Below are 99,555 nucleotides of genomic sequence, written 5' to 3' on the forward strand. Positions count from 1 at the left end.
CCTCGGCGGCAACGGGATCGTGCTCGACTACGACGTGGCCCGGTTCTTCGCCGACGCGGAGGCCCTCTACTCCTATGAGGGAACACGCGAGATGAACACCCTCATCGTCGGCCGCGCCATCACGGGGCACTCCGCCTTCGTGTGACGCGCCCGCGCTCCTGCTCCTCTCCCTGTTTCGCTTTTCCTCCTTTTTCCTTTTTTCCTCCTCCTTTTCCCTCCCGTCCCCCGTCCTTCCTCTCCGAGTTGCGCCATATGGCCGTTTTCGGCACCCCGCAGCGGCCGTATGGCGCAAGTGGAGCGGAGGATGCCGCAAGCGGAGGGGAGGATGCCGCAACTCGAGCGAGCGGATGGCGCGCCTCTCCCCGCGACCCCGCCTGCCGATACCCTTGTGCGTATGAACCCCGGCCGCACCCGCACCACGATGCGCGCCTTCGCCGCCTTCGCCCTGTTCACGCTCTTCGCGGGCGACGCCTGGCGCAACTCGATCGGCTGGTGGGGCTACGGGGTGGTCGCGGCCGTCGTGCTCGCCGGCTCCGCGCTCTGGCTCGTGGCCTGCTCCCGCGGCCCGCACCGGGTCGTGACGGCCGCGTCGTGGCGGGGGCTCCCGCGCTGGCTGCTCGTCTTCCTCGCCCTCGCGGTGCTCTCGATCGCCTGGTCGTTCTACCCCGGCGCGTCGGCGCTCGGCGTCGGACTGCAGCTGGCGACGACCGTCACCGCGCTCTTCCTCGCCCTCTGCCTCGGCTGGCGGCAGCTCGTGAGCGCTCTCGGCTCGGCGCTGCGGTGGGTTCTCGGGCTCTCCCTTCTCTTCGAGCTCGTGGTCGCGATCTTCGTGCGGCAGCCGGTGCTGCCGTTCTGGTCCGACTACGGCACGGGCACGGTCCCCGACGCCTTCTACTGGACGCAGGGCGCGCTCTTCCACGGCGGTCCCATCCAGGGCATCGTCGGCAACCGCAACATCCTCGGCTTCCTGGCCCTCCTCGCCCTCCTCGTCTTCGTCGTGCAGCTGCTGTCGAAGGTCACACGGCGGGTCCCCACGATCGTGTGGATCGCCGTCGCGGTCGCCGTGCTCCTGCTCACCCGCTCCTCGACCGTCGTCGTCGCGCTGCTCGTCACCGCGGTGGCGCTGCTCGCGGCGCTCTGGGCCCGCCGGATCGAGCCGACGAGGCGCCGCCCGCTGTACCTCAGCGCGGCAGCCGTGGCCGCGGCCGGTGTCGCCGGCGTGTGGCTCGCCTGGGGCGGCATCCTCTCGCTCTTCGGCAAGAGCGACGACCTCACCGGCCGGCTCGACATCTGGTCGGCGGTCACCGATCTCGCGCTGCAGCGGCCCGTCGCCGGCTGGGGGTGGGTGAGCTATTGGGCGCCCTGGGTCGAGCCGTTCGACGACCTCGCGGTGCGCAAGGGGGTCGTCTATCTGCAGGCCCACAACGCCTGGCTCGACGTCTGGATGCAGCTGGGCATCCTCGGCCTCATCGCCTTCGCGGGCCTCGTGGGCACGGCGCTCTGGCGCAGCTGGTTCCAGGCCGTCGACCGCCCCCACCTCGCCGGGAGCGCGCCCGCGCCGTTCGCCGTCACGAGCCTGCTGCCCTACCTGCTGCTCGTGGCCCTCATCGCGCAGAGCTTCGCCGAGAGCAGGATCCTGATCGAATACGGCTGGACGATCCTCGTGATCGTCGCCGTCACGACGAAGCGCCAGCAGTGGCGCGACGAGGCGTACGACTAGCCTTGACGGCACGATGAGCATTCCCGAACGCAAGGCCCCCAGGAATCAGACGGCGGCGGCTGTCATGCATTTCTTCGAGTCCGCGCGGTTCGCGTCGGCGCTCACCCTCACGATCGTGGGCACGGCGTTCGCGACGCACGCGCTCACGAGAACCGTCGGCTGGGCGGGGCTCATCGGCATCCTCTCCGCCCTCGTCGTGCTCGCCGTCGCCTCCTTCCTCGCCCGCTGGGAGAGCATCGAGTGGCACGGCCTGCTGCCGATCTCACTGCTCGTCTTCGTGGGCTGGTGCGCTCTCTCGGTCTTCTGGAGCGACTACCAGTGGACCACGGTCGCGAGCGTGCTCTATCAGGTCGCGTTCGCCTTCCTCGGGGTGTACATCGCGCTCGTGCGCGACACCATCCAGATCGTGCGCTCGGTCGGCGACGTGCTGCGGGTGCTGCTGGGCGTCTCCCTCGCCCTCGAGGTGCTCTCGGGGCTGCTCATCGACCTGCCGATCCGTTTTCTCGGCATCCTCGGCGACCTCGACTCCGGCGGCCCCATCCAGGGCATCTTCGGAACCCGCAACCAGCTCGGCCTCGTCTCGCTCATCGCGCTCGTGACGTTCCTCGTCGAGTGGCGCACCCGCTCGGTGCTGCGGATCGTCGCGATCCCCTCGGTGGCGGGCGCGGCGCTCTGCCTGCTGCTCACCCGCTCCCCCGTCTCGATCGCCTCGCTCGTGATCGTGGGCGTCGCGACGCTCGCCCTCTACCTCCTGCGCCGAGCCCCCGCCGAGCACCGGCGCTACTGGCAGCTGGGGCTGCTCGGCGCCGCCTTCGTCGTCGCGGTCGTGACCGTGCTGGCCCGCACCCGCATCGTGTCGCTGCTCAACGCCGGCAGCGAGTTCGAGGTGCGCTACGAGCTCTGGATGCGGATGACGGATACCGCCGCGCTCAACCCCCTCGAAGGCTGGGGCTGGGCGGGGCTGTGGCGCCGCAACGTGCCGCCCTTCGTCGGGATCGACTTCTCGACGGGCCGCAGCCATGCGACGGGGCTCAACGGCTTCCTCGACGTCTATCTGCAGCTGGGCCTCGTCGGACTGCTGCTCTTCCTCGTGCTCGTGCTGCTCGCCTTCGGCCGCTCCTGGCTGCTCGCCTCGAACAAGCGCAGCGCCGTCTACGTGTGGCCCGCCCTCGTTCTCGTGGGGCTGCTCGTGACCTCGCTCGGCGAGAGCTCGATCCTCGTGGATGCCGGCTGGCTGCTGCTGGTCGTGTGCACGGTCAAGGCGGCGCAGGGCATGAGCTGGCGTCTGCGCTACGCGGCCGGGCGATAGGGCACGTCTGCGAACAGGCTCAATCGTGGTGTTCGGTGCCACATGCAGGAAGTCGCTCAGGCCAGCGCAGGAAAACACCGGTCGATCCCCCTCCGCACCCACGATCTCCTGCAGACGGGGAGGGGCACCTCAGCAGGGAGGCAGGCACCCTAGCCGGGGGGCGAGAGCCGGGCGACGAGAGCCAGGCGGCGAGAGCCGGGCGGCCGATGCCGCAGAGCAGGCAGGCGGCGCTCAGGCCGGCTGCAGGAGGTCACGCAGCACGTCGCCGCTGCCCTGGCTCGCGAGCCGGCCGTAGTCGCCCGTGCGGAAGAGTCTCAGCACCGCGGGCACGCGGGCGAGCCGGTTCGCCGGCAGCTCGGCCCTGACGGCCTCGAACTCGGCCTTGCGGGCGAGCAGCTCGTGCAGCGGGGCGGGCACGTCGCGCCGCTCTCGGGTGCGCTCGAGGAGGACGCGCGAGCGCACGGCGAGCTTGCGGTTCCTGTCGCCGCGGGGCTCGAGCATCCTGCGCACCCGGTAGGCGAAGGTGGGCGCACGCACGCCGATCTGGTTGGCGCCGTGCTGCCGGTAGTCGATGAGCGGCTCCTCCACGATTCGCACCCCGCCGAGCAGCGCGGCCATCATCGCGAGCCACTCGTCGTGCACCCATTCCGCCGGGAAGGGCAGCGCCGTCTCGAGCAGGGTGCGCCGGAAGACGACGGTGGCGCCCGTGAGCAGGTTGCGGCGCACGAGCGCTCTCGCGGCATCCTCACCGCCCGTGTCGGCGTCGCCGCGCAGCGCCGAGAGCTCCTCGCCGCTCAGGTAGAGGCCCTCGAAGACCGTGAGGCCGAGGGGCCGCCCGGCCTCGTCGACGAGGCGCGCGTCGGTGCCGAGCAGCAGCAGGCCCGGGTCGTCGTCGAAGAGCTGCCGCACGCGGGCGAGCTTGTCGTCGCGCCAGACGTCGTCCTGGTCGCTCAGGGCCACGAGCTGCCCCGAGGTGGCCCGCACCGCGCGCTCGAAGTTCTTCGTGACGCCGAGCGGCCGCTCGTTCTCGAGGATCGTCACGGCGACGGATGTCGCGGCATCCGTCTGCGCGAACTCGGCGAGCACCGCGCGCACGACGTCGAGGGTGCCGTCGCTCGAGGCGTCGTCGCTCACGACGATCTCGCTCGGCGGCAGGGTCTGGCCGAGGATGCTCCGCAGCTGCTCCCCCACGAACCGCGCGCCGTTGTGCGTGCACAGCGCCACAGAGACCGCGACGGAGGCGCCTGAGCCGGGGCCGGTCATCTCAGCGCCGCTTGACGCCCACGGAGAGCACGCCGAGGAAGAGCCCCGCCATGATGGTCTGCGCGCCGAGGATCATCAGCAGCGAGGCGGGTGTCGCGAGGCGCATCGTCGCCGCCGCGTCCTGCGGGCCGAAACCCGAGCCCGCCCACGAGGCGAACTGCACGATGCCGATCACGAGGCCCACGAGGAAGACGAGGAGCCCGACGACCGCCCCGCTCTCGAGGCTGATCCGTTTCTGCAGGCGGTCGAAGTTGCGCCCCCGCGGGATCTGGAAGCCCTCGTGCTGCGCGTAGATCTTGGTGAGGATCGCGAAGATCACCGCCTGGTAGCCCACGACGGTGAGCGCGGCGAGATAGACCTGGCTCGAGATGTCGAGGCCGATGTCGCCGAAGACGAGCGGGCCGAAGGTGATGAGAAGCGTGCCGAGCAGGCCGATCACGAAGGCGACGGCGCCGGGGATGAGGAAGAGCCAGCGCGGGCTGAAGATCAGCAGGAAGCGCAGGTGGCGCCAGCCGTCGCGCCAGCTGCGCAGGTGCGGCGGCCGGGAGCGCCCGTCTTTTTTGAGCGTGGTCGGCACCTCGCTGACCTTCGCGCCGCCGAGCGTCGACTTGACCACCATCTCGCTCGCGAACTCCATGCCCGTGGCCTGCAGGTGCAGATCGAGCATCGACTGGCGGCGGAAACCGCGCAGGCCGCAGTGGAAGTCCTTGATGGGCGAGCGGAAGAGCACCCGGCCGATCCAGGAGAGCACCGGGTTTCCGAGGTACTTGTGCAGCGGCGGCATGGCGCCGGGCTCGATCCCGCCGCGGAAGCGATTGCCCATCACGAGGTCGTCGCCGGCGCGCAGACGCTCGACGAAGGGGTCGAGGGTGCTGAAGTCGTAGCTGTCGTCGGCGTCGCCCATGATGACGTAGGTGCCGCGGGATGCCGTGATGCCGCCCATCAGCGCGTTGCCGTAGCCCTTGCTCTCGACGTCGACGACCCGGGCGCCGTGCGCGATCGCGATCTGCTGCGATCCGTCGGTGCTGCCGTTGTCGGCGATCACGATCTCGCCGACGACGCCGGAGCGGTCGAGGTAGCCCTGGGCCTTGTCGATGCAGATCGCCAGAGTCTCGGCCTCGTTGAGACAGGGCATGACAATGGACAGCTCGATCTCATCGCTTCGGGTCACGGTGCTCCAGTTCTGCTGCCCGTGCGCGGCTGCGGGCAACAACACATGGTACCCAACGATCGCCGCCGATCACGGTCGGGGCGCCCGTTTCGCGCGCAGGGAGAGCACGACGGTCAGCGCGGCGCCGACGACGTAGCCGGCGAGGACCCCGTAGCAGGCCGCGAGAGAGCCGGGCCACCAGAGCAGGCCGGCGAGCATGACCAGGATGCCGACCGCGAAGCCGAGCAGGCTCGCGACGGTGGCCTGCGCGGTGCGCCCCGTCGTGATGAGGTACGAGGAGGCGATGAGGCCGATCGAGAAGACGTAGACCCCTCCGAGCAGCAGCCGCAGGAGCGGGCTCGCGGGGGCGAAGTCCGGGCCGAAGAAGAGCAGCACGATCCAGTCGCTGAGCGCCCACACGACGCCGAAGGCCACGGTGAGCAGGCCCGTCACCGCGAGCAGCACCATCCGGAAGCGGTGCCGCGAGGAGACGGCATCCTCGACGTTCCACTCGGAGAAGCGCGGGATGAGCACCTGGCTGATCGCCTGGGCGAGCATCGAGGCGGGGGTCGCGAGCGACATCGCGGCGGCGAACTGGCCCGCCTGATCGGGGGTCTCGACGATGAAGACGAAGACCATCGCGAGCTGGATGAGCCCGTTGGAGGCGAGCAGGCCGAGCGAGTTCCAGCCGGCCAGGCGGTACACCTCGCGCGGGGGCACGAGCACCGCCTGGTCGAGGTGCTGGTGGCCGCGGCTCGCGGTGATCCAGGTCTGCACCCCGAAGACCGCGTAGCCGATCGTGATCGGCAGCAGCAGGAGCGTCGATGCCCCCGAGACGAGCACGACGATGAGCAGCGTCATCGTCACGAGCGAGGAGATGATGTCCCACCACGCCACGCGGGCGACCCGGCCGAGCCCCATCTCGATGCCGCGGGTGAGGATGTAGCCCGAGTAGGCGACGATCAGCAGTGCGACGAAGAGGCCGTCGAGCAGGGATGCCCCGAGCCAGAGGCAGGCGATGGGAACGCCGATCACGACCATGCCGAGGCTCGAGAGCCAGAAGGAGCGGGCGATGAGGCTCAGGACGTGCTGCGGCGTGTGACCCGAGGCGCGCGAGTGGGCGAGGAAGTGCGAGGCCGCGTTCGCGGCGCCCGTCGGCCAGAGCAGCGAGAGGATGAGCGCGAGAGCGAGCCAGGCCGAGACGTGCGCGAGCTCGGAGGCGCCGAGGAAGCGGCCGATGAGCACCGTGTAGGCGAAACGCGCGAGGCCCTGCACGAGAACGCCCGCCGTCGACAGCGCAGCCTGCGAGACGAGCGAGCTACGGGACACCGGTTCATGGTACCCGCACGCGGCCGGCACGGGCCGCCGGGATAGTACGCTCGTCCGAGACCACGACAGCACGCGGCGCCACCCGCGGCACCCGACATCCGACGACACCGAGAGGACGGCGACGATCATGACCGTGCAGATCGTCATGCCGTTCTACGGCCGCGTCGACCACTTCCGGCTCGCGGTCGAGAGCGTGCTCGCGCAGTCCGACCCCGACTGGCGGCTGCTCATCATCGACGACGCCTACCCCGACCCCGAGCCGCAGCGCTGGGCGACCGCCCTGGGCGACCCCCGGGTGAGCTATCGCCGCAACCCCGAGAACCTCGGCATCAACGCCAACTTCCAGGCCTCCGTGGATGCCGCGACCGAGGAGTGGGTGACGATCTTCGGTTGCGACGACATCATGCTGCCGGGCTACGTCGCCCGGGTGAAGGCGTTGGCCGAGCGGCATCCGGACGCGGCCTTCATCCACCCGGGAACCCGTGTGATCGACGAGGCCGGCGTGGTGTCGCTGCCCCTCGTCGACCGGGTCAAGGGCTGGTACCGGCCCCGGTTCCGCGGAACCCTCGTGCTGTCGGGGCAGCGCCTCGCGGTGAGCATCACGCGCGGCAACTGGATGAACTTCCCCGCGATCGCCTGGCGCCGGGAGCCCCTGCAGAGCGTCGGCTTCCGTCCCCGCTTCCAGATCGTGCAAGACCTCGCTCTCGCCATCGACCTGGCCCTGCGCGGCGGCTCGCTCGTGCTCGACGACGAGCTCGTCTTCGAGTACCGGAGGCACGCCTCGAGCGTCTCGTCGTGGCGGGCCTCCGACGGCAGCCGTTTCGTCGAGGAGCGCGAGTTCTTCGTCGCCGAGGCCGCCCGTTTCCGCGAGCACGGCTGGACGACGGCGGCCCGGGTCGCCCGCGTTCACCTCTCGTCGCGCGTCAACGCGCTGACCCGCCTGCCGGTCGCGATCCGCAGCGGCAACGGCCGGGCGATGCGCGGACTGCTGCGGCACGCCTTCGGCGCCTGAGCGCTCGGCTCAGCGCTCACCCAATCCCCGGCCCCGGCACTCGGCGACCGCGTGGCTCAGCGCTGCGCGCCGACGACCTCGTAGACGGTCATGGTCGACATGGGCAACGTGAACCGGCCGAGCTCGGTGAGGCAGCTCGTGTCGAGGTCGGGCGCGTCGCTCAGCACGTAGTCGACGTTGCCCGCCGCGAACTCGGAGCATCCGTCGAAGTTCGCGACGATCTGGTCGGGGGCCGGATTGCTGATCTCCGGCTCGCCGGGCCCCGCGACCCAGCTCACGCCGGCGAGGCGGTTCCACTCGAACTCCTCGTCGCCGTCGGGATCGATCGCCGACCACATCTGCTCGGAGGGCGCCCCCTGGAAGCCGTTGAACGCCTCGACGCCCGACTCGAGCAGGAAGTCGGTCGTCATGCCGCTGCCCACGCCCACCCAGGTGCCCGGCGCCGCCTCGTCGAGCTCGATGATCGACTGGCTCAGCGGCGTCTCGCGCAGGTCGACGACCCCGCGGTAGACGGGGTTGGTGCCCGCCGTCGCGGCCACGCACACGATGAGGAAGCAGGCGACGGCGAGGGAGACGCGCGCGCGGGCGAAGAAATAGATGCACAGCGCCGAGAGCAGCGCCCAGAGCCACCACAGCGGCACGGCCGCGAGCAGCTGCGGCTGGGTGCGGAAGGCGACGAAGGCGATCACGAGCTGCGAGAGCAGGAAGACCCCCGCCGTCGCCCCCGCCAGCCAGTGCGGCGCGCGGAGCCTCCGCGCCGAGAGCGTGCCGGCCAGCACGACCGCGATCACGAAGGAGGCGAAGCCGATCCCCATCCGCAGGCGGCCCACGGTCGTGCGATCGAGCAGGAAGAGCCTGGAGAGGCCGTCCCAGCCGGGGACGAACACGTAGGCGAGGAAGAGCGCGATCGCGGCCACTGTGAGCAGCAGCATCCAGGGCAGGCGCTTCTCGCTGCGCTTCAGACGGATCGCGGCCCACACGACGACGGGGATCAGGAACGCGCCCACGAAGAAGAAGGTGGAGGCCTCCGAGGCGTTGGGGCCGAGCAGCCCCCAGCCCTGGGTGTTGAGCGCCTCCGAGAACGACGACGCGATGGATGCCGCGAGGAAGTGCAGATCGCCCTGCCCGGTCGAGGCGAGCCGATCGCCGGGGTATGCGGTGTTCAGGAAGGCGTCGACCACGGGGGCCTTCGCGACGAGCCAGCCGACGGTCACGAGGGCGCCGACGACGAGCCCGCTCACCGTGGGGATCGCCCGCACGGCGAGTGTGCCGATCCGCATGCCCCGCCCGTGCGCCTGCAGGATCGCTCCCACGACCGCGAAGACCACGACGATCACGACGGGGATGATGAAGGGCACGTAGATACCCATCGCCATGACGACCGTCAGGTACGCGAGAGCGAGCGCCCAGAGCCAGCTGCCGAGCCTCCGAGGCGTCTTGAGCGCCCAGAGCACCGCGGTCAGCGCCACGAATCCCCAGACCAACGGGAAGATCGTGGTCGCCAGATACCACCACTGGATCAGCGGGCTGAAGTAGAAGCCCACGGCGAGCGCGGCCGCGGCGATCGGCCGGCGGGGAAGCACCGTGACGACGAAGCAGTAGACGCTCGCCATGAGGAGGAGGGCGGGGATCCACCACTTCCAGGCGAAGGCCATGTCGAGCGGCAGGAGGCTGAAGCCCCACAGGTGGGGGCGGAAGAAGGTCGTGATGTCGTTGCGCGGCAGATCCTGCGGCAGGGTCGTGTCCATGCCGCCCGGGAAGGTTCCGTTGGTGAGGGGCAGGCCCTGCTGCACCTGCGCGATCGCCCAGACCGACTGCACGTTCCACTCGTCGGTGCGGGTGACCTGCGGATGCCCCGCGAGCAGGTTCGGGTCGGCGCCCGTGTCGATGAACTGGTGCATCCAGCCCGTCGACCAGCCGTTGATGCCGACAGCGATGAGCGGCACGACCACGATGAGCAGCAGCACGGGGAACGCCGCGAGCACAACGGCGTTCGGCAGGCCGTTCGCCGTCGGCGTGGTCCAGAGGATGTAGCGCCGCCCCGCGGCATCCGCGAGACGGCTCATTCGCTGCCGGAGCCCCGTCATCGCGTGAGCTCCCCGGTCACCGGCACCATTCAGCGGCGCCGGGACAGCCGGCGTCTGACCTTGTGGATGAGCACGCGCGGGCCGCCGTTGTTGAGGTAGTGCACGACGAGCCCGAGGTCGTGTCGCAGGCCGTGGCGCTTGCGGGAGACCCCCGGCCTGCGGCTCACCGGAGCACTCCCGGCGACGCCGAGGCGGTCGTGGGCCGGGCGGGCGTTCGCGACGAAGTCGACGAGCGGCGCGAGCACGTTCTGCCAGTAGTAGTCCTGGCGCACCCTGCGGATGTTCCTCTTCGCCTTCGCGATGAACCGCGTGTCGAAGAGCACCCGGTCGAGCGCCGCGACGAGGGCGTCGACATCCTGCGCGGGGACGACGACGCCGAGCTCCTCCTTCTCGACGAGATCGGCGAAGTGGTCGCCCTCGGTCACCACCATGGGCAGCTCGGCCCACAGGTAGTCGAGGATGCGGGTGCGGAACGAGAAGGTCGTCTCGATGTGGGCGTAATGGGTGCTGACACCGGCATCCGCCTCGGTCAGGTAGTTGGCGCGATCGGTGTAGTCGACCCACGAGGAGTTGAAGAACACCGCCGAGTCGAGCACTCCCAGCTCACGGGCCAGCTCGCGGGACTCGGCCACGATCGCCATCTCGGGCACACCCGGATGCGGGTGCTTGGTGCCTTGGAAGAAGAGCCTGACGTCGCCGTGGCTCGCCTGCAGCCCGGCGACCGCGCGGATGAGGGTCTTCGGGTCGAACCAGTTGTACAGCCCGCCGCTCCACAGCAGCACCTTGTCGTCGGCGCCGATGCCGGGCAGCACTCCTTTGAGCACGTCGCGGGCGTGGCTCGGCGGGGCGCTGTCGAGGCCGAAGGGCACCACGCTGATGAGACCGGTCAGATCGGGGTCGTCGGCGTAATTCGCGGTGTTGACCCGCCCGAGCGCCGCCAGCTGGCCCAGGTAGAAGTGCCGCTGGCGCTCCGAGGCGCAGAGGAAGAAGTCGCCGCGCGCGAGCTGCTCGTTGAGCACCTCGGTCGCGTCGGTGACCTGCTTGCTCCAGGTCGCGGCCGGCAGCTCACGGGCCTGCTCGAGCTGCTCGAGGTGCATGGGGTCGTACACGTCGGCGACGACGATCTTCCTCGTCGTGCGCAGGGAGTCGAAGAGGGCCATCGCGAGCCCCTGGAAGACGATGACGTCGGCCCACTTCTCGAGCCGGCCCATCGCGCGGTCGTCGCCCGGCTTCACGTGAACGATGTCGAAGGGGGCGTCGATCGGCTCGGCGCCGGTCATCGTCACGAGCGTCACGGCGTTGTCGGCGGCGAGCGCCTGCGCCATGTTCCACGAGCGGATGGCGGGGCCGGCCATCTTCGCCCCGATCGGGTCGCCCGTGATGATGAGCACCTTCGTCAGATCGGGGGCGCGGGTCACGCCGAACGCCTCGACGACGTTCACGTAGCCGTCGAGGTAGGTCTCGTCGTCGAACGACGGCGCGTCGGTCTCGCCGAAGAGCTGCCAGATCTTCGCGTCGGTCACGACCCTGCTCGCCTGCACGGCCGCCCGCGACTCGGTGAGGGAGCGCAGCTGCTCGACGAACTGGTCGATCGCGTACACACCGGCCATGGTCGACTTCGCGACCTCGACGGTCTCCTCGGCGTCTCCCCCGGGCCGGCGGAGGTCGAACGACTGGGAGTCGAGCTCGCCCTTCGCCACCGAGCGCCGCACCGCGAGCGCGAGGGTCGCGGGGAGCGTCGCCGCGAGGGCCTCGTCGCCGAGGTTCTTGTACTGGGTGAAGAGGGCGTTGCGCTCGAGCAGGTAGGTCTCTTTGAACGAGCCGTACGACGACATCGAGGCGTGGTGCTTGTGGAAGGCCAGCGAGGCCGGCTCGTAGACGTACCGCCAGCCACGGAGGTTGAGCCGCCAGCCGAGGTCGACGTCTTCGAAGAACATGAAGTAGCGCTCGTCGAAGCCGCCGAGCTCGTCGAAGACGGAGCGGCGCACGAACATGGCCGAGCCCGTGCCGAAGAGCACGTCGCGGGCGACGTCGGCGTCGTGGGGCTGCGGCTGCGCGGTGGAGGGCTTGTACCCCTGGCCGAACCAGGTCATCGCCGAGCCCACGTAGTCCACGAGCTCGCCGTCCCAGTCGAGCACCTTCGAGGCCACGGCACCGATCGACGCCGACTCCTCGAAGCGGCGCACGGCCTCGCGGATCCAGCCGGCATCCGGCTTCGCGTCGTTGTTGAGGAAGGCGATGTACTCGCCGCTGCTCTGCTTCACGCCGAGGTTGCAGCCGCCGGCGAAGCCGTGGTTCTGCTTCGAGACCACGAGCTTGACGTCCGGTGCCCCGGCGCGCAGGCGCTCGGCGCTGTCGTCGCCCGAGCCGTTCTCGACCACGACGATCTCGAGCCGCTCGAGAGGCCAGTCGATCGTGCGCAGCGTCTCGATCGCCTGCAGGGTGTCGGAGGTGCCCCGAAAGTTCACGAGCACGACCGAGACCAACCCGCTTCGAATCACAGACATCCGCCCCTCAGGCCACCGACAAGAATCGTCCGATCCTACCCGACCGGGGTGTGCGCCCCGCGGAATCGCCCCCGACCCGGCCGCATGTCGAGCGGGTACAATCGTGCCCATGCCGGCACTCGATCACACCCTGATTGTCATGCCCGCGTTCAATGAGGAGGAGGCTCTCGGCCCCGTCATCGCCGAGGTGTTCGCCTCTCATCCCGGTGCGCACTGCCTCGTGGTGAGCGACGGGTCGATCGACAGCACCGTGCAGGTGGCCCGCGACGCGGGCGCCCTCGTCCTCGCCCTCCCCTTCAACCTCGGGGTAGGCGGCGCCATGCGCCTCGGCTTCCTCTACGCGCTCGAGAACGGATATCAGAACGTCATCCAGCTCGACGCCGACGGCCAGCACGATCCGGCGAGCATCCCGCAGCTGCTCGCGGGCCTCGACTCCGTCGACATCGTCATCGGCGCGCGATTCGCCGGCGAGGGCGACTACGAGGTGCGAGGCCCCCGCCGCTGGGCCATGCGCCTGCTCGCGTCGATCCTCAGCCGCATCACGCGGGCGCCCCTCACCGACGTGACCTCCGGCTTCAAGGCCATGGGCCCGCGGGCCGTGAGGCTCTTCGCGCGCAACTACCCGGCCGAGTACCTGGGCGACACGATCGAGGCCCTCGTGCTCGCGTCGCGCGGCGGATGCACCGTCACGCAGGTTCCCGTCGCCATGCGTCCCCGAGCCGGCGGGGTGCCCTCGCACAACCCGTTCAAGTCCGCGATCTACCTGGGGCGCGCGGCCATGGCGCTCACGATCGCCCTCTGGCGCACCCCGGTGTCGACGAAATCCTAGGAGCCCCGTGAACCCCGTCTCCTACGCCTTCGGCATCGTCGCGGCGCTCATCGCCCTCGCCGCCGTCATCGAGATGATGCGCCGGAAGCGATTCCGCGAGCGGCACGCCTTCTGGTGGCTGCTGGCCGCCGTGCTGTCGCTCGTCATCGCCATCTTCCCGTCGGTGCTCGAGTTCGTGGCATCCGCCCTCGGGATCGAGGTTCCCGCGAACCTCGCCTTCTTCGTGAGCATCGTCATCCTCTTCATCGTCTCCGTGCAGCACAGCGCCGAGCTGACGAAGCTCGAAGACAAGACCCGGGTCCTCGCCGAGCACACGGCGCTCATCGAGCAGCGGCTCGACGAGGTCACCCGCCGCCTCGACGACGCAGACGGGCGATGATGGCGGATCAGCCTCGCGGGGCCATCGCGCGGATCGTCGACCACAGCGCCTTCCGCTACCTGCTCATCGGCGGCGCGAGCTTCGCCCTCGACGTCGGGATCCTGGCGCTCCTGCACGAGGTCTTCGGCTGGCCGCTGTGGCTGGCCACGGGAACGTCCTTCCTGCTGAGCTTCGTCTTCAACTACAGCCTGCAGAAGTCGTTCTCGTTCGGATCACGCGGTCAGCACGTGAGCACCCTCGTCAAGTATCTGGTGCTCCTGGCCTTCAACACGGGGGCGACGGTGCTGATCGTGGCCCTGATCGACTCCACGGTCCTGGGCTGGGGCGGCGGCAAGGTCGTCGCGACGATCGTGACGACCGTGTGGAACTACTTCGCCTACCGCTACTGGGTGTTCCGGGCGCCCCGCGCCGATCTCTCCACGCCGCCCGCGTAACGGGGCTCCGCGGCATCCGGGCCGCTCGTCTCGCCCGCGAGAACCGCTTCGCTCGGGTAACGGCGACGGGCGAGGGCGACCAGCAGGGCGCCGAAGACCACGAACACCAGAGCGAACGCGACGACGAGCAGACCCCAGGCGACCGGTGGCGACCAGGTTCCCTCGGCGAACAGCTGCTCCAACGAGGAGTCCTGCCCCGCCACATAGCGTTTGAGCGCGAGGAGGAACGAGACCACCTGCACGACCACCGCCGTCGAGACGATGAAGACGAGGAAGCGGCGCCCGCGGGTGCCGAAGTCGTCCCTGCCGGAGGCCGTCAGGCCGAGGCCGGCGATGAGCAGCGCCATCACGAGCAGCGGAAGCGAGTACCGGCCCTGCCAGATGTAGCCGACCGTGGCAACGGTGGGTGCCTGGATGACCGCGGGCAGGGCGACGTAGACGACGCACGCCGCCGCGGTCGCGACGACGGTTCGCACCGAGCGGCTGAAGCCCAGCGACACGAAGGCGATGCCGCCCATGAGCAGCGCCCAGAGCAGATAGATGTAGTCGGGCATCCTCGTGTCGAGCCAGCCGAACACGGCGATCGCCTGCTGCAGGTAGGCGGGCGTCGAGTCCAGGGTGTGCAGGAAGGCGACGAGCCGGCCATCTCGCTCGATCCCGGAGGAGGGGATGAACCCGGCGTTGGCGCCGATCGTGAGGGTCCAGACCACGCCGCCCACGGCCCCGACGAGCGCGATCACGACGACGACCGTCGTCCATCGTCGTGAGAAGAAGCTCTTGAGAGGCCCCCAGCCGTGGGCGAAGGCGACGAGAGCGCCCGCGATGGCGAGGTACAGGGGCGACGTCGCCCGGAGGTTCGCGACCACGACGAGCGCGATCGCGGCCAGCACGACGGTCTCACGATGGGCACGAAGCGGGACGCCCGTCGAGAGCGCTACCCAGAGGAGCGCGACGAAGGCCGCGGTTCCGGAGACCTCGGCGCCGTTCGGGTTGACGATGCCCCCGAGGAAGAAGACCATCGGCGTCGCCGCCACCGAGAACGCGGCGAGCGGGAACCAGCGGTTGGCCACCGGGAGCAGCGAGATCGCGAAGGCGACGCAGGCGAGGAAGAACGCGGTGATGAGGGCGGTGAGGGCGCGCATCGCGAAGACGGCGACCTCGCCGTGCAGGAACAGGGTCGGCCAGCCGACGGCCACGTAGTACACCGGGTTGTAGGAGCCGGCCCCCGATTCGACCCAGGTGAGGGTGTCGGGCTTGTCGTCGAGGGAGGGCGCGCACGCCGCCGTGCGGTTGGAGTCGAAGGCGAAGCAGGTGATCTCGCCGCCGACGTCGGCGACATCCGCCGGCAGCAGGAAGCGCTCGAGACCGGGTTTCCCCGTGTCCTCGCCGACCCACTGGCCACGGGCGGAGGCTGCGGCCTTCATGACGTGCCCGGATTCGTCGGGACCGCCCGAGATCGGAGTCGCCAGCGCCCACAGCGAGCCGAGCAGGAAGGTGACGACGAGAGTCGAGGCGAAGACACGCCATCGAGAGCCGAGCGCGAACGCCGTCACCGCTGCGACGACAGCTCTCACCCGCGCATCCGATCGCCGGATGCCGCGACCGACGCGCGGCCGCCGAGGACGTCGGCGCAATCGCCTCGTATCACAGACATCCGTTCCCTCGGCCACCGACAATAAGCTGTACGATCCTAGCAACGCGGGCTGGACTCCTCCGCCCCGGTTCCTATGAAGTGCGTGTCGATGCCGCCGTGTCCGGCCGAATACGATCGATGTACCGGATACGTCATGCACTCTGCTACGAGAGGCATCGAAGAGATTGAGCGAGGTTGTCCTGTGAGCTCCACCTTCAGCAATGATGTCGTCGTGATCGGAGGCGGCGGGCACGTCGGGCTCCCTCTGGCGATCGCCCTGGCCGACCGAGGCTCGACCGTCGTCGTCTACGACATCAGCCAGAAGGCCGTCGACCTCATCAACGCGGGCACCGTCCCCTTCTCGGAGCCCGGCGCGGAGCCCGTGCTGCGCAAGGCGCTCGCCGAGGGACGTCTCACGGCGTCCACCGACGCGGCCGTCGTCGCGACGGCGTCGAATGTCGTCGTCGTCATCGGCACGCCCGTCGACGAGCACCTCAACCCCGATCCCTCCGCGATCCCGGAGGCCCTCGCGCAGTGCAGCGACTACTTCCGCGACGGGCAGCTCATCGTGCTCCGCAGCACGGTCTATCCCGGGGTCACCGCGCTCGTCGAGAAGATGGTCGCCGACCTCGGCGTCTCGGCCGACGTCGCCTTCTGCCCGGAGCGCATCGCGGAGCACAAGGCGATGGAGGAGCTCTTCACCCTGCCCCAGATCGTCTCGTCGCGGTCGGAGGCGGGACGGCAGCGGGCGGCGCGGCTCTTCGGCACCCTCACCGACGAGATCGTCGAGCTGGAGCCGGAAGAGGCCGAGCTGGCGAAGCTCTTCACCAACACCTGGCGGTACATCAAGTTCGCCGCGGCCAACCAGTTCTACATGATGGCCAACAACCGGGGTCTCGACTTCGAGAAGATCCGCGCGGGCCTCACCCACAACTATCCCCGCGCGCAAGACCTGCCGGGAGCGGGCTTCGCCGCGGGCCCCTGCCTCTTCAAAGACACGATGCAGCTCGCCGCGTTCAGCGACAACACCTTCAACCTCGGCCACTCGGCCATGCTCGTCAACGAGGGGCTCCCCCTCTACGTCGTCAGCCAGCTCGAGAAGCGCTACGACCTCTCGTCGCTCACCGTCGGGATCCTGGGGATGTCGTTCAAAGCCGGCTCCGACGACATCCGATCGAGCCTGTCGTACAAGCTGCGCCGCGTGCTCAAGTTCAAGGCGCGCGCGGTGCTCGGAACCGACCCGTACGTCTCCGAGGAGACCGACGACACCCTGCTGCCCCTCGATGCCGTGCTCGCCAAGGCCGACCTGCTGATCATCGCGACACCGCACCCCGAGTACCGCGATCTGAAGACCGAGCTGCCGGTCGCCGATGTGTGGAACCTCCTCGGGAACGGGGTCGTCGTTTGAGCTCGGCTCCACGCGTCTCGATCATCATCCCCGCCTACAACGAGGGCGACGACATCGTGCCCGGGCTCGATCGCATCATGGAGGCGGTCAAGCTCGACGCCGAGGTGCTCGTCGTCGTCGACGCCCCCGACGACACGACCGTTCCCGTGGTCGAGAGCTATGCGGCCGAGCACCCCCGGGTGCGGATCGTCATCAACAGCTACGGCCGCGGGCCCGCGCAGGCGATCCGGTTCGGCATCGACACGGCCTCCGCGCGCACCGTCGTCGTCACGATGGCCGACGGTTGCGACGACCCCCGTCAGATCGACGATCTCGTGCGTCTCGTGGAGCGCGGCGTCGTCGTCGCGGCGGCCTCCCGCTACATGCCCGGCGGCCAGCAGGTCGGCGGCCCCCGGTTCAAGAACTTCCTGTCGCGCACGGCGGGGGTGTCGCTCAACATCTTCACGAACGCGGGCACCCGCGACGCGACCAACTCCTTCAAGGCCTACGACGCCGCCTTCGTCAAAGAGGTCGGGATAGACAGCCGCGACGGCTTCGAGATCGGCCTGGAGCTGACCGCCAAGGCGCGCCGCCTGCGCCGGCCCGTCGCCGAGATCCCCACGATCTGGCTCGACCGGCAATTTGGCCAATCCAACTTCAAACTGTCACTGTGGATCCCGAAGTACCTACGGTGGTATCGATTCGCCTTCGGACCCCCTCTCACCGTGGAACAGCTCCGTTCCCGCACCTCAGGCGCACAGACATCCCTCCCCTCGACAGCTCGCGATTAGAAGACAGGCATAAAACATGAAGAAAGTTCTCGTCACCGGCTCGGCCGGGTTCATCGGCGGCTACATCGTCGAAGAGCTGCTCGCCCAGGGCTATCAGGTCGTCGGAGTCGACAACTACTCCAAGTACGGCCCCGTCAAGAAGTCGTACGACGACGACCCGAACTACGAGCTGGTCGTGGGCGACGTGCAGGACACCGAGCTCATGGTCAAGCTCCTCGCCGATGTCGACCACTTCATCGCGGGCGCCGCCCTCATCGGCGGCATCTCCTACTTCCACACCTACGCCTACGATCTGCTCGCGAAGAACGAGCGCATCATCGCCTCCTCCGTGGACGCCGCCATCGAGGCCCACAAGAACGGCCGCCTCGAGAAGGTCACCTACATGTCGTCGTCGATGGTCTTCGAGTCGACCGACCGCTGGCCGAGCAAGGAGGGCGACGAGCGTCTCGTGCCGCCGCCCCTCTCGTCCTACGGCTTCCAGAAGCTCGCGGTCGAGTACTTCGCCCGCGCCGCCTGGGACCAGTACAAGCTGCCGTACACGATCCTGCGCCCCTTCAACTGCGTCGGCATCGGCGAGTCCCGCGCGCTCGGCGACGTCGAGATCAACTCGGGCAACGTGCGGCTCGCGATGAGCCACGTCGTTCCCGACCTCGTGCAGAAGGTGCTCAAGGGCCAGGACCCCCTGCACATCCTCGGCGCGGGCGACCAGGTGCGCCACTACACCTACGGCGGCGACCTCGCCCGCGGCATCGTGCTGAGCCTCGATCACCCCGCCGCGCTCAACAACGACTTCAACATCTCGACCGCCGACGGTCACACCGTCGAGCAGCTGGCCGAGGTCATCTGGCGCAAGATCAAGGGCCCGGATGTACCGCTCAACCTCGTGAGCGACCCCGGCTTCGAGCACGACGTGCAGAAGCGCGTGCCCGACGTGTCGAAGGCCAAGGAGGTCCTGGGCTTCGAGGCGACGACCAAGCTCGAGGACATGCTCGACGAGGTCATCCCGTGGATCGAGAACGCCGTCGCCGAGGGCACGATCTAAGGTCCCGAGCGCGACTCACTCACCGGACGGCGCCGCGGGCACGCACAGCGCGGCGCCGTCCTGCGCACGCAACGCGATGTCCGCGGCGTCGACGCCGTCGATCTCGTTGAAACCCTTCGACAGGCGCAGAACCGTGAAGTTCGAGGTGATCCCGTCGTCGACTGCGCGCACATCCGCACGGAGGTCGGCCGACGCCCAGACGATCGCTCCGCCCTCCTCCGCACGGTCCAGGACCAGGAAGCCCTGGCCGTCGGCGGGCGCGCACACGGTCGGCGCGGCCCCTCCCGGGTCGACGGGCAGCGCCTTCAGCTCCATGTTGATCTCGGTGCTCAGCATGACCGGCTCGCTCACCTCACCGGGGGTGAACTCGCCGCGCGCGACGAAGGCGCGGATGTCGTCGAGGGTCAGCGGCGGGGCGATGACGGGCATCGGATGCACCTGCCCCGCCTCGGCCGTGCCGTCGTCCAGGTCGACGGCGGCCGACATCGCCTCCTTGGTGAACTGCTCGACGGCGGCCTGGGTGTTGGCGTTGATGTTGAGCATGCCGACGTTGTACACCGCGACGACCGCGAGGAGGGCGGCGACGGCACCCAGGGCGATCCGGCTGCGGCGGATCAGAGCGGTCAGGCAGAGCGCCGCCGCGGGTGCCAGAAGGGCGAAGTAGACGTAGACGTAGCGGCCCGACGACGCGCTCCCGACACCGAGCTGAACCCGCGTGTACGCGGTGAGCGCGGCGAAGACCAGAGCGGCCAGCGTCAGGTAGTGGGCGGGCGATACGCGTCTGAGCCCTCCGCGCGACACGCTCACGACCATCCACACGCAGAACAGCACCAGAAGCGCGCCCGCGAGCTGCTCGAAGGGCACGACGGCGGCCAGGCTGTCGATGAATCCGTGCGACACGAACTGCGACATCCCCACGAGGAAATCGGTGGCGTTCGAGGCCTTGTAGCCGTTGGCCGCCTGGCTGCCCGTGTTGAACAGCAGGAACCAGGTGCCGTAGACGACGCCGACCGCGGCGGCAACCACGAGCGCCTTGCGCCAGCCATGCCGCACGAGGAGGAAGACGACGACCCCGACGACCATGGGGATGCCCGTGCTGGCGAACGACAGGCCGAGCAGCAGCAGGAGCGCGACCGCGGCGACGTCGCGTTTCCGCAGCGAGGCGCGGAAGACCACGAACAGGGCCAGGATGCCGGTGAGCAGCGGCGCGATGAACCCCGTCTGGAACGCCCACAGCGTGTTCTCCGCACCCGCGCCGAGGACGGCGAGGGTGAAGGCCACCAGGATCGCGATGAGCGGCTGCGCGCCCAGGCGGACCATCAGCCGCCACAGCACGTGCACGAGAGCCAGGTGCACGACGATCGTGACCGCGAGGAACGGCCAGTAGGAGTGCAGCCCGACGACGAGCTTGATGAGCGTCGTGATGAGAGCGGGCGCGAAGCTGAGGTGACCGTTGTGAGGGGTCAGCAGGTCCCACTCCTGCCGTTCGACGAGGAAGTCCCACTCGTCGTAATAGAACCACTGGCTGCCCCCCACGCGCACGAAGACGAGAGCGGCCACGAGGATCGTGGCGGCATGGATGCCCCACCACCAGGGCGAGAGGTGAAGGCTTCTCATCGTAGGGATCTCGGGGGGCGCGGGTGTCGCGGTCGGCGACATCGTTCACCTCACTCTGGGTACCGGCGCAGGCGGGGGCCCGACGCGCGAACGGCTAGCGGTCGTAGACATCTTCGCAGCCCTCCGACGCTTTCCGCGTCAGCGCGACCTCGCGATGTCGCGAGTGCGACGCCGTCGCACGAGGCACTCAGGGTCCTCCAAGATGTGCCGATGGTAACCTCTAACGTTTGACGGAGCGGCATCCGACCCTCCGGCGAAGCTGTCGACACAAGGGGGCACGAACGATGACCGGTGCAACGAACACGTCGAGTCCGCGGAGGACTCGGGTTGTGGTCGCCACCGGCGATTCCCTGGGCGCCAAGATGGCGGGCCCCGCCATCCGCGCGTGGAACATCGCGCTGGCCGTCTCCCAGGTCGCCGACGTCAAGCTGGTCTCGACCGCTCGGGCAGACCTCCAGGCGGACGACTTCGAGGTCGCCTTCGACGACGAGGACGCCCTCCGGCGAGACCTCGAGTGGTGCGACGTGCTCGTCTTCCAGGGCCACCTGCTGCACCACCACCCGTGGATCGCCGAGACCGACGTGGTCATCGTCGCCGACATCTACGACCCCATGCACCTCGAGACCCTCGAGCAGGGGCGCTACCTCTCCGAGAGCGACCGCTCCAACTTCACGCTCATGACCGCCGAGGTACTCAACAGCCAGATCGAGCGGGCCGATCTCCTGCTCTGCGCCTCCGAGAAGCAGCGGGACTTCTGGCTCGGCCAGATGGCCGCGCTCGGCCGGATCAACCCGGCCACCTACGACCACGACAGCAGCCTCAGGTCGCTGCTCACCGTCGTGCCCTTCGGCGTCTCCGACGAGCCGCCCGTGCAGACCCGGCATGCCCTCAAGGGCGCCATCGACGGGATCTCGGAGGACGACAAGGTCATCCTCTGGGGCGGCGGCATCTACAACTGGTTCGACCCGCTGACCCTCATCCACGCCGTGCACCAGCTGTCGCTGAAGAACGACAACGTGCGGCTGTTCTTCCTGGGCATGAGCCACCCGAACCCGGACGTGCCCATCATGAAGATGTCGGTGCAGGCGCGCAACCTGGCCGAGGAGCTCGGGCTCGTCGGGCGGGTGGTCTTCTTCAACGAGGAGTGGGTCGAGTTCGACGACCGAGCCAACTACCTCCTCGACGCGGACGCCGGCGTGAGCACCCACTTCGACCACCTCGAGACCTCGTACAGCTTCCGGACACGGGTGCTCGACTACCTCTGGGCAGGACTGCCGATCGTCACGACGGGCGGCGACACCTTCGAGCCGATCATCCGCGACGAGGGGCTGGGCCGCACGGTTCCGCCGGAAGACGTCGACGCGCTCGTCGAGGCTCTCGAAGACGTGCTCTTCGGTGACGACGGCCCGCGCTACGCCGCCAACTCGGCGCGTTTCGCCCAGGAGCTCACCTGGTCGAAGGTGCTGGCGCCGCTCGTCGAGTTCGCCGTGGAGCCGTATCGTGCGCCGGACCTCGTGCGAGGCCTCCGGACTCCCCGCGCCGAGGAGCTCGCCGACTACAAGTTCAGGCTCGACCGGGTCGAGGGAAGCGCCTCCTGGCGCATCACCGCCCCGCTGCGCAGCCTGCTCGGCGCGGCGAAGAACCTGCGCAAGAAGATCGGCGGAGGAACCCCGACAGCAGGTTAGCCGCGCTCGACCGCGGCACGGGCAGCCGAGCCGCCGGTCACAGCGGCCAGAGCGGATCGCGCAGCGCGGAACCCCATCGGCGCACGAGGAGCTCACGCTCCCACTCGTGCACCGAGCCGTCGCGGGTCTTCGACTCGAAGTGGTAGGCCTTCGCGCTGTGCACCCACACCAGGCGATAGCCGCGGGCGCCGATCTTGCGGGAGAAGTCGGCGTCGTTGTAGTTGCCCGGAAGCTCCTCGCTGAACCCGCCGACCTCGCCGTAGACCTCGCGTCGCACGGCGACGCAGGCCGCCGTCAGCCCCGAGACCTCACGGTCGATCGCGAGATCGACGACGCTCCCGTCGGTGACCGCGGGCTCGCCGATCATCGGATGCCGCGGGCTGCGCCCGCTGTACCAGTGGCCGGCGTGCTGGATGGTCTCGTCCTCGAAGACGAGGAAGGCGCCGGTCATGCCGACGTCGCTCTGGTGCAGCGGGGCGATGAGGTCGTCGAGGAACGACGGCGCGGTCACCTCGATGTCGTCGTTGAGCATCACGACGACCTCGCCCCGGCTCGCGAGGAACCCGACGTTGCACTTGCGGCTGAAGTTGAACGGCTCGGTGAACTCGACGAGGGTCAGCCGCTCGGCGAGAACCTCCCGGAGCTCGTCGAGCACGGCCTGCGGGGTGCTCGTGTCGAACACGACGACGAACTCGAGCTCGGTCAGCCGGGTGGTGCGCAGAACAGAGCGCACGGCGTCGACGACGAGCACACTCTCGCGCCCGTGCACCGTGCCGGCCGTGCCCCGCGTGGGGATGACGATGCTGACCGTGCCGAGGCCCTCGGCGTCCCTCACGGTGCGGAGGAGACCGGGAGCAGGGCCCAGCTGCGCCTCGCCGCGGATGCCGAGCCGGTCGAGGTGCCGCTGCAGAGCGGCCCTGCGGGCGTTCCAGGCCTCGGGATCGGGCACGGTCACGACCGGCCGATAGACGAGGGGCTCGTCGAGGTGCTCGACGGCCGGAGCGGACTCCGTCACCCGCAGGGCGAGGTCGTAGGCCCAGGCGGGATCGGACGGGTCGATGGCGTGGCCGGCCGTCTCCGGCTGCAGGAACCCCCAGATGCCGTCGAGGTAGTCGACGCCGCGGAGGCGCTCGGGCGACCAGTCCGGTTTGCGTGCGAACTGCCGCAGCCCGGCGCGGTCGGGGAGGCGCTCGTCGGCGTAGACCACCGGATGAGCCCGCAGGCCCTCGCGGAGCCGGGGCACGGCATCCGGCTCGGGCAGATCCCCCGCGTTCACCAGCACGACGGCACGACCGGGCTCCGGGGTGATCGGCCGGCCCGTCTCGGAGCCGTCGGCCGGGCCGCCCGTGCTGCCGGCCACGACGCGGAAGCCTCGGGCGGATGCCGCGAGAACGAGGTCGTCGGGACCGAGCCGGGGCACGAGGGCCTCGACCGTGGCCGCGATCGCCGTGCGGTCGTCGGCCGGCGAGGCGATGAGGACGGTGAGAGCCGGGTGCGGGATCACGTCAGCCCTTCGTGAGCCGGAGGGCGCGGAGCGGCTTCACGAGAGCCGAGCCCAGTCGCCACGTCGCCGAGCGGTGGAACTCCTCGGCCTGCGTCGCCAGAGCCGCCGCGACGGCCTGCGCGTGGGTGTTCCGCTCGACGCGGGCGCGCTCGACCGCCTCCTCGAGAGCCTCCTGCATGGCCTCGCGCTCGCGCACGAGCTCGGGGACCGACCCGGAGGCGGTCCGCTGCTCCTGCGTCTCGAGCGTCGCCTCCAGGCCGCGGATGCGGTCGAGGAGGATGAGCCGCTCGTGGAGGAGCTCGGTGAGACGAGCCGCGGACGGATCACGCGGGTCGACCGGTGCCCACGACGAGCGGTCCCGGTCGTCCGGGCCGGCCGAACCGGGTTCTCCTGCGGGCGCCGGCTGTGCGTTGTCGGGCTGCATGGTTCGAGTTTACCGGGGAGCCCACGGGCGGCCTCCCGTGCCGGCCGCATCCCGCGCACACCGATCCCACGGATTCGACCGGTTATGATCGGTGTAATTATGTCTAGCTATGATGACGCTGCCCGTACGCGACAGACACGGTTCGCGGCTCTCGAAGCGATGCCCCTCAAATCCGTGGGCGGAAACCCGTCCACGCTCGCGGGAGGCGTGAGCTCGGTCAAAGAGGTCTTCGCCCACCGCGAGATGCTCGACCTCCTCATCCGCCGTGACCTCAAGGCCCGTTACAAGGACTCGTCGCTCGGCTTCGTGTGGTCGCTCGTGCGACCGCTGACCCAGCTCTTCATCTACTACGTCGTGCTCGGGCACTTCCTGGGCGCCGCACGCGGGATCCCCGACTTCGCGATCTACATCTTCTCGGGGTTGACCGCCTTCACCCTGTTCAGCGAGATCGTGCTCGGCGGGGCGTCCTCGATCGTCGGCAACAGCGGGCTCGTGAAGAAGGTGTACCTGCCGCGCGAGATCTTCCCCCTGGCCTCCGTCGGGTCGGCGCTCTTCAACTTCGGCATCCAGCTGGTGATCCTGCTCATCGCCACGCTGGCCCTCGGGCGGTTCCCCTGGCATCTGGACCTGCTCTACTTCTTCCCCGCCGTGGCGCTGATCCTCGTCTACGGCACGGCGCTCGGGCTCCTGCTCTCGGCCGCGAACGTCTACCTGCGCGACATCCAGTACCTCATCGAGGTCGTGATGATGCTGCTCATGTGGGGCTCGCCCATCGTCTACGCGTGGACGATGGTGCGCGACACGATCAACACCGCGTGGATCGTCGAGGTCTACACGAACAACCCGCTCACCTTGGCGGTGCTGGGCTTCCAGAAGGCGTTCTGGCTCGGGGGGCCCGACAGCTCCTATCCGAGCGAGCTGCTCCTGCGGATGGGCGTGGCCTTCGTGATCGGCCTCGTGCTGCTGGTCGTCTCGCAGCGCGTCTTCAACCGGCTGCAGGGCGACTTCGCCCAAGCGCTGTAGACGCAGCATGACCACGAGTGGCTCGGCGCCGCACGGCACGCAGTCCGCGCCCGGTGCGGTCACTCTCGTGACGGTGCTGCACAATTCGAGCGACATCCTGCGCGGTTTCATCGAGTCCGCGATCGCGGCCTGCTCCGGCTCCGCGCTGAGCATCGTGGCCGTCGACAACGAGTCGGCCGACCGCGAGACGAGCAGGGCGATCGCCGAGGAGCTGGGTGTCCAGTTCCTCGCGATGCCGCAGAACCGCGGCTACGGCTCGGGGGCGAACGCCGGCGCGGCCCAGGCGGCCCGGCCGGGCGAGTACGTGCTCGTCTGCAACCCCGACGTCGTCTTCGAGGCACACGCGATCGACGTGCTCCGCGCCGCCGCCGAGTCGAGCGACCCGGCGGTCGCGGCCTTCGGACCGCGCATCGTCGACCCCTCGGGCGCGGTCTATCCCTCCGCCCGGCGCCTCCCCACGATCCGCACGGGCGTCGGCCACGCGCTCTTCGCGCGCATCGCCCCGAACAACCCGTGGACCAGGCGCTACCGAGCCGAGTCGGAGTACTCCGATGCCCCACGCGACGCCGAGTGGCTCTCGGGCGCATGCCTGCTCATCCGGGCCGACTGGTTCACCCGGCTCGGAGGCTTCGACGAGCGGTTCTTCATGTACTTCGAAGACGTCGACCTGGGGGCGCGCATCAGGGCGGCCGGCGGACGCAGCCGGTACGTCCCCGACGCCACCATCGTGCACACGGGCGCCCACTCGACCTCCGGCTCGGCACGGCGGATGACGCGGGTGCACCACGAGAGCGCTGCGATCTACTTCGACAAGACCCATCCCGGCCCCCTCCTCTACCCGCTGCGCAAGCTCGTGGGCTTCGGGCTCTGGCTGCGCGCGCGGTGGACCACCCGCGGCCACTAGGGATTCCACAACAGGCATACTGTCCACCTCCCATCCACCTCCGGGACACGATAGGATTTCGCGCAGGTCATGGCGCGCGATGTCGAGCGGAGAATGGATCTCAAGGAGGAACATGACTCTTGTCATGACCGCTATGGTGCGGGATGAGGCCGATGTCATCGGGGCCATGCTCGACCACCACATCGATCAGGGCGTCGACCGTTTCATCGTCACCGACAACGGCTCGACCGACGGCACGACCGAGATCCTCGCCGAGTATGCGGCTCGCGGCATCCTCGACCTCCGTCACGATCCCCTGCACGAGAAGCAGCAGGGCACGGTCGTCACCGGCATGGCCCGCGACGCGTACCTCCTCTACGGGGCCGACTGGGTGCTGAACGCAGACGCCGACGAGTTCTGGATGCCGGTCTCCCCCGGCACGACCCTCGCCGGCGTCTTCGCGGCCATGCCCACCGAGCTCCAGTCCTTCACCGTGCCCGTCGTCGACATGATCGGCGAGGCCGCTCTCGACGGCTCGGGGCTGCAGCGGCTCGTCTACCGCGATCAGCGCAGCCTCGACGAGCTGAACAGGGTCGGCCTCCTCGCTCATTCGACGCACGACGCCGTGCACGTCGGCTCACCCGACGTGACGGTCAGCCAGGGCAACCACTTCGTGAGCATCGCGAGCCAAGGCATGCCTCCGGAGGAGCTCGGCCTCGAGGTGCTGCACTTCCCCTGGCGCTCCTGGAGCCAGTACCGCCGCAAGGTCGAGAGCGCGGGCAGGGCGTACGCCAGCTCGCCCCATCTCACGCCGAGCCCGAACCACCACGGCATGCGCGACTTCCGCAGGCTTCGGGACAACCTCCTGCTCGGGTACTACCTCGTGCGTCATCCCACGCCCGACGAGATCCAGCAGGGTCTCGCATCCGGGGCATTCGTGCTCGACGATCGGGTGGCCTCGCATCGGCCGTCCCCGCTGAGCGACGAGGCCCTCGACTCGGAGCTCGCGGACTCCGCGCGCGCGAGCACCCTGCTCGCGATCGAGCTCGAGCTCAGGCTCGCCGGCGAGCACGAGGCCAGGGCGCAGCACGAGCGGGAGCTCGAGGTGCTCAGCTCGGAGAACCATCGGCTCCTGCAGCGGCTCGAGGCCTCGGACGAGGGGGCCGCCGACCTCAGGGCCCTCATCGACGCGTACAGCGAACGGCGGATCGTGCGCTGGGTGGACGGCGCCGCGAAGGTGCTCAAACCGACGAGAGCCGGTCACTGAACTGGCAGATCACCGGGAGAACGACGTCGGGCACCCCTGGACGCCCGCGTACGACCGCCGCGATGTAATCTAGTCTGTCGAGGTTGTTGCGCGCCGTTGGCGATGCGCGACGACTCAGAGATCCCCGTCGAGCGGAGTCCCACCACACATGCCCAACCTGCAGCAAGAAGCTTCGTTGGCGAACCCGGACACCCCCGTGGTCGTGAAGCTCAATGACGTGTCGAAACGATTCGTCATCCGCAAAGACAACTCCCTCAAGGAGCGGCTCGTGACGCTCGGTCGCGCCGGCCGTCGTCACCGCGAGGAGTTCTGGGCGCTGCGCAACGTGAGCGCCGACATCCAGGCTGGTCACACCGTCGCCCTGATCGGGCACAACGGATCGGGCAAGAGCACGCTGCTGAAGATCATCGGCGGCATCATCGCCCCGACCTCCGGCACGGTGGAGCGGCGCGGCCGCATCGCCGCGCTCCTCGAGCTCGGCGCAGGATTCCATCCCGACCTGACCGGCCGCGAGAACGTCTACCTCAACGCCTCGATCCTGGGCCTCAGCCGCGACGAGACCGATGCACGGTTCGACGACATCGTCGCCTTCTCGGGCATCGCCGACTTCATCGACACCCAGGTCAAGTTCTACTCGTCGGGCATGTACGTGCGCCTCGCCTTCGCGGTGGCCGTGCACACCGAGCCCGACCTCCTCCTCGTCGACGAGGTGCTGGCCGTCGGCGACGAGGCATTCCAGCGCAAGTGCCTCGACAAGATCAAGACCTTCCAGACCGAGGGCCGCACGATCGTGCTCGTCACCCACGCGCTCGGGCAGGTCGCCGAGCTCTGCGACCGGGCGATCCTGCTCAACCACGGCAACGTGGTGTACGACGGCGAGCCGCAGAAGGCGATCTCGGCCTTCCGCGACCTGCTGGAAGACCAGCGGCAGGCCGACGAGGTCACCCAGCCGCGCAACGACGTCATGCAGAACGGCAAGGTCCTCGGCGCCGAGGTCACCTGGGAGGGCAAGGAGTCGGGGCGCGAGCTCGTCTCCGGCGACTCCATCGAGATCACCGCCACCTTCGAGCACACCACGGGCATCGACGACTGGATCTGCGCCATCCAGATCGACAACGTCTCGGGCCAGTCGGTCTACGGAACGACGACGCGCCGAGTGGGGATGCGGCTCGCACCGCTCAAGGGCGAGCGCACCGTGACCCTGACCCTCAAGAACCCGATGTTCGGCGGCGGCAAGTACTTCGTCAACGTGTCGCTCATGGACTATGCGGGCCGGCACCTGCACGACTTCCCGCAGGCCTGCACCTTCAACGTCACCACCCAGGAGCTCGCTGCGGGAACGCTCTACGCCGAGCCCAGCTTCGAGGAAGTCGACGCCTGAGCCGTCGGCAGGGGCGGACGCCGGACCCGGCGTGAACCGTCGCCTGACGCCTGAGCGCGACCGCTAACAGCGCACGAGCGCCGCCACGTTGTCGGTGAGCGAGGCAGGCCCTCCGATGAGCTTGAGGCTCGAGACACCCCGGGTGCCGATGTCCGATCTGACCTCGTCGAAGACGCATCCCGGAGGCGTCACGTAGAGCGGCTTGCCCGCCTTGCCTGCGGCCGCCGCACCCGCCATCGCGTCGGGGAACGTGGTGCCCGATGCGAAGTAGAAGGTGTCGGCCGTCGTGAAGGCGTTGCGGTTGATCTCGACCGAGGTCCGGTACCGGTCGATGCCGCCCAGGCGGGTGATGGCGAAGCCCGCGTTGGTGAAGGTGTTCTGCATGGTCGCCGACACGGCGTCGCCGCCGCCCGCGATCGTCACCCGAGACACACCCAGATCGGCCACGAGCTGGATGGCGTCCGGGTCGTACGACGAGCCTCCGTCGACGAGCACGACCGGGATCCTCTGAGCCCCCGCGGCGGCGCTCGCCGAGAGGGCGTCCGGGAAGTTCACCCCCGACGCCACGTAGGCTCGGGGCGGACGCGCCGACCCGAAGGCGTAGCGGGCGATCTGCCTCGAGGTGTCGAAGCGGTCGGTCCCCGCGATGCGCACGATGTTGCTCTGCCTGTCGCGCAAGGATGCGAAGACGCTGTCTCCGATCGCCGACGTGCCGCCGATGACGACGATCTTCCGCGGAGCGAGCCTGCGCAGCTCCCCGTCGGTGGCGCCGGGCAGCGCCGTGCGGGTCACGAGCAGCAACGGGCCGCCCTGGGCGACCGCTGCCGGCGCGGCGCTGAGCGAGTCCGGGAAGTTCTCGGCCGAGGTCACGTAGACGACGGGCACCCCCGAGGCCGGGTAGACCGACTGCGAGAGCGCGGCGGCCGTCGCGAAACGGTCGGGGCCTGCGATCCTACTCGCCGTCGCCGACGAGGCCGGGTCGCCGAACCAGTCGCGGTAGAGCCGCCAGAAGTTCCGGTTGCCATAGGTCGAGCAGGCGTCGCCCGTGCCGTACAGGTTCGACAGAGCGGCCGCGTTCGGCTGGTAGGGCGTGTAGTAGTAGAGCGCCGCCGTGGCCGTGTTGCTGATGAACACCGGGGATGTTCCGCACGACGGCTCGGGGTGATAGCGCACGGCCGTCGTCGCCCCGACGGGATACCAGGTGTAGGTCTGGGAGGTGCCCGGCGGGTTCGCGTAGCGCTTGTACTGCCAGGCAGCCTTGTAGACCTGATTGTAGAAGCCGGCGAACTCGGCGTCGCACGGCGCGGTGTCCGGGCAGGCGTATCCCGTCGCCTTGCGGTACTGGTTGTCGCCCGGCCAGTCGTCGGTCACGAGCGACTGCTCCTTCTCCAGCAGCACCAGCAGCACCTTCTGACTGATGCCGCACGCGAGTCCGACCTTGTAGATGATGCGCGCCGCCGACTCGTTCGCCTCGCCCGTGTACTGCGAGCACATGGCGTCGGCCGAGCGCGTCCAGGTCGTCTGGCGATAGTCCTTCAGGCAGGTGTAGCCGGGAAGGCATCGCGGAACCTCGCCGTTGAGGAACGCCTGCACGTCGCCCTCGCCCATCGCCCACGCGTTGTAGAAGTTGTAGTCGCTGATGATCGTGCCGGGATTGAAGCCCGCCGCGGCCGCGAGCGCCTGCGGCGAACCCTCGAGGGAGCGGTTCTCCGGCTCCGGGCTCTCCTGGCCGGGAGCCTCGCCGTGGCTTCCCGGCGCGGGATCGTCCGCCTTCGCCGACTGCTCGTCCAGTTGCGCCTGGTACTGCTCCAGGAGCATCGAGGTGTCGTCGACGGGCTCGTCCGCGAAGACGGGACCGCTCGCGAGCATCCCCGTGACGAGGATGACGACGGCGGCCCCGAAGGGAACGATTCGTTTTATGAGAGTACCGGCCACGACGTCATGCTAACTCGACGACGCCGATCCCCCGGCCCCGTGGGCGGGCGTGGGCGAAACCGGCGAGCTCGGGCAGCCGTCAGCCGACGAGGCCCATGAGGTACGAGCCGTAACCGCTCTTGACGAGGGGTTTCGCCAAGACGGTGAGCTGCGCGTCGTCGATCCAGCCGGCACGCCAGGCGATCTCCTCGATGCAGCCGATCTTGAACCCCTGGCGGTCTTCGATGACCCGAACGTACTCCGAGGCCTGCATCATCGACTCGAAGGTTCCCGTGTCGAGCCAGGCGGTGCCGCGGTCGAGCACCTGCACGTGCAGATCGCCCTGCTCGAGGTAGCGCTCGTTGACCGTGCTGATCTCGAGCTCGCCCCGCGCGCTGGGCGTGATGCTCTTCGCGATCTCGACCACCGAGTTGTCGTAGAAGTAGAGGCCGGGCACGGCGTAGTTGCTCTTCGGCGCGACGGGCTTCTCCTCGATCGAGACGGCCTGGAAGTTGTCGTCGAACTCCACGACGCCGTACGCCGTCGGGTTGCTCACGTGGTACGCGAAGATCTTGGCGCCCTCGAACTCGCCCGAGTTGCGCAGCGACGAGCCGAGGCCGGTGCCGTGGAAGATGTTGTCGCCGAGCACGAGAGCGACCGACTCGTCGCCGATGAACTCCTCGCCGATGATGAAGGCCTGCGCGAGCCCGTCGGGCGAGGGCTGCACGGCGTACTCGATGCGGATGCCGAGATCGGAGCCGTCGCCGAGCAGCGCGCGGAACTGCTCGTTGTACTCGGGCGTCGTGATGATGAGGATCTCGCGGATGTCGGCCATCATGAGCGTCGACAACGGGTAATAGATCATCGGCTTGTCGTAGATGGGCATCAGCTGCTTCGAGATGCCCTTGGTGATCGGCCAGAGCCGGGTTCCGGAGCCGCCGGCCAGGATGATTCCGCGCATGGTCCTACTCTCCCTCGGTCAGCGACTGGTAGAACGCCCGCGCCTCGTCCCAGGTGGGCAGAAGACCGGATGCCGCGGCCTCCGACAGCCCGGGCGCGTCCGTGTCCTTCGGCGAGAGCAGCGGCTCCCCCGCCTCGGGCGGGAAGACGAGCCCGACCTCGGGATCGAGGGGGTTGATGCCGTGCTCGCGCTCGGCGTTGAAGGTGGAGGTCACGAGGTAGCTGACGGTCGCGTCGTCCGTGAGGGCGACGAAGGCGTGGCCGAGCCCCTCGGACAGGTAGATCGCGCGGCGATCGGTGTCGTCGAGCAGCACCGTGTCCCACTGGCCGAAGGTCGGCGACCCGACCCGGATGTCGATCACGTAGTCGAGCACGGCGCCGTGGGTCGCCGTGACGTACTTCGCCTGGCTCGGCGGGATGTCGGCGAAGTGGATGCCGCGCACGACGCCCCGCTTCGAGACCGAGGTGTTCGCCTGCGCGAGCTTCAGGGGATGCCCGATGGCCTCCTCGAGACGGTCGAAGCGGTACCACTCGAGGAAGACCCCCCGATCGTCGCCGAACTGCTTCGGTGTGATTTCGTAGGAGTCGGGGATCTTCAGTTCACGGATTTGCACGCCTGGCAGTCTAGCAATCGCTTATTGACAAGCTCCGAGTTTCTCCACGTTGGCGGTCGTCACGGCCTCGCCCCCGAGCACGTGCACACGATCGGCGCCGAGCGCGAAGACGTCGCCCGCGATGAAGTCGGGAACGCAGTCCGGCCGCACGACGTAGAGCGGGCTGCCCGAGCCGCCCGCGATCGCGGCGCCGGCCAGGGCGTCCGGGTAGTTGAGCCCGTTCGCGAGGTAGACCGTGCTCGCGGTGCCGAACGCGGCGTGGTTGAGCGCGCGGCTCGTGAGGAACCGGTCGTCGCCGGCCTGACGCGACACCGAGAATCCGGCGCTCTGCAGGCCGTTCTGGATGCCCTGGCTGATCGAGACGAGGCCGCCCGCGATGACCGTCCTCGTCACGTGCAGCTCGCGTAAGAACTGGGTGGTGGCCGAGTCGAGCTGCGGCTGTCCGCCGTTGACGAGCATCACGGGGCCGGCGACGGATCCCGCCGCGGCACTCGCCGAGAGGGCGTCGGGGAAGTTCGCACCGGATGCCAGGTAGGCCGTCCCGGCCGAGGGGAACGCATGACGGATGATCTGCTGCGAGGTGTCGAAGCGATCGGCCCCGCCGAGTCGCACGAGCTTCGGCTGGATCGCCGCGAGCTGCCGCACGACGAGGTCGCTGATCACGGCTCCGCCCCCGACGAGCACGATCGTCTCCGGATGCAACGCCGTGATCGTGTCGGAGACGACGGTGGGCAGGGAGCCCGGGTCTGTCAGGAGCAGCGGGCCGCCCTCGTGCGCCGCGGCGGGAGCCGCGCTGAGGGCGTCGGGGAAGTTGGCCCCGGACGCGACGTAGACGACCTTCGCCCGATCGGGGAAGGCCGACCGGGCGATCGCGACCGCCGTCGAGTAGCGGTCGGCGCCGGCGATCCGGTCGACGACCGGCTCCGATCCCGCCGTGGGAGAGCCGAACCAGGTGTTGTAGATCACCCAGAAGTTGCGGTTGCCGAACGACGAGCAGCGGTCGCCGTCGCCGTCGAGGTCGCTGAGAGCGGCCGCGTCGGGCTGGTAGGGCGTGTAGTAGTAGAGCGCCGCCGTCGCGTCGTTCCAGATCGTGACCTTCGCCGACCCGCAGCTGTCCTCCGGCGAGAAGTCGATGGGGGACGCCTTGCCCACGGGGAGGTAGTCGAAGGTCGGCGAGGTCCGGTAGTCGCTCAGCTGCCAGGCCGCCTCGTAGACCTGGTTGTAGAAGCCGTAGTAGTTCGCGTCGCAGTTGGAGCCGTCGGGGCATCCGTAACCGGTCGCGTGCGTGTACTGGTCCTGGTCGGGGCCGGGCGAGCTCACGAGCGACTGCTCCTTCTGCAGCAGCGTGAGGATGACCCTCGGGCTGATGCCGCACGCCGCGGCCGACTTGACGATGATCCGGGCCGCGGACTCGTTCGCCGCTCCCGCGTAGGGGCTGCAGATGTCGGGGTAGTCGATCTGGTCCTTCGTCGTCTGCGTGAAGTCCTTGAGGCACGGAACCCCGCCGACGCTCCTGCAGCCGGCTCCCTTCTGGTCGAGGAAGCTCTGCACCTGGGCCTCGGTCATCGCGTCGCCGTCGTAGAAGTTGGCGTCGCTGATGATGTTGCCGGGGTTGAAGTCGGCGCCGCTGAGGGATGCCGCGAGCGCCGACACGCCCCTGCTCTCCGGCTCCGGGGGCACCGTGTTGTTGACGCCGGCCTGCGCGGCCTGGTACTCGGCCTGCGCCTGCGCCTGGGCGGCCTCGTTCGCGTTCCTGTCGGGCGCGGGCGCGTCATCCGCCCGCGCAGAGGCCGTCGGGCTCAGAGCAAGGGCGGCGACGAGGGCGAGAGCGCCCAGGGCGCCGAGGATCGGACGCCGTGCGGCGGAAAGAGGGAGCATGGTCTGATGCTAGGGGAAAAGCGCGGGCGACTCACCGGCAGGGGGTCAATCTCGCCACATTCTCATCCAGCGCATTGGTTCCACCGATCAAGGTGACCTGCGACGCCCCCAGACGCCTCGCCCCGTCGAGCACCGATCGCGGCACGCAGTTCGGAGGCGCGATGTACAGGGGAGCCCCTCGAGAGCCGGCGAGGGCCGCTCCCGCGAGGGCGTCGGGGAACTGGTACCCCATGGCCAGGAAGACCTCGGGCGACGTCGTGAAGGCGGCCGACTCGTTGATCAAGCGCGCCGTCTCGAACCGGTCCGCGCCGCCCCGGCGATCGACGGACAGGCCCATCCCCCGCAACGAGCTGACGATCCCCTCCGACATCACCGTCGAGCCGCCGGTGACCGTGACCGCCGACACGTCCAAGGAGCTCAGAAGCGCCCGGGTGCTCGCGTCGATCGACCCCGACAGGCCGTCGACGAGGATCACCGGCCACCCCTGGGCCCCCGCAGCGGCCGCGGCCGCGAGGGCGTCGGGGAAGTTCCGGGCGCTCGCGAGATACGCGCCGTTCGCCGTGTCGAAGGCCTCGGCGACGACCTGTCGCGCGGTCTCGAAGCGGTCGGCGCCGGAGACCCGGATGACGGTGGGGGCGAGGCCGCGCACCTGGCCGAGCGCGGCATCCGAGATGGATCGGGCGCCTCCCACCACGACGATCTTCGCGGGGTTCAGCCTGTCGATCTTCGAGAGCACGGCCGCGGGCAGCCGATCGGGGGGCGTCAGGAGCAGGGGGCCGCCCGTGAATGCCGCCGCCGGCGCGGCGCCGAGGGCGTCGGGGAAGTCGGTGCCGGCCGCCAGGTAGACGATCGGGGCCGTGCCCGGATACCCCTCCTCGGCGACCGCGAGCGCGGTCGCGTAGCGGTCCGCGCCGAAGATCCGATCGGTCGTGAGCCCGCGGCTGAGGGTCACGCTCACCGTCGCCGCCCCGCCCGCGATGCTCTGCACGCTCACCGTGACGCCGCCGGATCGGGTCGAGAGCGTCTGGCCGCCCGTCAGGTAGAGCTTGCGGCCGCCCGTGCCCGTGGCCGAGGCGTCCGGGGTCAGCAGCACGACCGAGCTTCCGTCGCCGCGCGTCGTGAGCACCCGCACACCGACGTCGATCCCCTGCGCCCTCAACAGATGGGCCGAGTACAACGAGCCGTCGTCGGCGCCGCCCCCGCCTCGGAAGTCGACGAAGTACTCCTGCCCGGTGACGGGGTCGACGACCCTCAGCGCCTGGAGCCCCGAGCTCGCCCCCGTCGAGGCGAGGGTTCGTGTGACCGAGGCGCTGCTCTGCGCACCGGACAGCGTGACGTCGGCGAGCGACCCCGCCCGCACCGCGCCCAGCCGCCGCTTGTGCGTGATGTTGAGAGCCGTCGGATGCGCGTTGTAGCGTCCGCTCACCGACCAGAGCAGCCCCATGACGTCGAAGCTGTCGCCGTATGCGACGTCGCTGCATCCCTCCGACGAGCTCCCCTCGGTCATCGCGGTGCTCGGGCAGACGTGGGTGTTGGAGTGCTCCAGCCCGAGATTGTGCCCGAACTCGTGCGCGACGACATCGACGTCGCCACCTCCGAGCGCTGCCCAGATCATTCCGCCGGATGCCGTGTTCACCTGCGAGAAATACCCGACGGTCCCGAGGCCGACACCTGCGCTCGACCGGCACTCCGACGGCACGAGCACGAGCAGGTGGCGCCCGTCGGCTTCGAGGTAGTCGTCCATCCTCCGGCCGAACCGGCCGCTCGCCTCGTTCCACATCGCCTGCTGGCTTCCGCAGCCGTAGGCGCTCGTGTACCGCTGGGGTGTCGACGCTCGCACGACCGAGGCGACGAGGCCGTCGGACTGCACTCGCCAGTAGTCGTTCACCCCGCTGATCAGCGCGGTGATGCTCGCGTCGTTCGCGAAAGAGGTCGACCCCGATCCGCGCGGGGTGACGACCGCGACATCGATCGTGTGCGCGGCCGGGGCGGCCAGCGGAGCCGTGCGTGCTCCGGGCCCCGGCGGCTCGGTCGCCGGACCGTGACCGAGCAGTTCGGCCGGATCGACCGTGTCGTCTGCGAACTGCGCGGGCTCGGGCACGTCCTCCACCGGAGCGGTGACGCCGGTCGCGGCGGCGGTCGGCACGACGCCGGCGAACACGATCCCCGCGGTCAGGAGCGCCGCAAGCGTCATCGTCGACTTCGCGCGCATCCGCTCACCCCGTCATCGTCGGAAGATCTCCTGAGCGTTCCCCCTGCTCCGGATGATGCCATCGTATCCGGAGGGCGTTACGCGAACGTTTCGGACACGAGGGCGCTCCGGGCGCCGCGGATCCGCGTCGGGGCGAGCGGAGTCGCCGGGTATCGTTGTACCGCGATTCGCCCCCGACGGCGGGCGGACAGGTGAGGGGCTTCGTGAGCATCCAGGAGACGACGGTGGGAACCGGCATCCGCTTCGCCTCGATCGATGCCGTCCGTCTGCTCGGCATCACCGCCGTCGTGGCCGCCCACGTCTGGACCCAGCCCCTGTCGCACGAGCTGTTCTACACCTGGCACGTTCCGCTCTTCTTCGTGCTCACCGGCTATCTGTGGAAGCCGGGGCGCACAGTGCTCGCCGAGACGAGGAAGAGGGCCTCGACGCTTCTCGTGCCCTACGCCACCTGGCTCGTGATCATCGGGACGGCCTTTCTGTGGGGGGCGTTCTCCTGGGCGACGGCGGGCCAGCTCCTGCTCGGCGGCGCCCACGTCGGCCGCCCCTTCTCGGCGTTCTGGTTCGTGACCGCCCTGTTCTTCGGCGCGGTCGTCATGCGCCTGCTCGAACGGACCCCCTGGTCCGTGCAGTGGGGCGTCGCGGGCGTCGCGCTCCTCGTCGCCTACCTGGCGCCGCAGGAGGTCGCGGCCGTGCCGCTCTCTGCGGGGGTCGGCGTCGCGAGCCTCGTCTTCATCCTCGCCGGCTCCGCCCTGCGGCGCCACCGGGATCGCATCGTGCGGCCGGCGACGACCGGGATCGTTCTCATCGCGCTGTCCGCCGTCGTCATCGCCACCGGGGTGTCCGCGCCGCTGGATCTGAAACCGGCCGACTTCGGCACTCCGCTGCTCAGCCCGCTGGTCGCCGTCGCCATCAGCACGGGGCTCGTCCTCGTCGCCGAGCGGCTCGTGCCGCTGTTCGGGCGCACGGCCGATCGCGCCATCATCCTGCTCGCCTCGTGCGGACTGCTCGTCGTGCTCACCCACCCGGTCGTGCTGTGGGTGCTGGGCACCCCGCCCACCGGGTCGAGGCTCGCCTTCATGCTCGCGCTCGGCATCCCCTTCGCGGTCGGCCTGCTGCTGCGCTTCACACCCCTGTCGTGGCTGACGACAGGGGTGCGCCGCATCCGGTGGTGGACGCGGCGCGTTGCACAGGTCTCCCGACCGGACTGACGCCACGGCTTCGTGTGTGCGGGTCACCACGAGCTCGCGCCGGGATTCCCGCGCGGTCCCCGGCCGCTCACGCCCGGGGACCCTCGCGATCAGTCGCGGGTGCTCGGCATCGCGCCCCGGAGGAAGGGCAACCGCCCTGCCAGCTCGGGGCTCCTGACATCGGGCGAGGGATGCGCCGCCTCGGCGGATCCGATCGATCCCAGTTCCTGCGGCGCGGCGGGAGCGCCGCAGGTGACCAGGTTGGCGACGGAGCTGTCGAGCACGGCCTCACCGCCGATGAGCCACAGCACGGGGCTGTGAACCTGCCGGGCGCTCTGCAACGCTCCCTGCGGCAGACACGACGCCGGCGAGAGGATGATCGGCGCGCGCAGCATGGCAGCCAGCGGAACCCCCGAGAGCCCGTCGGCGAAGCCGTAGCCGCTCGCGACGAGGGAGACTCCGGCGTTCGCCCAGTACGGCCCTCGGAAGGCGAACTCGATCACAAGACGGTTCGTCTCGAAGCGATCGGCGCCGCCCTTGCGGAACTTCTCGTCTGCGAATCGCCCGAGGTCGTTGTAGAGAGGTGCGCCGATCGACGCCGGCCCGCCGACCACGATCAGCTCGCCGATGTCGCTCGGCGACAGCAGGGCGGCGGTCGCGGAGTCGACCGTGCTCTGCCCGCCGTTGACCAGGAGTACGGGTGCGAGGCTCTCCGCGGCGGCTGCACCCGCGGACAGGGCGTCCGGGTAGTTCGAGCCGGCTGCGACGTAGAGCGTGGGGGGAAGCTGAGAGCCGAAGGCGTCCCGCACGACTGCCCTCGAGGTCGCGAAGCGATCGGCGCCGCTCACACGATCGATCCGAGGTGCGTACTGGCGCAGCTGCTGCGCGACACCGTCGGAGATCGAGGCCGTGCCTCCGACGACGACGATCCGCGCGGGGTCGAGGTAGTCGAGCTCCTGAGTGATGGTCGGGGGGATCGCGTCCCTCGTGACGAGCAGGAGCGGGCCGCCGAGGTGAGCCGCTGCCGGGCCGGCGCTCAACGCGTCGGGCCAGTTGGCTCCGCTCGCCACGTAGACGACGTCGACGCCCTTCTCGAAGCCGACCGCCGAGACGGCCGCGCTGGTCTGGAACCGATCGAGGCCCGCGATCCGGCCGGTGCTGAACGACCACTCGCCGAGCGCGCCGTTGATGCCGGGAGTCGTCGTCGCCGATGCCACCGGGACCGTCTGGATCTGCGTGTAGTCGGTCGTTCCCGGGTAGTAGCTGTCGGCGTATCGGGACGGGGTCCTCGCATCCGAGAACATCACGAGGTACTGACCGGGAGAGAGCTGACCCACCCGGTAGGCGCCGGAGGATCCGCCGTACGCCCCGCCCATCCACCAGTAACCGCCCGACACCTCGTCGAACAGGAAGGTGTCGACCCAGACGTTCGTGGCATCGGCCGGGCCGCCCGGCGAGCTGACGTTCCCGGAGATCGCGCCGCCCCGCGGCACCGAGATGTCGATCCCGGTCCTCGAAACGCCGCTCAGGTTCACGGTGGTGGCCCGAGCCTGGATCGCGGTGTCGCCGTACCAGGTCGTCGCCCACGTGTCGGCGCTGTCGAGCACCCGCACCTGCACGGTGTATGAGCCGGGGCTGAGAGCCGGGATCGTGTACGACGTTCCGGTCGTCTCGATGTGTCCCGCGATGGAGCCGTCCTCCGCCCAGGCGTCGACGCTCAAGGTCGGCGACGTGGTGATCGGACCCGCGAGCGCGACCGTTCCGCTGATCGAGAGCGTTCCCGCGGCCGCCGCGGGGCTCAGAGGGGCGACGACCATCGCGGCGAGGGTCGCGAGCACAACGCCCCATCCGGTCATACCGCGTGACATACGGCCTGTGCCCCGGGTCTTTCCGCGCATCCGGCAACTCCTCATCTCGATCGCTGTGCGCGACGACACTGCCGTCGATGCATTGGATACTGCAAGATAACCCATCAAACTTTCTTAGGGACGACGTGGAGCACGCGATCTCTCTCGAAAGGCCCGCCGACGAGCACCCCAGAAGTGGGGATCGCTTTCCCCTCGTGTCAGCACGCCGTCAGTCGAGCGGCCGCGTCGACGAGCCCGAGCGCGAGATTCCTCTCGAGACATCGACGACCCCTCTACCGCGCCTGAGGAGAGTACTGGAAGGAGGGAAGACCGAGGGTCCCAGGAGTCCCCGCGCCCGTCCGACCCGTGCCCGGCCAATCCTGATCTGCCTGATCGAGCTGGGCATCGAGGAGGCGCGCGGGGGTGTCGTCGCAGCGAGCGAGCTGCTCAACGGCTCGGTCGAGGACTGCCTCCCCGCCGATGACCTCATAGATCCTCATGTCGACCCGCCAGGCTGAGTCGAGTGCCGCCGAGGGGATGCAGGCTTTCTGCGACAGCAGCACGGGGCCGCGGTAGCGACCGGCAAGGGGGACAGCGGAGAGCGCGTCGGCGAAACCGAAGCCGCTCGCCACGATGGCGACGCCGGAATAACGCCACGTCTCGTGGCCGAAGCCCCAATCGATCACCTTCGCATTCGTATCGAAGCGATCGACTCCACCGATTCGATAGCTGTTGCCCAGAACCGAGAAGCGCTCCAGATCGGAACGCAACGCCGTCGTGAACACCGCCTCCCCACCGACGATGACGATGCGGCGGAACTCCGTCGGCCGGAGGAAGGCGTCGGTGGCCGCATCGACCGCCCTCGCCCCTCCGTCGACGAGGAGCACCGGCGAATCGCTCACGCCCGCGGCGGAGCCGGCGGAAAGGGCGTCCGGATAGTTCGATCCACTCGCAAGATAGATGTCCTTGCTGGGGATGGTCGTGCCGAAGGCGTCCGTGACGACCGCCCTCGACGTTCCGTATCGATCGGCGCCGCTGATGCGATCGACCTGACCGCCATCCCGCACGACCTCGCGCAGCGCCCCGACGACGTTCTCGGAGATCGCGTTCAGCCCGCCCACGACCACGATCCGCTTGGGGTTGAGCCGGTTGATCCCTTCGAGGGTCCCCACCGGCACCGTGTCGTGCGGCACGAGAAGGAGCGGCGCATCGAAGTGAGCCGCCGCAGGGCCGGCGCTGAGGGCATCCGGCCAGTTCTCGCCGCTCGCGACGTAAACGGTCTCGACGCCGGCATCGAAGTCGAAAGCGACTGCAGCGCTGGTCTCATAGCGGTTCGTGCCTGCGATCCGATTGGACGACGTCCACCACGGGGTCATGACGGTGTCGATGTCGGAGGCCGTCTCCCCTGCTGTCACAGGCACGAGGTCGGCCTCCTGAATGCCCACCACATCCGGATAGAAGCTCGCTGCCACTCGGGGAAACTGACCCCCCGAGAATCTCACGTAATACTCACCCGGCGGCAACTGCCCGATCGAGTAGTCACCCGATGCGGAGGGGCTGGCCGACCCCATCCACCAGTCTTCGTCGCCGGCCTCGTTATGCAGGAAGACGTTGACCTCGAGGCTCGTGTCCACGCCCAAACCGGAGGGCAGGCCGACATGCCCGGAGATGGCGCCCCCGCGAGCGGCGACGATGTCGACGCCGGTCGCTGATCCGGTCGAGAGCGTGACCGTGGTGCTCACGCTCTCGATCGGCGTGTTGCCGTACCAGGTCGACACGAAGGCGTGTGCGAAATCGAAGACTCGAGCGCGTACTCGATAACTCCCGGGCTCGAGGCCTCCGATCGAATAGTCCGCCCCCGAGAAGGATCCCGCCCATCCCCCATCGTCGGCGGCGTACACCTCGACATACGGGGTCCCTTCCCCGCCACCCTGCAGGCTCACCGTTCCGCTGATCGAGAGCGTGCCCGCCGCCCGCGCCGGAGCCGTCAGACCGACGGCGGCGAGGAGCGCGACGATCACGGCTGCGAGCGCGATCGTCAGCCGCGACATCCTGCCCGTGCGGGGTTCCATTCGAGACATCTGCTACCTCCGTTGCGACGAAACCGACAAAGCTGATCGAGCGGATGCCGGCGGCCCGGCGACCGTGTCATCCGAGCAGGTCTCCATGGTCGCGACCGACTCGTCGAGAACCGCCGGCCCGCCGATGAGCACGAGCTGCGTGGCGTGCGCCATCGTCGCCGCCTCGATCGCGCGGCACCGGTCATGAGAGCCGCGAGCACGACGGCGGCGAGGACGAAGCGGCGCGGATCCACCGAGATCCACCGAGATCCAATGCATACGTTTCCCCACTCGATCGTTTGAGCACGACGACATCCCGGAATGCATCGGATACCAACATGTTATCCAGGTTTTTTTCACAGAAGCATCTGACGCACCACCCCCGAACAGTGGCCACACGACCAGCTTCCTCCCGGCTCCGGGCGCGACCGACCGGGTAGAATCGCCGGGGCAAATCATTAGCAGGGAGTGAGCTCACACCACATGAAGATTCTCGTCACCGGCGGGGCCGGGTTCATCGGATCCAATTTCGTCCGCCGCACGCTCGAAGACGCGTACCCCGGGCTCGAAGGGGCCGAGGTCGTCGTGCTCGACGCACTGACCTACTCCGGCAACCTCGAGAACCTGGCGTCCGTGGCCGACTCCCCGCGCTACACCTTCGTCAAGGGCGACATCCGCGACGGCGCACTGCTCGACGAGCTCTTCCCGGGCGTCGACGCCGTCGTGCACTTCGCAGCAGAGTCGCACGTCGACCGCTCGGTGCGCGACGCGAGCATCTTCGTCGAGACCAACGTGCTCGGCACGCAGCAGCTGCTGGATGCCGCGCTCCGCAACGACCTCGCCCGCTTCGTGCACGTCTCCACCGACGAGGTCTACGGCTCCATCGCCGAGGGCTCCTGGGCCGAGGACCGCCCGCTCGAGCCGAACTCGCCGTACTCGGCGTCGAAGGCCGGCAGCGACCTGCTCGCGCGCAGCTACCACCGCACCCACGGCCTCAACGTCTCGATCACCCGCTGCTCGAACAACTACGGGCCCTACCACTTCCCCGAGAAGGTCATCCCCCTCTTCGTCACGAACCTCATCGACGACAAGCACGTTCCTCTTTATGGCGAGGGCAACAACATCCGCGACTGGCTGCACGTCGACGACCACACCCGCGGCATCGCCCTGGTGCTCGTGAACGGCCGCGCGGGCGAGATCTACAACATCGGCGGCGGCACCGAGCTCACCAACAAGGAGCTCACCCAGCTGCTGCTCGACGCGACCGGCAAGGACTGGTCGTACGTCGACCGGGTCGCCGACCGCCTCGGCCACGACCTGCGCTACAGCGTCGACATCTCCAAGATCCGCTCCGAGCTCGGCTACGAGCCGCTCGTCCCCTTCGAGCAGGGGCTCGCCGAGGTCGTGCAGTGGTACCGCGACAACCGCTCGTGGTGGGAGCCGCTCAAGGCTCGCGCCGCACTGAGTTGAGCCCGCGGATGACTCGTTACCTCATCACCGGGGCGAACGGCATGCTCGGCCGCGACCTCCAGGCCGCTCTCGAGGGCCGCGAGGTGACGGCGCTCTCGCGCGCCGACCTCGATGTCACCGATCTCGACGCCGTTCGCGCGGCCGTCGCCGGGCACGACGCCGTGATCAACGCCGCCGCCTACACGAAGGTCGACGACGCGGAGACCAACGAGGCCGACGCCTATGCGGTGAACGCGCTCGGCGCCCAGAACCTGGCGCTCGCCTCGGCGGAGGCCGGCGCGCGACTCGTGCAGGTGTCCACCGACTACGTCTTCGACGGCGCCGCGACCGAGCCGTACGACGAGGCCACCCCCCGTGATCCGATCTCGGCATACGGCCGCACGAAGGCCGAGGGGGAGCGTCTCGCGCTCGAAGCCCACCCCGAAGGAACCTTCATCGTGCGGACGGCGTGGCTGTACGGCGCGCACGGCCCCAACTTCGCGAAGACCATGCTGCGGCTCATCGCCGATCGCGAGACGGTGAGCGTGGTCGTCGACCAGGTCGGACAGCCGACCTGGACAGCCGACCTCGCGCAGCAGATCGTCGCCCTGCTCGACTCCGACGCCCCCGCCGGCGTCTACCACGGCACGAACGGCGGCCAGACGAGCTGGCTCGGCTTCACCCAGGAGATCTTCCGCCTGTCGGGAATCGACCCGGAGCGGGCCCTGCCGACCGACAGCTCCCAGTTCGTGCGTCCGGCCCCGCGGCCGTCGTACTCGGTGCTGGGGCACGGCGCCTGGAGCCGGGCCGGCCTCGAGCCCATGCGCGATTGGCGGCTGGCCCTCGCCGACGCGGAGAAACACGGCGCGCTCGCCCGATAGCACTCCGCCGGAAGAACGGCGAGGTGTGCGACGATGTGCATGCCGGGTGGACACCACCACCGAATCGATAGCCGAAGGAACGTCTCGTACAGATGAAGCTCGTATTGACGCTGATGGTCCGTGATGAGGCGGACATCATCGGCGTGATGATCCAGCATCATCTCGACCAGGGCGTCGACATGATCATCGCGACCGACAACGGCTCGGTCGACGGAACCCGGGAGATCCTCGAGGGTTACGCCGAGCGGGGTCTCGTCGACCTCCGTCACGACCCCGTCCATCGCAAACAGCAGGGCAGGGTCGTCACGCAGATGGCCCGGGATGCCGCAACCCTCCACTCCGCCGACTGGGTCATCAACGCCGACGCCGACGAGTTCTGGGTGCCCGTCGACGCGTCGAAGACCCTCAAGGAGGCGTTCTCGGGGATCGATCCGGCCATCCAGAGCTTCACCGTCGACGTCGTCGACATGACCGGTCCGCCGGCAAGCGAGGGCACCGGGCTGCAGAGACTCGTCTACCACGACCGCCGTTCCATCCCCGAGCTGAACGCCGTGGGCCTGCACGCCCCGTCGACCCACGACGCGGCCCACATCGGCGACCCCGAGATCGAGGTCGTGCAGGGCAATCACCTCGTGAGCCTGGCGAGCCTCGGACGCCCCGACCCGCAGAACGAGATCGAGGTCCTCCACTTCCCGTGGCGCTCGTGGAAGCAGTTCGCGACGAAGGTCGGCAACGCCGGCCGCGCCTACCTCGACTCCCCCGAGCTCACGCCCAGCCCCAACCACCACGGCATGCGGGACTACCGCCGCCTGGTCGAGGGAACACTCTACTTCTCGTATCTCGCGCGGCATCCGACCCCGGACGAGATCGAGGCGGGCGTGGCGGACGGCACGTTCGTCGAGGACCGCCGCATCGCCGTCGCCCACGACTCCCCCGTCGCCGACAGCCCCATCGACGCCGCCGCGAGCGCAGCCGATGTCGCAGCGGGGCGCACGATCGCCGGGCTCGACCGCGATCTCAAGGCCGCGCGCGAGACCGCGAGCCGGGTGGAGGCGCAGGCCGCGAGCCTGGGCGAGGAACTGGCCGCAGCGCGGGCCGACGTCGAGGAGAAGTCCCGCCTCGTCGGCGAACTGCACGCGCGACTGGCGCAGGAGCAGGCCCTCGTGCACAGTTTGCAGAGCCGCAAGGTGGTGCGCGCCGTCGACGGTGCGGCCCGGATCGTCGCGCGACCCCGGCGCGTCGTCGGCCGCATGCGTCGCGACATCCGCGAGAAGGCACTCGAACGCACCTGGCATCGGCAGCTCGTGCGCGCAGCACGCGGCGGCTACCGTCTGGAGACTTTGTACGGCCGCCCTGCCGGTGAAGCGATCCCGGTCGTCATGTGCTTGTGGAACCGGCGCCAGCGGTTCGCCGAGGTGCTGGCCGAGCTCGACGGGCAGACGACGGACGCGCCCATCCGGCTGATGCTCTGGAACAACAATCCGGCCGACGACCGCTTCTACCGAGACGCCATCGCGAGCTTCACGAGGGCGGGCGCCCTCGCGAGCATCGAGTACGTCTCGAGTCCCATGAACTACGGCGGGATAGCGCGATTCTTCCTCGCCCGTCACCTGCGCAGCACCGGTGTCGGCCACGCCGTCTTCCTCGACGACGACGAGGTGATCCCGGTGGACTTCATCGACGCCATGCGGGCGGCGGCCGCCGATCGCAGCATCGCCGGCTACTGGGCCTTCACGATCGTCGGCTCGTACTGGGAGCGGAAGCCGACACCCGACGGCGAGATCGCCGACTACGTCGGAACCGGCGGATGCATCCTCGACCTCTCGATCGCCGACGATCTCCGCTTCTTCACCGAGCTGCCCCGGCGTTACGCCTTCCTCGAAGACCTGTGGATGAGCTGGTACGCACGGCGCCTCGGCTGGTCGGTGAGGAAGGTCGACACCGACATCCACTTCGTCCTCGAGGAGACCAACCAGTTCCACACCCTCGTGACGCTCAAAGAAGAGTTCTACCGCTACCTTCAGGAGCGAGCCGTATGACCACTCTCCGCGTTGTCGTCGACCAGATCGTCGCGCCCGTTCCCGGCGGGATCGGGCGGTACGCCGCGGAGCTCACGCGCGAGCTCATCAACACCGCGCCCGACGGCTGCGACGTCGCGGGCATCGTCTCGGCCCAGCCCCAGGAGAACTACGAGGCGCTCACCCGCCAGCTGCCGGGTCTCGCGCGGTTCGAGAAGGCCCCGTTCGCGCGCCGGGAGCTCTCCCGCGCCTGGCAGTTCGGCCTGCCGGTCACCCCGGGCGGCGGCATGATCCACGCACCCAGCCTTCTCGCCCCGCTCCGCCGCCACGACCGTCTCAGCGACGGCGAGCAGGTCACCGTCACCGTGCACGACGTGGTTCCGTGGACACACCCCGAGACGATGACGCCGCAGAACGTCGGCTGGCACAAGGCCATGCTCAAGCGGGCCACGAAGTTCGCCGACGGCATCGTCGTGCCCACGCACGCCGTCGCCGACCAGCTCGCCCACCTGGCCGATTTCGGCGAGCGAGTACGGGTCATCGGCGGCGCCCCCGCGAGCACCCTCGTCGAGCCGTCGGATGCCGATGAGCGTGCGAAGGCTCTCGGCCTGCCGCAGGACTACATCCTCACGGTCGCGAGCCTCGAGCCCCGCAAGGGCCTCACCCCGCTCATCACCGCCCTGAGCCTGCCCGACGCCCCCGATCTGCCGCTCGTCGTCGTCGGTCCGCCCGCCTGGGGCGAGCTCACGGTCGCCCAGGTGGTCGACGAGCTCGGCCTCGATGCGAGCCGCGTCCTCGTGCTCGGCACGATCAGCGACGCCGACCTCGCCGTCGCGCTCAGCCGCGCGACGATGTTCGTCTTCCCCAGCCTCGCGGAGGGCTTCGGCCTGCCGATCGTCGAGGCGTTCCGCTTCGGGGTGCCCGTCATCCACTCGGATGACCCGGCCCTCGTCGAGGTCGGCGGCGAGGCCGGGCTCGTGGTCGAGCGCGACAAGCCGAAAGGCTACCCGGAGCGCCTCGCCCTCGCGATGTCGCAGCTCGCGGGCGACACGGCGCTCTCGGAGCGCCTCGGCGTCTTCGGCATCGACCGCGCCCGCGCGTTCAGCTGGCGCGACTCGGCCGAGCGCGTCTGGCAGCTCCACGCCGACATGTGAGCCGCCGCGAGTGCCACGGCGCCCACCCGCGCCCGCCCACCCGCCGACTTACGCCATATGGCCGTTGTCGACCTGCGATGTGCACCATTTGGCACAAGTCGCCCGGCGGGATGCCGCAAGTCGGCACGAATGCGCGACGCACGAATGCGCGACGCTGAGCAACTCCGCCCAGGAGCATGCCCCCGCTACTGCTGCGGCGCGGGCGGCTCGGTCGCCGGGGCGAGCGCCTGGGCGACCATCGCCTGGATGGCCGGGTAGTCGGGGTACTCGGGGTCGACGAGCGGGGGCACGAGCTCGATCTGGGTGATCGGCAGCTCCTTCGTCTTGAGCGCGAGATCGACGAAGTAGCCGAGCATGCTCTGCGGAACATCCGTCTTCACGACCTGCGAGCTCGCCGTGGCGATGCCCTGGAACTTGGAGAGCACGTTGGCGGGGTTGAACTGCTGTAGAACGGCCTCCTGCAGCACGCGCTGCCGCGCCATCCGGTCGTAATCGCTCGTGCCGTGACGTGACCGGGCGTACCAGATCGCGTGGTAGCCGTCCATGTGCTGCAGGCCGGGCTCGAACCATTCGGCGACGCCCTCGAGGTTCTCGTCACCGCCGAGCGGGACGCGCTCCGTGACGGTGATGTCGACGCCGCCGAGCGAGTCGATGAGGTCGGAGAAGCCCTGCATGTCGATGAGCACGTAGTACTGGATCGTGATGTTCAGGATGCCCTCCATGGCATCCCGCATCGCCTCGATGCCGGGCTCGCTGCCTTGCGCGACCGCGTCGGGGTACATCTCGGGGCTCTTGAGCTCCACCTCTGTGTAGATCGAGTTGAGCATGCAGACGTCGACCTCGCAGCCGTCGATCGAGCCGTAGCCCTCGGGGTAGACGGCAGCGAGCGGCGAGTCGGCCGGGAAGGGGTTGTCTTCGAGGTCGCGCGGCAGGCCGATGATCGTCGCGGCGCCCGTGGTCGCGTCGATGCTCACGACCGACATGCTGTCGGGCCGCAGGCCGTCGCGGTCGGGCCCGGCGTCGCCGCCGAGCAGCATGATGTTGTACCGGCCGTCGACGGGAGGCTCGGAGGGTCCGGCGACGAAGACGTCGCTGAGGAAGGTGCTCGTGGTCGTGGCGAGGTAGGCACCGTAGCCGGCGACCCCGGAGGTGACCACCATGAGCACGGTCGCGAGGCTCGCGATCCAGAACCGGGCGCGCGGCGCGGTCTTGATGATGCGCACGAGCCGGAGCGTGTCGAGGGTGAGCACGATCCAGAGCACCGCGTAGAAGAGGAGTAGGAGGGCGCCCACCCACAGGGTGATCGAGTTGGTCGCGGCCGTGTAGACGACCGTCGGCCAGAACAGGTACACGACGAGCGTCGCGACGACGAGGACCCAGAGGAGGAGGGTCATCCCGAGACCGAAACGGCCCATCCGGCGGCTTCCCGCGAGCACCTGCGCCGAGCCGGGGATCAGGAAGTTGAGTACGACGAGCCACCACCCCCGCCGGGTCATGACGTGAGCCGAGCGGGCGTCGGGGTAACGGATCGGGCTTGCGACTGTGCTCATAGTCGCGACTGGAGATCCCTGTTCTTCTGCTCGACGAGGGCCGAGAGACCCTCGGCGTAATCGGCGAGCCTGTCGGCGAGGGCGTCGTCCGCCGTGCCGAGGATCTTCGCGGCGAGCAGCGCCGCGTTCTTCGCTCCCCCGATCGAGACGGTCGCGACGGGCACGCCGGCGGGCATCTGCACGATCGAGAGGAGGCTGTCGAGGCCGTCGAGACGGGCGAGCGGAACCGGGACGCCGATGACCGGGAGGGTCGTGACGGCGGCGAGCATGCCCGGCAGGTGGGCAGCGCCGCCCGCCCCCGCGATGATGACCTTGAGGCCGCGCTCGCGTGCGCTCCTGCCGTAGGCGATCATCTTCTCGGGCGTGCGATGGGCGGACACGACCTCGACCTCGTGCGCGATGTCGAACTCGCGCAGAGTCTGGGAGGCGTCGCTCATGACGCTCCAGTCGGAGTCGGATCCCATAACGACGCCGACCAGCGGTTGGGGGGAAAAGGGCTGGTTAGGCATGCTGACCATGCTAAAGCTCAGCCCTGAAAGAATGCCTCCGCGGCACGCGCCTGATAGGCAACCTCGTCGAGATCGTTACCCGTCGCGGTCACGTGCCCCACCTTGCGGCCCGGCCTCGGCTCTTTCCCGTAGGCGTGCACCTTGACGGTCGGATGCGCCGCGAGCGCAGCAGGGTACCGGTCGGCGATCGAGCCGGTCTGCGGCCCGCCGAGGATGTTCACCATGACCGACCAGTCGTCGCGGGTTCCCGTCGCGCCGAGCGGCAGGTCGAGCACGGCGCGCAGGTGCTGCTCGAACTGGCTCGTCGTCGAGCCGTCGATCGTCCAGTGCCCACTGTTGTGCGGGCGCATGGCGAGCTCGTTGACGAGCAGGCGCTCATCAGTGGTCTGGAAGAGCTCGACGGCCATGACACCCGTCACACCGAGTCCTTCCGCGATCGCGGTCGCGATGTCGGCGGCCATGGTCGCGACGTTTCCGGCCGAGTCGCGGGCGGGCGCGAGCACCTCGGCACAGACCCCGCCACGCTGCACGGTCTCGACGACCGGCCACACGGCGAGCTCGCCCGAAGGCCGTCGGGCCACGAGCTGCGCGAGCTCGCGCTGGAACTCGACGAGCTCCTCGACGAGCAGAGCGCCCCCGTTGCCGTCCTCGGCGAGCGCGATGAACCAGTCGTCGGCCTCGTGCGCGGCCGTCACGACGCGCACGCCCTTGCCGTCGTAGCCGCCGCGCGCCGTCTTGACGACCGCACGGCCGCCGTGGGAGGCGAGGAAGGCGCCGAGCTCCTCGCTCGTCTCCACGCTCGCCCAGTCCGGCACCGGCAGGCCGAGCTCGCTCAGGCGCGCGCGCATGAGCAGTTTGTCCTGCGCGTACAGCAGCGCGTCAGGGCCCGGGTGCACGGGGATGCCGCGGGCCACGAGCTCGCGCAGGATCGCCTGCGGCACGTGCTCGTGGTCGAAGGTGACCACGTCGACCGTCTGGGCGAAGGCGAGCACGGTGTCGAGGTCGTGGTAGTCGCCGACGTCGTGCGCGGCGAGCTCCGCCGACATCCCGGGGGCCTCGGCGAGCACCTCGAGAGTGATGCCCAGGTTGACGGCGGGTGGGATCATCATCCGCGCGAGTTGTCCGCCGCCGAGAACTCCGATACGTGGTTGCACGCCTCCAGCCTAGCCACAGGGCGGAACGACGCCGATCGCGCGGTAACATTGCACACGCCCACGAGCCGGGGCGAATTCGCAAGCATACGGAGCCGACAACCACTGTGAAGCGCTTTTTCACCTCTGTCTATGAGCGGTTCATCCGGTATGCGCTCAAGTTCGGCGTCGTGGGCATCGTCGGCTACGCGGTCGACGTCGGGGTGTTCAACCTCCTGCGTCTCGGTGTGCTCGGCCATGGCCACTTCATCCAGGGGCCCATCGGCGCGACGTTCGTCTCCGTCGCCTGCTCGACGCTCGTCACCTGGTTCGGCAACCGATACTGGACGTTCCGCGAGCACCGGCGCAAGAACTACCTGCTGGAGCTCTTCGAGTTCACGGTCATCGCGATCGCCGGGCTCGGCATCGGCCTCCTCTGCCTGTACATCTCGCACTACGTTTTCGGCTTCACGTCCCTGCTGGCCGACAACATCTCGCGCAACGTCATCGGGCTGATGCTCGCGACCGCCTTCCGCTTCCTCCTGTATCGCTACTGGGTCTACGGGCACCACCGCAAAGACGGTCTCACCGCGATCAAGAACCGCGAGGCGGAGGCATCCGCCATGGCGATCTATGAAGACGACGCCTCCGCATCGGCAGATGTCGCCCGTCTTCCATAGCCGACCGTTCGGGGTCCTCTACGTTAACGGATGGAAAACTCCCAGACCGAGCATTGACAGCGGGCGTTAGACTGCCGAAAAACCTCGAGTCCCTCAGCACATAACCGGTTGGATGCATGACCACTGTTACCCCGAGCCGCTGGTCGGCACTTATCGGACAGATCCTGAAGTTCGGCGCCGTGGGCGCCGTCGGCCTGGTCATCGACGTCGTGATCTCCAACGTGCTCTGGCTGACCGTTCTCGCGCCGTCGGTCGTGCACGAGGGCCCGATCATCGCCAAGTTCATCTCGACCGTCGTCGCGATCTTCGCGAACTGGATCGGCAACCGGTACTGGACGTTCGCGAAAGACCGGCAGAAGAACACCATGCGCGAGGGCATCGAGTTCTTCGCGGTGAGCGTCGTCGGCATGGTCATCCCGCTCCTGTGCCTCTGGGTGACCCACTACCTGCTCGACTTCACCTCGATCTGGGCCGACAACGTCTCGTCCAACGTCATAGGCCTCGGGCTCGGCGCCGTCTTCCGCTTCGTGCTCTACCGCTACTGGGTGTACGCGCCGAACCGCAAGCACCGCACGCTGCGGCCGCCGGCCGAGGCTCTACCGCTCGCCCCAGATTCGGGTCTCGTCTGAGGGAGCCGACCGCTCCTGCTGCAGGTGCGTCGCGACGAGGTTGTGGTTGGCCTCCATCAGGTCGTTGATCGCCCGCAGCACGAGATCGGCGTTCGGCACGTCGCGCAGCACGATGGGCTGCTCGAGCCCGGCGTTGATGCGCACGTCTCCCGAACGGAAGGCGCTCTGCAGCCAGGTGCGGCGCACGCTCACGTCGTAGCCCCTGCTGTGCAGCAGCTCCTGCCGGGTGCGGATGAAGAAGCCGTGACGCAGGATGATGCGGCGCGTGGTGATCGTGTACCGGCGATTGAGCCAGAAGATCAGCGGCAGCAGCCAGAGCAGCACCACCACGAGGATCGCGCCGGTCAGTACGGCGAGGTTCTGCCAGCCCTCCGGGAGGCGCCCCCCGACGTAGCCCAGGATGCCGCACGCCGCGATGAGCACGAGAGACGGCCAGAAGAGCGCCCGCCCGTGCGACCGCAGCCGGGCGACCACGCGCTCGGGCGGCGGGCCGGCGGGCGGCATGCCGTCAGTCGTCGCGCCCGTCGTGTTGGTCATCCCTCATTAATACCCTGAGATGGGTCACATCCCCCGCGGCGACAGCCACAAGGGCCGCATTGCCGCCCGGCTCGATGACGATGCGCCCCTCCTGATCGATGAGCTCGGCGCGGCCCGTCACGACCGCGCCGGAGGGCAGCTCGACCCGCACCTGCTGACCCACGGTGTCGCAGTTGTCGTTGACCTCCTGCAGCACGCCGCTGTGAGAAGGGCTGCCGTCGGTTGCGACGAAGCGCTCGTAGAGACTCCTGAGCTCCCGCAGGTAGCCGGCGAGCAGCTCGTCCGCGGCGGGCTCGGGCACACCCTCGAGCAAGAAGGAGGTGGCCGTGTCGACCGGCCGGTCGTCGAGACCGAGCGTGAGGTTGACCCCGGCCCCGATCACGACGCCCGAGGCCTCCGGCAGGAGCTCCGAGAGGATGCCGCTGATCTTGCGCCCGTCGACGAGCACGTCGTTCGGCCACTTCAGCGTCACCGGCGCAGTGCGGCCCGACGGGGTGCCCGCGCGCGCGAACTCGGCGGCGACCGCGCGCTTCATCGCGAGCCCCGCCATGAGCGGGAACCAGCCGAACCTCTGCAGCGGCAGCCGCCCGCCCGCTGCGGTCACCGGCCGCAGCAGCAGCGAGATCGCGAGCGAGTCGCCCGGCGGCGCCGTCCAGCTGCGGCCGAGCCGGCCTCGGCCCTGCGTCTGGTTGTCGGTGACGAGCACCGAGAAATCGGGCCAGCTCGCGGCATCCGGGCCCGTCGCCCTCGCCACCAGCTCGTCGTTCGTCGAACCGGCCTCGGGCAGGATCTGCAACACGGACGCCTCGGCAGCACTTCTCGTCAAACGCATGCCTCCACTATCGCACCGGCCCCGCACCCGCTCGCCTCTCACCACTCCTCACACGCTCCTCACAACGACGGAGATTCCGCGCCAAACGGCCCCCAAACACCACAAACCGCCCCGTACGAGCACGATCTCCGTCGTTTTGAGTTCGGAGGGGGAACAAGGCGCGGGGGCAGAGTTGTAGGAATCCGTCAACGGTAGGGCGATAGTGCTGGACGGTAGAGTGAACCGCGTGACCGACGAACCCACGACCTCGCACGACCCGTTCACAACAGCGGGCAAGCTCGCCGATCTGAAGGACCGCTACCACGAAGCCGTGACGGCGAGCGGTCTGGCCGCGGTCGAGAAGCAGCACGCCAAAGGCAAGAAGACGGCGCGCGAGCGGATCGAGGAGCTGCTCGACCACGGCTCCTTCGTCGAGCTCGACGAGTTCGTGCGCCACCGCACCCACGCCTTCGGCATGGAGAAGAAGCGGCCCTACGGCGACGCCGTCGTCACCGGCACGGGCACCATCCACGGCCGCCAGGTCGCCGTCTACTCGCAGGACTTCACGATCTTCGGCGGCTCGCTCGGCGAGGTCGCCGGCGAGAAGATCATCAAGGTCATGCAGCTCGCCATCAGGACGGGCGTGCCCATCATCGGCATCCTCGACTCGGGCGGCGCGCGCATCCAGGAGGGCGTCGTCGCACTCGGCAAGTACGGCGAGATCTTCCGTCTCAACACGGCGGCCTCGGGCGTCATCCCGCAGATCTCGATCATCATGGGCCCGGCCGCCGGCGGCGCGGTCTACTCCCCCGCCCTCACCGACTTCGTCATCATGGTCGACAAGACGAGCCACATGTTCGTCACCGGCCCCGACGTCATCAAGACGGTCACGGGCGAGGATGTCGGCTTCGAGGAGCTCGGCGGGGCCCTCACCCACAACCAGGTCTCCGGCGTCTCGCACTACCTCGCGAGCGACGAGGACGACGCGCTCGACTACGCGCGCACTCTGCTCGGCTTCCTGCCCGACAACAACCTCGCCGAGCTGCCCGTCTTCGCGAGCGAGGTCGAGCTCGAGATCACCGACGCCGACCGTAAGCTCAACACCCTCATCCCGGACTCCCCGAACCAGCCGTACGACATGAGGATCGCGATCGAGAGCCTCGTCGACGACGGGGAGTTCCTCGAGGTGCAGCCCCTCTTCGCACCGAACATCGTGATCGGCTTCGCGCGTCTCGAAGGCCGCTCGATCGGCATCATCGCCAACCAGCCGAACGCCATGGCCGGAACGCTCAACATCGACGCGGGCGAGAAGGCCTCGCGTTTCGTGCGGTTCTGCGACGCCTTCTCGATCCCCATCCTCACCCTCGTCGACGTGCCGGGCTACCTGCCGGGAACCGACCAGGAGTGGACGGGCGTCATCCGCCGCGGGGCCAAGCTGCTCTACGCCTACGCCGAGGCGACCGTGCCTCTCGTGACGATCATCCTGCGCAAGGCGTACGGCGGGGCCTACATCGTCATGGGGTCGAAGCAGCTCGGCGCCGACATCAACCTGGCCTGGCCGACCGCCGAGATCGCCGTGATGGGCGGCCAGGGCGCCGTCAACATCCTCTACCGCAACGAGATCAAGGCCGCGGAGGCCGCAGGCGAGGATGTCGCGGCCGTTCGCACCCGCCTGGCGAACGAGTACACCTACAACGTCGCCAGCCCCTTCCTCGCCGCGGAACGGGGCGAGCTGGACGGCGTCATCGAGCCGGCCGCCACGCGCGTCGCCGTCATCAAGGCGCTGCGAGCGCTCAAGACGAAGCGCGCCTCGCTGCCGCCCAAGAAGCACGGCAACATCCCGCTCTAGCGGGAGCACGGCAGACCCCGAGCACGGGCTCCGACAACAGACCCCCGAGGTACACGGAAGTGGATGGAACGATGGACGGCACCGATCTCAGCGAGCTGCGTGTGATCAGCCGCGGCGTGACGGCCGACGAGCTCGCCGCTGTGACGGCCGTGCTCGGCGCGGCGATCGAGGAGGAGGCAGCGCGGTCGCCTCGGCGTGCGGCCGCCCCGAGCGCGTGGTCGCGCAGTCAGCGGGCCATCCGCACCACGATCGTGGCCGGCGAGGGACGCTGGCGAGGCTTCTCGGCCTGAACCGGCGTGCGACCCCAAAATCCCAGGCTGACAACTGATTCCGAAGCTCGCACGGTGCAATTCCATGGTTTTGAGGCATCCTCACGGACCTTCTGTGCAGAGAGACGAAAATGTACCCCTTTTTTGCGGGTTTTTTTCTTCCCAAAACCTCGACTTCCCCGGAAACAGGCGGAAGTTCCTCGGAAAGTGTCCCCCTGTGTCCTCTCAAATGATGACTAGTGTCCCCACGCCGGGTGCTGCAATATATATAGTGCTAGGTGTGTCTCTCTTAGAAGAGTTACACCGCCAATCATTCGCCGACTAGGGTAAGCAGGCGAATGTTTTGGGGGCGAGTCAGGGTGATATTCGGGTTGTCGCCCTGACTCGGGGTTTTCGATAGAGGGCCGGCTCACGCCGGCCCTCTATTTCGTTGAGGCGAGCGCCCGGGTTCCGCTCCCCCTCCCGACAACTGCTTCCGCGACTCATTCGTCGCCACGCCGGCGCACGCCGTCACCGCGGATCAGCGCGGGATCTCCAGCCAGAGGTCGACCTCGTCCTCCGAGTCGTCCTGGCCCAGCGCGCTCGCGTTGCCCTCGTCGACCGTGCTGAGCCCCACCACGGTGATCGCGACGGGCGAGTCGCCCTGAACCGTGCGCGCGATGATCTTCTCGGTCTGCGTGTCGTGGATGGCATGGGCGAGTCGGCCGAGCACCCGGTCGCGCTGTTCGCCCTCGAGCTCGTCGAGACCGCCCTCGTCGAGCAGGGTCACGACGGTGCCCCGGCGTCGGGCGGCCATGATCTCCCGCCGCACGTCGTCGTTGAGCAGCGATCGGCCTCGGATCTCGTCGCGGATCGCCGCCTCGAGATACCGGCACTCCTGCCGTTCGGCCTCGCTCAGGTTGCCGCCGCTGAGGGCGATGCGGCGCAGCATGGGCGCGGCCATCCGATCGGTCTGCTCGAGCCGCCACTGCCGTTCGTTGACGTGGGCCTCCTGCGCCGCCTGCCACTCGGCGGCCTCCCGCTCGGCGAGCGCGAACTGCCGGGTGTCGCGAGCGGCCTTGGCGAGCGCCCGTGTGAGCACGTGCGCCGTGCCGACCCAGACCGCCGAGCCCAGGACGCCGATCGAGACGAGCGCGAGCGGGCCGGCCCAGACCCAGGTCTGCACAGAGAGCAGCACGATCCCCGCCCAGGCGAACGACTGGCGGCGGCGGATCGCCGTGATGGTCATGAGCGTGCCGACCGCGGCGACCTCCCAAGTCGCATAGCCGTCGGTCACCGAGCTGTCGAGCTGGCTCGTCACGAGCAGCGGCAGCGCGACGGCGACCGCGACGTTGAAGGCGGCGAGCCAGAGCGACATCCGCAGCGGGCTGCTCGGCCACAGGCTCAGCGTGGTGGCGACCGCGTAGACGACCATCGCCACGAGCGCCGGATACGGCGAATCGGGCGTCTGGATCGAGTAGAGGCCGAGAACGATGTGGTACGCGGAGAAGAGCGCCCCGAGTCCGAGGATGAGCGCGCGGGGAACGGCGATCATTCGGCGATCGTCCCCGAGTCGCCGCCGAGGCCGAGCGGCGGCAGCTCGGCGGCCGCCAGGCGGCTCGCGTTCGTGATCGCCAGAGGGTCGGGCCAGCTCATCGTGACGACCGTGCCCCGGCCGGGCGCCGACTCGACCACGACGAGACCGCCCGTGTTCGCGACCCGCTCCTGGATCGACACCCTCAGCCCCAGCCGTCCGGACGGCACACGATCGGGGTCGAAGCCCGCGCCGTCGTCGGCGACCCGCACCAGGAGGCCCGCGCCGCCCCCGTCCCGTGCCACATGAACCGTGCGCCGGATGTCGCGGCCCTCCACGCCCGCGTGCTGGATGCTGTTCACCATGGCCTGCACCGCCGCCGAGTAGATCGCGTCCGCGGCCGTGAGCGGCATGGTGGCACGCGAGAGCGTCTCCATCGTGACCTCGAACGGCGTCGCGAGCGAGGAGGCCGTGGCCTGGAGCCTGCGGCCGATGAGATCGACGCGCACGGTCTCGTCGGTGTCGCCCGCGCCGCGGTCGTCGGCGGCGCTCAGGTGCGCCATCGCGTCGGACGCCATCTGCGCGGCGAGAGCGCGGGCCTCGGGGGTGCGGGCGCTCGCGGCCGAGAGGAAGGTCGTGAGCACGCTGTCGTGCACGATCGAGTCGACCTGCACGCGCTCGAGCTCCGTGGCGTGCTGGCGCACCGCGATCGTGTAGCGGTCGAGAGCGGTGCCCTGGGCGTCGTCGACGGCCGCGGCGGCCTGCCTGAGCATCGTCGCGATGACGAGGGCGGTGCCGCCCAGGATCATGGCGTACGCGGCATCCAGCGTCGCCAGGAGCGGGTCGACGCCCCCGCCGGCCGGCAGCAGGCGCAGCACCCCGTAGGCCGCGGGCGTCACGAAGGTGTAGACGGCCGCCCAGGTGACGGGGAAGGCGATGACGGCGCACGCCGTGGCGACCGTGCACAGGTACCAGAGCCAGGGCTTCGACTCGGCCGCGACGGTCGGATCGGCCACGACGAGCGGCCAGCAGATGATCGCGAGCAGGTAGGCGATCGCGACGTAGCCGTTCGCGACCTTCACGCCGGCTCGCAGCAGGCTCGCGAGGCCGGCGATCAGCAGGCCGCCGAAGATGGCGATGTTCAAGACCGCGGCCCACGGCTCGCGCAGGCTGGGGAGCTGGCTCACCATCGCGGTGAGGGTCAGCGCTCCGTAGCCGACGCCGAAGATTCCGACGGAGAGGGAGAGCGCGGTCTCGATCTGCGCCCTGCTGATGGGGTTGCGGGGCCGCCGTACCTCGGAGGGCGCGCTAGGGCCGGCCATTGGCCTGGTCGTGGTCGAGACCAGGCAGGATGCCGTCCTCCACGGCACGACGCAGCAGGTCGACCTTCGTCGGCGCCGGGCGGCCGACCTCGACGTACTTCACGCGGATCCGGTCGAGGTACTCGCGGGCTGTCGAATGGGCGATGCCGAGCTGACCGGCCACGAGCTTGAGCGGGAGCCCGGAGGCGTAGAGGTGGAGCACGTCGCGTTCGCGCCGGCCCAGCTGCGCCTTGGCGAACTCGCGGTCGGCGTCGATCGCGGTCGCCCATTCGAGGTTGTTGAGCACGTCGCCGCGTGCGACCGTGGCGATGGCGGCCATGACGGTCGTCGTGGGCGACGACTTCGGGATGACCCCGGCGGCCCCCGCGGCGAGCGCCTCGCGCACGCTCGCGACCCGGTCGGCGATGCTGTGCACGAGCACGGCGGCTCCGGTGTCGAGCGCGGCCTTGACGTTGTCGGTGACGCTCGAGCCGTCGCCGAGCGAGAGATCGAGGACGATCACGTCGATCGTGCGCCCGGCGAGCGCGCTCACGAGCTCCGCCGCCGTCGATGCGGTGGTCACGACCTCGTAGCCCGCGTCGACGCACGCAGCGGTGAGTCCCAGTCGCACCGACTCGTGATCGTCGACGATCGCGACGGTGACACCGGTGGCTTCGGCCTTCTCGCTCATTGGCCTCCTTCTCCACTGCCCATGCTAGCGAGCGGCGGGCTCCCGAGTCAGCAGTGCCACGGCCTCGACGTGGTGAGTGTTGGGGAAGAGGTCGAAGGCGCGCAGCGACGCGACCGTGTAGCCGTAGGGCGCGAAGAGAGCGACGTCGCGGGCGAGTGCGACCGGGTCGCAGGCGACGTACACGAGCTGGGCGGGCGCGAGACGCCCGAGCGAGGCCACGACGGCCTTGCCCGCGCCCGAGCGCGGCGGATCGAGGATCACGGTCGCCGCCCGCAGGCGATTGCGGTCGCCGGCCGTCGCGGTGCGCTCGAGCTGCTGCAGGTAGCGGTCGACCCGCGCCGTGACGGCCTGGGCGCCCAGCCAGTCGGCCAGGTTCTCGGAGGCGTCGTCGGTGGCCCTCGCGTCGCTCTCCACCGAGGTCATCCGCACGCCGTCGCCGAAGCGGTCGCCGAGCGCGGCCGCGAGCAGCCCCACTCCCCCGTACAGGTCGAGGTTGGCGGCCGCGGCGTCGAAGAGCGACTCGTCGACCGCCGACTGCACGGCATCCGTGAGGGTGGATGCCGCGAGCCGGTGCACCTGCCAGAACCCGCGTGCGTCGAGGCGGAAGCCGCGGCCGCCCACGGTCTCGACGATGGGGCGCCGTTCCTGCGCGCGCTGCGACGTGGGCCGAGCGGCGTCGTTCACGAGCACGTGCACGGAGCCGTCGGCCGGCCCGACGACGTCGACGGACTCCGCTCCGGCGAAACGCTGCCCGAGCGGGGCGGCCTCGGCGACCGCGTCGCCGGCGAGGGGCAGCTCCTCGACGGGGATGACCCGGTGCGAGCGCGCCGCATACGGCCCCAGCTCGCCGTCGTCGGAGACGTGGAGCTTCACGCGGGTGCGCCAGCCGGTGCCCTCGCGCTGCTCGTCGTCGCCGAGCGCCTCGACGGTGACGTCGGTCTCGACGCCCGCCATCCGCGAGAAGGCGTCGGCGAGCACCTGCCGTTTGAGCTCGCGCTGGTGCGCAAGGGCGATGTGCCCGAACTCGGCGCCGCCCGCGCGCAGCTCAGGCGCCCTCTCGATCGAAGCGGCCGGCCAGACGTGCGGCCGGCGGTGGGCCGAGGGCTCGAGCACGCTGAGCGTCTCGGCCCGCCAGAAGCTCGTGTGCGAGTCATCCGTGATGCTCACGAGCACCCGCTCGCCGGGAACGGTGTCGCTCACGAAGACGACCCTGCCCTCGTGACGGGCGACGAAGACGCCGCCGTGGGCTACGTTGGTAATCTCGAGCTCGACGGGGGCGGCGGGCGCTTCGTGTGTCTCAGCCATCCATCGAGCATCGCACACCACGTCGCACGCGGCTGCGGCGTGCGCGGTCCCGGCGAAGGAGAACAATGCGCCTCTACCTGGCATCGACCTCACCGGCACGTCTCGCGACGCTGCGCGCGGCCGGCATCGAGCCGATCGCGATCTCGCCGGGGGTCGACGAGACGGCCGCCGTCGAGGCCGCCGAACGCGAGCACGGCCCGCTCGACGCGCCCGCCATGGTGCAGCTGCTCGCCCAGGCGAAGGCGGAGGCGGTCGTCGGCACGGAGGTCGCGGGCGAGCCGATCGACGGGCTCATCCTCGGCGGGGACTCGGCGTTCGTGCTCGACGGCGTCATCTACGGCAAGCCGCACACCCCGGAGCGGGCCCGCGAGCGCTGGCTGGCCCAGCGCGGCCGCAGCGGCGAGCTGCACTCGGGGCACTGGCTCATCGACCACCGCGGCGGCAGTGCGCGCCACGCCGTCGGCGCGAGCTCGCGGGCGACCGTGCACTTCGCCTCGCCGAGCGAGCACGAGATCGACGCCTACATCGCGACCGGCGAGCCCCTCGAGGTGGCGGGCGCGTTCACGATCGACGCCCGCGGCGGTGCCTTCATCCGCTCGATCGAGGGTGACCCGCACACCGTCGTCGGCCTCTCGCTGCCCCTGCTGCGGGAGCTCGCGGGTGAGCTGGGCGTCGAGTGGCCCGAGCTCTGGAACCGCTGAGCCGCGACATCCTGCGCACACCTCTTGTAGGCATTCAAACGGCTTTGAGGCTGTTTTTTGTCAGCAGGAACCAAATTCGAGGCCTAGCAGGGCAATAGGCTTGATGCTTGTGTCTCGTATATCCAAGGTTCTCATCGCCAACCGAGGCGAAATCGCCGTCCGCGTGATCCGCGCCGCCCGAGACAGCGGCATCGCATCGGTCGCCGTCTACGCCGACCAGGATCGCGACGCCCTCCACTCCCGCCTCGCTGACGAGGCCTACGCGCTCGACGGCACAACGAGCGCCGAGACCTACCTCGTGATCGACAAGCTGCTCTCGATCGCCCGCCGATCCGGCGCGGACGCCGTGCACCCGGGCTACGGCTTCCTCGCCGAGAACGCCGACTTCGCGCGTGCCGTTCTCGGCGCCGGGCTCATCTGGATCGGGCCGTCGCCCGAGGCCATCGAGCGCCTGGGCGACAAGGTCTCCGCCCGCCACGTCGCCGAGAAGGTCGGCGCCCCGCTGGCCCCCGGAACCCTCAACCCCGTCGCGGATGCCGCGGAGGTGCTCGATTTCGTCGACGTGCACGGCCTGCCCGTCGCCATCAAGGCGGCGTTCGGCGGCGGGGGGCGCGGGCTCAAGGTCGCGCGCACCCGCGAGGAGGTGCCCGAGCTCTTCGAGTCTGCGACGCGCGAGGCCATCGCCGCCTTCGGCCGCGGCGAGTGCTTCGTCGAGAAGTACCTCGACAAGCCCCGTCACGTCGAGACCCAGTGCCTCGCCGACTCCCACGGCAACGTCGTCGTCGTCTCGACGCGCGACTGCTCCCTCCAGCGCCGCCACCAGAAGCTCGTCGAGGAGGCCCCGGCGCCGTACCTGAGCGCCGAGCAGAACGCGGAGCTCTACCGGGCCTCGAAGGCGATCCTCGCCGAGGTCGGCTACGTGGGCGCCGGAACCTGCGAGTTCCTCATCGGCACCGACGGCACCGTCTCCTTCCTCGAGGTCAACACACGCCTCCAGGTCGAGCACCCGGTCTCCGAGGAGGTCACGGGCATCGACCTCGTGCGCGAGCAGTTCCGCATCGCAGAGGGCGGCAGCATCGACTACCCGGATCCCGCGCCCACCGGCCACTCCTTCGAGTTCCGCATCAACGGCGAAGACCCCGGCATGAACTTCATGCCCGCCCCCGGGCCCATCCACGTGTTCAAGGCGCCGGGCGGCCCCGGCATCCGCGTCGACAGCGGCGTTCAGGCCGGCGACGTGATCTCGGGGGCCTTCGACTCCCTCATCGCCAAGCTCATCGTCACGGGCGCGACCCGCGAGGAGGCGCTCGAGCGCTCGCGTCGCGCGCTCGAGGAGTTCGAGGTCGCGGGCCTTCCGACCGTGCTGCCCTTCCACCGCGACATCGTGAACAACCCGGCCTTCGCACCCGCCGACGGCGAACCCTTCGGCGTCTACACGCGCTGGATCGAGACCGAGTACGTCAACCCCGCCGAACCCTGGAGCGGCGTGCAGAGCGCCGTCGAGGGCCCCGAGGCCCGCAACACGGTCGTCGTCGAGGTGGGCGGCAAGCGCGTCGAGGTGAGCCTGCCCGCGAGGCTGCTGTCGAGCTCATCGGCCGGCACGAGCGCCACGAGCGCGGGTGCCGCCCCCCGGCGCCGCAGCGGAGGCGGCCAGGTCGTCACGGCCACGGGCGACGAGGTCAAGGCGCCCATGCAGGCGACCGTGGTCAAGCTCGCCGTCGCCGAGGGCGATCGTGTCGTCAAGGGCGACCTCGTGCTCGTGCTCGAGGCCATGAAGATGGAGCAGCCGCTCACGGCCCACAAAGACGGTGTCGTCGGCGCGATCCACGCCTCGGTCGGCGCGACGGTGTCGTCGGGTCACCTGCTGCTCACGATCGCGAGCTGACGCGGGCCCTCTCGCCGCGTCATCCGTTCGAGCCCTCTCGGCTCGCCCCCTGTCCGATGGTCTTCCGCCGGCTTCGCCACACTCCCACATGCAGGAGATCTCACCGCATCCGGCCGGACAGGCCTCGTTCTCGGGGCCCTGACCAGACGAACTCCTGCATTCGGGTCGCGCCGGGGAGGAATGGCGACGGCGGGGGCGAACAGCCTCAGAGCACGATGTGCATCGCCCGCGCGGCATCCGTGATGGAGCCGGAGAGCGAGGGGTAGACCGTGAAGGCCCGGGCGACCTGGTCGACCGTGAGCCGCTGCTCCACCGCGAGCGCGAGCGGGAAGATGAGCTCGCTCGCCTTCGGGGCCACGATGACGCCGCCGATGACCGTTCCGCTGCCCGTGCGGGCGAAGAGCTTCACGAAGCCGTCTTTGATGCCCATCATCTTGGCCCGCGGGTTCGACGAGAGCGGCAGCTTGTAGATGTCGCCCTGGGCGATGCCCTCCTCGATCTGCAGCTGCGTCCAGCCGATCGTCGCGATCTCGGGCTGCGTGAAGATGTTGGCGGCGACGTTGCGCAGCTCGATCGGGTTCACGGCGTCGCCGAGGGCATGGAAGACGGCCGTGCGGCCCTGCATCGAGGCGACGGATGCCAGGGGCAGCGAGCTCGTGCAGTCGCCGGCCGCGTAGATGTTCGGCATCGAGGTGCGCGCGACACGGTTGACCCGGATGTGACCGGACTCGGTGAGCTGCACGCCCGCCTCCTCCAGCCCGATCCCCGCCGTGTTCGGGATGGAGCCGACCGCCATGAGGCAGTGGCTGCCCTCGACCGTGCGCCCGTCCGAGAGCGTCGCGACGACGCCGTCCTCGGTGCGCACGACCGACTCGGCGCGGGACTTCGACAGCACGGTCATGCCGTTGCGCTTGAAGACGTTCTCGATGACGGCCGCCGCGTCGGCGTCCTCGCCGGGCAGCACCTGGTCACGGCTCGAGATGAGCGTGACCTTCGAGCCGAGGGCCCGGTAGGCGGAGGCGAACTCGGCGCCCGTGACGCCCGAGCCCACGACGATGAGGTGCTCGGGGATGGTCTCGAGGTCGTAGAGCTGGGTCCAGGTCATGATGCGTTCGCCGTCGGGCTTCGCGGAGTCGAGGACACGCGGGCTCGCACCCACCGAGACGACGATCGTGTCGGCCTCGATCTGGTCGAAGTCGGTTCCCTGTCCTCCGGGCGCCGTCGAGACGATGAGCCCGTTCGTGCCGTCGAGCCGGCCCTCGCCGGCGACGATGCGCACACCGGCGCGGATGAGGTTCGAGCGCATGTCCTCCGACTGCTGGCGCGCGAGGCCGAGGAGCCGCTTGTTCACGGCGCCGAGGTTGACCGCGACCTCGGGGCGCACGGGCTTGCCCGACTCCGAGCGGCTGAAGAACTGCACGCCGAGGTCGCTCGCCTCGCGGATGGCGTTGGTGGCCTCGGCCGTGGCGATGAGGGTCTTCGAGGGCACGACATCGGTGATGACGGCCGAGCCGCCCACCCCGACCCGCTCGACGAGCGTCACGTCGGCACCGAGCTGTGCGCCCGCGATCGCCGCCTCGTAGCCGCCGGGGCCGCCCCCGAGTACAGCGATCCTCTGTTTGCGCTCGAACTCGTAAGACATGGTCCCCATTCTCGCGCAGCGCGGGCGGGCACCCAAAACGAACAGAGCGTGTACGCGGATGCCGCACCCGGCCGGGCATCGCGCAGGCCGATCTCACTAGACTGTCGAGATGTCGAATTCGAACCTCAATCCGCTCGACGACCCGGACGCAGACCCGTTCGGCATCGCCCGGGACGCCGCCGCACAGATCGCCGAGCTCACGGGCGTCGAGCGGCACGACATCGCCCTCACCCTCGGCAGCGGCTGGGGCAAGGCCGCCGACCTCATCGGCGAGACCACGGCGACGATCCCCGCGACCGAGCTCGTCGGGTTCAGCGCACCGGCCCTCGCCGGGCACGTGGGGTCGATCCGCTCCATCCTGCTGCCGACCGGCAAGCGGGCGCTCGTGATCGGCGCGCGCACGCACTACTACGAGGGCCACGGAGTGCGCCGGGTCGTGCACAGCGTGCGCACGGCGGCCGCGGCCGGCGCCACGACGATGATCCTCACCAACGGCGCGGGGGGCATCAAGGAGCACTGGACGCCCGGCACCCCCGTGCTCATCAGCGACCACATCAACCTCACGGCCGACTCCCCGCTCGAAGGCGCGACCTTCATCGACCTCACCGACCTCTATTCGAGCCGGCTGCGCGAGCTCGCGCTCGGCGTCGACCCGCAGCTCGACAGCGGCGTCTACTGCCAGTTCCGCGGACCGCACTACGAGACCCCGGCCGAGGTGCAGATGGCGAAGGCCATCGGCGGCCACATCGTGGGCATGTCGACGGCGCTCGAGGCGATCGCCGCCCGGCAGGCCGGCATGGAGATCCTCGGCATGTCGCTCATCACCAACCTCGCCGCCGGCATCCAGAAGGAGCCGCTCAGCCATGCCGAGGTCATCGAGGCCGGGCAGCTGGCCGAGCCGGTGATCAGCGCCCTCCTCGCACGAATCGTGGCCGTGCTGTGAGCGACGAGGCCGTGAGCGACGGCGCGGTGGGCGACGATCTCCTCGACAGCGCCCGGGCCTGGCTCGCGCAGGATCCCGACCCCGAGACCCGCGCCGAGCTCCGCGACCTCGTCGACCGCTCCGAGGCGGGCGACCCGGGTGCCACCCAGGAGCTGCACGCCCGCTTCGACGAGCGGCTCGCCTTCGGCACGGCAGGCCTCCGCGGCGAGATCGCGGCCGGCCCCAACCGCATGAACCGCGTGCTCGTCGGCCAGGCCGCCGCGGGTCTCGCCGCCTACCTGCTCGAGCGGGCACACGGCGTTCGGCAGCCCTCGGTCGTGATCGGCTACGACGGCCGCAAGAACTCGCAGGTCTTCGCGAGCGACACGGCCGAGATCATGGCCGGTGCCGGCATCCGCGCGATCCTGCTGCCCCGGCTGCTGCCGACCCCCGTGCTCGCCTTCGCCGTACGCGAGCTGGGCGCGAGCGCCGGGGTCATGGTGACCGCCTCGCACAATCCGCCCAACGACAACGGCTACAAGGTCTACCTCGGCGGAGACGACGACGGCTCGCAGATCGTGCCGCCCGCCGACGGCGAGATCGCCGCCCACATCCTGCGGGTCGCCGCCGAGCTCTCGGTCGCCGAGCTCCCCCGCTCGAGCGACTACGAGCACGCCGACGAGTCGATCGTCGACGCCTACGTCGAGGCGACCGCCCGGGTGGCCGATTCGGGCGCCACCCGCGGTGAGCTCTCCGTCGTCTACACGGCCATGCACGGTGTCGGCTGGGAGACGATGCGCAAGGTCCTGCAGCGCGCGGGCTTCGGCATCCCCACGACCGTCGCCGCGCAGATCGAGCCGGATGCCGCGTTCCCCACGGTCTCGTTCCCCAACCCCGAGGAGCCCGGCGCCATGGACCTCTCCTTCGAGGCCGCGCGCGCGGCGGGCGCAGACCTCGTGATCGCCAACGACCCCGACGCCGACCGGCTCGCCGTCGCCATCCCCGACCCGGGCCAGGAGTCCGGCTACCGGCGGCTCAGCGGCAACGAGGTCGGCTCGCTGCTCGGCTGGCGCGCCGCCGAGCAGGCGGCCCGCACAGCCCTCGCATCGGGCGACGGCGGGGCCACGGGCACCCTCGCCTGCTCGATCGTCTCCTCCCCCGCCCTCGCGGCCGTCGCGGCCGAGTACGGGCTCGACTTCGCCGACACCCTCACGGGCTTCAAGTGGGTCTCCCGCGCCCCCGGCCTCGTCTACGGCTACGAGGAGGCGCTCGGCTACCTCGTGAACCCGCAGACCGTGCGCGACAAAGACGGCATCTCCGCCGCGATGGCGTTCCTCGACCTCGCGACCGGGCTCGCCGCCGAGGGCCGCACGATCGCCGACCAGCTCACGAGCTTCACCGAGCGCTTCGGTCACTTCGCCTCGGACCAGATCTCGTTGCGGGTCGACGACCAGGGCGACATCGGCCGCATCATGTCGCGCCTGCGGGCCGAGCCGCCGGCCTCGGTGGGCGGCACCGCTGTGCTCCGCATCGACGACCTGAGCGACGGCTTCGAGGGCCTGCCGCCGAGCGACGTGCTGCGCATCCGGCTGGCCGACGGCTCTCGGGTGATGGTGCGCCCGAGCGGCACCGAGCCGAAGCTCAAGATCTACATCGATTCGAGCAGCACCGAGGGTTCCGCCCTCGAGCGGCAGGCGGTGGCCGAGGCGGCCGTCACGCGCCTCGCCGAGGGCATGCGGGCCCTGACCGCCCTGTAGCTCCTGACGACCGTGCTGTAGCGGAGGGGCCCGGGCACGGAGGTGCCGGGCGCGGAGGGGCCGGGCGCGGAGGGGCCGGGCGCGGAATCAGCCGAGCGCGGCGTCGAGCTTCGCCGTGAGCTCCTCGAGGTCGAAGTAGTTGTCGATCACCACGACGTCGGCGTTGGTCTGGCCGATCGCGCCGACGAGCTCGGCGCTCGTGAGGATGACCTGCGCGTCTGCCGCGACGAGCCTTACGCTCGCGACATCCGCCGCCGTCACCTCCGCCTCGATGTCGAGGCGTTCGAGCGCGCGCTCGGCGTTGACCTTGAGGATCGCCGAGGTCCCGACGCCCGCCCCGCAAATCGCCACGATCTTCATGGTTCTAGGCTACGCGCCCTCTGTCGATCAACGTCGTCACGTCTGCCGTCGTCTGCGCCGCCGCGAGCTGCGGTATCGCGGCGGCGTCGTTGAAGACGTTGGCGAGACCCGCGACGCTCGTCACGTGCTGGTCGGTCGTCGTGACCGCGAGGCCGATGACGACGCTCACCGGGTCGTTGTGGGGGTGGCCGAACGCGACCGGCTCGGCGAGGGTCACCACCGAGAGCCCGTCGGCGAAGACGTCGGGACCGGGCCGGGCGTGCGCGAGGGCGAGCCCCGGCGCGATGACGATGTAGGCGCCGAACTCCTCGATGACCTCGAGCATGCGCTCGTTGTAGCCCGGGCCGGTGGCTCCCGACCGCTCGAGCGCGTCGCCGGCGAGCCGCACCGCGGCCACCCAGTCCTCCGCCTGGGCGCCCAGGACGACGGCGGAATCCGGGAGCGGCGGCAGCGTCATGGATAGCCCGTCTTCGGTGGGGTGGGTGAGGCTCTCCAGTTAACCCTAGGCTTGCTCAAAGCCTGCTGAGATTGCGTCAGCAAGGTCCTCTCGGTCTTCGAGCGGCAGGAATGCTCCCGCGGCCGCGTTGAGCTGGAAGGTCTCCAGATCGACGAGGTCGTAGCCGAAGGCGTCGCTCAGGATGGCGAGCTCGCGGCTCAGGCTCGTTCCGCTCATCAGGCGGTTGTCGGTGTTGACGGTCACCCGGAAGCCGAGCTGGTAGAGCAGGTCGAAGGGGTGGTCGAGGATGTCGTCGCCCCAGGCCTCGATGGCGCCCGTCTGCAGGTTCGAGGAGGGGCTCGTCTCGAGCACGATCTCGCGATCCTTGACCCACTGGCTGAGGGCGCCGAGGGTCACGTAGGTGCCCTCGTCGTCTTCGCGCTCCACCTGGATGTCCTCGGCCAGCCGCACGCCGTGGCCGAGCCGCAGGGCTCGTCCGTCGATGAGCGCGCTCGTGATGCTCTGCAGCCCGTCGGCCTCGCCGGCGTGCACGGTCGCGGGGAAGAACTTGCTCGCAAGGTAGTCGAAGGCCGCACGGTGACGGCTGGGCGCGAAGCCCGCCTCCGGGCCGGCGATGTCGAAGCCGACCACGCCGTTGCCACGGTGGCGCACGGCCAGCTCGGCGATCTCGAGAGCACGGTCGGCGTGCCGCATGGCGCTCACGAGCTGCCCGATGCGGATGCTGCCGCCCTGCGCCGCGACATCCGCGATGCCGGCCTCGATGCCCTCCTGCACGGCCTCCACGGTCTCGTCGAGGCTCAGGCCGCGCGTGAGGTGCTGCTCGGGCGCCCAGCGGATCTCACCGTAGATGACGCCGTCGTCGGCGAGATCCTGCACGAACTCGCGGGCGACGCGCACGAGCCCGTCGGATGTCTGCATGACCCCGGTCGTGATGTCGAAGGTCTTGAGGTACTCGACGAGCGAGCCCGAGTTGGACTGCTCCTCGAACCACTGGCCCAGGGCATCGGAGTCGGTCTCGGGAAGCTCGAGGCCCACCGCGTCGGCGAGCTCGACGATCGTCTGCGGGCGCAGACCGCCGTCGAGATGGTCGTGGAGCGAGACCTTGGGCAGTGCCGTGATGTTGGGGCCGCCGCCGGCCATGAAGTAGTCGTCCGTTGTCGTGGTCACGTCGTGCTCCTCGAGACTGTGCTCGACGCACCGGTGGATGCGCCTCACCCAAGCTATCGCACCGCGCCTCCCGGCGACATGGCCTCGGGCGGCGACATCCGCCCTCTCTCCCTCGCCCTACTCATCGCCCTACTCAAAACGACGGAGATACCGCCGTTTTCGCCCCGTTCCGGGCCGTTCAGGCGCATTCCGGATGAAAAGTCCGTCGTTTTGAGTGAGAGTGAGAGTGAGAGTGAGAGTGAGCCGGGTTGCGAGGCGGCTCGGTCTCAGGCGGGCGAGATCAGCTGACCCGCTCGGCGACGAGCGGGCCGCCGTCGAGCACGGGCTCGCCGGGGTCGCCGATGCGCCAGGCCCCCTCGACCGACTCGAGCGCCCGCGCGAAGCGGGCGGGCTCGTCGGCGCTCAGGGTGAAGAGCGGCTGGCCGGCGCGGACGGTGTCGCCCGGCTTCGCGAGCAGGTCGATGCCCGCGGCGTGCTGCACGGGGTCCTGCTTGCGGGCACGGCCGGCGCCCAGGCGCCAGGCCGCTATGCCGAAGGGCAGGGCGTCCTGCTGAACGAGCACGCCGTCGCGGTCGGCGACGACGGTGTGGGTCTCGCGGGCGACGGGCAGCGCGGCATCCGGGTCTCCGCCCTGTGCACGGATGACGCGGCGCCAGGTGTCCATCGCACGGCCGTCGGCGAGGGCGGCCTCGACGTCGGCGTCGGGCTGTCCGGCGAGGGTGAGCATCTCGCGGGCGAGCGCGATCGTGAGCGCGACGACATCCGCGGGCCCTCCCCCGGCGAGCACCTCGATCGACTCGCGCACCTCGTTGGCGTTGCCGATCGCGAGGCCGAGCGGAACGTTCATGTTCGTCAGGAGCGCGGTCGTGGCGACGCCGGCGTCGTTGCCGAGGTCGACCATCGTGCGCGCGAGCTCGCGGGATCGCTCGATGTCGGTGAGGAAGGCGCCCGAGCCGAACTTGACGTCGAGCACGAGCGCCGAGGTGCCCTCAGCGATCTTCTTGCTCATGATCGACGAGGCGATGAGCGGGATCGCCTCGACGGTGCCCGTGATGTCGCGCAGGGCGTAGAGCTTGCCGTCGGCGGGTGCGAGGCCGCTCCCGGCCGCGCAGATGACGCCGCCCTCGTCGCGGAGCTGGGCGAACATCTCGTCGTTGCTGAGGTTCGCACGCCAGCCCGGGATGCTCTCGAGCTTGTCGAGGGTTCCGCCCGTGTGGCCGAGGCCGCGCCCCGAGAGCTGCGGCACCGCGACCCCGAAGGTCGCGACGAGAGGCATGAGCGGAAGGGTGATCTTGTCGCCCACCCCGCCCGTCGAGTGCTTGTCGACCGTGCGCTTGCCGAGGCCGTCGAAGTTCATCCGCTCGCCGCTCGCGATCATCGCGAGGGTCAGGTCGCGGATCTCCCGGCGGTCCATGCCGTTGAGGAAGATCGCCATGGTCATGGCGGCCATCTGCTCCTCGGCCACGTAGCCGCGGGTGTAGGCGTCGACGAGCCAGTCGATCTGCGCCGTGCTCAGCTCGTTCCTGTCACGCTTGCTGCGGATGAGGTCGACGACGTCGAAGGCCTCAACGCTCTGTGCTTCGCTCACTGCGGTTCACTCCGGTATTCCCCGAGGGTGCGCGGCCCGAAGGCGTCGGGCAGGACCTCGTCGATCGTACGGATGCCCGAGACGGTCTCGAGCATCATCCCCGGAACGGCGTGCTCGAAGAGCAGCTGACGGCACCGGCCGCAGGGCATCAGGATGTTGCCGTGGCCGTCGACGCACGTGAAGGCGACGAGCTGGCCGCCGCCCGACATGTGCAGCGCCGAGACGAGGGAGCACTCGGCGCACAGCGTGACCCCGTACGACGCGTTCTCGACGTTGCAGCCGGCGATGACGCGGCCGTCGGTGACGAGCGCGGCGGCGCCGACCGGGAAGTTCGAGTACGGGGCGTAGGCCTTGCCCATCGCCTCGGCCGCGGCATCCCGCAGCCGACCCCAGTCGATCTCGCCCGACGCCGAGGGAAGTTCACTCATGGTCACGCCTTTATATAGGGTTTGCCGGATGCCGCGGGCCCTCGTGAGTAGCCCACGAGGCCGGCCACGGCGAAGATCGTCACGACATAGGGCAGCATCAGCAGGAACTCGCTGGGCACCGGCGAGCCGATGACCCCCAGCACGTTCTGCAGGTTGGTCGCGAACCCGAAGAGCAGGGCCGCGAGGGTCGCCCGGATCGGATCCCAGCGCCCGAAGATCACGGCCGCGAGGGCGATGAAGCCCGCGCCCGCCGTCATCTCCTTGCCGAACGCGCCGACCGAGCCAAGGGTGAAGTAGGCGCCTCCGAGCCCCGCGATCGCGCCGGCGAGGGAGACGTTCCAGAACCGGGTGCCGGTCACGTTGATGCCCACGGTGTCGGCGGCCTGCGGGTGCTCGCCGACCGAGCGCAGCCGCAGGCCCCAGCGGGTGTGGAAGAGGCCGAAGTAGACCGCCGCGACGGCGACGTACATGAGGTAGACGACGATCGTCTGCCGGAAGAGCACGGGCCCGAGGATCGGGATCTCGCTGAGGACGGGGATGTCGATGCGATCGAAGCGGGGCGGCGAGTTGAGCGCCTCGTTGTTCGCGAGCACCTGCGAGTAGAGGAAGCTCGTGAGGCCCGTGACGAGCACGTTGAGCACGACGCCCACGATCACCTGGTCGACGAGGTACTTGATCGAGAAGGCCGCGAGCACGAAGGAGACGAGCGTGCCCGCCACCATCGCCGCGAGAAGCCCGATGTACGGGGAGCCCGTGACCGAGGCCACGACGGCCGAGACGAAGGCGCCGGCGAGCAGCTGGCCCTCGATCGCGACGTTGACGACGCCCACACGCTCGGAGATGACACCGCCGAGCGCACCGAAGATGAGCGGGATGCTGAGCCCCAGCGTTCCGATCAGCAGGCCGTAGACCGGGATGGTCGCCCCCGCCGAGGCCCACACGAGGAAGGCGACCAGGAAGACGAGCGCGAAGCCGCTCACGAGCCACAGGGAGATCCTGCGCCCCTGCTGCACGAGGATCACGACGAGCACCGTGAGGATCGCGAGCACGATCGTGAGCACGATGTCGGTCGACGTCGTCGGGAAGGGGATGGCCGGCAGCTGGATCACGTCGGTCTCGGTCGAGAGCCGGAAGGTGCTCACGCCCTCGCGGCCGAAGACGACGAAGAGCACGAGCGCGATGATCGTGAAGACCCCGAGAGCGATCGGCACCTTCCAGCTCTTGATGACCGTCTTCTGGAGGCCGAGGCCCACGGTGTCGGGGTGGTTGTGCTCGGTTGCCGTTGTCATTTCGCCACCGCCACCTTCCGGGTCTTGGCCTGTCGGGGAGCGCTGCCCGGGGCGGGCAGCCGGAAGATCGCCCGCACGAGCGGCGGGGCGGCGATGAAGAGCACGATGAGCGACTGCACGACGAGCACGATGTCGATGGGGATGCCCTCAGCCGCCTGCATCGCGAAGCCTCCCGCCTTGAACGCGCCGAAGAGGACGCCGGCCACGAAGATGCCCCACGGCTTCGATCGGCCGAGCAGGGCTACGGTGATCGCGTCGAAGCCGATGCCGGCGTCGATGCCCGAGGAGAACCCGGTCGTGACGGTGCCGAGCACCTGCGAGACGCCCGCGAGACCGACGAGGCCGCCCGAGATGAGCATGGCGTAGACGTACATGTTGTTGACGTTGATGCCCGCGACCCGCGCCGCGTTGGGGTTCTCGCCGACCGCGCGGAACTTGAAGCCCAGGCTCGATCGGTTGAGCAGCCACCACACGACGACGGTCGCGAGGATCACGAACACGAAGCCGAGGTGCAGGTTGTACTGCGGCCCCAGGATCTGCGGGAAGATCGCGGTGTCGGCCATCGGCGGCGACTTCGGGTTGTTCGATCCGGGAGCCTGGAGGGCGCCGGGCGTGCGCAGCAGGTAGGCGACGAGGTAGAACGCCACGTAGTTGAGCATGATCGTGACGATGACCTCGTGAGCGCCCGTGCGGGCCTTGAGCAGACCCGCGATCCCGCCCCAGAGCGCACCGCCGATGACACCCGCGAGCAGCGCGAGCACGAGGTGCACGCCGTAGGGCAGGTCGAAGGAGAAGGCGACCCAGCCGGCGCAGGCGGCCGCGATGAGCATCTGCCCGCGGCCGCCGATGTTGAACATGCCCACCCGGAACGCGAGACCGACGCCGAGGCCCGCCGCGATGAGCGGTGTCGCGAAGGTGAGGGTCTCGGTGAGGGGTTTGATGCCCGCCTCGAAGCCCGGTCGGCGGAAGTTGTAGATCGAGCCCTGGAAGAGCGAGGAGTACGCTCCCGACACCGACTCCCAGATCGCCGCGAGCGTGTCGCCGGGGCGCGAGAAGAAGTAGACGGATGCCGCCTGCACCTTGTCATCCGTGAGTGCGATGAGGATGCCACCCGCGACGAGCGCGAGCACGACCGCGAGCACCGAGATGAGCCAGCTGCCCGAGAGGATCTCGCGCAGCGCGACGTTCCAGCGCGAGGGCGGCTCGACCTCGGGAGCCGCGGCAGGGGCCACGGCGGGGGTCTGCCCCGGCTCGAGGGGGGTCTGGGCATCCGGCTTCTGGCCGGCTGCGGGGATCTGGCTGTCGGTCACGCTGCTGCCACCCCTTCCGGGCGTTCTCCGGCCATCATGAGACCGAGCACTTCACGGGGGGTGTCACCCGGCACGATGCCGACGATGCCGCCGCGGTACATGACCGCGATGCGGTCGGCGAGGGCGACGACCTCGTCGAGCTCGGTCGACACGACGACGACGGGAACACCCGAGTCGCGGGTCTCGACGATGCGCTTGTGCACGAACTCGATCGAGCCGACGTCGATGCCGCGGGTCGGCTGGGCCGCGACGAAGAGCCGCAGCTCGCGGCTCAGCTCACGGGCGAGCACGACCTTCTGCTGGTTGCCGCCGGAGAGGCGGCCCACGGCGGTCGTGATGCCCTGGGCGCGCACATCGAACTCCTTCACCTTGTCGCGCGCGAACTCGGCGAGGTAGCCGAGCTGTAGATTGCCGCCCTTGACGAAGGGCGGGCTGTCGCTGCGATCGAGCATGAGGTTCTCGGCGATCGTGAACTCGCTCACGAGGCCGTCCTCCTGGCGGTCCTCCGGCACGAAGCCGACTCCCGCGTTGAGGATCCTGCGCACGCTCATGCCCGTGAGCGCGACGCCGTCGAGCGAGACCGTGCCGGTCACCCGCGGCTGCAGGCCGAGCAGGGCCTCGGTGAGCTCGGTCTGCCCGTTGCCCTGCACGCCGGCGATCGCGAGGATCTCACCGCGCCGCACCTCGAAGCTCACCTCGTTGACGACGATCTGGCCGTGCGGGTCGATGACGGAGAGGTTCTCGACGACGAGAGCCCGGTCGCCGGGCCGGGCCGGGTCTTTGTGCACGGTGAGCTCGACCGCGCGGCCGACCATGAGGTTGGCGAGATCGGCGTTGCTGGCGGTCGGGGACGCCTCGCCGACGACCCTGCCGAGACGGATGACCGTGATGCGGTCGGCGACCTCGCGCACCTCCCGCAGCTTGTGGGTGATGAAGACGATGGCGGTGCCGGCATCCCGCAGCTGGCGCATGATCTGCATGAGCTCGTCGGTCTCCTGCGGGGTCAGCACGGCGGTCGGCTCGTCGAACACGAGCACCTTCGCCTGCCGGGAGAGGGCCTTGATGATCTCGACGCGCTGCTGCACGCCGACGGGGAGGTCTTCGACGAGCGCATCGGGGTCGAGGTCGAAGCCGAACCGCTCGGAGGTCTCCCGCACGTGCCTGCGCGCGGACTGCAGATCGAGGCGTCCGCCGAACGTCGTCTCCTCGTGTCCGAGCATCACGTTCTCGGCGACCGTGAAGACGGGGATGAGCATAAAGTGCTGGTGCACCATGCCGATGCCCGCGTTCATCGCGTCGCCCGGTCCGGCGAAGTGCTGCACGACGTCGTCGAGCAGGATCTCGCCCTCGTCGGCCTGGTACAGGCCGTAGAGCACGTTCATGAGCGTGGACTTGCCCGCGCCGTTCTCGCCGAGCAGGGCGTGGATCTCACCCGGCTCGACCGTGAGGTCGATGTGGTCGTTGGCAACAAGTGTTCCGAAACGCTTGGTGATGCCCCGTAGTTCGAGCTTCATGGTCTCCGATTCTTCCATGGTGAGCACGACACTGTGCCCGGTTCTGCGGGATGTCCACCGCGGGTGATGCCGATGATGCGAAGTCTGTGTGCGGCCCGGCAGCGTTCCGGGCCTGAAACGGGCTCGGGGAGTCCAGCGTGACGCTGGGCTCCCCGAGCCTCGTGTTCTGGTGCTACTGCTTGGGCGACGAGGGCGACTCGACGGGAATCGAGCCGTCGATGATGCCGGCCTTCACGTCGTCGAGCTGCGACTGCAGGTCGGCGGGGACCTGAGACTCGAAGTCGTGGAACGGCGCGATTCCGACACCGTCGTTCTCGAGGGTTCCGACGAACGGCGTGTTGTCGAACTCGCCGGCTCCGGCGGCCGTGACGACGTCGGAGACGCCGACCTTGATGCCCTTGAGCACCGAGGTGAGGAACAGGTCGGCGTTGTCGGGGTCGGTCTCGGTCAGGTCGGCGTCGACGCCGATCATCGCGACGGGCTTGCCGGAGTCGCGGATCGCCTCGATCGCGCTCTGGTAGATCGGGCCGCCGACGGGCATGAGCACGTCAGCGCCCTGGTCGATGAGGGTCTGCGCGGCCGACTTCGACTCGACGCCGGCTGCGAAGCCGCCCGTGAAGCTACCGGTCTGGCTCGCGACATCCCAGCCCGCGACCTTGACGGCCGTGCCGTTCTGCGTGTTGAAGTAGTTGACGCCGTCTGCGAAGCCGTCCATGAAGATCGTCACGGTCGGGATCTGCATTCCGCCGTAGGTTCCGACGGTTCCGGTCTTCGAGTAGGCCGCCGCGGTGTAGCCGGCGAGGAACGCGGCCTGAGCGGTGTCGAAGATGATCGGCTTGCCGTTGTCGACATCCGGGGTGCCGTCGAAGTCGGCGTCGAGCTGGTCGTCGATGATCGCGAACTCGAGGTCGGGGTTGGCCTCCGCCGCTGCGATGGTCGCCTCGGAGAGGAGGAAGCCGACGGTGACGATAAGGGTGCAGCCCTGGTCGATGAGGCTGTCGATGTTGGGGGCGAAGTCGGTCTCGGAGGCCGACTCGACGGTGATGGGCTCGACGCCCAGGGCGTCTGCGGCCTCGGTCAGGCCCTCGAAGCCGAGCTGGTTGAACGACTTGTCGTTGAATCCGCCCGAGTCGGAGACCATACAGGGAAGGAAGTCGCTGTCGGCGGCGGGCGAACCGCTCGTGCCTCCAGATTCGGGCGCGGGCGCGCAGCCGGCGAAGAGCGCGGCGACGCCCAGGGTGGCGATGCCACCGAGCGCGGCCCTACGGATGCTGTTTCTCAAGATGTCCTCCAAGGTGCTTCGCCTGCCGAGGGCAGGAGCTGTGTGGCATCCACGTTACCCAATGTTTCATCGCGCACATGAGCAAAATTCGACCTGCCGCACAAGCGTTACAAACCCGCTACACAGGCGAAATATCGGGGAGCCGGAGGGGTCCGCGACCCGGAGGAATCGGCGCGGGTTCCGCTACTCGGGGGTGCTCGGCGAGGTCACGACGATCGTGCCGTCGACGATCGAGGCGCGCAGGGCGTCGATCTCGCTCGCGAGCTCCTCGCTCACGAGGGCGGAGCGGTCGTGGTAAGGCGCGATGTCGACGCCCGAGTTCGCGAGGGTGCCGATGAAGGGGTCGCTGCTGAAATCGCCGTCGATGTCGCCGCCGACGATATCGACCACGGCGTCCTGGGTGTTCTTGAGCACGCTCGTGAGCACGACGGGGCGCGCCTCGGCGGGGAGCGTCTCGAAGCCGTCGTTGTCGACCCAGACGATCGACACCGTGCCCGATTCAGCGGCAGCGGCAGCGGCGCCCTCGCCGACCTGCCCCGCGACCGGCATGATCACGTCGGCGCCCTGGTCGATGAAGCTCTGGGCGAAGGACTTGCCCTTCGAGATGTCCTCGAAGTCGCCGGTGAAGACGCCGTCCTGGGATTCCTTGCTCCAGCCGAGCGTCTTGACGGCCGTGCCGTGCACCTCGTTGTAGTGGGCGACGCCGTCGACGAAGCCGTCCATGAACAGGGTGACGGGAGGCTGGTTGCCGCCTCCGAAGGTCGCGACCGTGCCGGTCTTCGTGACGCCCGCTGCGAGGTAGCCCGCGAGGTAGGAGGCCTGGGCCGTGTCGAAGACAATGGGCTTGACGTTGGGCGCGTCGACGACCTCGTCGACGATCGCGAAGTGCACGTCGGGGTTGTCGGCGGCCTGGCTCGCCGTGGCGTCGGCGAGCTCGAAGCCGACCGTCAGGATGAACTGACAGCCCGTGTCGACGGCCTGCTGCACGTTCGGGGCGAGGTCGGTCTCGGTCGTCGAGACGATCGCGTCGACGTCGATGCCGAACTCGTCGCTGGCCTTCTCGAGGCCCTCCCAGCTCGACTGGTTGAAGGAGCGGTCCTCGAGTCCCCCCGAGTTCGTGACCATACGCGCGCAGTAGCCGGATGCCGCGTCGGTGGTGGCCCCGCCCTGCTCGGGTGCCGGCGCGCAGCCGGCGAGCGCGAGCGCCGCGAGGGCGGTCGTGACAGCTGCGAGGATCCGGTTCCGTGGGCTCGTCATGGGGAAAGCCTAGCTCCGGGAGCGCCGAGCGCGGGTTTGTTCTCGGGCGACGAGCGCCGAGGGGGCGCGCCCGCGAACACGGCCGCGCTCGGCGGCATCCGCTCGAGGGGTTCGCGCTAGAGCACGTCCTGGCCCCCCGAGATCCGCAGCGCGTCGACCACGGCCTTGACCTTCTGCGCGTTCTCGCTCGTGGTCACGAGCAGGGCGTCGGGGGTGTCGACGACGACGATGTCGCGCACCCCGATGAGGCTGATGATGCGATTCGACTGCGAGACGACGACACCGCTGCTCGAGTCGGCGAGCACACGAGCGTTCTGGCCGAGGATGGCCAGATCCGACTTGCGCCCGCCCGAGTGCAGCTTCGCGAGGGAGGCGAAGTCGCCCACGTCGTCCCAGTCGAAGTGGCCGGGGATGACCGCGAGGGTGCCCGCGGCGGCCGCGGGCTCGGCGACGGAGTAGTCGATCGCGATCTTCGGCAGGGTCGGCCAGATGCGGTCGACGACCGCTCCCCTGCGGGTCGAGTCCCAGGCCTCCGCGAGCTCCAGGAGCCCCGCGAGCAGCTCGGGCTGGGTCTTGCCGAGCTCCTCGAGGAGGCGGTCGGCGCGCGCGATGAACATCCCGGCGTTCCACAGGTACTCGCCGCTCGCCGTGTAGCCCTGAGCCGTCTCGAGGTCGGGTTTCTCGACGAACTTGTCGACGGCCATGGCCGTCGGGGCGCCGTCGATCTCGAGCGGGCCGGACATGTGGATGTAGCCGAAGCCGACGGCCGACTCGGTGGGCCGGATGCCGATCGTCGCGATGTACCCCGCGTCGGCGGCGGCGTACGCCTCGCGCACCGCCTGCTGGAAGATGCGCTCGCCCTTGATGACGTGGTCGGCCGCGAAGGAGCCGATGATGACGCCCGGCTCCCTGCGCTCCAGGATCGCGGCGGCGAGCCCGATGGCCGCGGAGGAGTCGCGCGGCTCGCTCTCGAGCACGACGTTGAGGTCGTGCAGCTTCGGCAGCTGGGCCTCGACCGCCGCGCGGTGGGCGCGACCGGTGACGACCATGATGCGCTGCTCCCCGCTCAGCGGCGCGAGCCTGTCCCAGGTGTCGTGCAGGAGGGTCTGCCCCGAGCCCGAGAGGTCGTGGAGGAACTTGGGGGCGTCGGCGCGCGAGAGCGGCCACAGGCGCGAGCCGATGCCACCGGCGGGGATCACGCTGTAGAAACGATCGAATCCTGCGAGTGGCTTGGTCATGCCGCCCAGACTACCGGGATGAGCGCACGGCGACGGCATGACGACAGCACGGCGACTGCACGACGACTGCGCTCACTGCTGGTCACCCAACGGGCGGCCCGGGTTCACCTCGAGTTAACGGTTCCGCCATCGGGCGAACCTAGCTTGGGTACCATGCGGGTCGCGGTAGTAACCGAGAGCTTCCTCCCCACGGTCAATGGGGTCACCAACAGTGTCTGCAAGGTGCTCGATCACCTCAGGGTGACGGGCCACGAGGCCATGGTCATCGCACCGACGGCCGGCGCCCCCCGCCGCTACGCGGGCTTCCCCGTGCACGAGGTCCCCGCGGTCTCGTACCGCGAGTTCCCGGTCGGCCTCCCGAACGTCTACGTGCAGCGCCTGCTCTCCGATTTCAACCCGGACGTGCTGCACGCGGCATCCCCCTTCCTGCTGGGCGCGCAGGCCATCGCAGCCGCGAACCGGCAGAACGTGCCCTCCGTCGCGATCTTCCAGACGGATGTCGCGGGCTACGCCAAGCGCAACCGCCTGGGCCCGGCGACCAGGCTGGCCTGGCGCCTCGTGCGCTGGGTGCACGACGGCGCCGACCGCACGCTCGTGCCCTCCTCGGCCTCGGCCGCCGACCTGAGCGACGCCGGCATCGAGCGCGTCGAGCGCTGGGGCCGCGGAGTCGACCTCGAGGGCTACCACCCCAACAACCGCTCCCTGCCGCAGACGGCCGAGCTGCGCGAGCGGCTCTCCCCCGACGGCGAGATCGTCATCGGCTACGTCGGCCGCATCGCCCCCGAGAAGCAGGTCGAGCGCCTCGAGGCGCTGCGCGGCATCCGAGGCATCAGCATCGCCATCGTCGGCGACGGGCCCTCGCTCGAGTCGGTGCGCCGGCGTCTCGACGGCATGAACGTGCACTTCCTCGGCCGGCTGTCGGGCGCGGCCCTGCAGGCCGCGTACTCGAGCTTCGACGTCTTCGTGCACGCCGGCACGGAGGAGACCTTCGGCCAGACCCTGCAGGAGGCGTTCGCGAGCGGACGCCCCGTGGTCGCCCCCCGCGCGGGCGGCCCCATCGACCTCGTCGACCACGGGGCCAACGGCTACCTCTTCGAGCCCGACTCCAACGCGAGCCTGAGGGAGTGCGTCGAGGCACTCGTCGACGACGCGCCCCGACGACTGCGGATGGGCGAGGCCGGCCGTCGTTCGGTGATCGGCCGGTCGTGGTCGGCTCTCGGCGACGAGCTGCTCGGCCACTACGAGGCGGTCGTGAGCGATCGCGCCGGGCTCGCGCCCTACGCCGCCCCCGCGTCCCTGCGCCGGATGTCGCGCGCCGCGCTCAAGACGACCGACATCCTGCGCTGAGCGCGGGTTCCCTCCGATTCCTTCTCGCAACCGCAAGAACTCCTTCTTTTAATCGCGAGGGGCGGATGTCTCGACGTCGAGACAGTTAGGCTCGCCTTAGCAGCACGAGACCGCACGGCCGACGTAGACTTGCAGAGCGAGTTCCGCGGGTGTCTGTGCGTCATCGTGAAGTCGACGGCCGACGTCGCCGCATCGCGAACTCGACTCGATCATTCGTTCGATCACTCAGCCAGGGAGGGTTGTTCATGCCAGAGCCGACGGCAGGAACCCTGACACCGTCCACCCGCGTCTCCCGGGGGCCCAAGCGTCCTGCCGGAACGCTCTATCGCGGACGCGAGGGCATGTGGTCGTGGGTGCTGCACCGCATCACCGGCGTGGCCATCTTCTTCTTCCTGCTCGTGCACATCCTCGACACGGCTCTCGTGCGGGTGAGCCCCGAGGCGTACAACGCGGTCATCGGCACCTACCAGACGCCCATCATGGGGCTCGGCGAGATCGCGCTCGTGGGCGCGATCGGCTTCCACGCCTTCAACGGCATCCGCATCATCCTCATCGACTTCTGGCGCAAGGGCGCGAAGTACCAGAAGGTCATGTTCTACATCGTCATCGGCCTCTGGGTCGTGCTGATGATCGGTTTCGTCCCCCGCCAGCTCATCCACATCTTCGGCCACTAGGAGAGGGGAACGACATGTCGGTCACCATCGAAGCGCCTCGCACCCCCGCCCGTCGCCGCAACCGCGGAGTGAACTGGGAGAAGTGGGGCTGGATCTACATGCGCGCGTCGGGCGTTGTGCTCATCGTGCTCATCTTCGGCCACCTGTTCGTCAACCTCTGGCTCGGCGAAGGCGTCAACCAGATCGACTTCGCCTTCGTCGCGGGCAAGCTCTCGAGCCCGTTCTGGCAGGTCTGGGACGTCCTGATGCTCTGGCTCGCCCTCATCCACGGCGCCAACGGCATGCGCACGATCGTCAACGACTACGCGACGCACCCGATCACGCGGGCCATCCTCACATGGGCCATCGCGGCCTCGGCGGCGATCCTCATCGTGCTCGGAACGCTCGTGGTCTTCACCTTCGACCCGTGCCCCGCCGGGCAGCCCGCGGATCTGATCGCCTCGTTCTGCCCCGTGCAGTAGCGAGCGACGGGCAGTGGCGAGCGGCGACGCGGCATCCGACATCCGGAACCTGAAAGAACGACGAGAGGCAAGACACACGTGGTGAGTGACGCAGAAGCCCGGGACCCGGGAAACTCCGCATCGTGGACGCCCGAGGGTACCGGACAGGTCATCGACGGCGTGCACTACCACCAATTCGACATCGTGATCGTGGGTGCCGGCGGTGCCGGCATGCGCGCCGCGATCGAAGCGGGGCCGCACGCGAAGACGGCCGTGATCTCCAAGCTCTACCCGACCCGCTCGCACACCGGCGCCGCCCAGGGCGGCATGGCCGCAGCGCTCGCGAACGTCGAGGAGGACAACTGGGAGTGGCACACCTTCGACACCGTCAAGGGCGGTGACTACCTGGTCGACCAGGACGCCGCCGAGATCCTCGCGAAGGAGGCCATCGACGCGGTCATCGACCTCGAGAACATGGGCCTGCCGTTCAACAGGACGCCGGAGGGCAAGATCGACCAGCGCCGCTTCGGCGGCCACACCCGCGACCACGGCAAGGCCCCCGTGCGCCGCGCCTGCTACGCGGCCGACCGCACGGGTCACATGATCCTGCAGACGCTCTTCCAGAACTGCGTCAAGCTCGGCATCAACTTCTTCAACGAGTACTACGTGCTCGACCTGGTCATGACCGAGGTCGACGGCGTCAAGAAGCCCTCGGGCGTCGTCGCCTACGAGCTCTCCACCGGCGAGCTGCACGTCTTCCAGGCCAAGGCCGTGATCTTCGCGACCGGCGGCTTCGGCAAGATCTACAAGACCACCTCCAACGCGCACACGCTCACGGGCGACGGCGTCGGCATCGTCTGGCGCAAGGGCCTGCCGCTCGAGGACATGGAGTTCTTCCAGTTCCACCCGACGGGGCTCGCCGGCCTCGGCATCCTGCTCACGGAGGGCGCCCGCGGTGAGGGCGCGATCCTGCGCAACGCGAGCGGCGAGCGTTTTATGGAGCGCTACGCGCCGACCATCAAAGACCTCGCCCCGCGTGACATCGTCGCGAGATGCATGGTGCAGGAGGTCGCGGAGGGCCGCGGCGCCGGCCCGCACAAAGACTACGTGCTGCTCGACTGCACGCACCTCGGCGCCGAGGTGCTCGAGACGAAGCTCCCCGACATCACCGAGTTCGCGCGCACCTATCTCGGCGTCGACCCCGTCGTCGAGCCCGTGCCCGTGATGCCGACCGCGCACTACGCGATGGGCGGCATCCCCACGAACGTGCGGGCGGAGGTGCTCAGCGACAACACGACCGTCGTGCCCGGCCTCTACGCCGCCGGCGAGTGCGCGTGCGTCTCGGTGCACGGCTCCAACCGCCTCGGCACCAACTCGCTGCTCGACATCAACGTCTTCGGCAAGCGCGCCGGCAACAACGCCGTCGAGTACGTGAAGACCGCCGAGTTCGTGCCGCTGCCGGATGACCCGGCCCGCGAGATCCGCGAGCTCGTGCAGCGCCTCAGCACCTCCGACGGCACCGAGCGCATCGCCTCGATCCGCCGCGAGCTGCAGGAGGAGATGGACAAGAACGCCCAGGTCTTCCGCACCGACGAGTCGCTCGCCCAGGTCACCGAGACCATCCACGGCCTGCGCGAGCGCTACAAGAACATCGTCGTGCAAGACAAGGGCAAGCGGTTCAACACCGACCTGCTCGAGGCGATCGAGCTCGGCTTCCTGCTCGACCTCGCCGAGGTCGTCGTCTACTCGGCCCGCAACCGCAAGGAGAGCCGCGGCGGCCACATGCGCGACGACTACCCTAAGCGCGACGACGAGAACTACATGAAGCACACGATGGCCTACCTCACGGGCGACCCGCACTCCGCGGATGCCGGTGACCACATCAGACTCGACACGAAACCCGTCGTCGTCACGAACTACCAGCCCATGGAGAGGAAGTACTAAGCGTGAGCACTGCAATTCTGGACTCTCCCGCACCGGCCGAATCGGATGCCGTACAGAGCTTCACGATCACGCTCATCATCCGCCGGTTCATCCCGGAGATCGACACCGAGCCGCGTTGGGAGGATTTCGACGTCGAGGTGTACCCGACCGACAGGATCCTCGACGCCCTCCACAAGATCAAGTGGGAGCAGGACGGCTCGCTGACCTTCCGCCGCTCGTGCGCGCACGGCATCTGCGGCTCCGACGCCATGCGCATCAACGGCCGCAACCGCCTCGCCTGCAAGACGCTCATCAAGGATCTCGACATCGAGAAGCCCATCTACGTGGAGGCCATCAAGGGCCTGCCGCTCGAGAAGGACCTCGTCGTCGACATGGACCCCTTCTTCGCGTCGTTCCGCGAGGTGCAGCCCTTCCTCGTCTCGAAGACGAAGGCGGAACCGGGCAAGGAGCGCATCCAGTCGGTCGCCGACCGCGCCCGCTTCGACGACACGACCAAGTGCATCCTCTGCGCGGCGTGCACCTCGAGCTGCCCCGTGTTCTGGACGGACGGCCAGTACTTCGGCCCGGCCGCGATCGTCAATGCGCACCGCTTCATCTTCGACAGCCGCGACGACAACGCGGCCGTGCGCCTCGACATCCTCAACGACAAGGAGGGGGTGTGGCGCTGCCGCACGACCTTCAACTGCACCGACGCGTGCCCCCGCGGCATCCAGGTGACGCAGGCCATCGCCGAGGTCAAGCAGGCCATCATGCGCGGCAAGCCGTAGAGCTCCGCACCGAGAAGGGCGTCCCGTCGATGACGGGGCGCCCTTTCGCGTTGTCGGGAGGGCCCGGCAGGGTTGAGGGACGGAGTCCGCCCGGGCCAGCGCGCTGACGCCGAAGGAACGAGGGATGCTCAGATAATGTGGGAGGCGACGCCCCCACCGACCCGAACGTCGGTGGGGGCGCCGCCAGCTCGTGGGGCAGGTTTCGCCGCGACCTAGACTTCGCGGTTCCTTCTGCGGCGGATGAGAACGACGACCGTGAGCAGCACGCCCAGACCCAGCAGGGCGAATCCGAGCGGGCCCATCCAGCTTCCGGTGAAGCCCGTGCTCGGCAGTCCGCCGGCGGGCGTCGCCGCATTGACCGGGTTCGGGTCGCAGTTCGGGTCGGCGGGCGGGTAGACCACCGTTCCGGCTGTCGTCGGGTTCAGGCGCACCTCGGTGACGGCCGAGCTGCGCAGATCGTAGTTCGGGTCGGCGGGGTCGAGCACCCAGCGGCCGTTCGGCAGCTGACGCCATCCGGGCCATCCGACGGTCACGCCCTGGTCGTCGACCACGGCGCCCGGCCAGAGCTGCTCGCCCGTGATGGGGTCGCCGTCCTGCCAGCCCTCGGGGATCGCGATCGGGTTGACGACCTTCGCACCGTTCGCGAGGATCGCCGCGACATCCGATGCCGGGATGCTCGGGTCGCGCAGCTCGTAGCCGTTCTGCGTCCACCAGATGAGGTCGATGTCGAGCGGGTCGATGTTCTGCGTGTTGTACGGCGTCACCGTGTACTGCAGGTACGGCGTGTTCGCGAGGCAGACGCCCTGAGCGGAGACGGCGATCGACTTGACCGGCGTCACGCTCGTCGACTCGTTGTTCGACGGATCCTTCTCGACGCCGTCGCTCGTGACGACCGCGGTGTTCAGGATGTCGAGGATCTTGCCCTCGGGGTCGCCGTTCTCGCGGGGCAGGGTCGCGGCCGTGGTCACCCAGAAGGTGAACTCCGCCTGACCGCCGGCCTCGAAGGGCTCCGTCTTGCTGAGGGTGAGGACCCCGCCGAACCCGTTCGCGTCGGCTCCGTCGAGTGTGACCGTCCAACCGTCGGGTACGGCGTAGGTCGTGGGATCGACCGCGATCGTCACCGGGATCTCGTCGCTGACGACCGTGTTCGGCGCCGCGACCTCTCCGAGGTTCTGGATCGTGAAGGTGTACTGGTAGCGATCGTTCTCATCGGTCGGGACAGCGGCGCCTTCAGCGGTTTCACCCCCGCTCGTCTTCGTGATCGCAAGGTCGACGGGGTGGCCGGTGTTGGTGATCGTGCAGGTGACGTCGCCGCCCAGGGGCACGGTCGCGACCGTGGCGTCCTGGTCGTCGCAGCTCCAGGCGCTCGCGGTGTAGAAGCCGAGCAGCGGGTTGTCGCTCGCCGTCGCCTCGTTCAGCGCGTAGTCGCCCGTCGGCACGATCCGGGTGATGCCCTGACCGTCGGTCTTGCCGAGGCCGGCGACGATCACGGGGCCGCCTGTCGCGGTCAGCATCCAGTCGCTCGGCTGACCGAGTACGTTGTCACCGAGGTCGAGTCCGTCGAACTGCGAGTTGTCGACGTTCTTGACGATCGTGAGACGGCCGACCGGGATGTCCTGGCAGGCGTCGTCGCTGTACTCGACGGTGCCGTTGGTCATCGTGGCCTCATTGTCGAAGCCGTGGCCGGGCGTTCCCGTCTCGCACTGCGCGGTCGTCACGTCGGCGAGGGCGGCGACGTCGACCGTGAGGGTCACCGTGTAATCGTGCACCGTCGGGGCCTCGCCCGCGTGGGCGATGACCACGTCGTCCGCGAGGACTCCGCCGGCCCAGCCCGGGATCGGGCCGTCGGGGCCCGTCGCCGCGTAGGCCGTCACCGTCGCGCCGGCCGGGAGGGCCGGGGTATCGGAGAGGTCGTAGTAGAGATCCTGCGCGGAGGCGTTCGTCACCGTGATCGCGTAGTTCACGACCCACTTCCCGTCGACGAGCTGCGGGGTTCCGACGTTGGTCTTCTCGACCGTCGTACGCGCCGGCTCCGAGCAGTCGGTGGCCGTCTGGCCGTTGCTGCCGTCGGCGAGGGTCACCGTGGCCGCGTTGCGGAAGCCGCCCGCGGTCACGCCGTTGTCGCCCGGCAGGCACTCGGCTGTGCCGTTGTCGAAGGCCGACGCGGCGACCGTCGCGGTGACGGTGACGGTGTAGTCGTCGACCCCGCCCGCCGCGAGCGCCTGGCCCGTGGCGAGTGCCGTGTGGTCACCGGCGCCGGTCCACGTCGCGACGCCGTTGCCGGGGCCGGTCGCGGAGAGGGAGTTGATCGTGATGCCCGTTCCGAACGTCGTGACCGGCGAGTCGTCGAGGTCGTAGGCGAGCGGCACGACGTTGCTCTGGTTGGTCACCGTGATGTCGTAGACCACGCTCCAGGTGCCGTCGGCGTTCTGGGTCGTGCTCGAGACGGTCTTCTCGATCGCCGGAACGGCGGCCTTGGCCGTGTTCGTGATGACGCACGTCACGTCGTCGCCCGGGCCCAGGTGGAGGGTCGCGTTCTCGACCAGCACGGCGCCGTCGACGTCGGTGCACTCCCACGCGCTCGCGGTGAACTCGTCGGAGTAGGGGAAGTCGGCGACGGGCGCCTCGGCGAGGGTGTACTCGCCGGAGTCGACCGCGGCGTCCGTGATCGTCGCGTCACCGGTCACACCGCTGACCGCCGTGGGGCCGTCGGCGCTGAGCGTCCAGTTCTGCGGTGCGATGTCGAGGTCGGCGGGCTGGACCTCTTTGACGAGGGTCAGCTTCGGCGCGACATCCGTGTTCTCGATGGTGCACGTGACGTCGGCGCCGTAGCCCAGGGAGACCGTCGAGCCTGTGAGGGTGAAGTCGCCCTGCTCGGCCGCGCACGTCCAGTCGGTCAGCACGGTCCAGCCGGCGGGTCCGCCCTGCTCGGCGAGGGCGTAGTCGACTCCCTGGCCGACGGTGCCGCTGGCCTGGCCGTCACCGCTGAAGCTGTCGGTGCGCCCGGCGCCGGTGGCCGAGAGCTTCCACTGGGTGGGGAGCGCCTGGCCGCCGTGGGTCGGGGTGACCTTCTTGACGAGCGTCAGGTTCTGCTCGCAGTCGACGACGTTCTCGAGCTCGTAGCTGTTGAGCTCCTTGTCGAGGGTCTTCGTGCCGCCGCCGTTCGACTCGAGCGTGCAGCCCTCGGGAACCTCGGCGGTCTCGCTCACGTTCACGGTCGCGCCCGCCTGGTAGCCGCCGTAGACCGTGCCGAACGCGGGGGCGTTCTGCTGGGTCAGCAGCAGGGCTGCGCTGAAGCCGTCGGGCTGGTCGCCGTTCGCGTAGCCGGTGCCGTCGATCGTCCAGCTCTTGGTCACGACGACCTTCACGGGGATGTCGGCACAGGCGTCGTCGGTGAACTCGTCGTCGCCCGAGCTCAGGGTCGCTCCGTTGAAGAGGCCCTTGCCCGATCCGTCGCCAGTCGTCGCGCAGCGGAGATCCGCCGCGTCGGCGTCGTCGGCGATCGAGAAGACCACGGTGACCGTGAAGACGTCGACCGCCTGAGCGGGCAGCTGCACTCCCGAGGCGACCACGTCGGTCGTCGGCGCTGCGCCGTTCGTCGTGTTCCACGCGGTATTGACCGTCGCGTCGGCGCTCGTCACGGTGCGGCTGAGCACGGTGGCACCGGGCGCGAACGCCGGCACGTCGCTCAGGTCGTAGACGAGCGACTGCTCGGTGTCGGTGTTCGTCGCGGTGAGCGTGTAGCTCACCGACCAGTCGTTCCCGGAGGCGACGGGCTGGCCCGCCGCGATCGTCTTGGTGAAGCTCGGCTTCGCGGGGTGCGAGCAGTCCTCGGCCGGCTGCTCGGTGCCGCCCGAGGTGAGCACGGCCGTGTTGAGGAACCCGGTCCCGGTCTCGCCGTCCTGAAGCTCGCAGTCGGCAGCGGGGGTGCCCGTGACGCCGGCGGCGACGGAGGCGTTCACCGTGACCGTGTAGACGTGCACCGCCTGCGCGGCGATCGTCTGCTCGCTCACGACCTGGGTCTTCGAGGTGCCGTTCCAGTCGGCGGCGGGTGCCGGCGTGCCGGCTCCCGCGACGATCGTCGGAGTGCCCACGATCGAGATGCCCTGGCCGTAGGCGAGGGTGTCGCTCAGGCTGTACTTCGTCACGTAGCTCTCGTTGCCGGTCACGGTCACGTCGTACGCGATCGTCCAGCTTCCGTCGGCGTTCTGCGTCGTCGAGGTGACCGTCTTGTCGACCGTCGGGGTGCCGGCATCCGTCACGTCGCCGCAGGCCGTGTCGGACGGCTCGTCCGCACCGCTCTTCAGGGTGATCGTGTTGATGAAGCCCTTGCCGTGCGCCTCGTCGTCGCACGTCGTGACCGACGTGGGCAGCCCGGCCGGGACCTCGACGGTGAAGCTCACCACGTAGCTGTGGGTCGCTCCCGCCTCGATCTGGATGGGCGTGTCAGCGGGGATGATGACGCCGTTCGCGTCGCTCCAGCTGCCGACCGTGACGGCCGGGGTGCCCGCTCCCGCGGTGACCGTCCAGTCGTCGATCGTGATCTGGCCGTCCCAGTTCGGGGTGTCGGTGAGGCTGTACCACGCGGCCTTGCCGTTCGAGTTGTCGACGTCGACGACGTAGCTGACGTTCCACGAGCCGTCCGGCTGCTGGGTCACGGTCGGGGTGTTCTTCTCCGGCACCGGCAGGGTGGGCGTGTCGCAGGCGTTCTTCTCCGTCGTCGCGCCACCCGTGGTCAGGGTCGCGACGTTGCGGAAGCCGGTTCCCGTCTCGGGGGCGTCGAGGGAGCAGTCGGCGGCGGCTGTGCCGATGACGCCGGCGGCGATCTGCGCGTTCGCCGTGATCCGGTAGGTGTCGGTCGCCCCGGCGGCCAGGGGCCGTTCATCGGCGAGGGCCGTCTTGTCGACGCCGTTCCAGTCGATCGGCTGATCGGGTGCCAGCACGGCGGTCGAGCTCGGCAGGGCGGTGATGCCCGCTCCGAAGGCGGGGGTGTCGCTCAGGTCGTAGACGCCCGTGGTCGCACCGCTGTTGGTCACGGTCACGAGGTAGCCGATCGTCCAGCTGCCGTCTTCGTTCTGGTGGGCCGGGCCGTCGAGGGTCTTCGTGTGGGTGATCTTCGGAAGCGGGATCGTCGCGCAGTCGCCGTCGTCGAGCGTCTGGTTGCCCGAGAGCACGGTGCCGTCGTTGACGATGCCGTTCGACGTGCCGGGTGCGCAGACGAGCGTCGCGGGGTCGGCCGACGAGCTCACGGCGACCGTGAGCGTCACGGTGTAGGAGTGCGTCGTGCTGGCGGGCAGCACGACCGCCGTGTTGATCGCCGGGCTGCCGGGCCCGAAGGCGGGCACGGCGTTCGGGGCGGGCGCCGAGTCGATCGGGGCGACGGTCGCGTTCGTGAGCGTCGTTCCGGCGGGCAGGGCGTGCGGCGTGTCGCTCAGGTCGTAGACGACTCCGGTCGTTCCCGAGGGGTTGGTCACGGTGAGCGTGTAGTTCACGTTCCACGTTCCGTCGCCGTTGTCGACGACGTCACCGGCGGTCTTCGAGAAGCTCGGCACAACCGGCTCGACGCAGTCCTCCGCGGGGGTCGTCGTGCCGTTGTGCGTGAGCACGGCGGTGTTGAGGAAGCCGCCGGCCGCCGGCGTGGAGCCGGGCAGGCACTCGAGGGTGCTCGGGGTCTTCGTGAAGGCGCCGGGCTCGACCGTCGCGTTGACGGTCACGACGTAGATGGCCGTGGTGCTCGGCGCGAGCGCCGTTCCCGCGGCCGCGAGCTCGTTGGCACCGGTCGCCGCGATCGCCACGGGGGTGGTGCTGCCGGGCTTGAGCACGTCGGCCGAGTTCACGACGATGTCGCCGCCGAACTTCAGGGTGTCGCTGAGCGCGTAGTCGGTGGCCTTGACCGAGCTGGGGTTGGTCACGGCGATGTCGTAGACGATCGTCCAGCTGCCGTCGGCGTTCGCCACGGGGTCGTGCGCCGTCTTGGTGATCGTCGGCACGACCGGGTTGAGCGTGTTGGTGATCTCGCAGGTCACGTTCTGGCCGACCGCGAGGCCCGGGAGCTTGCCGCCGGTCAACGTTCCGTAGCCGTTGTCGCAGACCCAGGCGCTGTGGCCGAACTCGCCCGCGCCGCTGAAGCCGGCGACCGGCTGCTCGCTCAGGGTGAAGTCGACGCCCGCCTTGACGGTGACGAACCCGTTCGTGCCGCCCGCGCCGCCGATGCTCTGCGTGCCGCCGGTGCCCGAGAGGATCCAGTTCGTGGCGGGCGTGTCGGCGCCGCTGACCTTCTTCACGAGCTTGAGGGTCGTGGGCTTCTCGGTGTTGACGAAGAGGCAGTAGACGTCGTCGAGCGCGTTCGCCGTGACGGATGTCGCGGGGGCGTAGCTGCCGTTGACGCCGACCTTGCACTCGAGCGAGGTCTGCTCGTAGCCGGAGGGGCCGCCCGCCTCGGAGAGCTCGTACTTCTGGCCGGGGAGGATGCTGATCGAGTGGCCGTTCGGGAAGGCGCCGTCGACGGTGCCGGCGGTCAGGCCGGCCTTCTTCGGGTCGGCGGTGAGCTGCCACTGGCCGGGGGTCGCCGTGCCGCCGTTGGCGTTGTCGACCTTCTTGATGAGCGTCAGCTTCGCGGTCTGGTTGATCGCGGTGCAGACGGTCGCTTTGCCGAGGGGCACGCTCGGGTTCGAGGTCACGACGGTGGTGCCGTCGGTCACGCACTCCCACTGCTTGAGCGTGTAGAGCTTGGTCGCGGCATCCGTCGCAGACTCGGAGAGGCTGTACGCGACGGCCGGGGTCACGTCGTGCTTGACGCCCGAGGTGCCGGGCGCGAAGTCCTTCGATCCGCTCGGGCCGGTGGCGTCGAGGGTCCAGAGGCTCACGTTCGCGTCGCCTGCACCGCCCTCGACCTCCTTCTTCAGCTCGAGGGTGGTCGGGCAGGTGATCGTGTTGACGATCCTGAAGGTGTTGGTGCCCGCAGTGAGGCCGGTCGCGGTCGCACCGTTGAGCGAGGATCCGCCGTCGACCTTGCTGAAGCTCGCGGTGGGAGTCGTGCATCCCGCGGGGACACCCGTGTAGCTCTCCGACATCGTGACGCCGCCGCCGATGGAGTACTTGTCGCGGGCGACGCCCCAGTCCTGGTTGCTCGCGCCGGCGGAGCCCGGGCCCGTGAGCTTGAGCTGCGCGGTGAGGCCGAAGGGGTTGGTGTTCTGCGGCTGGTCGACGCCGTTGACGTTCCAGACCTTGTTGACGACAACCGAGGCGCCGAGCTGCGTGTTGGTCACCGTGCAGTCGATCGAGTCGCCGACCTTCACCCCCGTGAGGGTGAAGGATGAGGCGTTAGCCACAGGAAGCGCGTCGCCGTTGTTGGCGCAGGCCACCGAGGCGAACTGCCAGCCGGCCTGGGGAGATTCGGCGATCGTCAGGTTCGCGGTGTCGTCTTTCGCACCGAACTTGAGCTTCCATTCGAGGCTGCCGTCGGTTCCCGTGGCCTGGGCGCCGTTCGGCGTCAGGTCGCCCGCGCCGTTCAGCGTCGGGGTGAACTGCCAGTTCGCGCCGTTCGCGGTGGAGCCGTCGAGTCGCTTCTCGAGCTTGTGGACGGTGACCGGGACCTCACAGGTGATCGACTTCGCGAAGTCGGACAGGAGCGGCTTGAGGTCTTGCCAGCCGGTCTTGAAGTAGTCCGACTGGTTGAGGGATGCACCCTCAACGTAGCCGGTGGGCCCCGAGATCGAGCTCAGGTTGCTGTCGCTGAGGTCGTCGCCGATTCCCACCGTGATGACGCGCTTGCCCTTGTCCTTGATGGCGTTGGCCGAGAAGATCGCCTGTTCGAGCTCACGGAAGTAGGTGTTGCTTCCGGGGCCGGTCGGGCCTGTGCCCGAGAAGGTGGGGTTTCCGTCGGTGAGCACGACGGCGAGGTCGTAGGAGTCGGCGTTGCCGCTGACCTCCCACAGGCCGCGATCCCAGTTGGTGCCGTTCGACTCGTAGTTCGGCGTGTTGAAGCTCGCGATGTAGCCGTCGATGCGGGAGTTGAGGGTGTTGAGGTTCGAGTCGATGGGCAGCGCGTTCGGGAAGTTGGAGGTTCCGGCCCGCGGCGAGAGGTCGCCGAAGGAGTAGAGGGCGACGCTCGAGTTCGTGCCTCGAAGCGCGTCGACGAAGCCTTTCGCCGCGTCTCCCAGCGTTCCCGCCGCGCCGGCGTTCTTGACCGAACCCGAGAGGTCGAGCAGCAAGGCCACGCGGATACCCGCGTTGCACTGCGGCTGGAGGGTGGGGTTCTTGAGCTTGTTGGCCCACTGGCCGCTGGTCTGGTAGGCGCTGGACGACGCATCCTGGTCTTCGGGGAGGTCGACCGTGGTGTTGGACTTCAGCTCGGGAGTGCGGTAAGCGTACACGCGTTCGACACCGGCGCCCGAACCGCCGGTGCGCAGTGTGTCGATGACGTCGTAGTGCTCGGCTGCGGGGGTTCCCGGAACCGGCTCGAGCTCTTCGACCCAGAACTGCTTGTTGCGATTGGAACCGCCCGAGTTCGTGTCGGGAACGGAGAAGTAGCAGTAGCCGTTGTCGCCCGCGCCGATCGTGCACTGGGCCCACGCCGCGGTGAGCGGGGCTCCGGGCTCTCCGTCGTTCTCCGAATGCAGCTGGAAACGCGCGCCCTCCGCATAGCTGTGTGCCACGGCGGTCGCGCCCGATCCGGTGCGCACATCACGCTTCGTGATCCTGATGATGGTCGTCGAGTTCGTCGGGGTGACCGCAGCGACCTCGTTGGCGCTCGACGGCGCGATCGTCCGAGCCGACGGGCCCTCCGTGCCGGGGCCGACGGGGTCGTCGCTCGGAGCGGTGCCGTCCGGTTCGGCGTCCGGAGCCGTCTCCTCGGGGGTCGCCTCGGTCTCGGGGGTCGCCTCGGGTGTGCTCACCTCGGTCTGCGAGGTCACCTCGGGGGGAGTCTGCCCCTCGTTCCCCTCTGCCGCGAAAGCCGTCGTGGGCAGACCGATGGCCATAAGAGCGGCTATCGAGACGCTCGCGAGGGCGAGATCGATCCGGCGACGCAGGCGCCTCGCCCGTGGGGCGAGGTCGTTGCGACGAGCGGCGAATCGGTTGCGGCGCCCATTTCTAGGGGTTTTTGGGCGCACTGAACTACGGGTAAACGAGACGGACATTCGGGTATGCCAAATCTGTTGGATGCTAGGGTTCAGCCAAATTTCGGGTAAGGCCTGCTCAGTTCGGGTCCGAGCCTGGCCAGTATGTCAGAAAAGTTTCTGATGAGGAAGCCTCAACGCCAAAACGACGAACGAACAATTGCGATGTCCCCGATCGGCGAGGAAATCAAGCCCCCGCGGCGCCCGCGGCTGATCGATAGGCTGAGGGGATGACCGAGGGGAAACAGCCCGGACGACCGGGGGTCATCGCGCGGACGGTCGGATGGGTCATGTCGCTGCGCCCGGTGCGCGTCTTCACGCACTACACCGACATCAACGGCAATCTGCTCGCCTCCGGCATGTCGTACCAGGCCGTCTTCGCCGTCTTCGCCGCGATCTTCGTCGCCTTCTCGATCGCGGGGTTCTGGCTCATCGCCAACCCCGAGATCGAGAACGCCCTCCTCGACATCATCAACCGCACGATCCCCGGGCTGATCGGCGACGACGGCATCATCAAGCCCGAGCAGCTCGACGGGCTCTCGACGGCCCTCGGCTGGACGGGCGTCATCGCCCTCGTCGGCCTGCTCTGGACGGCGCTCGGCTGGCTCTCCTTTCTGCGCCTCGCGATCCGGGCCATCTTCGGCATGCCCAAGGACACCACGAACTTCGTGCTGGCGAAGGCCGTCGATCTGGGCCTGGGCGTCGCCTTCGGCCTCGTGCTCGCCATCTCGGCGGTTCTGTCCGTCGTCACCACCCAGCTCCTCAACTGGCTGCTGGGACTCATCGGCATCGACGACTCCGTCGGCGGCCTCGTGGCCGGGCGGTTCACCGGCCTCCTCATCGTGTTCGTGATCAACACTCTCGTGCTGGCCGTGATGTTCCGGGTGCTCTCCCGGGTCGCGATCCCCCTGCGCCGTCTCCTCGTCGGGGCCCTTCTCGGCGGCCTCGCGCTCGGCGCCATCCAGGTCCTCGGCGGCCTCCTGCTCGGCGGCGCCTCGAGAAATCCTCTGCTCGCGAGCTTCGCCGTCTTCATCGGGCTTCTCATCTGGTTCAACCTCGTGAGCACCATCACCCTGCTCGCGGCGTCGTGGATCGCCGTCGGAATGCAGGATGCCGGCATCTCGCCCCTCGAGCTGAGCGACGAGGAGCGTGCCGCCACCCGGGCCGCCCAGGAGCACGAGGCCCGGCTCGTGGTCGCGCGCGCCGAGCTGCGCGACGCCCAGGCCGCCTACGACCGGGCCCGAGGGTTCCGGCGGCTGCGCACGGGACGCCGGCTCGAACGGGCCCGCGCCGCTCTCGAGGAGCTCGACCCCGAGACATCCCAGCAGGACGACGCCTCCGGGCGACCGGGCGCCTCGGGCACAGGAGGGGACTCCCGGGTGTCGGAGGCCTCCCGGTAGAATCCGATCATGCCTCCGTCGTCATCGAAACCGCTCCGCATCGCCTCCGTCAACACCAACGGCGTCCGGGCCGCATACCGCAAGGGCATGGGCGACTGGCTCGCCCGGCGCGACGTCGACATCCTCGCCATTCAAGAGGTGCGGGCGTCGACCGACGACCTCGTGGGGCTGCTCGGCGAGGAGTGGAACATCCTCCACGACCCCGCGACGGCCAAGGGCCGCGCCGGCGTCGCGCTCGCGAGCCGGTCGAAGGCCGCCATCCACCGGGTCGAGCTCGGCCCCGACGACTTCGACAGCGCCGGGCGCTGGCTCGAAGCAGACTTCGACGTCGACGGCACGATCGTGACCGTCGTGAGCACCTACGTGAACTCGGGCGAGGCAGACACCCCCAAGCAGGTCGAGAAGTACAAGTTCCTCGACGCGATGCTCGAGCGGCTGCCCGAGCTCGCCGAGCACAACGAGCGCGCACTCATCGTCGGCGACCTCAACGTGGGCCACCGTACGCTCGACATCAAGAACTGGCGCGGCAACGTCAAGCGCGCCGGTTTCCTGCCCGAAGAGCGGGCCTACTTCGACAAGTTCGTCGGGGCCGAAGACGAGGCCGACTACAACAACGGCGCCGGCCTCGGCTGGATCGACATCGGCCGCAAGGTCGCCGGCGAGGTCGAAGGCCCCTACACCTGGTGGTCGCAGCGCGGGCAGGCGTTCGACAACGACACCGGATGGCGCATCGACTACCACCTCGCGACCCCGAAGCTCGCGGCATCCGTCGTGAACTACACGATCGATCGCGCAGCCGCCTACGACGAGCGATGGTCCGACCACGCTCCCGTCGTCGTCGACTACGCCCTCTGATCCGTTCACGAACCGAAAGCCCTCCCCTCATGACGAACAAACCACGCCTGTACTCGGGCATGCAGCCGTCCTCCGACTCCCTGCAGATCGGCAACTACATCGGCGCGCTGCTCAGCTGGAAGCGGATGCAGGAGGAATGCGACGCCCTCTTCTCCATCGTCGACCTGCACGCCATCACGGTTCCGCAGGATCCGGCCCAGCTGCGCGAGAACACCCGCCGCACGGCGGCACAGTACATCGCGGCCGGCATCGACCCGTCGCGCTCGACGCTCTACGTGCAGTCCCACGTTCCCGCCCACGCCGAGCTCGCCTGGGTGCTCAACACGATCACGGGCTTCGGCGAGGCCGGGCGTATGACCCAGTTCAAAGACAAGTCGGCCAAGCAGGGAGCCGACGCCGCGTCGGTCGGGCTCTTCGCCTACCCCGTGCTCATGGCCGCCGACATCCTGCTCTATCGCACCGAGGTCGTTCCGGTCGGCGAAGACCAGCGGCAGCACATCGAGCTCACCCGCGACCTCGCGACACGCTTCAACTCGCGCTTCGGCGACACCTTCGTGCTGCCCGAGGCGCGTATCCTCACCGAGACCGCGAAGATCTACGACCTGCAGAACCCCACCGCGAAGATGTCGAAGTCGGCCGAGTCGCACGCGGGCGTGATCTGGCTGCTCGACGAGCCCTCCGTCACCGCGAAGAAGATCATGCGCGCCGTCACCGACGACGACGCCTCGGTGCGTTTCGACCGCGAGGCCAAGCCGGGTGTCTCGAATCTGCTCTCGATCTACTCGGTGCTCTCGGAGCGCAGCGTCGACTCGATCGAAGACGAGTTCGCCGCGAGCGGCTACGGCGCCTTCAAGAAGGGCCTCGCCGAGCTCGTCGTCTCGGTCTTCGAGCCGATCCGCGCCCGCACGCTCGAGATGCTCGACGACCCGGCCGAGCTCGACAGGATCCTCGCGGGCAACGCGGCACGCGCGCAGGAGATCGCCGATCAGACCCTCCAGACCGTCTACGACCGCATCGGCCTGCTGCGCCGGGGCTGAGCGGGCCGGGCTGCAGACGGGGTGATGCTGTGAGCAGGCCACGGGTCGTCCTCTTCGACCTCGACGACACGCTCTTCGCCCATCGGGAGGCCGTCGACGCGGGCATCGTGAGCTATCTCGGCGAGCTCGGCGGCGCCTACGCGGGGGCGGACGCGTCCGGCTCAGTCGCGCTCTGGAACAGCCTCGAAGAGCAGCATTACCACTCCTATCTCGCCGGCGAGCTCGACTTCGAGGGCCAGCGGCGGGCCCGCGCGCGCGACTTCGCGGCGAGCCTCGGCGTCGAGCTGGCTGATGCCGAGGCGAGCGACTGGTTCCAGAGCTACCTCGCGCACTACCGCGGCGGCTGGCGACTGCACGACGACGCGCTGCCCGCGCTCGACGCGCTCGTCGAGGCCGATGCCGCCGTGCGCTTCGGCCTGATCACGAACGGCGAGCTCGGCTACCAGCTCGGCAAGATCGAACGGGTCGCGATCGGCCCGCGCCTCGAGCACATCGTGGCCTCGGGAGAGCTGGGCGTGACCAAGCCCGACCGCCGGATCTTCGAACACGCCGTCGCGCTGTTCGGAGTCGACCCGAGCACGGCGGTGTACGTGGGAGACCGGCTGCGCACCGACGCGATCGGGGCCGCGCACGCCGGCCTCGCGGGCGTGTGGATCAACCGGCGCGGAGTCGAGCCGTCAGCCGACGAGCGGGCGGATGCCGCGGCCGCCGGCGTGCAGCGGATCGCGAGCCTCTCCGAGCTCCCCGCACTGCTCGCCAGGCTCTGAGCCCGACGTCCTTCCCCGTGAGCCGCCGGGAGAACGACGGAGCGACCGGGGAAGACGATCGGGGCGGGCACCTGCTGGTGCCCGCCCCGACCTGCTCGTGCCGTTCGCCTAGCTGAGCGCGGTGAGCGTCAGCGTGGCCTGGTACGTTCCGTCCGTGACCTCGACGGGGATGTCCAGCTCGAGTCCTGCGCCGAGCTTGGCCGAGCCGCGGGTGTGACCGGTCGCGGCCGAACCGAGGGTCGACGAGGCCGAGAGGCCGTCGCCCGAGACGAAGCCGGACTCGACCTTGTCACCGGCGACGGCGTCGCCGCCGGCCTCGACGACGGACGGGGTCCATCCGAGGTACTTGCCCGAGAACGACTCGTCACCCGAGGTGAAGTCGCTGACCTGAGCCGAGATCGACCACTGCGGACCGTTCAGACGGGTGTCCGTCACGCGGATCGGGTTGATCGAGCCCTCGGCCGAGTAGTGGTCGCCCGACTCGACGGCGGTACCGAGGTCGACGAGACCGTTGGTTCCGTCGACGGCCCAGATGAACTCGCCTGCCGCCGCCTGGGGAACCGTGACCTGCAGCTGCTGGGTGTCGACGTCCGGGGTCTCGGCGCGGTTGAGCGTGACCTTGTCGACCACGCTGTTCACCGGCTTGTCGGTGCCGTTGGCCTGGCTGCGGAGCGTGGTGACAGTGATCTCCTCGTCGGTGATGTCGATGGCGCTGTAGTTGCGCACTCGTTCCTGGTTGGCGACCGAGAGCCACCAGAAGCCCTGCGACTGGAGGTCGTAGTACTTCGAGCCCGATGCCGAGTTCGCCGTCACGTACAGCACCCCGCCGGGACCCGCGGTGACCGTGTCGGCGCCGGCGGCCTCATCCGCATTCGCCTTCTCGCCGTTGCGCAGCAGGTAGCTGCGCGCGTAGCTGTGGTCGTGACCCTGCAGCACGAGGTCGAACCCGAGCTCGGAGAACAGCGTGGGAAGCACGTTGCGGCGGTCTTCGACGTCGCCGTCCGTGGCGTGCGGGCCACCCGAGTAGATCGAGTGGTGGAACGCGATGACCTTCCACTTCGCCTCGTCACCGTGCTCCGCGACGACGTCGCGGATCCAGCGGGTGTGCGAGGTGTAGTCGCGGCTGTTCGAGTTGATGTCGAGGAAGAGGACGCCCTTGTGGATGAACCAGTAGTCGCCACCCGAGCCGCTGCTCGACCCCGGGCCGGCCGTGCGGTCGGTGTTGGGGGTGTTGAAGTGCTGCTCGTACGCCTTGGAGCCCACGTCGTGGTTTCCGTTGGTCGCGACGAACGGGATCTGACGCAGCTCGTCCGGCTGCAGGAACGCGGTGTAGTGGCTCTCGTTGCCCGCTGTCTCGACCTGGTCGCCGGCCGAGAAGAGCAGCTCGGCGTCCGGGTACGCGGTGGTGGAGACATCCAGGGTGTCGGCCCATCCCGCGGTGTCGTTCGGGATGTTGCCCGAGGAGCCGATCTGCGGGTCGCCGTAGAAGAGGAAGTTGAAGTCGCCCTCGAACTCCTGCGTGCGGAACGAGTACATGCTCGACCAGTTGCCCTCGGAGCCCACGCGGTACACGTAGGAAGTGTTCTCCTGCAGGTCCGTGAAGGTCGCGAAGCGGTTGAACTCGCCGCTCGTCGTCGGTCCGCCGGTCGCCGTGACGGTCCTCGACGATGCGGGGAACGCGCCGGCGACGACACCCGAGGCGAGGCCGATCTGCGCGACCTGGGTCGTGTCCGTCGACGAGTACCAGGCGAGGTTGCGCTGGGTCTCGTCGCCTGCCACGCCGAGGATGATGTCGGAGAGGACCGGGCCGCCCGTGGGCTTGAGCACGGGGGTCAGGGTCTTGACGTCGAGGTAGGCGTCCGAGCTCGACTCGCGATCCTGGTAGAGGGCGATCGCGATCGTGTTCGTGCCCGCCTGCAGGGCGGTGGCAGGGATCGTGAACGAGGAGGACACGGGGTCGCCACCGCCGGTGCCCGCGTAGACGAGGTTGCGTTCGGCCTCGACGGCGGCCTCGACACGCGCGTCGGCGTATCCGGCGACCTTGGTGCCGTTCACGAAGACCTGCACGGCGTCGTCGTAGGTCATGGTCGCGCGCAGGCCGTCGACACCGGCGAGCTGCTCGGCGGTGAGGTCGAAGCTCGAACGGAAGTGGAAGGTCTTCACGTCGGGGAACGCCGTGCCGTTGATGTACTGGTTGAGGCGCGTGCCGATCGTGAGGCCGGCACCGATGTTCGTGCCACCGTTCTTGACGCCGAAGCTGCCCTTCGCCGACTTCCATGAGGTGTCGGCGAAGCCCGCCTTGGTCCAGACGAGGCGGTCGCTGTTGCCGGCGGCCGGATCGGTGTTGTTGTCCGAGTACTTCCACGTCGTCGACGCGGTGCTCAGGAACGTGTCGGGGTAGCTGGTGGCAGCCCCCGCGCTGGTTGCGCCCACCGTGAGGAAACCGGCGGACAGGGTGACGAGTCCGAGCGCGGCGATCGCGCCCGTGATGAGACGTCTTCTTCTCTCGCGCGGGCGCGTGCCCGCGACTGGTGCATTTTCCATGAGGCCTCCCTTGATTTCCCGTCGTGACGGGAGTCGTGCCGACGTGCGTGTGCACGCGCGGCGCGGCAAAGCTATGGATGCCGTATGAATGAGCGGTGGACAGTCCGGGGCCATTCGGTGATCCACACCTGTCCAGTACACGCGTCCCTACCCCCACTCCGGGCTGCGGCTCTGTTCTGTTTCTGATCCGTTCCGCTTCTGAGTCCGCTTTAAACCACAAACGACGGAGGTCCTGTCCTGTTTCCGGTGTTCTGGTGGGT

The 99,555-nt window shown here is 69.3% G+C and carries 77 protein-coding genes (1 of these 77 running past the window's edge); 37 read left to right on the top strand and 40 right to left on the bottom strand.

Annotated elements, in window-relative coordinates:
* From CLV54_RS13180 to CLV54_RS13190, 3 genes are all read left to right on the top strand, one after another.
* On the top strand, positions 1 to 145 hold the 3' end of the coding sequence (locus CLV54_RS13180) for an acyl-CoA dehydrogenase family protein (RefSeq protein WP_100345422.1). The gene continues 1,034 nt to the left of window position 1, outside the view; 145 of the gene's 1,179 nt are visible here — the last part of the coding sequence; the start codon falls outside the window, past its left edge; its stop codon occupies positions 143 to 145.
* Positions 146 to 394: 249 nt separating this feature from the next.
* A complete protein-coding gene (locus tag CLV54_RS13185; RefSeq protein WP_100345423.1) occupies positions 395 to 1,720 on the top strand; it encodes an O-antigen ligase family protein in 1,326 nt (441 codons plus the stop codon).
* Between the two features lie 13 nt (positions 1,721 to 1,733).
* Positions 1,734 to 3,029 carry a lung seven transmembrane receptor family protein gene (locus CLV54_RS13190; RefSeq protein ID WP_245861700.1) on the top strand — a complete coding sequence of 432 codons (1,296 nt, stop codon included), beginning with the start codon at positions 1,734 to 1,736 and terminating at the stop codon, positions 3,027 to 3,029.
* Positions 3,030 to 3,260: 231 nt separating this feature from the next.
* Here the strand turns inward: CLV54_RS13190 and CLV54_RS13195 are convergent, their stop codons facing one another.
* From CLV54_RS13195 to CLV54_RS13205, 3 genes are read right to left on the bottom strand one after another with little or no spacing between them, the layout of a single operon-like run.
* A complete protein-coding gene (locus CLV54_RS13195) occupies positions 3,261 to 4,292 on the bottom strand; it encodes a glycosyltransferase family 2 protein (RefSeq protein WP_100345425.1) in 1,032 nt (343 codons plus the stop codon).
* A 1-nt stretch (position 4,293) separates the two neighbouring features.
* Positions 4,294 to 5,502, bottom strand: a complete 1,209-nt coding sequence (locus CLV54_RS13200; protein ID WP_245861702.1) for a glycosyltransferase family 2 protein — start codon at positions 5,500 to 5,502, stop codon at positions 4,294 to 4,296.
* Between the two features lie 30 nt (positions 5,503 to 5,532).
* Complete coding sequence (locus CLV54_RS13205; protein ID WP_100345426.1) at positions 5,533 to 6,771, bottom strand: lipopolysaccharide biosynthesis protein; 1,239 nt, start codon at positions 6,769 to 6,771, stop codon at positions 5,533 to 5,535.
* 127 nt (positions 6,772 to 6,898) lie between these two features.
* Between CLV54_RS13205 and CLV54_RS13210 the strand changes: the two genes are divergently transcribed.
* The gene (locus CLV54_RS13210; protein WP_100345427.1) at positions 6,899 to 7,783 is read left to right on the top strand and encodes a glycosyltransferase family 2 protein; all 885 of its coding nucleotides are present in this window, start codon (positions 6,899 to 6,901) and stop codon (positions 7,781 to 7,783) included.
* A 56-nt stretch (positions 7,784 to 7,839) separates the two neighbouring features.
* Here CLV54_RS13210 and CLV54_RS13215 read toward each other — a convergent pair whose 3' ends face one another.
* On the bottom strand, positions 7,840 to 9,870 hold the full coding sequence (locus tag CLV54_RS13215; RefSeq protein ID WP_157802965.1) for a DUF7657 domain-containing protein: 2,031 nt from the start codon (positions 9,868 to 9,870) through the stop codon (positions 7,840 to 7,842).
* 29 nt (positions 9,871 to 9,899) lie between these two features.
* Positions 9,900 to 12,377 (bottom strand): glycosyltransferase, encoded by a 2,478-nt coding sequence (locus CLV54_RS13220; protein WP_100345429.1) that lies wholly within the window; start codon positions 12,375 to 12,377, stop codon positions 9,900 to 9,902.
* Between the two features lie 109 nt (positions 12,378 to 12,486).
* Here CLV54_RS13220 and CLV54_RS13225 point away from each other — a divergent pair, with 109 nt between their 5' ends.
* Genes CLV54_RS13225 through CLV54_RS13235 form a run of 3 tightly spaced genes read left to right on the top strand, consistent with a single transcriptional unit; the run spans position 12,487 to position 14,019 of the window.
* Positions 12,487 to 13,206 carry a glycosyltransferase family 2 protein gene (locus tag CLV54_RS13225; protein WP_100345430.1) on the top strand — a complete coding sequence of 240 codons (720 nt, stop codon included), beginning with the start codon at positions 12,487 to 12,489 and terminating at the stop codon, positions 13,204 to 13,206.
* A 7-nt stretch (positions 13,207 to 13,213) separates the two neighbouring features.
* Complete coding sequence (locus CLV54_RS13230; RefSeq protein ID WP_100345431.1) at positions 13,214 to 13,585, top strand: DUF2304 domain-containing protein; 372 nt, start codon at positions 13,214 to 13,216, stop codon at positions 13,583 to 13,585.
* Positions 13,585 to 14,019, top strand: coding sequence for a GtrA family protein (locus tag CLV54_RS13235; RefSeq protein ID WP_157802966.1), 435 nt, complete (start codon positions 13,585 to 13,587; stop codon positions 14,017 to 14,019). The genes CLV54_RS13230 and CLV54_RS13235 overlap by 1 nt, the downstream gene beginning before the upstream one ends.
* Here CLV54_RS13235 and CLV54_RS13240 read toward each other — a convergent pair.
* Complete coding sequence (locus CLV54_RS13240) at positions 13,968 to 15,593, bottom strand: DUF2142 domain-containing protein (RefSeq protein ID WP_157802967.1); 1,626 nt, start codon at positions 15,591 to 15,593, stop codon at positions 13,968 to 13,970. The genes CLV54_RS13235 and CLV54_RS13240 overlap by 52 nt on opposite strands.
* A 261-nt stretch (positions 15,594 to 15,854) precedes the next feature.
* Here CLV54_RS13240 and CLV54_RS13245 point away from each other — a divergent pair, with 261 nt between their 5' ends.
* Genes CLV54_RS13245 through CLV54_RS13255 form a run of 3 tightly spaced genes read left to right on the top strand, consistent with a single transcriptional unit; the run spans position 15,855 to position 18,872 of the window.
* Positions 15,855 to 17,060 (top strand): nucleotide sugar dehydrogenase, encoded by a 1,206-nt coding sequence (locus CLV54_RS13245; protein ID WP_245861704.1) that lies wholly within the window; start codon positions 15,855 to 15,857, stop codon positions 17,058 to 17,060.
* Complete coding sequence (locus tag CLV54_RS13250) at positions 17,057 to 17,830, top strand: glycosyltransferase (protein ID WP_100345434.1); 774 nt, start codon at positions 17,057 to 17,059, stop codon at positions 17,828 to 17,830. Before CLV54_RS13245 ends, CLV54_RS13250 begins: the two co-directional genes overlap by 4 nt.
* Before the next feature lie 16 nt (positions 17,831 to 17,846).
* Positions 17,847 to 18,872 (top strand): NAD-dependent epimerase/dehydratase family protein, encoded by a 1,026-nt coding sequence (locus CLV54_RS13255; protein WP_100345435.1) that lies wholly within the window; start codon positions 17,847 to 17,849, stop codon positions 18,870 to 18,872.
* A gap of 15 nt (positions 18,873 to 18,887) precedes the next feature.
* Here CLV54_RS13255 and CLV54_RS13260 read toward each other — a convergent pair whose 3' ends face one another.
* The gene (locus tag CLV54_RS13260; protein ID WP_100345436.1) at positions 18,888 to 20,489 is read right to left on the bottom strand and encodes a hypothetical protein; all 1,602 of its coding nucleotides are present in this window, start codon (positions 20,487 to 20,489) and stop codon (positions 18,888 to 18,890) included.
* 329 nt (positions 20,490 to 20,818) lie between these two features.
* Between CLV54_RS13260 and CLV54_RS13265 the strand changes: the two genes are divergently transcribed.
* Positions 20,819 to 22,174, top strand: coding sequence for a glycosyltransferase family 4 protein (locus CLV54_RS13265; RefSeq protein WP_245861706.1), 1,356 nt, complete (start codon positions 20,819 to 20,821; stop codon positions 22,172 to 22,174).
* Between the two features lie 37 nt (positions 22,175 to 22,211).
* Here the strand turns inward: CLV54_RS13265 and CLV54_RS13270 are convergent, their stop codons facing one another.
* Positions 22,212 to 23,678, bottom strand: coding sequence for a glycosyltransferase family 2 protein (locus CLV54_RS13270; protein ID WP_100345438.1), 1,467 nt, complete (start codon positions 23,676 to 23,678; stop codon positions 22,212 to 22,214).
* Position 23,679: 1 nt separating this feature from the next.
* Positions 23,680 to 24,102, bottom strand: a complete 423-nt coding sequence (locus tag CLV54_RS13275) for a hypothetical protein (protein WP_100345439.1) — start codon at positions 24,100 to 24,102, stop codon at positions 23,680 to 23,682.
* Positions 24,103 to 24,261: 159 nt separating this feature from the next.
* Here CLV54_RS13275 and CLV54_RS13280 point away from each other — a divergent pair, with 159 nt between their 5' ends.
* The 4 genes from CLV54_RS13280 (at position 24,262) to CLV54_RS13295 (ending at position 28,656) form a co-directional block, all read left to right on the top strand.
* A complete protein-coding gene (locus CLV54_RS13280) occupies positions 24,262 to 25,125 on the top strand; it encodes an ABC transporter permease (RefSeq protein ID WP_245861708.1) in 864 nt (287 codons plus the stop codon).
* 7 nt (positions 25,126 to 25,132) lie between these two features.
* Entirely contained in the window at positions 25,133 to 26,029 is an 897-nt protein-coding gene (locus CLV54_RS13285; protein WP_100345441.1) for a glycosyltransferase, read from the top strand.
* 112 nt (positions 26,030 to 26,141) lie between these two features.
* Positions 26,142 to 27,275, top strand: a complete 1,134-nt coding sequence (locus CLV54_RS13290; RefSeq protein WP_245861710.1) for a glycosyltransferase family 2 protein — start codon at positions 26,142 to 26,144, stop codon at positions 27,273 to 27,275.
* A gap of 175 nt (positions 27,276 to 27,450) precedes the next feature.
* The gene (locus tag CLV54_RS13295) at positions 27,451 to 28,656 is read left to right on the top strand and encodes an ABC transporter ATP-binding protein (RefSeq protein ID WP_245861712.1); all 1,206 of its coding nucleotides are present in this window, start codon (positions 27,451 to 27,453) and stop codon (positions 28,654 to 28,656) included.
* Between the two features lie 63 nt (positions 28,657 to 28,719).
* On the opposite strand, the gene CLV54_RS13300 is transcribed toward CLV54_RS13295, so the two are convergent.
* From CLV54_RS13300 to CLV54_RS13320, 5 genes are all read right to left on the bottom strand, one after another.
* Entirely contained in the window at positions 28,720 to 30,591 is a 1,872-nt protein-coding gene (locus CLV54_RS13300; RefSeq protein ID WP_100345444.1) for a cell wall-binding repeat-containing protein, read from the bottom strand.
* A gap of 79 nt (positions 30,592 to 30,670) precedes the next feature.
* Positions 30,671 to 31,531, bottom strand: coding sequence for a glucose-1-phosphate thymidylyltransferase RfbA (rfbA, locus tag CLV54_RS13305; RefSeq protein WP_100345445.1), 861 nt, complete (start codon positions 31,529 to 31,531; stop codon positions 30,671 to 30,673).
* 4 nt (positions 31,532 to 31,535) lie between these two features.
* Positions 31,536 to 32,144, bottom strand: coding sequence for a dTDP-4-dehydrorhamnose 3,5-epimerase family protein (locus tag CLV54_RS13310; RefSeq protein ID WP_100345446.1), 609 nt, complete (start codon positions 32,142 to 32,144; stop codon positions 31,536 to 31,538).
* 21 nt (positions 32,145 to 32,165) lie between these two features.
* A complete protein-coding gene (locus CLV54_RS13315; RefSeq protein WP_100345447.1) occupies positions 32,166 to 34,022 on the bottom strand; it encodes a cell wall-binding repeat-containing protein in 1,857 nt (618 codons plus the stop codon).
* A gap of 31 nt (positions 34,023 to 34,053) precedes the next feature.
* Positions 34,054 to 36,216 carry a cell wall-binding repeat-containing protein gene (locus CLV54_RS13320; protein ID WP_170061998.1) on the bottom strand — a complete coding sequence of 721 codons (2,163 nt, stop codon included), beginning with the start codon at positions 36,214 to 36,216 and terminating at the stop codon, positions 34,054 to 34,056.
* 221 nt (positions 36,217 to 36,437) lie between these two features.
* Here CLV54_RS13320 and CLV54_RS13325 point away from each other — a divergent pair, with 221 nt between their 5' ends.
* The gene (locus CLV54_RS13325; protein WP_157802968.1) at positions 36,438 to 37,442 is read left to right on the top strand and encodes an acyltransferase family protein; all 1,005 of its coding nucleotides are present in this window, start codon (positions 36,438 to 36,440) and stop codon (positions 37,440 to 37,442) included.
* Positions 37,443 to 37,531: 89 nt separating this feature from the next.
* Here the strand turns inward: CLV54_RS13325 and CLV54_RS13330 are convergent, their stop codons facing one another.
* The 3 genes from CLV54_RS13330 to CLV54_RS17565 all read right to left on the bottom strand — a co-directional run bounded on the left by CLV54_RS13330 (position 37,532) and on the right by CLV54_RS17565 (position 41,502).
* Positions 37,532 to 39,319, bottom strand: coding sequence for a cell wall-binding repeat-containing protein (locus tag CLV54_RS13330; RefSeq protein ID WP_170061999.1), 1,788 nt, complete (start codon positions 39,317 to 39,319; stop codon positions 37,532 to 37,534).
* A gap of 242 nt (positions 39,320 to 39,561) precedes the next feature.
* Positions 39,562 to 41,349 (bottom strand): cell wall-binding repeat-containing protein, encoded by a 1,788-nt coding sequence (locus tag CLV54_RS13335; RefSeq protein WP_100345451.1) that lies wholly within the window; start codon positions 41,347 to 41,349, stop codon positions 39,562 to 39,564.
* A 3-nt stretch (positions 41,350 to 41,352) separates the two neighbouring features.
* Positions 41,353 to 41,502: a hypothetical protein gene (locus CLV54_RS17565; RefSeq protein ID WP_157802970.1), complete on the bottom strand. Its 150-nt coding sequence runs from the start codon at positions 41,500 to 41,502 to the stop codon at positions 41,353 to 41,355.
* Positions 41,503 to 41,811: 309 nt separating this feature from the next.
* On the opposite strand from CLV54_RS17565, the gene rfbB reads away from it, so the two are divergent.
* The 4 genes from rfbB (at position 41,812) to CLV54_RS13355 (ending at position 46,830) form a co-directional block, all read left to right on the top strand.
* Positions 41,812 to 42,798 (top strand): dTDP-glucose 4,6-dehydratase, encoded by a 987-nt coding sequence (gene rfbB / locus CLV54_RS13340; RefSeq protein WP_100345452.1) that lies wholly within the window; start codon positions 41,812 to 41,814, stop codon positions 42,796 to 42,798.
* A gap of 8 nt (positions 42,799 to 42,806) precedes the next feature.
* Positions 42,807 to 43,658 (top strand): dTDP-4-dehydrorhamnose reductase, encoded by an 852-nt coding sequence (gene rfbD / locus CLV54_RS13345; RefSeq protein WP_100345453.1) that lies wholly within the window; start codon positions 42,807 to 42,809, stop codon positions 43,656 to 43,658.
* 92 nt (positions 43,659 to 43,750) lie between these two features.
* The gene (locus tag CLV54_RS13350; RefSeq protein WP_245861714.1) at positions 43,751 to 45,697 is read left to right on the top strand and encodes a glycosyltransferase family 2 protein; all 1,947 of its coding nucleotides are present in this window, start codon (positions 43,751 to 43,753) and stop codon (positions 45,695 to 45,697) included.
* Complete coding sequence (locus tag CLV54_RS13355; protein ID WP_100345454.1) at positions 45,694 to 46,830, top strand: glycosyltransferase family 4 protein; 1,137 nt, start codon at positions 45,694 to 45,696, stop codon at positions 46,828 to 46,830. Before CLV54_RS13350 ends, CLV54_RS13355 begins: the two co-directional genes overlap by 4 nt.
* Before the next feature lie 185 nt (positions 46,831 to 47,015).
* Here the strand turns inward: CLV54_RS13355 and CLV54_RS13360 are convergent, their stop codons facing one another.
* The 3 genes from CLV54_RS13360 to CLV54_RS13370 are packed head-to-tail and all read right to left on the bottom strand — an operon-like array spanning position 47,016 to position 50,043.
* Positions 47,016 to 48,380, bottom strand: coding sequence for an LCP family protein (locus CLV54_RS13360; RefSeq protein ID WP_245861716.1), 1,365 nt, complete (start codon positions 48,378 to 48,380; stop codon positions 47,016 to 47,018).
* Positions 48,377 to 48,889 (bottom strand): 5-(carboxyamino)imidazole ribonucleotide mutase, encoded by a 513-nt coding sequence (gene purE / locus CLV54_RS13365; protein WP_100345539.1) that lies wholly within the window; start codon positions 48,887 to 48,889, stop codon positions 48,377 to 48,379. The genes CLV54_RS13360 and purE overlap by 4 nt, the downstream gene beginning before the upstream one ends.
* 17 nt (positions 48,890 to 48,906) lie before the next feature.
* On the bottom strand, positions 48,907 to 50,043 hold the full coding sequence (locus tag CLV54_RS13370) for a 5-(carboxyamino)imidazole ribonucleotide synthase (protein ID WP_100345455.1): 1,137 nt from the start codon (positions 50,041 to 50,043) through the stop codon (positions 48,907 to 48,909).
* 104 nt (positions 50,044 to 50,147) lie between these two features.
* Here CLV54_RS13370 and CLV54_RS13375 point away from each other — a divergent pair, with 104 nt between their 5' ends.
* Positions 50,148 to 50,699 (top strand): GtrA family protein, encoded by a 552-nt coding sequence (locus CLV54_RS13375; RefSeq protein ID WP_100345456.1) that lies wholly within the window; start codon positions 50,148 to 50,150, stop codon positions 50,697 to 50,699.
* Between the two features lie 116 nt (positions 50,700 to 50,815).
* Entirely contained in the window at positions 50,816 to 51,328 is a 513-nt protein-coding gene (locus CLV54_RS13380; RefSeq protein WP_100345457.1) for a GtrA family protein, read from the top strand.
* Here the strand turns inward: CLV54_RS13380 and CLV54_RS13385 are convergent.
* Complete coding sequence (locus CLV54_RS13385) at positions 51,296 to 51,865, bottom strand: PH domain-containing protein (RefSeq protein WP_245861717.1); 570 nt, start codon at positions 51,863 to 51,865, stop codon at positions 51,296 to 51,298. The two genes, CLV54_RS13380 and CLV54_RS13385, sit on opposite strands and share 33 nt — an antisense overlap.
* Positions 51,837 to 52,697 carry a biotin--[acetyl-CoA-carboxylase] ligase gene (locus tag CLV54_RS13390; RefSeq protein WP_100345458.1) on the bottom strand — a complete coding sequence of 287 codons (861 nt, stop codon included), beginning with the start codon at positions 52,695 to 52,697 and terminating at the stop codon, positions 51,837 to 51,839. The genes CLV54_RS13385 and CLV54_RS13390 overlap by 29 nt, the downstream gene beginning before the upstream one ends.
* Before the next feature lie 217 nt (positions 52,698 to 52,914).
* Between CLV54_RS13390 and CLV54_RS13395 the strand changes: the two genes are divergently transcribed.
* Entirely contained in the window at positions 52,915 to 54,525 is a 1,611-nt protein-coding gene (locus CLV54_RS13395) for an acyl-CoA carboxylase subunit beta (protein ID WP_100345459.1), read from the top strand.
* A gap of 71 nt (positions 54,526 to 54,596) precedes the next feature.
* Positions 54,597 to 54,815 (top strand): acyl-CoA carboxylase subunit epsilon, encoded by a 219-nt coding sequence (locus CLV54_RS13400; RefSeq protein WP_100345460.1) that lies wholly within the window; start codon positions 54,597 to 54,599, stop codon positions 54,813 to 54,815.
* Positions 54,816 to 55,314: 499 nt separating this feature from the next.
* On the opposite strand, the gene CLV54_RS13405 is transcribed toward CLV54_RS13400, so the two are convergent.
* The 4 genes from CLV54_RS13405 to CLV54_RS13420 are packed head-to-tail and all read right to left on the bottom strand — an operon-like array spanning position 55,315 to position 59,604.
* The gene (locus CLV54_RS13405) at positions 55,315 to 56,328 is read right to left on the bottom strand and encodes a hypothetical protein (protein ID WP_100345461.1); all 1,014 of its coding nucleotides are present in this window, start codon (positions 56,326 to 56,328) and stop codon (positions 55,315 to 55,317) included.
* Entirely contained in the window at positions 56,325 to 57,629 is a 1,305-nt protein-coding gene (locus CLV54_RS13410; protein ID WP_157802971.1) for a sensor histidine kinase, read from the bottom strand. The genes CLV54_RS13405 and CLV54_RS13410 overlap by 4 nt, the downstream gene beginning before the upstream one ends.
* Positions 57,616 to 58,299: a response regulator transcription factor gene (locus CLV54_RS13415; RefSeq protein ID WP_100345462.1), complete on the bottom strand. Its 684-nt coding sequence runs from the start codon at positions 58,297 to 58,299 to the stop codon at positions 57,616 to 57,618. The genes CLV54_RS13410 and CLV54_RS13415 overlap by 14 nt, the downstream gene beginning before the upstream one ends.
* A 24-nt stretch (positions 58,300 to 58,323) precedes the next feature.
* On the bottom strand, positions 58,324 to 59,604 hold the full coding sequence (locus CLV54_RS13420) for a class I SAM-dependent RNA methyltransferase (RefSeq protein ID WP_100345463.1): 1,281 nt from the start codon (positions 59,602 to 59,604) through the stop codon (positions 58,324 to 58,326).
* Positions 59,605 to 59,669: 65 nt separating this feature from the next.
* On the opposite strand from CLV54_RS13420, the gene CLV54_RS13425 reads away from it, so the two are divergent.
* Both CLV54_RS13425 and CLV54_RS13430 read left to right on the top strand, forming a co-directional pair.
* Positions 59,670 to 60,305 carry a Maf family protein gene (locus CLV54_RS13425; protein ID WP_100345464.1) on the top strand — a complete coding sequence of 212 codons (636 nt, stop codon included), beginning with the start codon at positions 59,670 to 59,672 and terminating at the stop codon, positions 60,303 to 60,305.
* 109 nt (positions 60,306 to 60,414) lie between these two features.
* The gene (locus CLV54_RS13430) at positions 60,415 to 62,190 is read left to right on the top strand and encodes an acetyl/propionyl/methylcrotonyl-CoA carboxylase subunit alpha (protein ID WP_100345465.1); all 1,776 of its coding nucleotides are present in this window, start codon (positions 60,415 to 60,417) and stop codon (positions 62,188 to 62,190) included.
* A gap of 205 nt (positions 62,191 to 62,395) precedes the next feature.
* Here CLV54_RS13430 and CLV54_RS13435 read toward each other — a convergent pair whose 3' ends face one another.
* Positions 62,396 to 63,832, bottom strand: coding sequence for an NAD(P)H-quinone dehydrogenase (locus CLV54_RS13435; RefSeq protein ID WP_100345466.1), 1,437 nt, complete (start codon positions 63,830 to 63,832; stop codon positions 62,396 to 62,398).
* Positions 63,833 to 63,941: 109 nt separating this feature from the next.
* Between CLV54_RS13435 and CLV54_RS13440 the strand changes: the two genes are divergently transcribed.
* Together CLV54_RS13440 and CLV54_RS13445 are read left to right on the top strand one after the other, a co-directional pair.
* Complete coding sequence (locus CLV54_RS13440) at positions 63,942 to 64,775, top strand: purine-nucleoside phosphorylase (RefSeq protein ID WP_100345467.1); 834 nt, start codon at positions 63,942 to 63,944, stop codon at positions 64,773 to 64,775.
* Positions 64,772 to 66,511, top strand: coding sequence for a phospho-sugar mutase (locus tag CLV54_RS13445; protein WP_425430282.1), 1,740 nt, complete (start codon positions 64,772 to 64,774; stop codon positions 66,509 to 66,511). Before CLV54_RS13440 ends, CLV54_RS13445 begins: the two co-directional genes overlap by 4 nt.
* Positions 66,512 to 66,598: 87 nt before the next feature.
* Here the strand turns inward: CLV54_RS13445 and CLV54_RS13450 are convergent, their stop codons facing one another.
* The 11 genes from CLV54_RS13450 to CLV54_RS13505 form a co-directional block, all read right to left on the bottom strand.
* On the bottom strand, positions 66,599 to 66,871 hold the full coding sequence (locus CLV54_RS13450) for a PTS sugar transporter subunit IIB (RefSeq protein WP_100345468.1): 273 nt from the start codon (positions 66,869 to 66,871) through the stop codon (positions 66,599 to 66,601).
* A 4-nt stretch (positions 66,872 to 66,875) separates the two neighbouring features.
* The gene (locus CLV54_RS13455) at positions 66,876 to 67,328 is read right to left on the bottom strand and encodes a PTS sugar transporter subunit IIA (protein WP_100345469.1); all 453 of its coding nucleotides are present in this window, start codon (positions 67,326 to 67,328) and stop codon (positions 66,876 to 66,878) included.
* Between the two features lie 45 nt (positions 67,329 to 67,373).
* Entirely contained in the window at positions 67,374 to 68,468 is a 1,095-nt protein-coding gene (locus tag CLV54_RS13460) for an adenosine deaminase (RefSeq protein ID WP_170062003.1), read from the bottom strand.
* 307 nt (positions 68,469 to 68,775) lie between these two features.
* Complete coding sequence (locus CLV54_RS13470; protein ID WP_100345472.1) at positions 68,776 to 70,083, bottom strand: thymidine phosphorylase; 1,308 nt, start codon at positions 70,081 to 70,083, stop codon at positions 68,776 to 68,778.
* Positions 70,080 to 70,511 carry a cytidine deaminase gene (locus CLV54_RS13475; RefSeq protein WP_100345543.1) on the bottom strand — a complete coding sequence of 144 codons (432 nt, stop codon included), beginning with the start codon at positions 70,509 to 70,511 and terminating at the stop codon, positions 70,080 to 70,082. The genes CLV54_RS13470 and CLV54_RS13475 overlap by 4 nt, the downstream gene beginning before the upstream one ends.
* Before the next feature lie 2 nt (positions 70,512 to 70,513).
* Entirely contained in the window at positions 70,514 to 71,800 is a 1,287-nt protein-coding gene (locus CLV54_RS13480) for an ABC transporter permease (RefSeq protein WP_100345473.1), read from the bottom strand.
* On the bottom strand, positions 71,797 to 73,110 hold the full coding sequence (locus tag CLV54_RS13485; protein ID WP_425430283.1) for an ABC transporter permease: 1,314 nt from the start codon (positions 73,108 to 73,110) through the stop codon (positions 71,797 to 71,799). The genes CLV54_RS13480 and CLV54_RS13485 overlap by 4 nt, the downstream gene beginning before the upstream one ends.
* Positions 73,107 to 74,624 carry an ABC transporter ATP-binding protein gene (locus CLV54_RS13490; RefSeq protein WP_100345545.1) on the bottom strand — a complete coding sequence of 506 codons (1,518 nt, stop codon included), beginning with the start codon at positions 74,622 to 74,624 and terminating at the stop codon, positions 73,107 to 73,109. Before CLV54_RS13490 ends, CLV54_RS13485 begins: the two co-directional genes overlap by 4 nt.
* Positions 74,625 to 74,796: 172 nt before the next feature.
* On the bottom strand, positions 74,797 to 75,906 hold the full coding sequence (locus CLV54_RS13495; protein WP_100345546.1) for a BMP family lipoprotein: 1,110 nt from the start codon (positions 75,904 to 75,906) through the stop codon (positions 74,797 to 74,799).
* A 183-nt stretch (positions 75,907 to 76,089) separates the two neighbouring features.
* Positions 76,090 to 77,163 carry a BMP family lipoprotein gene (locus tag CLV54_RS13500; RefSeq protein WP_100345474.1) on the bottom strand — a complete coding sequence of 358 codons (1,074 nt, stop codon included), beginning with the start codon at positions 77,161 to 77,163 and terminating at the stop codon, positions 76,090 to 76,092.
* A 116-nt stretch (positions 77,164 to 77,279) separates the two neighbouring features.
* On the bottom strand, positions 77,280 to 78,401 hold the full coding sequence (locus tag CLV54_RS13505; RefSeq protein WP_100345475.1) for a mannose-1-phosphate guanylyltransferase: 1,122 nt from the start codon (positions 78,399 to 78,401) through the stop codon (positions 77,280 to 77,282).
* A gap of 153 nt (positions 78,402 to 78,554) precedes the next feature.
* Between CLV54_RS13505 and CLV54_RS13510 the strand changes: the two genes are divergently transcribed.
* The 5 genes from CLV54_RS13510 (at position 78,555) to CLV54_RS13530 (ending at position 83,573) form a co-directional block, all read left to right on the top strand.
* Positions 78,555 to 79,748: a glycosyltransferase family 4 protein gene (locus tag CLV54_RS13510; RefSeq protein ID WP_100345476.1), complete on the top strand. Its 1,194-nt coding sequence runs from the start codon at positions 78,555 to 78,557 to the stop codon at positions 79,746 to 79,748.
* A 245-nt stretch (positions 79,749 to 79,993) separates the two neighbouring features.
* Positions 79,994 to 80,422, top strand: coding sequence for a succinate dehydrogenase, cytochrome b556 subunit (gene sdhC / locus CLV54_RS13515; RefSeq protein ID WP_100345547.1), 429 nt, complete (start codon positions 79,994 to 79,996; stop codon positions 80,420 to 80,422).
* 14 nt (positions 80,423 to 80,436) lie between these two features.
* Positions 80,437 to 80,883, top strand: a complete 447-nt coding sequence (locus CLV54_RS13520; protein WP_100345477.1) for a succinate dehydrogenase hydrophobic membrane anchor subunit — start codon at positions 80,437 to 80,439, stop codon at positions 80,881 to 80,883.
* Between the two features lie 150 nt (positions 80,884 to 81,033).
* Complete coding sequence (sdhA, locus tag CLV54_RS13525) at positions 81,034 to 82,806, top strand: succinate dehydrogenase flavoprotein subunit (RefSeq protein ID WP_100345548.1); 1,773 nt, start codon at positions 81,034 to 81,036, stop codon at positions 82,804 to 82,806.
* A 2-nt stretch (positions 82,807 to 82,808) separates the two neighbouring features.
* Positions 82,809 to 83,573, top strand: a complete 765-nt coding sequence (locus CLV54_RS13530; protein ID WP_100345478.1) for a succinate dehydrogenase iron-sulfur subunit — start codon at positions 82,809 to 82,811, stop codon at positions 83,571 to 83,573.
* Positions 83,574 to 83,785: 212 nt separating this feature from the next.
* Here the strand turns inward: CLV54_RS13530 and CLV54_RS13535 are convergent, their stop codons facing one another.
* Complete coding sequence (locus CLV54_RS13535) at positions 83,786 to 92,488, bottom strand: prealbumin-like fold domain-containing protein (RefSeq protein WP_157802972.1); 8,703 nt, start codon at positions 92,486 to 92,488, stop codon at positions 83,786 to 83,788.
* 434 nt (positions 92,489 to 92,922) lie between these two features.
* Here CLV54_RS13535 and CLV54_RS13540 point away from each other — a divergent pair, with 434 nt between their 5' ends.
* From CLV54_RS13540 to CLV54_RS13555, 4 genes are read left to right on the top strand one after another with little or no spacing between them, the layout of a single operon-like run.
* Positions 92,923 to 94,092: a YihY/virulence factor BrkB family protein gene (locus CLV54_RS13540; protein WP_100345480.1), complete on the top strand. Its 1,170-nt coding sequence runs from the start codon at positions 92,923 to 92,925 to the stop codon at positions 94,090 to 94,092.
* A gap of 9 nt (positions 94,093 to 94,101) precedes the next feature.
* Positions 94,102 to 94,947, top strand: a complete 846-nt coding sequence (locus tag CLV54_RS13545; RefSeq protein WP_100345481.1) for an exodeoxyribonuclease III — start codon at positions 94,102 to 94,104, stop codon at positions 94,945 to 94,947.
* A 29-nt stretch (positions 94,948 to 94,976) separates the two neighbouring features.
* Positions 94,977 to 95,984 (top strand): tryptophan--tRNA ligase, encoded by a 1,008-nt coding sequence (gene trpS, locus CLV54_RS13550; protein ID WP_100345482.1) that lies wholly within the window; start codon positions 94,977 to 94,979, stop codon positions 95,982 to 95,984.
* 29 nt (positions 95,985 to 96,013) lie between these two features.
* Complete coding sequence (locus CLV54_RS13555; protein WP_100345483.1) at positions 96,014 to 96,751, top strand: HAD family hydrolase; 738 nt, start codon at positions 96,014 to 96,016, stop codon at positions 96,749 to 96,751.
* 108 nt (positions 96,752 to 96,859) lie between these two features.
* Here the strand turns inward: CLV54_RS13555 and CLV54_RS13560 are convergent, their stop codons facing one another.
* Positions 96,860 to 99,295 carry a purple acid phosphatase family protein gene (locus CLV54_RS13560; protein ID WP_100345484.1) on the bottom strand — a complete coding sequence of 812 codons (2,436 nt, stop codon included), beginning with the start codon at positions 99,293 to 99,295 and terminating at the stop codon, positions 96,860 to 96,862.
* Between the last annotated feature and the right edge of the window lie 260 nt (positions 99,296 to 99,555).

Source organism: Compostimonas suwonensis (genome assembly GCF_002797855.1).
Lineage (GTDB): Bacteria > Actinomycetota > Actinomycetes > Actinomycetales > Microbacteriaceae > Compostimonas > Compostimonas suwonensis.

Coding starts and splice junctions, on each gene's coding strand:
- CLV54_RS13185 (WP_100345423.1), top strand. CDS start 395: ATGAACCCCGGCCGCACCCGCACCACGATGCGCGCCTTCGCCGCCTTC.
- CLV54_RS13190 (WP_245861700.1), top strand. CDS start 1,734: ATGAGCATTCCCGAACGCAAGGCCCCCAGGAATCAGACGGCGGCGGCT.
- CLV54_RS13195 (WP_100345425.1), bottom strand. CDS start 4,292: ATGACCGGCCCCGGCTCAGGCGCCTCCGTCGCGGTCTCTGTGGCGCTG.
- CLV54_RS13210 (WP_100345427.1), top strand. CDS start 6,899: ATGACCGTGCAGATCGTCATGCCGTTCTACGGCCGCGTCGACCACTTC.
- CLV54_RS13215 (WP_157802965.1), bottom strand. CDS start 9,870: ATGACGGGGCTCCGGCAGCGAATGAGCCGTCTCGCGGATGCCGCGGGG.
- CLV54_RS13220 (WP_100345429.1), bottom strand. CDS start 12,377: ATGTCTGTGATTCGAAGCGGGTTGGTCTCGGTCGTGCTCGTGAACTTT.
- CLV54_RS13225 (WP_100345430.1), top strand. CDS start 12,487: ATGCCGGCACTCGATCACACCCTGATTGTCATGCCCGCGTTCAATGAG.
- CLV54_RS13235 (WP_157802966.1), top strand. CDS start 13,585: ATGGCGGATCAGCCTCGCGGGGCCATCGCGCGGATCGTCGACCACAGC.
- CLV54_RS13255 (WP_100345435.1), top strand. CDS start 17,847: ATGAAGAAAGTTCTCGTCACCGGCTCGGCCGGGTTCATCGGCGGCTAC.
- CLV54_RS13260 (WP_100345436.1), bottom strand. CDS start 20,489: ATGAGAAGCCTTCACCTCTCGCCCTGGTGGTGGGGCATCCATGCCGCC.
- CLV54_RS13275 (WP_100345439.1), bottom strand. CDS start 24,102: ATGCAGCCCGACAACGCACAGCCGGCGCCCGCAGGAGAACCCGGTTCG.
- CLV54_RS13280 (WP_245861708.1), top strand. CDS start 24,262: ATGCCCCTCAAATCCGTGGGCGGAAACCCGTCCACGCTCGCGGGAGGC.
- CLV54_RS13285 (WP_100345441.1), top strand. CDS start 25,133: ATGACCACGAGTGGCTCGGCGCCGCACGGCACGCAGTCCGCGCCCGGT.
- CLV54_RS13290 (WP_245861710.1), top strand. CDS start 26,142: ATGACTCTTGTCATGACCGCTATGGTGCGGGATGAGGCCGATGTCATC.
- rfbA (WP_100345445.1), bottom strand. CDS start 31,531: ATGCGCGGAATCATCCTGGCCGGCGGCTCCGGAACCCGGCTCTGGCCG.
- CLV54_RS13315 (WP_100345447.1), bottom strand. CDS start 34,022: ATGCTCCCTCTTTCCGCCGCACGGCGTCCGATCCTCGGCGCCCTGGGC.
- CLV54_RS13320 (WP_170061998.1), bottom strand. CDS start 36,216: ATGACGCTTGCGGCGCTCCTGACCGCGGGGATCGTGTTCGCCGGCGTC.
- CLV54_RS13330 (WP_170061999.1), bottom strand. CDS start 39,319: ATGCGCGGAAAGACCCGGGGCACAGGCCGTATGTCACGCGGTATGACC.
- CLV54_RS13335 (WP_100345451.1), bottom strand. CDS start 41,349: ATGTCTCGAATGGAACCCCGCACGGGCAGGATGTCGCGGCTGACGATC.
- CLV54_RS17565 (WP_157802970.1), bottom strand. CDS start 41,502: ATGGCGCACGCCACGCAGCTCGTGCTCATCGGCGGGCCGGCGGTTCTC.
- rfbB (WP_100345452.1), top strand. CDS start 41,812: ATGAAGATTCTCGTCACCGGCGGGGCCGGGTTCATCGGATCCAATTTC.
- rfbD (WP_100345453.1), top strand. CDS start 42,807: ATGACTCGTTACCTCATCACCGGGGCGAACGGCATGCTCGGCCGCGAC.
- CLV54_RS13350 (WP_245861714.1), top strand. CDS start 43,751: ATGAAGCTCGTATTGACGCTGATGGTCCGTGATGAGGCGGACATCATC.
- CLV54_RS13355 (WP_100345454.1), top strand. CDS start 45,694: ATGACCACTCTCCGCGTTGTCGTCGACCAGATCGTCGCGCCCGTTCCC.
- CLV54_RS13360 (WP_245861716.1), bottom strand. CDS start 48,380: ATGAGCACAGTCGCAAGCCCGATCCGTTACCCCGACGCCCGCTCGGCT.
- purE (WP_100345539.1), bottom strand. CDS start 48,889: ATGCCTAACCAGCCCTTTTCCCCCCAACCGCTGGTCGGCGTCGTTATG.
- CLV54_RS13380 (WP_100345457.1), top strand. CDS start 50,816: ATGACCACTGTTACCCCGAGCCGCTGGTCGGCACTTATCGGACAGATC.
- CLV54_RS13385 (WP_245861717.1), bottom strand. CDS start 51,865: ATGACCAACACGACGGGCGCGACGACTGACGGCATGCCGCCCGCCGGC.
- CLV54_RS13390 (WP_100345458.1), bottom strand. CDS start 52,697: ATGCGTTTGACGAGAAGTGCTGCCGAGGCGTCCGTGTTGCAGATCCTG.
- CLV54_RS13400 (WP_100345460.1), top strand. CDS start 54,597: ATGGACGGCACCGATCTCAGCGAGCTGCGTGTGATCAGCCGCGGCGTG.
- CLV54_RS13405 (WP_100345461.1), bottom strand. CDS start 56,328: ATGATCGCCGTTCCCCGCGCGCTCATCCTCGGACTCGGGGCGCTCTTC.
- CLV54_RS13410 (WP_157802971.1), bottom strand. CDS start 57,629: ATGGCCGGCCCTAGCGCGCCCTCCGAGGTACGGCGGCCCCGCAACCCC.
- CLV54_RS13415 (WP_100345462.1), bottom strand. CDS start 58,299: ATGAGCGAGAAGGCCGAAGCCACCGGTGTCACCGTCGCGATCGTCGAC.
- CLV54_RS13420 (WP_100345463.1), bottom strand. CDS start 59,604: ATGGCTGAGACACACGAAGCGCCCGCCGCCCCCGTCGAGCTCGAGATT.
- CLV54_RS13425 (WP_100345464.1), top strand. CDS start 59,670: ATGCGCCTCTACCTGGCATCGACCTCACCGGCACGTCTCGCGACGCTG.
- CLV54_RS13435 (WP_100345466.1), bottom strand. CDS start 63,832: ATGTCTTACGAGTTCGAGCGCAAACAGAGGATCGCTGTACTCGGGGGC.
- CLV54_RS13440 (WP_100345467.1), top strand. CDS start 63,942: ATGTCGAATTCGAACCTCAATCCGCTCGACGACCCGGACGCAGACCCG.
- CLV54_RS13450 (WP_100345468.1), bottom strand. CDS start 66,871: ATGAAGATCGTGGCGATTTGCGGGGCGGGCGTCGGGACCTCGGCGATC.
- CLV54_RS13455 (WP_100345469.1), bottom strand. CDS start 67,328: ATGACGCTGCCGCCGCTCCCGGATTCCGCCGTCGTCCTGGGCGCCCAG.
- CLV54_RS13460 (WP_170062003.1), bottom strand. CDS start 68,468: ATGGCCGGCGGCGGCCCCAACATCACGGCACTGCCCAAGGTCTCGCTC.
- CLV54_RS13475 (WP_100345543.1), bottom strand. CDS start 70,511: ATGAGTGAACTTCCCTCGGCGTCGGGCGAGATCGACTGGGGTCGGCTG.
- CLV54_RS13480 (WP_100345473.1), bottom strand. CDS start 71,800: ATGACAACGGCAACCGAGCACAACCACCCCGACACCGTGGGCCTCGGC.
- CLV54_RS13490 (WP_100345545.1), bottom strand. CDS start 74,624: ATGAAGCTCGAACTACGGGGCATCACCAAGCGTTTCGGAACACTTGTT.
- CLV54_RS13500 (WP_100345474.1), bottom strand. CDS start 77,163: ATGACGAGCCCACGGAACCGGATCCTCGCAGCTGTCACGACCGCCCTC.
- CLV54_RS13505 (WP_100345475.1), bottom strand. CDS start 78,401: ATGACCAAGCCACTCGCAGGATTCGATCGTTTCTACAGCGTGATCCCC.
- CLV54_RS13510 (WP_100345476.1), top strand. CDS start 78,555: ATGCGGGTCGCGGTAGTAACCGAGAGCTTCCTCCCCACGGTCAATGGG.
- sdhC (WP_100345547.1), top strand. CDS start 79,994: ATGCCAGAGCCGACGGCAGGAACCCTGACACCGTCCACCCGCGTCTCC.
- CLV54_RS13520 (WP_100345477.1), top strand. CDS start 80,437: ATGTCGGTCACCATCGAAGCGCCTCGCACCCCCGCCCGTCGCCGCAAC.
- CLV54_RS13540 (WP_100345480.1), top strand. CDS start 92,923: ATGACCGAGGGGAAACAGCCCGGACGACCGGGGGTCATCGCGCGGACG.
- CLV54_RS13545 (WP_100345481.1), top strand. CDS start 94,102: ATGCCTCCGTCGTCATCGAAACCGCTCCGCATCGCCTCCGTCAACACC.
- trpS (WP_100345482.1), top strand. CDS start 94,977: ATGACGAACAAACCACGCCTGTACTCGGGCATGCAGCCGTCCTCCGAC.
- CLV54_RS13560 (WP_100345484.1), bottom strand. CDS start 99,295: ATGGAAAATGCACCAGTCGCGGGCACGCGCCCGCGCGAGAGAAGAAGA.